Source organism: Enterobacter cloacae complex sp. IR5403 (genome assembly GCF_049238705.1).
GTDB lineage: Bacteria > Pseudomonadota > Gammaproteobacteria > Enterobacterales > Enterobacteriaceae > Enterobacter > Enterobacter hormaechei_C.
Map to the genome: position 1 here is coordinate 57,672 of NZ_JBMKHP010000005.1, position 112,660 is coordinate 170,331.

At 55.9% G+C, this 112,660-nt stretch carries 108 protein-coding genes, 1 tRNA gene, 1 pseudogene and 1 other annotated feature (2 of these 111 only partly in view); of the genes and pseudogenes, 61 read left to right on the forward strand and 49 right to left on the reverse strand.

The genetic code is table 11. From position 1 onward, the window contains the following. From dgoD to ACOTW6_RS09045, 3 genes are all read left to right on the forward strand, one after another. Positions 1-56: the 3' end of a galactonate dehydratase gene (dgoD, locus tag ACOTW6_RS09035; protein ID WP_017383695.1), read on the forward strand. 1,093 nt of this gene lie to the left of the window's left edge; only the last 56 of its 1,149 coding nucleotides appear in the window; its start codon lies beyond the left edge, outside the window; the stop codon is at positions 54-56. A 117-nt stretch (positions 57-173) separates the two neighbouring features. After that, positions 174-1,511, forward strand: a complete 1,338-nt coding sequence (locus ACOTW6_RS09040; protein WP_160863355.1) for an MFS transporter — start codon at positions 174-176, stop codon at positions 1,509-1,511. 51 nt (positions 1,512-1,562) lie between these two features. Then, entirely contained in the window at positions 1,563-2,792 is a 1,230-nt protein-coding gene (locus tag ACOTW6_RS09045; RefSeq protein WP_074135702.1) for a DUF3748 domain-containing protein, read from the forward strand. Here ACOTW6_RS09045 and ACOTW6_RS09050 read toward each other — a convergent pair. Further along, the gene (locus ACOTW6_RS09050; RefSeq protein WP_047050637.1) at positions 2,789-3,121 is read right to left on the reverse strand and encodes a YceK/YidQ family lipoprotein; all 333 of its coding nucleotides are present in this window, start codon (positions 3,119-3,121) and stop codon (positions 2,789-2,791) included. The two genes, ACOTW6_RS09045 and ACOTW6_RS09050, sit on opposite strands and share 4 nt — an antisense overlap. A 247-nt stretch (positions 3,122-3,368) precedes the next feature. Continuing rightward, positions 3,369-3,443, forward strand: a sequence feature (ROSE (Repression Of Heat Shock gene Expression) occurs in the 5'-region of heat shock genes and acts as an RNA thermometer to modulate expression.). On the opposite strand from ACOTW6_RS09050, the gene ibpA reads away from it, so the two are divergent. From ibpA to ACOTW6_RS09065, 3 genes are all read left to right on the forward strand, one after another. Continuing rightward, positions 3,437-3,847, forward strand: a complete 411-nt coding sequence (gene ibpA / locus ACOTW6_RS09055; RefSeq protein WP_062933071.1) for a small heat shock chaperone IbpA — start codon at positions 3,437-3,439, stop codon at positions 3,845-3,847. Its footprint overlaps the feature before it by 7 nt. Before the next feature lie 136 nt (positions 3,848-3,983). Next, positions 3,984-4,412, forward strand: coding sequence for a small heat shock chaperone IbpB (gene ibpB / locus ACOTW6_RS09060; protein WP_062933072.1), 429 nt, complete (start codon positions 3,984-3,986; stop codon positions 4,410-4,412). A 191-nt stretch (positions 4,413-4,603) separates the two neighbouring features. After that, entirely contained in the window at positions 4,604-6,265 is a 1,662-nt protein-coding gene (locus tag ACOTW6_RS09065; protein ID WP_017694020.1) for a putative transporter, read from the forward strand. Here ACOTW6_RS09065 and ACOTW6_RS09070 read toward each other — a convergent pair. After that, positions 6,233-6,979, reverse strand: a complete 747-nt coding sequence (locus tag ACOTW6_RS09070; protein ID WP_017383690.1) for a GntR family transcriptional regulator — start codon at positions 6,977-6,979, stop codon at positions 6,233-6,235. The genes ACOTW6_RS09065 and ACOTW6_RS09070 overlap by 33 nt on opposite strands. Positions 6,980-7,201: 222 nt before the next feature. Here ACOTW6_RS09070 and ACOTW6_RS09075 point away from each other — a divergent pair, with 222 nt between their 5' ends. The 4 genes from ACOTW6_RS09075 (at position 7,202) to ACOTW6_RS09090 (ending at position 10,920) form a co-directional block, all read left to right on the forward strand. Next, a complete protein-coding gene (locus ACOTW6_RS09075) occupies positions 7,202-8,824 on the forward strand; it encodes an alpha-glucoside-specific PTS transporter subunit IIBC (protein ID WP_213789098.1) in 1,623 nt (540 codons plus the stop codon). Further along, the gene (locus tag ACOTW6_RS09080) at positions 8,821-10,143 is read left to right on the forward strand and encodes a 6-phospho-alpha-glucosidase (protein WP_006808790.1); all 1,323 of its coding nucleotides are present in this window, start codon (positions 8,821-8,823) and stop codon (positions 10,141-10,143) included. The genes ACOTW6_RS09075 and ACOTW6_RS09080 overlap by 4 nt, the downstream gene beginning before the upstream one ends. A 92-nt stretch (positions 10,144-10,235) precedes the next feature. Beyond that, entirely contained in the window at positions 10,236-10,583 is a 348-nt protein-coding gene (locus ACOTW6_RS09085) for a YidH family protein (RefSeq protein ID WP_003861080.1), read from the forward strand. Further along, positions 10,573-10,920 (forward strand): DUF202 domain-containing protein, encoded by a 348-nt coding sequence (locus tag ACOTW6_RS09090; protein WP_022650092.1) that lies wholly within the window; start codon positions 10,573-10,575, stop codon positions 10,918-10,920. Before ACOTW6_RS09085 ends, ACOTW6_RS09090 begins: the two co-directional genes overlap by 11 nt. A gap of 32 nt (positions 10,921-10,952) precedes the next feature. Here the strand turns inward: ACOTW6_RS09090 and dsdA are convergent, their stop codons facing one another. Continuing rightward, positions 10,953-12,239: a D-serine ammonia-lyase gene (dsdA, locus tag ACOTW6_RS09095; RefSeq protein ID WP_062933074.1), complete on the reverse strand. Its 1,287-nt coding sequence runs from the start codon at positions 12,237-12,239 to the stop codon at positions 10,953-10,955. A gap of 97 nt (positions 12,240-12,336) precedes the next feature. On the opposite strand from dsdA, the pseudogene ACOTW6_RS09100 reads away from it, so the two are divergent. Then, positions 12,337-13,422 (forward strand): annotated as a pseudogene (locus ACOTW6_RS09100) (cellulase family glycosylhydrolase); the annotation flags it as partial. On the opposite strand, the gene emrD reads toward ACOTW6_RS09100, so the two are convergent. The 4 genes from emrD to tisB all read right to left on the reverse strand — a co-directional run bounded on the left by emrD (position 13,328) and on the right by tisB (position 16,184). Then, positions 13,328-14,512, reverse strand: coding sequence for a multidrug efflux MFS transporter EmrD (gene emrD / locus ACOTW6_RS09105; protein ID WP_062933157.1), 1,185 nt, complete (start codon positions 14,510-14,512; stop codon positions 13,328-13,330). The pseudogene ACOTW6_RS09100 and the gene emrD overlap by 95 nt on opposite strands. A 175-nt stretch (positions 14,513-14,687) precedes the next feature. After that, entirely contained in the window at positions 14,688-15,521 is an 834-nt protein-coding gene (locus tag ACOTW6_RS09110) for a DMT family transporter (RefSeq protein WP_062933075.1), read from the reverse strand. Between the two features lie 62 nt (positions 15,522-15,583). Continuing rightward, positions 15,584-16,030 (reverse strand): GNAT family N-acetyltransferase, encoded by a 447-nt coding sequence (locus ACOTW6_RS09115; protein WP_033487022.1) that lies wholly within the window; start codon positions 16,028-16,030, stop codon positions 15,584-15,586. A 64-nt stretch (positions 16,031-16,094) separates the two neighbouring features. Next, a complete protein-coding gene (tisB, locus tag ACOTW6_RS09120; protein WP_017383683.1) occupies positions 16,095-16,184 on the reverse strand; it encodes a type I toxin-antitoxin system toxin TisB in 90 nt (29 codons plus the stop codon). Between the two features lie 726 nt (positions 16,185-16,910). Here tisB and ACOTW6_RS09125 point away from each other — a divergent pair. From ACOTW6_RS09125 to ACOTW6_RS09170, 10 genes are all read left to right on the forward strand, one after another. After that, entirely contained in the window at positions 16,911-17,624 is a 714-nt protein-coding gene (locus tag ACOTW6_RS09125; RefSeq protein ID WP_213789099.1) for a hypothetical protein, read from the forward strand. Between the two features lie 195 nt (positions 17,625-17,819). Then, positions 17,820-18,299 carry an Hcp family type VI secretion system effector gene (locus tag ACOTW6_RS09130; RefSeq protein ID WP_213789100.1) on the forward strand — a complete coding sequence of 160 codons (480 nt, stop codon included), beginning with the start codon at positions 17,820-17,822 and terminating at the stop codon, positions 18,297-18,299. A 107-nt stretch (positions 18,300-18,406) separates the two neighbouring features. Beyond that, positions 18,407-18,505, forward strand: coding sequence for an ilvB operon leader peptide IvbL (ivbL, locus tag ACOTW6_RS09135; protein WP_057979964.1), 99 nt, complete (start codon positions 18,407-18,409; stop codon positions 18,503-18,505). Positions 18,506-18,611: 106 nt separating this feature from the next. Next, positions 18,612-20,300 carry an acetolactate synthase large subunit gene (ilvB, locus tag ACOTW6_RS09140; RefSeq protein ID WP_062933078.1) on the forward strand — a complete coding sequence of 563 codons (1,689 nt, stop codon included), beginning with the start codon at positions 18,612-18,614 and terminating at the stop codon, positions 20,298-20,300. A 3-nt stretch (positions 20,301-20,303) separates the two neighbouring features. Next, a complete protein-coding gene (gene ilvN / locus ACOTW6_RS09145) occupies positions 20,304-20,591 on the forward strand; it encodes an acetolactate synthase small subunit (RefSeq protein WP_015570113.1) in 288 nt (95 codons plus the stop codon). A gap of 81 nt (positions 20,592-20,672) precedes the next feature. After that, complete coding sequence (gene uhpA, locus ACOTW6_RS09150) at positions 20,673-21,266, forward strand: transcriptional regulator UhpA (protein WP_003861054.1); 594 nt, start codon at positions 20,673-20,675, stop codon at positions 21,264-21,266. Further along, positions 21,263-22,768: a signal transduction histidine-protein kinase/phosphatase UhpB gene (uhpB, locus tag ACOTW6_RS09155; protein ID WP_062933079.1), complete on the forward strand. Its 1,506-nt coding sequence runs from the start codon at positions 21,263-21,265 to the stop codon at positions 22,766-22,768. The genes uhpA and uhpB overlap by 4 nt, the downstream gene beginning before the upstream one ends. Further along, on the forward strand, positions 22,761-24,071 hold the full coding sequence (locus tag ACOTW6_RS09160; RefSeq protein ID WP_047050653.1) for an MFS transporter: 1,311 nt from the start codon (positions 22,761-22,763) through the stop codon (positions 24,069-24,071). The genes uhpB and ACOTW6_RS09160 overlap by 8 nt, the downstream gene beginning before the upstream one ends. A gap of 132 nt (positions 24,072-24,203) precedes the next feature. Next, positions 24,204-25,595, forward strand: coding sequence for a hexose-6-phosphate:phosphate antiporter (uhpT, locus tag ACOTW6_RS09165; RefSeq protein ID WP_006808805.1), 1,392 nt, complete (start codon positions 24,204-24,206; stop codon positions 25,593-25,595). Positions 25,596-25,757: 162 nt separating this feature from the next. Continuing rightward, the gene (locus tag ACOTW6_RS09170) at positions 25,758-26,762 is read left to right on the forward strand and encodes an alpha/beta fold hydrolase (RefSeq protein ID WP_062933082.1); all 1,005 of its coding nucleotides are present in this window, start codon (positions 25,758-25,760) and stop codon (positions 26,760-26,762) included. Here the strand turns inward: ACOTW6_RS09170 and ACOTW6_RS09175 are convergent. After that, entirely contained in the window at positions 26,750-27,652 is a 903-nt protein-coding gene (locus ACOTW6_RS09175; protein ID WP_045338706.1) for a LysR family transcriptional regulator, read from the reverse strand. The two genes, ACOTW6_RS09170 and ACOTW6_RS09175, sit on opposite strands and share 13 nt — an antisense overlap. A 99-nt stretch (positions 27,653-27,751) precedes the next feature. Here ACOTW6_RS09175 and ACOTW6_RS09180 point away from each other — a divergent pair, with 99 nt between their 5' ends. From ACOTW6_RS09180 to nepI, 3 genes are all read left to right on the forward strand, one after another. Next, positions 27,752-28,204: a DUF1198 domain-containing protein gene (locus tag ACOTW6_RS09180; protein WP_045333531.1), complete on the forward strand. Its 453-nt coding sequence runs from the start codon at positions 27,752-27,754 to the stop codon at positions 28,202-28,204. A gap of 97 nt (positions 28,205-28,301) precedes the next feature. Then, positions 28,302-28,820 (forward strand): SRPBCC domain-containing protein, encoded by a 519-nt coding sequence (locus ACOTW6_RS09185; RefSeq protein ID WP_017694007.1) that lies wholly within the window; start codon positions 28,302-28,304, stop codon positions 28,818-28,820. Between the two features lie 168 nt (positions 28,821-28,988). Next, the gene (nepI, locus tag ACOTW6_RS09190; RefSeq protein ID WP_213789101.1) at positions 28,989-30,179 is read left to right on the forward strand and encodes a purine ribonucleoside efflux pump NepI; all 1,191 of its coding nucleotides are present in this window, start codon (positions 28,989-28,991) and stop codon (positions 30,177-30,179) included. 48 nt (positions 30,180-30,227) lie between these two features. Here the strand turns inward: nepI and ACOTW6_RS09195 are convergent, their stop codons facing one another. The 6 genes from ACOTW6_RS09195 to ACOTW6_RS09220 all read right to left on the reverse strand — a co-directional run bounded on the left by ACOTW6_RS09195 (position 30,228) and on the right by ACOTW6_RS09220 (position 36,185). After that, positions 30,228-31,133, reverse strand: coding sequence for an EamA family transporter (locus ACOTW6_RS09195; protein WP_023315096.1), 906 nt, complete (start codon positions 31,131-31,133; stop codon positions 30,228-30,230). Between the two features lie 182 nt (positions 31,134-31,315). Then, positions 31,316-32,695: a carbohydrate porin gene (locus ACOTW6_RS09200; RefSeq protein WP_015570106.1), complete on the reverse strand. Its 1,380-nt coding sequence runs from the start codon at positions 32,693-32,695 to the stop codon at positions 31,316-31,318. 136 nt (positions 32,696-32,831) lie between these two features. Further along, positions 32,832-33,134 (reverse strand): PTS lactose/cellobiose transporter subunit IIA, encoded by a 303-nt coding sequence (locus ACOTW6_RS09205; RefSeq protein ID WP_014168006.1) that lies wholly within the window; start codon positions 33,132-33,134, stop codon positions 32,832-32,834. Positions 33,135-33,139: 5 nt separating this feature from the next. Further along, positions 33,140-34,516 (reverse strand): glycoside hydrolase family 1 protein, encoded by a 1,377-nt coding sequence (locus tag ACOTW6_RS09210; protein WP_213789102.1) that lies wholly within the window; start codon positions 34,514-34,516, stop codon positions 33,140-33,142. A 17-nt stretch (positions 34,517-34,533) separates the two neighbouring features. Beyond that, positions 34,534-35,859, reverse strand: a complete 1,326-nt coding sequence (locus ACOTW6_RS09215) for a PTS sugar transporter subunit IIC (RefSeq protein WP_213789103.1) — start codon at positions 35,857-35,859, stop codon at positions 34,534-34,536. A gap of 11 nt (positions 35,860-35,870) precedes the next feature. Then, positions 35,871-36,185, reverse strand: coding sequence for a PTS sugar transporter subunit IIB (locus ACOTW6_RS09220; RefSeq protein ID WP_017694003.1), 315 nt, complete (start codon positions 36,183-36,185; stop codon positions 35,871-35,873). A gap of 293 nt (positions 36,186-36,478) precedes the next feature. On the opposite strand from ACOTW6_RS09220, the gene ACOTW6_RS09225 reads away from it, so the two are divergent. After that, positions 36,479-37,429 (forward strand): LacI family DNA-binding transcriptional regulator, encoded by a 951-nt coding sequence (locus tag ACOTW6_RS09225; RefSeq protein ID WP_003861033.1) that lies wholly within the window; start codon positions 36,479-36,481, stop codon positions 37,427-37,429. Between the two features lie 48 nt (positions 37,430-37,477). Here ACOTW6_RS09225 and ACOTW6_RS09230 read toward each other — a convergent pair whose 3' ends face one another. From ACOTW6_RS09230 to ACOTW6_RS09255, 6 genes are all read right to left on the reverse strand, one after another. Beyond that, entirely contained in the window at positions 37,478-37,774 is a 297-nt protein-coding gene (locus ACOTW6_RS09230) for a YicS family protein (RefSeq protein ID WP_003861030.1), read from the reverse strand. 82 nt (positions 37,775-37,856) lie between these two features. Then, entirely contained in the window at positions 37,857-39,014 is a 1,158-nt protein-coding gene (locus tag ACOTW6_RS09235) for a multidrug effflux MFS transporter (protein WP_045329527.1), read from the reverse strand. A 49-nt stretch (positions 39,015-39,063) separates the two neighbouring features. After that, positions 39,064-40,428, reverse strand: coding sequence for an efflux transporter outer membrane subunit (locus ACOTW6_RS09240; RefSeq protein ID WP_121478458.1), 1,365 nt, complete (start codon positions 40,426-40,428; stop codon positions 39,064-39,066). Then, positions 40,428-43,538 carry an efflux RND transporter permease subunit gene (locus tag ACOTW6_RS09245; protein WP_421766245.1) on the reverse strand — a complete coding sequence of 1,037 codons (3,111 nt, stop codon included), beginning with the start codon at positions 43,536-43,538 and terminating at the stop codon, positions 40,428-40,430. Before ACOTW6_RS09245 ends, ACOTW6_RS09240 begins: the two co-directional genes overlap by 1 nt. Beyond that, entirely contained in the window at positions 43,538-44,659 is a 1,122-nt protein-coding gene (locus tag ACOTW6_RS09250) for an efflux RND transporter periplasmic adaptor subunit (protein WP_017383665.1), read from the reverse strand. The genes ACOTW6_RS09245 and ACOTW6_RS09250 overlap by 1 nt, the downstream gene beginning before the upstream one ends. A gap of 147 nt (positions 44,660-44,806) precedes the next feature. Then, positions 44,807-45,376, reverse strand: a complete 570-nt coding sequence (locus ACOTW6_RS09255; protein WP_000104919.1) for a TetR/AcrR family transcriptional regulator — start codon at positions 45,374-45,376, stop codon at positions 44,807-44,809. A gap of 185 nt (positions 45,377-45,561) precedes the next feature. Between ACOTW6_RS09255 and ACOTW6_RS09260 the strand changes: the two genes are divergently transcribed. Further along, a complete protein-coding gene (locus ACOTW6_RS09260; protein WP_213789105.1) occupies positions 45,562-45,981 on the forward strand; it encodes a GNAT family N-acetyltransferase in 420 nt (139 codons plus the stop codon). Here ACOTW6_RS09260 and ACOTW6_RS09265 read toward each other — a convergent pair. Further along, positions 45,978-46,625, reverse strand: a complete 648-nt coding sequence (locus ACOTW6_RS09265; protein ID WP_062933088.1) for a TetR/AcrR family transcriptional regulator — start codon at positions 46,623-46,625, stop codon at positions 45,978-45,980. The two genes, ACOTW6_RS09260 and ACOTW6_RS09265, sit on opposite strands and share 4 nt — an antisense overlap. 78 nt (positions 46,626-46,703) lie before the next feature. Between ACOTW6_RS09265 and ACOTW6_RS09270 the strand changes: the two genes are divergently transcribed. From ACOTW6_RS09270 to nlpA, 4 genes are all read left to right on the forward strand, one after another. Further along, a complete protein-coding gene (locus ACOTW6_RS09270) occupies positions 46,704-48,203 on the forward strand; it encodes an MDR family MFS transporter (protein WP_015570095.1) in 1,500 nt (499 codons plus the stop codon). Between the two features lie 117 nt (positions 48,204-48,320). Continuing rightward, entirely contained in the window at positions 48,321-48,581 is a 261-nt protein-coding gene (locus ACOTW6_RS09275; protein WP_047050676.1) for an antitoxin, read from the forward strand. Between the two features lie 3 nt (positions 48,582-48,584). Next, positions 48,585-48,983 (forward strand): type II toxin-antitoxin system VapC family toxin, encoded by a 399-nt coding sequence (locus ACOTW6_RS09280; protein WP_080454685.1) that lies wholly within the window; start codon positions 48,585-48,587, stop codon positions 48,981-48,983. A 189-nt stretch (positions 48,984-49,172) separates the two neighbouring features. After that, the gene (nlpA, locus tag ACOTW6_RS09285; protein WP_023315104.1) at positions 49,173-49,973 is read left to right on the forward strand and encodes a lipoprotein NlpA; all 801 of its coding nucleotides are present in this window, start codon (positions 49,173-49,175) and stop codon (positions 49,971-49,973) included. 33 nt (positions 49,974-50,006) lie between these two features. Here the strand turns inward: nlpA and ACOTW6_RS09290 are convergent, their stop codons facing one another. Continuing rightward, a complete protein-coding gene (locus ACOTW6_RS09290) occupies positions 50,007-50,687 on the reverse strand; it encodes an EAL domain-containing protein (protein ID WP_047364897.1) in 681 nt (226 codons plus the stop codon). Between the two features lie 75 nt (positions 50,688-50,762). Continuing rightward, a complete protein-coding gene (locus tag ACOTW6_RS09295) occupies positions 50,763-51,506 on the reverse strand; it encodes a LuxR C-terminal-related transcriptional regulator (RefSeq protein WP_235143903.1) in 744 nt (247 codons plus the stop codon). A 446-nt stretch (positions 51,507-51,952) separates the two neighbouring features. On the opposite strand from ACOTW6_RS09295, the gene ACOTW6_RS09300 reads away from it, so the two are divergent. After that, entirely contained in the window at positions 51,953-52,588 is a 636-nt protein-coding gene (locus tag ACOTW6_RS09300; protein ID WP_062933089.1) for a LuxR C-terminal-related transcriptional regulator, read from the forward strand. 6 nt (positions 52,589-52,594) lie between these two features. Here the strand turns inward: ACOTW6_RS09300 and ACOTW6_RS09305 are convergent, their stop codons facing one another. Genes ACOTW6_RS09305 through ACOTW6_RS09320 form a run of 4 tightly spaced genes read right to left on the reverse strand, consistent with a single transcriptional unit; the run spans position 52,595 to position 57,512 of the window. After that, positions 52,595-53,659 carry a fimbrial protein gene (locus tag ACOTW6_RS09305; protein ID WP_047050683.1) on the reverse strand — a complete coding sequence of 355 codons (1,065 nt, stop codon included), beginning with the start codon at positions 53,657-53,659 and terminating at the stop codon, positions 52,595-52,597. 15 nt (positions 53,660-53,674) lie between these two features. Beyond that, positions 53,675-56,167: a fimbria/pilus outer membrane usher protein gene (locus tag ACOTW6_RS09310; RefSeq protein WP_047050685.1), complete on the reverse strand. Its 2,493-nt coding sequence runs from the start codon at positions 56,165-56,167 to the stop codon at positions 53,675-53,677. A 15-nt stretch (positions 56,168-56,182) separates the two neighbouring features. Beyond that, entirely contained in the window at positions 56,183-56,875 is a 693-nt protein-coding gene (locus tag ACOTW6_RS09315; protein ID WP_015570089.1) for a fimbrial biogenesis chaperone, read from the reverse strand. Between the two features lie 52 nt (positions 56,876-56,927). Continuing rightward, the gene (locus ACOTW6_RS09320; RefSeq protein WP_062933092.1) at positions 56,928-57,512 is read right to left on the reverse strand and encodes a fimbrial protein; all 585 of its coding nucleotides are present in this window, start codon (positions 57,510-57,512) and stop codon (positions 56,928-56,930) included. 374 nt (positions 57,513-57,886) lie between these two features. On the opposite strand from ACOTW6_RS09320, the gene ACOTW6_RS09325 reads away from it, so the two are divergent. From ACOTW6_RS09325 to ACOTW6_RS09395, 15 genes are all read left to right on the forward strand, one after another. Then, positions 57,887-58,699, forward strand: a complete 813-nt coding sequence (locus ACOTW6_RS09325) for a winged helix-turn-helix domain-containing protein (protein ID WP_213789106.1) — start codon at positions 57,887-57,889, stop codon at positions 58,697-58,699. A gap of 18 nt (positions 58,700-58,717) precedes the next feature. Next, positions 58,718-59,188, forward strand: a complete 471-nt coding sequence (locus ACOTW6_RS09330) for a hypothetical protein (protein ID WP_047734923.1) — start codon at positions 58,718-58,720, stop codon at positions 59,186-59,188. Positions 59,189-59,415: 227 nt separating this feature from the next. Beyond that, positions 59,416-60,039 carry a common pilus major fimbrillin subunit EcpA gene (locus ACOTW6_RS09335; RefSeq protein WP_003860995.1) on the forward strand — a complete coding sequence of 208 codons (624 nt, stop codon included), beginning with the start codon at positions 59,416-59,418 and terminating at the stop codon, positions 60,037-60,039. Between the two features lie 45 nt (positions 60,040-60,084). Further along, positions 60,085-60,762: a fimbria/pilus periplasmic chaperone gene (locus ACOTW6_RS09340; RefSeq protein WP_062933094.1), complete on the forward strand. Its 678-nt coding sequence runs from the start codon at positions 60,085-60,087 to the stop codon at positions 60,760-60,762. 6 nt (positions 60,763-60,768) lie between these two features. Continuing rightward, entirely contained in the window at positions 60,769-63,363 is a 2,595-nt protein-coding gene (locus ACOTW6_RS09345; RefSeq protein WP_062933095.1) for a CS1-pili formation C-terminal domain-containing protein, read from the forward strand. Continuing rightward, positions 63,341-64,939: a hypothetical protein gene (locus ACOTW6_RS09350; RefSeq protein WP_062933096.1), complete on the forward strand. Its 1,599-nt coding sequence runs from the start codon at positions 63,341-63,343 to the stop codon at positions 64,937-64,939. Before ACOTW6_RS09345 ends, ACOTW6_RS09350 begins: the two co-directional genes overlap by 23 nt. A 6-nt stretch (positions 64,940-64,945) precedes the next feature. Then, positions 64,946-65,599: a hypothetical protein gene (locus ACOTW6_RS09355; protein WP_058686465.1), complete on the forward strand. Its 654-nt coding sequence runs from the start codon at positions 64,946-64,948 to the stop codon at positions 65,597-65,599. Positions 65,600-65,672: 73 nt separating this feature from the next. Beyond that, positions 65,673-65,867, forward strand: a complete 195-nt coding sequence (locus ACOTW6_RS09360; protein WP_000644465.1) for a hypothetical protein — start codon at positions 65,673-65,675, stop codon at positions 65,865-65,867. Positions 65,868-65,890: 23 nt separating this feature from the next. After that, positions 65,891-66,076: a hypothetical protein gene (locus ACOTW6_RS09365; RefSeq protein WP_001196016.1), complete on the forward strand. Its 186-nt coding sequence runs from the start codon at positions 65,891-65,893 to the stop codon at positions 66,074-66,076. Positions 66,077-66,143: 67 nt separating this feature from the next. Then, entirely contained in the window at positions 66,144-68,240 is a 2,097-nt protein-coding gene (locus ACOTW6_RS09370; protein WP_062933097.1) for a peptidase domain-containing ABC transporter, read from the forward strand. Continuing rightward, on the forward strand, positions 68,237-68,986 hold the full coding sequence (locus ACOTW6_RS09375; protein ID WP_213789107.1) for a hypothetical protein: 750 nt from the start codon (positions 68,237-68,239) through the stop codon (positions 68,984-68,986). The genes ACOTW6_RS09370 and ACOTW6_RS09375 overlap by 4 nt, the downstream gene beginning before the upstream one ends. A 6-nt stretch (positions 68,987-68,992) precedes the next feature. Then, positions 68,993-70,243: an HlyD family secretion protein gene (locus ACOTW6_RS09380; protein ID WP_062933099.1), complete on the forward strand. Its 1,251-nt coding sequence runs from the start codon at positions 68,993-68,995 to the stop codon at positions 70,241-70,243. Between the two features lie 89 nt (positions 70,244-70,332). Further along, positions 70,333-71,112 (forward strand): MBL fold metallo-hydrolase, encoded by a 780-nt coding sequence (locus tag ACOTW6_RS09385; protein ID WP_062933100.1) that lies wholly within the window; start codon positions 70,333-70,335, stop codon positions 71,110-71,112. Positions 71,113-71,137: 25 nt separating this feature from the next. Then, positions 71,138-72,124 carry a GlxA family transcriptional regulator gene (locus ACOTW6_RS09390; protein WP_062933101.1) on the forward strand — a complete coding sequence of 329 codons (987 nt, stop codon included), beginning with the start codon at positions 71,138-71,140 and terminating at the stop codon, positions 72,122-72,124. 123 nt (positions 72,125-72,247) lie between these two features. Continuing rightward, the gene (locus tag ACOTW6_RS09395) at positions 72,248-72,577 is read left to right on the forward strand and encodes a hypothetical protein (protein ID WP_062933102.1); all 330 of its coding nucleotides are present in this window, start codon (positions 72,248-72,250) and stop codon (positions 72,575-72,577) included. Here ACOTW6_RS09395 and ACOTW6_RS09400 read toward each other — a convergent pair. The 5 genes from ACOTW6_RS09400 to ACOTW6_RS09420 all read right to left on the reverse strand — a co-directional run bounded on the left by ACOTW6_RS09400 (position 72,555) and on the right by ACOTW6_RS09420 (position 77,077). Further along, a complete protein-coding gene (locus ACOTW6_RS09400; RefSeq protein ID WP_062933103.1) occupies positions 72,555-73,358 on the reverse strand; it encodes a DUF4225 domain-containing protein in 804 nt (267 codons plus the stop codon). The two genes, ACOTW6_RS09395 and ACOTW6_RS09400, sit on opposite strands and share 23 nt — an antisense overlap. Positions 73,359-73,544: 186 nt before the next feature. Then, positions 73,545-74,633, reverse strand: coding sequence for an AAA family ATPase (locus ACOTW6_RS09405; protein ID WP_033487005.1), 1,089 nt, complete (start codon positions 74,631-74,633; stop codon positions 73,545-73,547). 146 nt (positions 74,634-74,779) lie between these two features. Then, complete coding sequence (locus ACOTW6_RS09410) at positions 74,780-75,739, reverse strand: YbgA family protein (protein ID WP_022650125.1); 960 nt, start codon at positions 75,737-75,739, stop codon at positions 74,780-74,782. A 102-nt stretch (positions 75,740-75,841) separates the two neighbouring features. Beyond that, on the reverse strand, positions 75,842-76,252 hold the full coding sequence (uraH, locus tag ACOTW6_RS09415; protein ID WP_022650126.1) for a hydroxyisourate hydrolase: 411 nt from the start codon (positions 76,250-76,252) through the stop codon (positions 75,842-75,844). Positions 76,253-76,351: 99 nt separating this feature from the next. Continuing rightward, positions 76,352-77,077 carry a MerR family transcriptional regulator gene (locus ACOTW6_RS09420; RefSeq protein WP_017383646.1) on the reverse strand — a complete coding sequence of 242 codons (726 nt, stop codon included), beginning with the start codon at positions 77,075-77,077 and terminating at the stop codon, positions 76,352-76,354. Between the two features lie 117 nt (positions 77,078-77,194). On the opposite strand from ACOTW6_RS09420, the gene ACOTW6_RS09425 reads away from it, so the two are divergent. Further along, positions 77,195-77,719 carry a lipocalin family protein gene (locus ACOTW6_RS09425; protein WP_047050709.1) on the forward strand — a complete coding sequence of 175 codons (525 nt, stop codon included), beginning with the start codon at positions 77,195-77,197 and terminating at the stop codon, positions 77,717-77,719. Between the two features lies 1 nt (position 77,720). On the opposite strand, the gene ACOTW6_RS09430 is transcribed toward ACOTW6_RS09425, so the two are convergent. From ACOTW6_RS09430 to ACOTW6_RS09455, 6 genes are read right to left on the reverse strand one after another with little or no spacing between them, the layout of a single operon-like run. Beyond that, the gene (locus tag ACOTW6_RS09430; RefSeq protein ID WP_163324085.1) at positions 77,721-78,728 is read right to left on the reverse strand and encodes a fimbrial protein; all 1,008 of its coding nucleotides are present in this window, start codon (positions 78,726-78,728) and stop codon (positions 77,721-77,723) included. Continuing rightward, the gene (locus tag ACOTW6_RS09435; RefSeq protein ID WP_062933107.1) at positions 78,728-79,246 is read right to left on the reverse strand and encodes a fimbrial protein; all 519 of its coding nucleotides are present in this window, start codon (positions 79,244-79,246) and stop codon (positions 78,728-78,730) included. Before ACOTW6_RS09435 ends, ACOTW6_RS09430 begins: the two co-directional genes overlap by 1 nt. Beyond that, complete coding sequence (locus ACOTW6_RS09440; protein ID WP_062933108.1) at positions 79,237-81,762, reverse strand: fimbria/pilus outer membrane usher protein; 2,526 nt, start codon at positions 81,760-81,762, stop codon at positions 79,237-79,239. Before ACOTW6_RS09440 ends, ACOTW6_RS09435 begins: the two co-directional genes overlap by 10 nt. A gap of 23 nt (positions 81,763-81,785) precedes the next feature. Then, a complete protein-coding gene (locus ACOTW6_RS09445) occupies positions 81,786-82,463 on the reverse strand; it encodes a fimbrial biogenesis chaperone (RefSeq protein ID WP_062933109.1) in 678 nt (225 codons plus the stop codon). Between the two features lie 53 nt (positions 82,464-82,516). After that, the gene (locus ACOTW6_RS09450) at positions 82,517-83,101 is read right to left on the reverse strand and encodes a fimbrial protein (protein ID WP_213789108.1); all 585 of its coding nucleotides are present in this window, start codon (positions 83,099-83,101) and stop codon (positions 82,517-82,519) included. A gap of 52 nt (positions 83,102-83,153) precedes the next feature. Further along, positions 83,154-83,756 (reverse strand): helix-turn-helix domain-containing protein, encoded by a 603-nt coding sequence (locus ACOTW6_RS09455; protein WP_047050717.1) that lies wholly within the window; start codon positions 83,754-83,756, stop codon positions 83,154-83,156. Positions 83,757-84,590: 834 nt separating this feature from the next. On the opposite strand from ACOTW6_RS09455, the gene ACOTW6_RS09460 reads away from it, so the two are divergent. From ACOTW6_RS09460 to ACOTW6_RS09475, 4 genes are all read left to right on the forward strand, one after another. Then, entirely contained in the window at positions 84,591-85,379 is a 789-nt protein-coding gene (locus ACOTW6_RS09460) for a winged helix-turn-helix domain-containing protein (RefSeq protein WP_045329485.1), read from the forward strand. 1 nt (position 85,380) lies between these two features. Further along, positions 85,381-85,860, forward strand: coding sequence for a hypothetical protein (locus ACOTW6_RS09465; RefSeq protein ID WP_017693981.1), 480 nt, complete (start codon positions 85,381-85,383; stop codon positions 85,858-85,860). A 242-nt stretch (positions 85,861-86,102) separates the two neighbouring features. Beyond that, the gene (locus ACOTW6_RS09470; protein WP_213789128.1) at positions 86,103-86,984 is read left to right on the forward strand and encodes a GlxA family transcriptional regulator; all 882 of its coding nucleotides are present in this window, start codon (positions 86,103-86,105) and stop codon (positions 86,982-86,984) included. 48 nt (positions 86,985-87,032) lie between these two features. After that, positions 87,033-87,488, forward strand: a complete 456-nt coding sequence (locus ACOTW6_RS09475; protein WP_015570066.1) for a GNAT family N-acetyltransferase — start codon at positions 87,033-87,035, stop codon at positions 87,486-87,488. On the opposite strand, the gene ACOTW6_RS09480 is transcribed toward ACOTW6_RS09475, so the two are convergent. Together ACOTW6_RS09480 and ACOTW6_RS09485 are read right to left on the reverse strand one after the other, a co-directional pair. Next, complete coding sequence (locus ACOTW6_RS09480) at positions 87,478-88,515, reverse strand: virulence RhuM family protein (RefSeq protein WP_047354964.1); 1,038 nt, start codon at positions 88,513-88,515, stop codon at positions 87,478-87,480. The two genes, ACOTW6_RS09475 and ACOTW6_RS09480, sit on opposite strands and share 11 nt — an antisense overlap. Before the next feature lie 50 nt (positions 88,516-88,565). Next, on the reverse strand, positions 88,566-88,907 hold the full coding sequence (locus ACOTW6_RS09485) for a SymE family type I addiction module toxin (protein ID WP_006812446.1): 342 nt from the start codon (positions 88,905-88,907) through the stop codon (positions 88,566-88,568). A gap of 136 nt (positions 88,908-89,043) precedes the next feature. Between ACOTW6_RS09485 and ACOTW6_RS09490 the strand changes: the two genes are divergently transcribed. Further along, positions 89,044-89,235, forward strand: a complete 192-nt coding sequence (locus ACOTW6_RS09490; protein WP_072034772.1) for a toxin-antitoxin system HicB family antitoxin — start codon at positions 89,044-89,046, stop codon at positions 89,233-89,235. 1 nt (position 89,236) lies between these two features. Here the strand turns inward: ACOTW6_RS09490 and ACOTW6_RS09495 are convergent, their stop codons facing one another. After that, the gene (locus tag ACOTW6_RS09495) at positions 89,237-90,994 is read right to left on the reverse strand and encodes a hypothetical protein (RefSeq protein ID WP_213789109.1); all 1,758 of its coding nucleotides are present in this window, start codon (positions 90,992-90,994) and stop codon (positions 89,237-89,239) included. 50 nt (positions 90,995-91,044) lie between these two features. After that, positions 91,045-91,139, reverse strand: a tRNA-Sec gene (locus ACOTW6_RS09500). Between the two features lie 289 nt (positions 91,140-91,428). Between ACOTW6_RS09500 and ACOTW6_RS09505 the strand changes: the two genes are divergently transcribed. Beyond that, on the forward strand, positions 91,429-92,820 hold the full coding sequence (locus tag ACOTW6_RS09505; protein ID WP_017693975.1) for a glycoside-pentoside-hexuronide family transporter: 1,392 nt from the start codon (positions 91,429-91,431) through the stop codon (positions 92,818-92,820). A gap of 12 nt (positions 92,821-92,832) precedes the next feature. Then, entirely contained in the window at positions 92,833-95,151 is a 2,319-nt protein-coding gene (gene yicI / locus ACOTW6_RS09510) for an alpha-xylosidase (RefSeq protein WP_213789110.1), read from the forward strand. Between the two features lie 84 nt (positions 95,152-95,235). On the opposite strand, the gene ACOTW6_RS09515 is transcribed toward yicI, so the two are convergent. Beyond that, complete coding sequence (locus tag ACOTW6_RS09515) at positions 95,236-96,930, reverse strand: AsmA family protein (RefSeq protein ID WP_213789111.1); 1,695 nt, start codon at positions 96,928-96,930, stop codon at positions 95,236-95,238. A gap of 118 nt (positions 96,931-97,048) precedes the next feature. Further along, positions 97,049-98,440 carry a xanthine/proton symporter XanP gene (xanP, locus tag ACOTW6_RS09520; RefSeq protein ID WP_045333521.1) on the reverse strand — a complete coding sequence of 464 codons (1,392 nt, stop codon included), beginning with the start codon at positions 98,438-98,440 and terminating at the stop codon, positions 97,049-97,051. A 225-nt stretch (positions 98,441-98,665) separates the two neighbouring features. On the opposite strand from xanP, the gene gltS reads away from it, so the two are divergent. After that, entirely contained in the window at positions 98,666-99,868 is a 1,203-nt protein-coding gene (gene gltS, locus ACOTW6_RS09525) for a sodium/glutamate symporter (protein ID WP_006812438.1), read from the forward strand. 3 nt (positions 99,869-99,871) lie between these two features. Here gltS and recG read toward each other — a convergent pair whose 3' ends face one another. The 5 genes from recG to gmk are packed head-to-tail and all read right to left on the reverse strand — an operon-like array spanning position 99,872 to position 105,738. Further along, positions 99,872-101,953 carry an ATP-dependent DNA helicase RecG gene (recG, locus tag ACOTW6_RS09530; protein WP_121478467.1) on the reverse strand — a complete coding sequence of 694 codons (2,082 nt, stop codon included), beginning with the start codon at positions 101,951-101,953 and terminating at the stop codon, positions 99,872-99,874. Between the two features lie 3 nt (positions 101,954-101,956). Then, positions 101,957-102,646, reverse strand: a complete 690-nt coding sequence (gene trmH, locus ACOTW6_RS09535; protein ID WP_003860922.1) for a tRNA (guanosine(18)-2'-O)-methyltransferase TrmH — start codon at positions 102,644-102,646, stop codon at positions 101,957-101,959. 4 nt (positions 102,647-102,650) lie between these two features. Continuing rightward, positions 102,651-104,765, reverse strand: a complete 2,115-nt coding sequence (spoT, locus tag ACOTW6_RS09540) for a bifunctional GTP diphosphokinase/guanosine-3',5'-bis pyrophosphate 3'-pyrophosphohydrolase (protein ID WP_003860921.1) — start codon at positions 104,763-104,765, stop codon at positions 102,651-102,653. A gap of 19 nt (positions 104,766-104,784) precedes the next feature. Beyond that, positions 104,785-105,060, reverse strand: coding sequence for a DNA-directed RNA polymerase subunit omega (gene rpoZ / locus ACOTW6_RS09545; RefSeq protein WP_000135058.1), 276 nt, complete (start codon positions 105,058-105,060; stop codon positions 104,785-104,787). A 54-nt stretch (positions 105,061-105,114) separates the two neighbouring features. Continuing rightward, the gene (gmk, locus tag ACOTW6_RS09550) at positions 105,115-105,738 is read right to left on the reverse strand and encodes a guanylate kinase (RefSeq protein WP_006177710.1); all 624 of its coding nucleotides are present in this window, start codon (positions 105,736-105,738) and stop codon (positions 105,115-105,117) included. 250 nt (positions 105,739-105,988) lie between these two features. Between gmk and ligB the strand changes: the two genes are divergently transcribed. From ligB to ACOTW6_RS09580, 6 genes are all read left to right on the forward strand, one after another. Next, positions 105,989-107,659 carry an NAD-dependent DNA ligase LigB gene (gene ligB / locus ACOTW6_RS09555; RefSeq protein ID WP_213789112.1) on the forward strand — a complete coding sequence of 557 codons (1,671 nt, stop codon included), beginning with the start codon at positions 105,989-105,991 and terminating at the stop codon, positions 107,657-107,659. A 707-nt stretch (positions 107,660-108,366) separates the two neighbouring features. Beyond that, entirely contained in the window at positions 108,367-108,663 is a 297-nt protein-coding gene (locus ACOTW6_RS09560; RefSeq protein WP_017383628.1) for a hypothetical protein, read from the forward strand. A 115-nt stretch (positions 108,664-108,778) separates the two neighbouring features. Then, the gene (locus ACOTW6_RS09565) at positions 108,779-109,423 is read left to right on the forward strand and encodes a YjbF family lipoprotein (protein WP_121478470.1); all 645 of its coding nucleotides are present in this window, start codon (positions 108,779-108,781) and stop codon (positions 109,421-109,423) included. Then, positions 109,420-110,157: a capsule biosynthesis GfcC family protein gene (locus tag ACOTW6_RS09570; protein ID WP_239507214.1), complete on the forward strand. Its 738-nt coding sequence runs from the start codon at positions 109,420-109,422 to the stop codon at positions 110,155-110,157. The genes ACOTW6_RS09565 and ACOTW6_RS09570 overlap by 4 nt, the downstream gene beginning before the upstream one ends. Next, positions 110,157-112,250, forward strand: a complete 2,094-nt coding sequence (locus tag ACOTW6_RS09575) for a YjbH domain-containing protein (protein WP_121478472.1) — start codon at positions 110,157-110,159, stop codon at positions 112,248-112,250. Before ACOTW6_RS09570 ends, ACOTW6_RS09575 begins: the two co-directional genes overlap by 1 nt. 43 nt (positions 112,251-112,293) lie before the next feature. Next, positions 112,294-112,660, forward strand: partial view of a polysaccharide export protein gene (locus ACOTW6_RS09580; protein ID WP_121478473.1) — the 5' portion only. The gene runs 767 nt beyond the window's last position; the window shows 367 of its 1,134 coding nt (coding positions 1-367); its start codon is at positions 112,294-112,296; the stop codon falls past the right edge of the window.

The following is a 112,660-nucleotide window of genomic DNA, read 5'->3' on the forward strand; positions in this document are numbered from 1 at the left end:
CGGACTGGCGTAACCCACTGTGGCGTCATGAAGACGGTTCCGTAGCCGAGTGGTAAATCGCCGGATGGCGCTACGCTTATCCGGCCTACTTTCTCGTAGGCCCGGTAAGCGAAGCGCCACCGGGCAAAAAAAACGTACATAGAAAAAATATAACCCTCTGTAAATTACAGGGCATGGTGAGCGGCTTCGCTATGCCCAAAATCTGGAGACAGATTGCGATGGATATTCCAGTTACTGCTGCAAAAACCGGGCGTCGTCGTTACCTGACGCTGATCATGATCTTTATTACCGTGGTCATCTGTTATGTCGACCGCGCCAACCTTGCCGTGGCATCGGCTCATATTCAGGAAGAGTTTGGCATCACCAAAGCGGAAATGGGCTACGTCTTCTCGGCGTTTGCCTGGCTGTATACGCTCTGCCAGATCCCGGGCGGCTGGTTCCTTGACCGCGTGGGTTCACGTCTGACCTACTTTATCGCTATTTTCGGCTGGTCCGTGGCGACCCTGTTCCAGGGCTTCGCCACCGGGCTGATGTCGCTGATTGGCCTGCGCGCCATCACCGGGGTGTTTGAAGCGCCCGCGTTTCCGACCAACAACCGCATGGTGACCAGCTGGTTCCCGGAACATGAGCGAGCCTCTGCCGTCGGCTTTTACACCTCCGGGCAGTTTGTTGGTCTGGCGTTTCTGACGCCGCTGTTAATCTGGATCCAGGAGCTGCTGAGCTGGCACTGGGTGTTTATCGTCACCGGCGGGATCGGCATTATCTGGTCGTTAATCTGGTTTAAGGTGTATCAGCCGCCGCGCCTGACCAAAAGCATCTCCAAAGCCGAACTGGACTACATCCGCGACGGCGGTGGCCTGGTGGACGGCGATGCGCCCGTGAAAAAAGAGGCGCGCCAGCCGCTGACCAGAGCGGACTGGAAGCTGGTCTTCCACCGTAAGCTGGTGGGCGTGTATCTGGGACAGTTCGCGGTGACCTCCACGCTGTGGTTCTTCCTCACCTGGTTCCCGAACTATCTGACCCAGGAAAAAGGTATTACCGCGCTGAAGGCAGGCTTTATGACCACCGTACCCTTCCTTGCGGCGTTTTTCGGCGTCCTGCTCTCGGGCTGGCTGGCGGATAAGCTGGTGAAAAAAGGTTTCTCGCTGGGCGTTGCGCGTAAAACGCCGATTATCTGCGGACTGCTGATCTCTACCTGCATCATGGGAGCGAACTACACCAACGATCCGGTGTGGATCATGACCCTGATGGCGGTAGCGTTCTTCGGAAACGGTTTTGCCTCTATCACCTGGTCGCTGGTGTCGTCGCTGGCGCCGATGCGTCTGATCGGCCTGACCGGTGGCGTGTTTAACTTCGTTGGCGGCCTGGGCGGGATCACCGTACCGCTGGTCATCGGTTACCTGGCGCAGGACTACGGCTTTGGTCCGGCGCTGGTGTATATCTCTGCCGTGGCGCTGATCGGCGCGCTCTCCTACATCCTGCTGGTCGGCGACGTTAAACGAGTAGGCTAATCCCTTCGGATGTTTTACCCTGATGCGATAACCGCGCATCAGGGTATTTCCATGAAACAAATCACCTTCGCTTCCCGCAACCACCAGCTCACCAACATCAACGTCTGGACGCCAGACAGCCAGTGGCTTGTCTATGATGTCCGCCCGTCAGGCGCGTCGTTTACCGGTGAAACCATTGAGCGGGTCAATGTCAGTACGGGCGAGGTTGAGGCGATCTACCGTGCGACTGACGGCGCGCATGTCGGCGTGGTGACCGTTCATCCGGCGCAGGACAAATATGTTTTTATCCACGGCCCGAAAAACCCGGATGCAGACTGGCACTACGATTTTCATCATCGCCAGGGGGTGATTGCGCACAATGGTCAGGTGAGCAATCTTGATGCGATGGATATCACCGCGCCTTACACCGCAGGCGCGCTGCGTGGCGGCAGCCACGTCCACGTTTTTAGCCCGAACGGGCAGTTCGTCAGCTTTACCTACAACGACCATGTGCTGCACGCGCGCGATCCGCAGCTGGATTTGCGTAACGTCGGGGTGGCGGCGCCTTTTGGTCCGGTAAACCCACAGGGGAACCATCCGCGGGAATATGCCGGAACCTTCTGGAGCGTACTGGTAAGCCGTACAACGCCGAACCCGAAACCGGGCAGCGATGAGATCAACCGCGCCTACGAAGAGGGCTGGGTGGGCAACGACAGGCTAGCGTTTATCGGCGATACGGTGTCTGCGAAAGGCGAGAAAGTGCCCGAACTGTTTATTGTCGATCTCCCCAAAGACGAGCAGGGCTGGAAACGGGCGGGTGATGCGCCGTTGCAGGGGACGCCGGATACAATGCCCGCGCCGCCTGCGGGCGTCATGCAACGCCGCCTTACCTTCACCCACCAGAAGGCGTATCCGGGGCTGGTGAACGTGCCGCGCCACTGGGTGCGCAGCAATCCACAGGGAACGCAGATTGCGTTTTTAATGCGGGACGATAACGGCGTTGTGCAGCTGTGGCTTATCTCCCCTGAGGGCGGCGAGCCGCGCCAGCTGACCCACGCTGAGCGTGATATTCAGTCAGCCTTTAACTGGCATCCTTCCGGCAACGGGCTGGGATTTGTGCTTGCAGGCCGCATTGCCTGCTGCGATGCGCAGACCGGAGAGGTGACGTTTGTGACGTCCGATCACGGCAATCCGCCGTCTGCTGACGCTGTGGTGTTTTCCCCGGACGGACGATTTATTGCATGGATGGAAGAGAAGGACGGTTTCCGCCAGCTGTGGCTAACGGAAACCGCACAGAATTAGCGTGGAGGCATCGCTGCGGGCGGGATGACGGAATTGGTCGCCAGCTTTTCCTGCTCGCTTTTCTCAACGCGCGAACGCACTGAGCTGTCGGTGCGGAACATATCCCACGGCAGCAAAAGCGTATCGGCAACCGCCGTAAACGGCATATCAAGAATCGCCAGAGATTTGGTACCCCAGTTTGTCTCATCATCAGAGATCATTGCGGCACTGGCGCGCGTCCCCGGATATGTTCCTTCTTTACCGCCGGTGTGCGACATCACGCTCGAACACCCGCAAAGTAAAACAACCCCGCTGAACGTCGCCAGCTTAATCAGAACATTTCTCATCATCACTCAGTCATCATTAGTAGCACGGCATTAACCTGCAACTCAGGGTTATAGCGAGGCGCGTCCAAAATGGATAGCTCAAAACTCCCGCACTGTGGTCGCCATCGCAATTTAACCCTTTGTGCTGTGCCCCTGAGTCTATGCGACAACCAGCAAAGTGCAAAAAAATCTCACATCAACAGTCTTGAAAAGGCCGTATCCAGACCCATTTTAAGAATGTAACCCGATAACGGACACGCCTGATGGGTGTTCGGGGAAGCAGAAGCCTGTCCATGGTGGAAGGCTACATTTTCTCGCTGATTTCAGGAGCATTTATCTATGCGTAATTTCGATCTCTCTCCGCTATACCGTTCTGCCATTGGTTTTGATCGTCTGTTCAACCACTTAGAAAACAACCAGAGCCAGAGCAACGGCTATCCTCCTTACAACGTTGAACTGGTTGACGAAAACCACTATCGCATTGCGATTGCTGTTGCCGGTTTCGCAGAGAGCGAACTGGAGATCACCGCGCAGGACAATCTGCTGGTGGTGAAAGGCTCCCATACGGGCGAACAGAAAGAACGAACCTACCTCTACCAGGGTATCGCAGAGCGCAACTTTGAACGCAAGTTCCAGCTGGCTGAGAACATCCACGTCAAGGGCGCGAACCTGGTGAACGGCCTGCTGTTTATCGAACTGGAACGTGTGATTCCGGAAGAGAAAAAACCGCGTCGTATCGAAATCAACTAATTAAGCGGGTCGCGGCTGCGGCCCATCTGAAATTGCTTGCCGTAACGGGAGCATATGCGAATCCGCAAGGGTTTGCAGGTACAACTGTGCACAAAATTAAACTGTGCCGAACTCGCTTCTCAGAAGGAGATTTAGTATGCGTAACTATGATTTTTCTCCCCTGCTGCGTCAGTGGATCGGTTTTGACAAACTGGCTAACGCGCTGCAAAGCGCAACCGAACAGCAGACCTTTCCGCCGTACAACATCGAAAAAAGCGATGATAACCACTACCGCATCACGCTTGCGCTGGCCGGATTCCGCCAGGATGATCTCGACATCCAGCTTGAGGGTACGCGCCTGACCGTGAAAGGGTCACCGGAAAAACCAGACACCGAGACCAAATGGCTGCATCAGGGGCTTGTCACTCAGCCGTTTAGCCTGAGCTTTACTCTGGCAGACCATATGGAAGTTTCTGGCGCGACGTTCACTAACGGGCTGCTGAACATTGACCTCACCCGTAACGTGCCGGAAGCCATTGCGCCTCAGCGCATCGCCATTAGCGAACGCCCGGCGTTGAACAGCTAAACCACGTTTTTGCCGCGAGGCAAACCTGCCGATCCTGTAGGTCGGGTAAGGCTCAGCCGCCACCCGACTCGCTCACAGATGCCATGAAGCCCTGCCCCGGCAGGGCTTTTTTGTGCGCCATCGCCCATACAACCGCCGTCAGCTCTGAGAGAATCCTTAGCATAACTATGGTTATACACAGGATGTGGATCATGAGTGATATCGCGTTAACCGTTAGCGTGTTGGCCCTTGTCGCGGTAGTGGGGCTATGGCTGGGGAATATCAAAATCCGCGGCGTCGGATTTGGCATCGGCGGGGTGCTGTTCGGCGGGATTTTTGTCGGCCATTTTGCCGACCAGCTTGGGTGGGTACTCAGCGCCGATATGCTGCATTTCATCCAGGAGTTCGGCCTGATCCTCTTTGTGTATACCATCGGTATTCAGGTGGGGCCGGGCTTCTTCGCTTCCCTGCGCGTCTCCGGTTTACGCCTTAATCTCTTTGCCTTCGGCATCGTCGTGATGGGTGGGCTGGTTACCGCCATTCTGCATAAACTCTTCGCGATTCCGCTGCCCGTTGTGCTGGGCATCTTCTCCGGCGCCGTCACGAATACGCCCGCGCTCGGGGCGGGCCAGCAAATTCTGCGCGATCTGGGTATCCCTGCTGATGTCGTCGATCAGATGGGGATGAGCTACGCCATGGCCTATCCGTTTGGCATTTGCGGTATTTTGCTCTCGATGTGGCTGGTGCGCGTGCTGTTCCGCGTTAACGTCGAGCAGGAGGCAAAAGAGCATGAAAGCACGCTGACCAACGGCCATGCGCTCATTAAAACCATCAACATTCGCGTCGAAAACCCCAACCTGAACAATATGGCGATTCAGGATGTTCCCATTCTGAACAGCGCGACCATTATCTGTTCCCGCCTGAAACGTGATGAAACGCTGATGGTGCCTTCACCTGACACCCTTATTCAGCACGGCGATCTCCTGCATCTGGTAGGGCAACCGGCGGATTTAAACAATGCCCGGCTGGTGATCGGTCAGGAGGTGGATACATCACTCTCAACCCGTGGAACGGACATGCGCGTGGAGCGGGTGGTAGTGACCAATGAGAAAGTCCTGGGCAAGAAAATACGCGATTTGCAGGTTAAAGAGCGTTATGACGTGGTGATCTCCCGGCTTAACCGCGCCGGTGTCGAGCTGGTGGCCAGCCAGGATGCCAGCCTGCAATTCGGTGATATTCTCAACCTCGTCGGGCGTCCCTCATCCATTGATGCCGTAGCGGACATGGTAGGCAACGCCCAGCAAAAACTCCAGCAGGTGCAGATGCTGCCGGTCTTTATCGGCGTCGGGCTTGGCGTCATGCTTGGCTCCATCCCCCTGTACGTGCCCGGCTTCCCGGTAGCACTGAAGCTGGGTCTGGCAGGCGGGCCGCTCATTATGGCGCTGATCCTCGGGCGTATCGGCTCCATCGGTAAGCTCTACTGGTTTATGCCGCCGAGTGCTAACCTGGCGCTGCGGGAGTTAGGCATCGTGCTGTTTCTGGCAGTGGTGGGGCTGAAATCCGGCGGCGATTTTGTCGATACCCTGGTGAACGGCGAAGGGATGAGCTGGGTAGGATACGGCATATTTATTACCGCTATCCCACTGATAACGGTCGGATTACTGGCGCGTATATTCGCTAAAATGAACTATCTCACGCTGTGCGGCATGCTGGCTGGCTCCATGACCGATCCGCCCGCGCTGGCGTTCGCCAATAACCTGCACGCCACCAGCGGCGCGGCGGCGTTGTCCTACGCCACGGTTTATCCGCTGGTGATGTTTCTGCGCATCATCACCCCGCAGCTACTGGCGGTGCTGTTCTGGGGGATGGGCTAATAAGTCTTCCGGGTGGATGCGCCGCAAATGGTAGTCCACCTGGTAATCGCTGGTGTTCCGGAACATCACGGAATAATTGAGGAACTCGCCGCTGTCGCTGTAGGAAAGGGAGGTGATGCGCAGCAGCGGCGTCTGTTCCGGCACATTCATATAACCGGCCAGCTGTTTATCTGCCAGCACCGGCGTCAGGCTCTCGTAGTTGCCGCTGATGGTGATCCCGCATTCCTTCTCGATGTAATCAAACTTAGACCCTTCGAGATGCGCCAGGGAAAGATTGCGGAACAGCTTCACCGGCATAAAGCTGTCCTCCAGCATCAGCGGTTTTCCGTCAACGTAACGCACCCGCCTTGAAAAATAGATCCGCTCATCAACCTGAATCCGCAGCTGGCTGGCGATGGCGGGCGGCGCGGGCATCACTTCAAACTGCAACACCTTGCTCTGCACTTCTTTCCCCTGCTGGCGCAGCACCTCCACCAGCCCGGTCAGGTTAGTCGTTTCATGATGAACGTCTTTGCGCGCCACGAACGTCCCGCTGCCGTGTCGACGTTCAACCAGCCCCCAGCTTACCAGCAGATCCAGCGCCTTGCGGATGGTCATCCGGGCTACGCCAAACTCTTTTGCCAGCGCTTTTTCTCCGGGTAACGGACTGCCAATGTTGTAGTCCGAGGAATTCAGCCGCAGCCGTAGCCGATCGGCAATTGATTTGTAGATCACCAGTAGACCTCTCTGCGCACATCATGGCGTGGAATACGTCTTAACTTGTCCATGTTTAGTTTAAAAAGTAGACCTGATTGGTCAAATTAAAACCATGAATGCGATCACGAATCGCAGCGGCATACCATGTTGCCGCATCAGTAAGTTCTTATGCTCACTTCAGGCCAGTAAAAAACCATAAAGGCCTCTATCCCCTACAGGTTGTTTCATGAGGATTTAAAAATGCTCAGTCAAATACAACGCTTTGGCGGCGCCATGTTCACCCCGGTTTTGCTGTTTCCCTTTGCCGGGATCGTGGTTGGGATCGCCATCATGCTTCGCAATCCGCTGTTTGTCGGCGAGGCCTTAACCGCGCCTGATAATCTGTTCGCGCAAATTGTTCACATCATTGAAGAGGGCGGCTGGGCGGTGTTCCGTAATATGCCGCTGATTTTTGCTGTCGGCTTACCGATTGGCCTGGCAAAGCAGGCGCAGGGCCGCGCCTGTCTGGCGGTGCTGATTAGCTTCCTGACCTGGAACTACTTTATCAATGCGATGGGGATGACCTGGGGCCACTTCTTTGGCGTCGACTTCTCTGCTGAACCCACTGCCGGCAGCGGGCTGGCGATGATTGCCGGGATCAAAACGCTTGATACCAGCATCATCGGCGCTATCGTGATTTCAGGCATTGTTACCGCCATCCACAACCGATTCTTCGACAAGCCGTTGCCGGTCTTTCTGGGGATTTTCCAGGGCACCTCGTTTGTCGTTATCCTCGCGTTCTTCGTCATGATCCTCTGCGCCTGGCTGACGCTGCTGGGGTGGCCGAAAGTGCAGATGGGCATTGAGTCGTTGCAGGCCTTTCTCCGTACCGCTGGCGCGCTGGGCGTATGGGTTTATACCTTCCTGGAACGCATTCTGATCCCAACCGGATTACACCACTTTGTCTACGGCCCGTTTATCTTCGGCCCGGCTGCGGTAGAAGGCGGCATTCAGGTCTACTGGGCACAGCACCTTCAGGAATTTAGCCAGAGCACTGTGCCGCTGAAAACGCTGTTCCCGGAGGGCGGATTCGCGCTGCACGGCAACTCTAAGGTGTTTGGCTCAGTCGGTATTGCGCTGGCTATCTGGTATACCGCGTCGCCGGAGAACCGCGTCAAAGTGGCAGGTCTGCTGATCCCGGCCACGCTTACCGCCGTGCTGGTGGGCATTACCGAACCGCTGGAGTTCACCTTCCTGTTTATCTCGCCGTTGCTGTTTGCCATCCACGCCGTGCTGGCCGCAACGATGGCGACGGTGATGTATACCTTCGGGGTGGTGGGCAACATGGGGGGCGGTCTGCTGGACCAGTTCCTGCCGCAAAACTGGATCCCGATGTTCCATAACCACGCCTCGACGGTATTTACCCAGATTGGCATCGGCCTCTGCTTCACCGGGATCTACTTTGTGGTCTTCAGGACGCTTATCGAACGACTGAATCTCAAAACGCCGGGTCGGGAAGAGAGCGAAATCAAACTCTACAACAAGGCCGACTATAAGGCCGCGCGCGGTCAAACCACCGCCCCGGCGGCAGCCAGCCAGAAGGTCGGGCAGGCCGCTGGGTTCTTACAGGCGCTCGGCGGCGCAGCAAACATCGAAAGTATCAATAACTGCGCCACCCGCTTGCGTATCGCCCTGGTGGATATGACGAAAACCCAAAGCGACGACGTCTTCAAAGCCCTGGGCGCACACGGTGTAGTGCGGCGCGGCAACGGCATACAGGTGATTGTCGGTCTGCACGTTCCTCAGGTGCGCGACCAGCTGGAATCGCTGATGAAAACCCCTTTAACAAACGAACAAACCACTCTGACAGAGGCTATATCATGAAAAAATTCTCAGTTGTTATTGCAGGCGGCGGCAGTACATTCACGCCTGGTATCGTCCTGATGCTGTTAGCCAACCGTGACCGTTTCCCGCTGCGTGCGCTGAAGTTCTATGACAATGACGGAGCACGTCAGGAGATCATCGCCGAGGCGTGCAAAATCATCCTCAAGGAGCAGGCGCCGGAGATTGAATTTAGTTACACCACCGATCCGAAAGCGGCGTTTACCGATGTGGATTTCGTGATGGCGCATATTCGCGTGGGCAAATACCCGATGCGTGAAAAAGATGAAAAAATCCCGCTGCGTCACGGCGTGCTGGGCCAGGAAACGTGCGGGCCGGGCGGCATCTCCTACGGCATGCGCTCCATCGGCGGCGTGCTGGAGCTGGTGGATTACATGGAGCAGTACTCCCCGAACGCGTGGATGCTGAACTACTCCAACCCGGCGGCGATTGTCGCGGAAGCCACGCGCCGCCTGCGTCCGAACGCGAAAATTCTCAACATCTGCGACATGCCGATCGGCATTGAAGGGCGTATGGCGCAGATTGTCGGCCTGAAAGACCGCAAAGAGATGCGCGTGCGCTACTACGGTCTGAACCACTTCGGCTGGTGGACGTCGATTGAAGATCTGAACGGCAACGATCTGATGCCAAAACTGCGCGAATACGTAGCGAAAAACGGCTATGTGCCGCCTTCGGAAGATGCGCATACTGAAGCGAGCTGGAACGATACCTTCGCCAAGGCCAAAGACGTACAGGCGCTGGATCCGGACACCATGCCGAACACCTACCTGAAATATTACCTGTTCCCGGACTATGTGGTCGCCCATTCCAACCCGGAGCGTACCCGCGCCAATGAAGTGATGGATCACCGTGAGAAGCATGTATTCAGTTCATGCCGGGCGATTATCGAAGCCGGTCATTCTTCTGCCGGTGAACTGGAAATCGACGAACATGCGTCGTACATCGTCGATCTGGCGACCGCGATTGCCTTTAACACCCAGGAACGCATGCTGCTGATTGTGCCTAACAATGGGGCTATCCATAACTTTGACGCTGACGCGATGGTAGAAATCCCTTGTCTGGTCGGCCACAACGGACCGGAGCCGCTGACCGTGGGTGATATTCCGCACTTCCAGAAAGGGCTCATGAGCCAGCAGGTGGCGGTGGAAAAACTGGTGGTGGACGCCTGGGAGCAGCGCTCGTATCAGAAACTCTGGCAGGCGATTACCCTGTCGAAAACCGTACCGAGCGCATCGGTGGCGAAGGCGATTCTGGACGATCTGATTGAAGCGAATAAGGATTACTGGCCAGAGCTGCACTAATCTTTCTGACCGGCATCGCCTGATGCCGGTCTCCTTGTCCTGGCTGAATTACGCTATGCTGAAGCCTGCATGCTGCACGACAAGGAATCTTGATGAACATTTCCCGCCTCGGTGAAGCGCCGGACTACCGCTTCTCACTGGCTAACGAACGCACGTTCTTAGCGTGGATCCGCACCGCCCTGGGCTTTCTGGCCGCAGGCGTCGGCCTTGATCAGCTCGCCCCCGATTTTGCCACCCCGTTGATTCGCGAAGTGCTGGCCCTGCTGCTGTGCCTGATTGCCGGCGTGCTGGCGATTTATGGCTATCTGCGCTGGCTGAGAAATGAAAAGGCGATGCGTCTGAAGCAGGATCTCCCCTATACGCGCGGCTTGCTCATTATCAGTACGATTTTGCTGATGGTTGCGGGCGTAGTGATGCTACTGGTGCTGTATGCCGGATAGCCGCAAAGCGCGGCGGGAAGCGGACCCCGGCCTTCAGCCGGAGCGAACCTCGCTGGCCTGGCTGCGCACGCTGCTGGGGTATGGCGCGCTGATCGCTCTTGCCATTAAGCACAACTGGCACCGCACGGGGGCGCCATTCTGGATCTCCATTGTTGTGCTGGCGCTGGTAGCTATCATTTTATGGCGCTACACCCGCAGCCGTAACCTGATGGACGTGTCGCAGAACGACTTTGCGCAGCCGAAAGCGGTGCGGGATAAGTTCCTGATTGCGTTGGCCGTGCTGTCGCTGTCGCTGCTGTTTGCGGTAACCCACATTCAACAAATTTTGCACCTGTAGGCCGGGTAAGGCGTAGCCGCCACCCGGCATAATTACTTCCCTTTCGCTAAATATTTCGCCATCTCGTCTTCCGGCACCATCCCGCCGCCGGTTGCCCACACCAGGTGGGTAACGTTGGTATCCGAATGAACGCGCAGCGGCCCGGCCATCCCCGCCAGCGCCGACGGCTCCAGGCGAATCCCTTCCTCCTGCGCCAGCCAGCCGAGCAGGTCGTACATGCTCTGGTCGGACAACGTATAGAACCCGTCAAGCAGACGCTCCATCGCGCGGCCTACGAAGCCGGACGCGCGACCTACCGCCAGACCGTCTGCCGCCGTCACGTTGTCGATACCCAGATCCTGCACGGCGATTTCATCGTGCAGCCCGGTGTAGACACCCAGCAGCATACACGGCGAGTGCGTGGGCTCCGCGAAGAAGCAGTGGACGTTATCGCCAAAGGCCAGCTTCAGGCCAAACGCCACGCCGCCGGGGCCACCGCCGACGCCGCACGGCAGGAAGACATACAGGGGATGATCGGCATCCACCACGCGGCCCTGCGCGGCAAACTGCGCTTTCAGGCGTTCACCTGCAACCGCATAGCCCAGGAACAGCGTGCGGGAGTTCTCATCGTCAATAAAGAAGCAGTTCGGATCGCTTTCCGCCGCTTTGCGCCCTTGCTCCACCGCCACGCCATAATCCTGCTCATATTCCACGACGATGACGCCGTGGCTGCGCAGTTTGGCTTTCTTCCACTCGCGGGCGTCGGCGGACATATGCACCGTGACCTTAAAGCCAATGCGTGCGCTCATAATGCCGATGGACATCCCCAGGTTGCCGGTTGAGCCCACCGCGATGCTGTACTGGCTGAAGAAGTCCTTAAAGCGCGGCTCCAGCAGAACGCTGTAGTCGTCTTCAACGCTCAGCAACCCGGCTTCTAGCGCCAGTTTCTCCGCATGGGTCAGCACCTCATAGATGCCGCCGCGCGCTTTGATCGAGCCGGAAATCGGCAGATGGCTGTCTTTTTTCAGCAGCAGCGTGCCTGGAATGGCCTTGCCGGACTCTTTCTCCAGCCGCTTTTGCATCGCCGGAATCGCGACCAGGTCGGATTCGATAATCCCGCCCGTCGCCGCCGTTTCCGGGAAGGCTTTCGCCAGATACGGCGCGAAGCGTTTCAGGCGCGCATGCGCGTCGTCAACGTCGGCTTTGGTCAGCCCGACATACGGCAACCCTTCCGCCAGCGTCGTGGTGCGCGGGTTAAGCCAGGTGATCGCTTTCAGGGCAATCAAATCCGCCAGCAGCGGAAACCGGTCAATGAGGCTGGTCAGGTCAGTCGTTTTCATAATCTGTCTCAGAATTTAGTTCGTTCTGACTCTACACCAATTGTGAAAAAGCATGCTAAATACAGAGTAAAGCATTTGATTATTTGCAAGGGGCATCGTGTTAAAGCCGTTGATTGTCACCGTGTTAGCGATCGCTTCCGGCTGGGCCTGTGCCGCTGAGCCGCCGCTGACGGCTGCCCGTTACGCGCAGATGCTGGGCGTCGGAATGGATGTCGACTGGGCCCGCACCGAGCGCGGTATCCGCGAATTTGACCCGCTGGTGGTCCGTGATTTCCAGGCAAAAGGCATACGTCATGTCCGTATTCGGGTGGCGGGCGAACCGACGGAAGCGCGGCTGATTCACCTGCGTAAGCTGGTGGAGGCCTGCGAGCAATACGGCGTCATCCCCATCATCGCTTATCAGGCCGATGAATATAAAAACGACCCGAAAGCGGATACCGAAAAAGAGGTGATCAACTGGTGGATTGCCGTGGCGCACTATTTTGGTCAGCGCTCGCCGTTGCTGGGCTTTGACCTGATCTACGAACCGGCGGACAAGCTCAACCACAACCTTGCTTCGCTCAACCGGGTGTATGAGAAAGCGATCAAAGACATTCACGCCATTGATGCCAGCCGCATGATTTTTATCGCCCCTCGTCTGCGCGCCGCGCCGGAGGATTTATCCAGCCTGAAGCTGCCCGCGCACAGCCAGAATTACCTGCTGGCGGAGTGGCATATTTTCCCCTGGGGTCCGCTGAAAACGAACGGCAAATACCCGTGGACGTCCGGAACCGCGGCTGAGAAAGCGGCTATCCGTAACCGAATCAACGCCGCGCTGCACTGGCAGCAAAAAACCGGGCATGTGAGCTGGGTTGGCGGCTGGGGCGTGGGCGAATCGAAAAGCCTGACGCCAACCGCCTCGCAGATGGCGTTTGCCACGTTTATGGCGTGCGAGCTGCAACAGGCCAACATCCCGTATGCGATAAACGCCGATGTTCAGTTTTATGACGGGGAAGAGGGGGCGTGGCGGCCTGCCCCAGAGCGGCTATTGCAGGCGATGATTGCGCCCGTCTGTGAAAAGCCCGGCGAGAAGCCGGGCCATCATGCGGTTAAACCGGCTGTTCGTGATGCGAGGCACGCGACGCCAGCGGCAGCCAGCACAGCAAAATCAGCAGCCCCATCAGGGTCATCAGTAAGCCTAAACTCGCCTGCCCGGTCTGCGGCATCATAGCCGAAAGCCAGGCCAGCGCGCCGGAACCGATGTTCTGCAAACCGCCCACCAGCGCGCCTGCCGTGCCTGCGAGGAACGGGAACGGCTCCATCGCGCCGCTGGTGGCGAGGGGAAACAGCATGCCCGCGCCGAAGAAGAACAGCGCTGCCGGGATGAGCAACGTCCAGACCGACATCACGTCAAACAGCCCCGGGATCCACATCATCAGCCCGGCCAGCAGACAGCTAATCACCGACTGCCACATCAGCGTGGAGAAACGCTTGTTTGGACGTCCGGCGAACCATGCGCCGAAGAACGCCGCCGGGATCGGCAGAATAAACAGAATACTCACCACCATGCTGCTCAGGCCAAGGCCTGCGCCCAGCAGCACGCCGGAGCAGGCTTCGAACACCGCAATGCCCGCCAGGCCGCCGATCAGCATCAACAGATAACAGGTAAACGACCCATTACCGAACAGCGTTTTGTAGCTGGCGATGAGCTTCGTGCGCGGCGCGTCCTGTGGGCGGGTTTCCGGCATCCAGCGCGCCATGCTGAAGGTGACAATAATGCACAGCACCAGCAGGAAGGCGTAACAGGCGCGCCAGGACCAGACGGTGTCCAGCAGACCCCCAATCAGCGGGGCCAGCAGCGGGCTGACCAGAATGCCCATATTTAACAGACTGTTGGCGTGACGAAGCTGTGTGCCCTGGTACATATCACGCGGCAGGGTACGCGCCATAACCCCGCCAACGCCGGTGCCCACGCCCTGGAGGGCGCTGGCGGCAATCAGTATGGTCAGGCTGTGCGTGGTAATGGCAATCACCGTCGCTACCATGAAAATGCTCATGCCGACCAGAATGACCGGACGACGCCCGACGCGATCGGACAGGGGACCATAAACCAGCTGTGAAACGCCATAGGTCAGCAGATAGGCTGCCATCACGCTCTGTACCGCACCTTCGCGGACGCTCAGATCTTTTGCCATATCGGCAATCGCCGGAATGTAGATGGTTTGCGCCATCTGCCCGACGGCCACCAGTAACACCAGCATCAACAATAAGTTCACGTTCCGTTGCTTTTTCATGTCGCTGAATACTTTTGCCAAAAGAGATAAATAAAGAATAAGTGACTACGCATTCCCATAAATGCGCGAGGAATCTACCACAGAGAGATGACAATTTAAGCATTACTGTGATGAATGACAGAAGAGGTGAAGGCAGGATTTGTAAACAAGATCGGCAACTAATGTTGCCAGCGAATTACGCCAGGCGCAGCAGGACCGCACCGGCAGCAATGCCCAGTGCCGCCGCGATGCGCAGGCCAGCAACCTTCTCTTTTAAAAGCACAAATGCGATTAAGGCGCCGAAGAGAATAGAGGTCTCACGCAGCGCCGCCACCACAGCCAGCGGCGCCTGGGTCATCGCCCAGAGTGCCAGACCGTAAGATCCCATCGTCCCGACGCCGCCGAGCAGCCCTTTTTTCCAGTGCAGGCGCAGGTAGCTGGACGCTTCGCGACGCCGCGCCACCATTGCCCAGCTCAGCAGGCAGAAGCCGTTCATGAAGAAGGTCCAGAGCGTATAGCCCAGCGCAGTGTCCGAGAGTCGCACACCGGTGCCGTCCACCAGGGTATACCCGGCGATAAAACAGGCGTTCAGCAGCGCAAGCCAGATCCCCTTGCGTGACTGCATGCGGCCATTCATCGCCATCGCCAGAATCGACAGGCAAATGACCCCGATGCCGGACCAGGCGAGCCAGGAGAGATGATCCCCGAGCACCAATACGCTGATCAGCGCCACCAGCAGAGGGGCCGTCCCGCGCATAAGGGGGTAGGTCTGACTCATGTCGGAGACCTGATAAGTTTTTGCCACCAGTACCGTATACACCACCTGTAACGCACAGGAGACGAACAAATATGGCCAGCTTGCGGCAGTTGGCTGAGGAGAGAAGGGCAGAAAAATCAGGGCAATAAGCGCGGCTGAACCGCTGACTCCGATCGCCGAGTAGAGCTTATCCGTTCCGGCTTTAACGATAGCGTTCCAGCTGGCATGCAGCAGTGCGGCGAACAGTAAAATGCAGAAAACGGTGATGGTCATGGCGTATCGGTTGGCGAAATGTCATCCAACTGTAACATTCACCTGTCGATGCTGCCAGCCGCTTACACTGCGCAAAAAAGGCGGTGCGTCACCCGGGGTTCGTCTGACACGAGCCTGAAGCCCGCCCGATGGTAAAATCCGTACGCGGTTTCCGGCGCATGGGTATTGAGAAAATCAAACCAGATGCTGGCATCCGCCATCACCACGGTCAAAAGCTGTTTGCCTATGCCCTGCCCACGGCACTTTTCGCTGACGTAGAGATGACGAATACGTCCAGCGCGCGGCTGCTGGCTGAACGGATCGCGATTAAGGCCGCACACGCCCACCAGCCTGCCGTTAAGAAACGCCCCCAGCAGTTTTTCACCCGGCGCGTTAAAGCGGTTTTCACCCCGCAGCCAGTTCTCTTCCAGCCTGCGCAGCATATTGAAATTCAACGCGATACTCTCCGCCTTCAGGGCGATATACCCGGGTTCATCGGGCGTGACAGGCTCAATTAACAGACGCGACATAGCATTCCCTCGTTATTAAAGAGGGGCGGTTGCCCGCCCCTCTCAGGTGCGACTTGAACCTGAATCACCGAACGTATTTCAGGACAGCATCAAGCAGTTGCAATACAGCAACAATGAGTTTGAGGACAAGTATGACCATATCCACGACGCTCATACGCGTCTCCTTTTGGTTAAAAGGAGCACGATGCTGGCGTACCTTTCCGCCGCCTGTGGCCAGCACCTGGATTGACGTAACACAGTGTGCTCACTTCAGGGGTTAAGGCACTGACGGCACCACCCGTTTCAGCCAGGACTTCGTTGCGCCGGTAAACTGCGGCCCCCTCGCTCACTGCGAACACCCTCAGTATAGATAAATACTGTATGTATGAACAGTATTTTATGGACAAAATTTGGAAGGCGATCCATACTTAAAAACGTCAAAATCCGTGCCGGAATTGCGCGTTCGTCTTCGATCGCGTATACTTTTCGCGTTGACGTAACACAGTGTGTTCTGCGGCAACCAACCGCAAAACCCTGATAAAAACCTCGCTTAGGCGGGGTTTTTTGTTTTCAGGGCAGCCCAGAAAAGGTGCTTGTTGACTTATTGGCAATGGGTGCGGCTGGCATGCAGTATGATTCAATGATTAATTTAATAAGTTCTAATAAGCAGTGGTTCTGGTTCTAGGCCACTTATACAAGTTTACGTCGCTCAATACATAAACTCATTCCAGACATCAATATTCTTCTGAAAGTGAAATAATGGTATCGACTATAATTGCAGTAAATAATAACGATCTAATTTATATTTTTCTTAAATATTTGCGGGGTTAACCCTCCCTAATTTGAATTATTCGATTTTTCATTGTACTATCTATAACCACGCGCATAGTATGGATACATTATGCAGGCATCTGATTATTTAAAGATGAAGTTCCAAAGCGACAGGCAGTTGGCTATTTATGGACAGCAGGGCGTAGCAGGGACATGGAAAGCATTACAGGGGATCGGCTCTGATATTTACTCAGGAATTGAGCGTGTAAGTTGGTACTCATCATGCTTAATCCCCAGCTATCACGATGTGTGTGACGAGCTTCTCTCAGAAGAAAAGAGAATGTACCTCTCAATTCTCTCGCTTTACAGTTATCGCGATGTAATAGCACATATGCTATATCTTTATTTTGAAGGTGTTATTTCCGATTCTGAAAATGGAAATGAACACAATCGCGTTCGTAAGATGGATTCAAAAGTAACCGGGCTTGTTAATAACATACCGACCAGCAAGGCCGCGCGTTTAGCGATAGCATGGGGTCTGGCCAAATCCCTTTCCGAATCTGGCCTGCTGTCTGAAATCGTCGTCGAACGGCTTGCACGCCGCGTACCTAACGTAGTCATGGCGCTTCAATTGATTGGAACGGAACAGAAGTGCGCTCTTGCTGCTCGTCGCCTGAAAACATTGGACCCTAAGTATTACGCCACCCTCTATGCCGCACAACTGGAGATGCTTTACTACTTTTTTGAGCCTTTCCTGTCTGAACTCATTAAGAAGGTGCAGTTGGGATTCTATAAGGATTTCGATGCAATTTATAAAGACTTAAAGGGCAAGGAGCATGTTTAAAAGTCTGTTATCAATTCTATTAACGGATATTTTATTCCCTGTTTATATTTTTGCGTGCGCCTCTTTGTTCCTGTGGTTGGTACCTGACCACTGGGTCTTACTAACATTCATTGCTATCGTTGTGTTTATTATTGTTCACCCGATGATTTTTGGCCGCTTTGATAAATACGATTAAATGTTATTAAAAGGATTTTTATGTCAAACCCAGCTTATTTGTTTTTAACAGATGAAAATGGTTCTCCCATGGTTGGCCCTTGCCTTGTGTCAGGGCGTGAAGGTGCAATTGAACTTAAATCGTTCACTCATAATGTCAACATCCCGGTCGACGGGAATACCGGGAAATTGACGGGTACGCGTATACACATGCCCATCATGTTTCAAAAAGAATTTGATCGTGTAACCCCGCTTCTCTTTCGCGCACTGAGTACGGGAAGAACGCTCAAGTCAGCCACTATTAAGATGTATCAGATTAATGAGGCGGGTTTTGAACAGGAGTATTTTAATATCTTCCTGGAGAATGTGAAAATAACCTCAATCACACCAGACCTGTATCCCGGCGCAAACACCGGAACACACCTTGAAACGGTTCTCATATGCTACGAGAAAATCACCTGGAAGCATTGCGACGGCAATGTCATCTATAGTGACACCTGGAATGAGCGAGCAACGTACTGAAACGTGATCCCTGACGCATTTTTGCGCAGATGAAAATATTTCCATTGTCACATCCGAAAACCTGTGTTTGTATAAATTCAATCAATGATTCCAAACACAGGTCCCCAATGACTTCATCCATCTTCACTTCGACCCTACTAAAAACTGCGCAACCTGCCGCAGTGGTCGTCGTGCGTGTGGTGGTGGTCGTCGGCAATGCGCCGTAGGGACTGGATCAACACACGAATCCAAAACCCCGCCGGCGCAAACCGGGCGGGGTTTTTCGTTTAGGACCCTCCCCGGAAGGCTGGCTCAGAAGAAAAGGACTGGAGCATGGCAAGTTCGGGCACAACATCCACTAAGACGCGTTTTACAGGCGCGCAGCTGATTGTTCATTTACTGGAACGACAGGGCATCACCACCGTTGCGGGCATCCCGGGTGGGACCGTGCTTCCGCTGTATGATGCGTTAAGCCAAAGCACACAGATCCGTCACGTGCTGGCGCGCCACGAGCAGGGCGCAGGCTTTATCGCCCAGGGCATGGCGCGTACCCAGGGTAAACCGGCGGTCTGTATGGCCTGTAGTGGGCCGGGCGCAACCAACCTGGTGACCGCCATCGCCGACGCGCGCCTCGACTCCATTCCGCTGATCTGCATTACCGGCCAGGTGCCGTCCTCGATGATCGGCACCGATGCGTTCCAGGAAGTGGACACCTACGGCATCTCTATCCCCATCACCAAACATAACTATTTAGTTCGCGATATCAGCGAGCTGCCTCAGGTGATCAGCGATGCGTTCCGCATTGCCCAGTCTGGCCGCCCGGGTCCGGTGTGGATAGACATTCCTAAGGATGTCCAGACCGCAGAAATTGAGATCGACGTGCTGCCGGAGCCGGGTGAGCGTGCCCCCGCGCCGGAATTCAGCGCTGAGAGCGTGCGCGATGCGGCGGCAATGATCAACGCCGCCAAACGCCCGGTGCTCTATCTGGGCGGCGGGGCGATCAACGCCGCGGATGAAATCCGCCAGTTCGCTGAAAAAGCTAATTTGCCCACCACCATGACCCTGATGGCGCTGGGTATGCTGCCAAAAGCGCACCCGCTCTCTCTCGGCATGTTGGGTATGCACGGTGCACGCAGCACCAACTACATCCTGCAAGAGGCGGATTTGCTGATCGTTATGGGCGCACGTTTTGATGACCGGGCGATCGGCAAAACCGAGCAGTTCTGCCCAAATGCGAAGATCATTCACGTTGATATCGACCGCGCCGAGCTGGGTAAAATCAAGCAGCCGCACGTGGCGATCCAGGGCGACGTGGCCGAGGTGCTGGCGCAGCTGATCCCGCAGACGGAGGCAACCGACCGCGCCGACTGGCGCCAGCTGGTGGCCGATCTGCAACGTGAGTTCCCGGGCGCTATCCCAACCGAGGGCGACCCGCTGAGCCACTATGGTCTTATCAACGCCGTTGCCGCCTGCGTGGATGACAGCGCGATTATCACCACCGACGTCGGCCAGCATCAGATGTGGACCGCCCAGGCGTATCCGCTGAACCGCCCGCGCCAGTGGCTGACCTCCGGCGGCCTTGGCACCATGGGCTTCGGCCTGCCAGCAGCGGTTGGCGCGGCGCTCGCCAACCCGGACCGCAAGGTGATCTGCTTCTCCGGTGACGGCAGCCTGATGATGAATATTCAGGAGATGGCGACGGCTGCCGAAAACCAGTTAGACGTTAAAATCATTCTGATGAACAACGAGGCGCTGGGTCTGGTACACCAGCAGCAGAGCCTGTTCTATAAGCAGGGCGTGTTTGCGGCGACCTATCCGGGGATGATCAACTTCATGCAGATTGCCGCTGGTTTTGGCCTGCACACCTGCGATCTGAACGCCGAAGAAGATGCCCACGCGGCGTTGCAGGATGCGATTTCTCGCCCTGGCCCGGCGCTGATCCACGTGCGTATCGACGCGCAACAAAAAGTGTATCCGATGGTGCCGCCGGGTGCGGCCAATACTGAGATGGTGGGGGAATAAGCCATGCAGAAACAATGTGATAACGTCATTCTGGAACTCACCGTCCGCAACCACCCAGGCGTCATGACCCACGTCTGCGGGCTATTCGCTCGCCGGGCGTTTAACGTGGAAGGCATTCTGTGCCTGCCGATTCAGGGCAGCGAGCACAGCCGCATCTGGCTACTGGTGAACGACGACCAGCGTCTGGAGCAGATGATGGCGCAGATCGACAAGCTGGAGGACGTCACCAAAGTGGCACGCAACCAGTCCGATCCCACCATGTTTAACAAAATTGCGGTGTTTTTCGAATAGATGGCTTAAGGTAGGCGTCTTTCGCTCTAGTAGGCCGGATAAGCGTAGCGCCATCCGGCATTTCAGACCGCAGGAACACGCATGACCACCATCGCCCTTATCGACGACCACCTTATCGTTCGCTCTGGCTTTGCCCAGCTTCTCAACCTCGAACCGGATTTTCAGGTCGTGGCCGAGTTTGGCTCAGGACGCGAGGCGCTGGCGGGCCTGCCGGGACGCGGGGTGCAGGTCTGTATCTGCGATATCTCCATGCCGGACCTCTCCGGGCTTGAGCTGTTAAGCCAGCTGCCAAAAGGAATGGCGACCATTATGCTCTCGGTCCACGACAGCCCGGCGCTGGTCGAGCAGGCGCTCAACGCGGGGGCGCGCGGGTTTCTCTCTAAACGCTGTAGCCCGGACGAGCTGATTGCCGCCGTGCGCACCGTCTCCACCGGCGGCTGCTACCTGACGCCGGACATTGCCATCAAGCTGGCGGCGGGACGGCAGGATCCGCTCACCAGACGCGAGCGCCAGGTGGCAGAGAAACTTGCCCAAGGCATGTCGGTGAAAGAGATTGCCGTAGAGCTGGGGCTGTCGCCAAAGACCGTTCACGTTCATCGCGCCAACCTGATGGAAAAACTCAACGTCAGTAACGATGTCGAGCTGGCGCGCCGTATGTTTGACAGCTGGCAATGAACTCCCTGTTTTCGCGGCTGATCGCCGTTGTTGCCAGCTTTTTCATCTTCTCCGCCGCGTGGTTCTGCCTGTGGAGTATCAGCCTGCATCTTGTCGAGCGCCCGGAGCTGGCGGTGCTGCTGTTCCCCTTTGGCCTGCGGCTGGGGCTGATGCTGCAATGCCCGCGCGGCTACTGGCCGGTGCTGCTGGGCGCAGAGTGGCTGATGCTGATCTGGCTGGCGAAGGAAGTGGCGCTGGCGCATCTGCCGTTATTGATGACCGGAAGCCTGCTCACGCTTATCCCGGTCGCCCTGATTTCCCGCTACCGTCACCAGCGCGACTGGCGCACGCTGCTGCGTCAGGGGGCGGCGCTGATTGCCGCCGCGCTGTTGCAGTCCCTGCCGTGGCTGGGTGAAAAGGAGGTGCTCAACGCTCTGCTGCTGACCCTCACCGGCGGCCTGACGCTGGCCCCGACCTGCCTTGTGATCTGGCATTACCTCACCAGCACCGTCTGGCAGCCGCTCGGCCCAGCGCTGGTCTCCCAGCCGGTGAACTGGCGCGCCCGGCACCTGATCTGGTATCTGCTGTTGTTTGTGGTGAGCCTGTGGTTGCAGCTTGGTCTGCCCGCTGAATTATCACGCTTCACGCCGTTTTGTCTGGCGCTGCCGATCATCGCCCTGGCCTGGCATTACGGCTGGCAGGGCGCATTGATCGCCACGCTGATGAACGCCATCGCGCTGATTGCCAGCCAGACCTGGCACGATCACCCGGTAGATCTGCTGCTCTCGCTGCTGGCCCAGAGCCTGACCGGGCTGCTGCTCGGCGCGGGCATACAGCGCCTGCGCGAGCTGAACCAGTCTCTGCAAGCCGAGCTGGCGCGCAACCGCCGTCTGGCGGAGCGTCTGCTGGAGACGGAAGAGAGCGTGCGCCAGGAGGTTGCTCGCGAGCTGCACGATGACATCGGCCAGACCATCACCGCCATCCGCACCCAGGCGGGCATTGTTCAGCGCCTGGCGGCAGAAAACGCGGGCGTGAAGCAGGGCGGGGCGCATATCGAACAGCTTTCGCTGGGCGTCTATGATTCCGTTCGTCGCCTGTTAGGGCGGCTGCGCCCGCGCCAGCTTGACGATCTTTCGCTCGAGCAGGCAATACGCTCTCTGATGCGCGAGATGGAGCTGGAGAGCCGCGGGATTGTCAGCCATCTCGACTGGCGCATTAACGAACCTGCGCTGAGTGAAGGCCAGCGTGTGACGCTGTTCCGCGTCTGCCAGGAAGGGCTGAACAACATCGTCAAACACGCCAGCGCCAGCGCGGTCACGATCCAGGGCTGGCAGCAGGACGAGCGCCTGATGCTGGTGATTGAAGACGACGGCTGCGGCTTGCCGCCGGGCTCCGGCCAGCAGGGGTTTGGCCTGGCGGGCATGCGCGAGCGCGTGAAGGCGCTGGGCGGCACGCTGACGATCTCCTGCACCCACGGAACGCGCGTCAGTGTCAGTTTGCCGTTAAGGACACACCATGTTTAAAACCCCCGCCAGCGCCGCCCCGCTAAGCAACAAAGCGGAAATCGACGCCCGCTACCGCTACTGGCGTCGCCATATCCTGATTACCATCTGGCTCGGCTACGCGCTGTTCTACTTCACCCGCAAAAGCTTCAACGCCGCCGCGCCGGAAATTCTCGCCAGCGGCGTGATGGCGCGCACCGATATCGGCCTGCTGGCGACGCTGTTTTACATCACCTACGGCCTGTCGAAGTTCTTCTCCGGCATCGTCAGCGACCGCTCGAACGCGCGTTATTTCATGGGCGTTGGGCTGATCGCCACCGGGGTGGTGAACATCCTGTTTGGCTTCTCCACCTCGCTGTGGGCCTTTGCCCTGCTGTGGGCGCTGAACGCCTTTTTCCAGGGCTGGGGCGCGCCGGTCTGCGCCCGCCTGCTCACCGCCTGGTACTCACGCAACGAGCGCGGCGGCTGGTGGGCGATATGGAATACCGCGCATAACGTCGGCGGGGCGCTGATCCCGATGGTGGTCGGCGCGGCGGCGCTGCACTACGGCTGGCGCGCGGGGATGATGATTGCCGGTGGCCTCGCGATAGTCGCCGGATTGTTCCTCTGCTGGCGCCTGCGCGACAGGCCGCAAACCGTCGGCCTTCCACCGGTAGGTGACTGGCGGCACGACGAGATGGAGATCGCCCAGCAGCAGGAAGGGGCCGGGCTGTCCCGCCAGGAGATCCTCACCAAATACGTGCTGAAAAATCCGTACATCTGGCTGCTGTCGCTCTGCTACGTGCTGGTCTACGTGGTGCGCGCGGCCATCAACGACTGGGGCAACCTGTACATGTCCGAGACGCTCGGCGTGGATCTGGTGACCGCCAACTCGGCGGTGACCATGTTTGAACTGGGCGGGTTTATCGGCGCGCTGGTGGCGGGCTGGGGCTCGGACAAGCTGTTCAACGGCAACCGTGGCCCGATGAACCTGATTTTTGCTGCCGGGATCTTACTCTCCGTCGGCTCGCTGTGGCTGATGCCGTTCGCCAGCTACGTGATGCAGGCGGCGTGCTTCTTCACCATCGGTTTTTTCGTCTTTGGCCCGCAGATGCTGATCGGCATGGCGGCGGCGGAGTGCTCGCACAAGGAGGCGGCAGGCGCGGCGACGGGCTTTGTCGGGCTGTTTGCCTACCTTGGCGCATCACTCTCCGGCTGGCCGCTGGCGCGGGTGATCGACATCTGGCACTGGAGCGGGTTCTTCGCGGTGATCGCCATCGCGGCGGGCATCTCCGCCCTGCTGTTGCTGCCGTTTTTGCACGCGCAGGCACCGCGCGAAGCGTGACGCGCCTCACCTTTTGCTGCCGAGACGCGCAAAACTAAGAAATTTTCCCGGTTTCACCTGGACGCTGTCTCAGGCATCTCTCCTGGCTGGTTTTTACAATGCTGCAAAAATCAGCTCAGGAGTAACTCAGTCATGCTGGCCTTCTTAAATCAGGTGCGCAAGCCGACCCTGGATCTGCCGCTCGACGTGCGGCGCAAGATGTGGTTCAAACCGTTCATGCAGTCCTATCTGGTGGTCTTCATCGGCTACCTGACCATGTACCTGATCCGCAAAAACTTTAACATCGCGCAGAACGACATGATCTCGACCTACGGGCTGAGCATGACGCAGCTGGGGATGATTGGCCTGGGCTTCTCCATCACCTACGGCGTGGGGAAAACCGTCGTTTCCTACTACGCTGACGGCAAAAACACCAAGCAGTTCCTGCCGTTTATGCTGATCCTCTCCGCCATCTGTATGCTCGGCTTCAGCGCCAGCATGGGCGCAGGCTCCGTCAGCCTGTTCCTGATGATCGCCTTCTACGCCCTGAGCGGTTTCTTCCAGAGTACCGGCGGGTCGTGCAGCTACTCCACCATCACCAAATGGACGCCGCGCCGCAAGCGGGGTTCGTACCTCGGTATGTGGAATATCTCCCACAACCTCGGCGGGGCGGGTGCGGCAGGCGTGGCGCTGTTTGGCGCGAACTACCTGTTCGACGGCCACGTGATCGGCATGTTTATCTTCCCGTCGATTATCGCCCTGATTGTCGGCTTTATCGGCCTGCGCTACGGCAGCGATTCCCCGGAATCGTACGGCCTCGGCAAAGCTGAAGAGCTGTTCGGGGAGGAGATCAGCGAAGAGGACAAAGAGACCGAAGAAAACGAAATGTCCAAATGGCAGATCTTTGTTGAGTACGTGCTGAAAAACAAAGTGATCTGGCTGCTCTGCTTCTCGAACATCTTCCTGTACGTGGTGCGTATCGGTATCGACCAGTGGTCCACCGTGTATGCCTTCCAGGAGCTGAAGCTTTCGAAAGAGGTGGCGATTCAGGGCTTCACCCTGTTTGAAGTGGGCGCGCTGGTCGGCACGCTGCTGTGGGGCTGGCTCTCGGATCTCGCCAACGGACGTCGCGCGCTGGTAGCCTGCGTCGCGCTGGCGCTGATTATCGCCACCCTCGGCGTCTATCAGCACGCCAGCAACCAGTACGTTTACCTGGCGTCCCTGTTCGCGCTCGGCTTCCTGGTGTTCGGTCCGCAGCTGCTGATCGGCGTGGCGGCGGTTGGCTTTGTGCCGAAAAAAGCGATCGGCGCAGCCGATGGGATTAAGGGCACCTTCGCCTACCTGATCGGCGACAGCTTCGCCAAGCTCGGTCTGGGCATGATCGCCGACGGCACGCCGATTTTCGGCCTCACCGGCTGGGCGGGCACCTTCGCCGCGCTGGATGCGGCAGCGATTGGCTGTATCGTCCTGATGGCGATGGTTGCGGTGCTGGAAGAGCGTAAGATCCGCCGTGAGAATCGTGCGCAGAAATTAAAAGTAGCCTGAGTGTGCAGGTAACTTCTTTGCCCGGTGTGTGATGCCGGGCTTTTTTATTTTGCACGGACTACCTTTACCCCGCTTTACACACCCGCCCCTCTCCATGCTCTACAGTTTTTTTGCTGCCGCCTTTCGTGCAGCCTTAGCCCCTTTTGCTAACGGAGAGCTTGCATGTTGACCCGACGATTATCCTGCCTGGCGCTGTTGATGGCGCTGGCCTCCCCCGCAATGGCCGCGGATGCCCCCACCTACGGCGAGAAGCTGGAAGGTTTTGACTACGGCTGGCCGGTAAAACACTTTACCTTTACCTCGCAGAACCAGCCTCTGGATATGGCTTACCTGGACGTGAAACCGGAAAAACCCAACGGCCGCACCGTGGTGCTGATGCACGGCAAAAACTTTTGCGCCGGCACCTGGGACGGCACGATCCGCGCGCTTTCAGCCAGCGGGTATCGCGTGATTGCACCTGACCAGATCGGCTTCTGCAAATCCACCAAGCCGGAGCATTATCAATACACCTTCCAGCAGCTGGCTGATAACACCCACGCGCTGCTGAAAACGCTGGGCGTCGATCGCGTCACGGTTATCGGCCATTCGACCGGCGGCATGCTGGCGACCCGCTACGCGCTGATGTGGCCGCAGCAGGTGGAGCAGCTGGTGATGGTGAACCCAATAGGGCTTGAAGACTGGAAAGCGCGCGGCGTGCCGCATATTACGGTCGACCAGTGGTACCAGCGCGAGCTGAAAGTCAGCGCCGACGGTATTCGTCAGTACGAGAAAAACACCTACTACGCCGGGGAGTGGAAGCCGGAGTACGAGCGCTGGGTCACCATGCTTGCCGGGCTGAACAACGGGCCGGGCAAAGCTCGCGTGGCGTGGAACTCGGCGCTGCTCTACGACATGATTTATACCCAGCCGGTTGTCTATGAATTTAGCGAGCTGAAGATGCCGGTATTATTGATGATCGGCACGAAGGACAACACCGCCATCGGGAAGGATCTCGCCCCACCGGAGATCCGCAAGACGCTCGGTAACTACGCGGTGCTGGGCAAAGAGACGGCGAAGCGCATCCCGCACGCGACGCTGGTTGAATTTAACGACATGGGCCACGCGCCGCAGATGCAGGATCCCGCCCGCTTCCACGAGGCGCTGCTGAAAGGGCTTCAGGCGCGCTGACTGGTCTCCAGCAACAACCCGCGCAGCCACGCCTGCGCGGGGTTGCGGTGCGTTCTGCCGTGCCAGGCCATGCTTTTGGTAAAGCCGGGCACGGGAACCGGCGTCTCGCAGACGAACATCCCCGTCTGCTTTTCCGCTATGCGTGATGGCACAACGGCAATCATATCGCTGAGGGCCAGCACGTCCGGCAGGACTAAAAAGTTACTCACCGATAAGCCAACATGCCGCGTTCGGCCAGTTTTCTCCAGCGCGCCATCCGTTACGCCGCGAAAACCGTCGCCCTCGTAAGAGACCAGCACATGCTCCAGGGCGCAAAACCGGTCTAACGTCATGGGCTGTCCGGCATCCGGATGGTCGGCACGCATCATGCAAACGTACCGTTCATCATAAAGCGCCCGGCTGTGAAGCTCATCTGGCGTGGTGTGCGGGGTGATCAGTGCCACGTCGACAGAGCCTTGTTCGAGTTGGCTGACCAGACGGTCGGATTCCACAGGCACCACGCGCACGCGAATACCCGGCGCCTGCACCTTAAGCGCAGCGATAAACGGCACGACGACCGCGCGCAGGGCGTAGTCGGTCGCGGCAAGCGTGAAGGTGAACGTTGCGGTGAGCGGATCAAAGGCGATCGGCTGAAGCAGCTCGTCGATATCTGCCAGAATGCGTTTGACGGGAGCCGCCATCGCTTCCGCCCTGGTGGTAGGCACGATGCCGTGCGGCGCGCGGATAAACAGCGGGTCTTCAAAGTAATCCCGCAGGCGGTTAAGCATGCCGCTTACCGCTGGCTGGGTCAGGGCAAGACGCGCCGCCGCGCGGGTGACGCTGCGTTCGTCCAGCAGGGCATCCAGCGTTTTCAGCAGGTTAAGATCCAGCGTGCGCAGATCCGCTTTCATGACGTTTTTCCACCTCTTTTCCGTTTACTATTATGGCGCTGCCCGCTGTTGACGCACTGCGTTTCCCGCTATGATGGGCGGCTAGTCTAAGGAGAACGCATGGTCTGGATAATGCTGGCAACGCTTGCCGTGGTGTTTGTGGTTGGATTTCGTGTCCTGACCTCAGACTCCCGCCGCGCCATCAAACGTTTAAGCGAGCGGCTGGGGATCACCCCGATGCCGGTCGAGTCGATGATTGACCAGTTCGGTAAAACGCCGGGCAATGAGTTTATCCGCTATCTTGAACGCCCCGACGAGGCGCATCTGCTAAATGCCGCTCAGGTGCTGCTGATCTGGCAGGTCTGCATCGTCGACGCCAGCGAAGAGAATCTGCATACCTGGCACCGCATGCTGCGTAAAGCCCGTCTGGCCGCGCCGATCACCGACGCGCAAATCCGCCTCGCGCTCGGCTTTATGCGCGAGATAGAGCCTGACCCGCAGGAGCTTAATGCCTTCCAGCTGCGCTACAACCAGCTTTTCCTGCCGGAAGAGGGCGTGTTTTACCTGCACTGATATCACGAAACGTGATGAAGAGTATAAAGCATCGTCATTAGATTTATATCACCCGCAGGCGCACCATCACCTTATCAACTAACCGATGAGGTGAACCATGAAACAATCCGCCATTATCTGGCCGAACGACTACCTGCCCGGCACCACCGATAACTTTGCATCCAACGAAATCATCGTCGCCGGGCTGAGCGCAAAAGAGATTTGGGCGCAGCTTAACGACACCACCCTGTGGCCGAACTACTACAGCAACGCCGAAGATATCCGTTTTCACGACGGCAGCGGCCCGGCGCTGAGCGCCAACGCCCGCTTTCGCTTCACCACCTTCGGCTTCCCGGTTGAAGCGCAGGTGACGGAGTATGTTCCGCCCGTGGAGGGTGAAGCCGCGCGTATCGCGTGGCACGGCTGGGTGGAAGGGGATGCGAATTCGCGTCTGGACGTGATCCACGCCTGGCTGTTTGAAGACCTGCCGGGAAACCGCGTGCGCATTCTGACTCAGGAGTCGCAGAAAGGTGTGCCGGCGCAGGAATTAGCGCGCACCGTACCAAACCCAATGATTAACGGGCATCAGGAGTGGATCGTGGGATTAGCGAATGCCGCTCTTAAGGCTCGCGGGTAATTTTGCCCGGTGGCGCTTTGTTTACCGGGCCTACAAGCCCGTAGGCCGGTGCAAGCGCGGCGCCGCCCGGCATTAAAAACGACAAAAGTTGTCGAAACGTTAAATCCGTCACACTTTTGATGATAAACTGCGCGACTTTTCCGCACGTTTTTATCTTCAGGTGATGCCATGACAGAACATACCCAGCCCACGACCGCACCGCAGGCCAAAGAGGTTTCACGCCCCAACTGGTCGGCGGTTTTCTCCGTGGCGTTTTGCGTCGCCTGCCTGATCACCGTCGAGTTCCTGCCGGTGAGCCTGCTGACGCCGATGGCGCAGGATCTGGGCATTTCCGAGGGCGTGGCGGGGCAGTCGGTGACCGTCACCGCGTTTGTGGCGATGTTCGCCAGCCTGTTTATCACTCAGGCGATTGGCACCATCGACCGCCGCAAGGTGGTCATTCTGTTCAGCGTGCTGCTGACGCTCTCCTGCCTGCTGGTCTCTTTCGCTGAAAGCTTCACCCTGCTGCTGCTCGGCCGTGCCTGCCTGGGGCTGGGATTAGGCGGCTTCTGGGCGATGTCGGCCTCGCTGACCATGCGCCTGGTGCCCGCGCGTACGGTGCCAAAAGCCTTGTCCGTCATCTTCGGCGCGGTCTCCATCGCGCTGGTGATTGCCGCGCCGCTGGGCAGTTTCCTCGGCGGGATTATCGGCTGGCGTAACGTGTTCAACGCGGCGGCGGTGATGGGCGTGCTGTGCATTATCTGGGTGTGGAAGGCGCTGCCGTCCCTTCCGGGGGAAGCGGCGCACCACAAACAGAACATGTTCGCGCTGCTGAAGCGCCCGGGCGTGCTGGCGGGGATGACCGCCATCTTCATGGCCTTTGCCGGGCAGTTTGCTTTCTTCACCTATATCCGCCCGGTGTATATGACCATGGCGGGCTTTGACGTGGACGGCCTGACGCTGGTGCTGCTGAGTTTCGGTATCGCCAGCTTTGTCGGCACCTCGCTGTCGTCCCAGTTCCTGAAGCGCTCCCTGAAGGTGGCGCTGGCGGGTGCCCCGCTGGTGCTGGCGATCAGCGCCGCGGTGCTGGTGTTGTGGGGCAGCGATAAGTGGGTGGCTTCGGCGATCGCGATTATCTGGGGCTTTGCCTTTGCGCTGGTGCCGGTGGGCTGGTCGACGTGGATCACCCGCTCGCTTGCCGATCAGGCGGAAAAAGCCGGGTCGATTCAGGTGGCGGTGATCCAGCTGGCGAATACCTGCGGCGCGGCGGTGGGCGGCGTAGCGCTCGACCATCTGGGGCTGACGTCACCGCTGGTGATTTCCGGCACGCTGATGCTACTGACCGCGCTGCTGGTGGCGGGGAAGGTGAAGGCGAAGTAGTGCTTTTCTCCCTCTCCCGTGGGAGAGGGTTGGGGTGAGGGCATCAGGCTACGCCGATGCCTTAACCCTTCTACGCGAATCCATCGAAATCAACACCACCGACGACACAATCAACAGCGTCCCCAGCCAGTCCGGCAGGGTGAATGCCACCCCCAACAACACCACCGACAGCAGCGCGCTGCTCAGCGGCTCGGCGCAGCTCAGAATGCTCGCTTTCGGCCCGCCGATCATCTGTGCGCCTTTCAGATACAGGCTGAACGTCAGCGCGGTGCCTATCACCACCAGGTAGAAAAACGCCAGCAGCAGGCCGCCGTCGATCACGAAGGTGGTGCCGCGTCCGGCGTAGAACGGCGTCAGCATTAATCCCGCAATCAACATACTCCAGCCGACAATCGGCAGCGTGCCGTAGCGGGCTATAAGCGTTGATGGATAGGTGGTGTAAAACGCGGCGGCAAACGCGGAGGCGATGCCGAAGAACAGCGCGGCAGGCGAGATGGAGAGCGACGTCGGGTCGCCGTGGGTTACCAGCAGGAAGGTACCCACAAGCGACGTGAAAATCGCGGATAAGACAAATATGCCGGGACGCGTTTTCCGCGCCAGCGCAAACCACGCCACGATAATGGTCGGCGAAAGAAACTGGAGCACGGTGGCCGTCGCGGCGTTGGATTTTTCAATCGTCAGCAGGAAGGTGAGCTGTACGGTGAGCGCGCCGACGAGTGAGAAAAACAGCAGGCTGAGGGCGTCTTTGCGGTTTTTGATGACCGAGAAAATCTTGTCGCCGTGAACGAAGGAGAGCGTCAGCAGGATCACGCCGGTAAACAGCAGACGAACCATGGTCAGGTAAGGCGAAGAAATGTGGCTTTTCTCCATGATGTACTGCGCGCAAACCCCGGAACTGCCCCATAAAACGGCGGCGATCAGGACGTTGAGCATCCCTTTGCGTGTGGAACCCATGTTCTCCCCTGTTATGTTGGTTTTTTTGTAGCATAACATGGGATCTTGCCGGGTGGCGCTACGCTTACCCGGCCTACAAAACCTTGTAGGGTGCGGTCTGGTGCCCTCACCCCGGCCCTCTCCCACAGGGAGAGGGAGCGAACACTAAAAACGGCAACTCGCGTTGCCGTTTTGCTTTTACCTTAGAACCACGCCTCCCACATCGCGCCGACGTTGAAGTCGTCCAGCGTCTCATCTTTGGTATTGTTCACGCGCGCGGTACGTTCGTTATCCACCTTGCCGCCGGTCACGTAGAAGCGCAGCATCGGACGGAACTCCGGCCCCATGGCGATAGACATGTTCTGCGACAGGGTCAGCTTCCAGCCCTTGTTGTCGCCGCCGTTGTCGTAATCCACGTGCTGCCAGCCCGCTTCCAGCCAGGTGGAGTGAACGTCGTTCCACCAGTGCATCGGGCGCACGATGGCGTTGTAGTTCTTGCGGTTGTCGGTCTTATCGCGGCTGTTGTCGTAGTCATGGAAGGCGAGGAGGTACTCCACCTGCGTCGCCTGGGTGAATTTGTACAGCCCTTCGAAGCTGGCGTAGACCGTGGTCAGATCTTCGGTTTTGTTGAACACGCTGTTGTCCGAGTTATCGGAGTAGCGGGCAATTACCTTGTTCACGCCGCTGTCGTTGGTATGACTCAGCACCACGCCGCCCTGCCAGGCGTTCAGACGCTCGTCGCTCTCCACCGCTTTCGAGTCAAAGCCGTAGTTGGCGTACAGCTCCAGATCCAGCGGACCGAGCTTCATGCCGTGGATTTTGGAGGTGGCGGCGTAGTTGCCCTTGTCGCCCGTGCCGGACCCGCCGGTACAGGTGATGCGCGACGGGTTCGCTTCGTCTTCCATCACTTCCGGGCTACAGGATTCCACCGCTGCCACGGCGGCCACGTCAAACTGCACGCCGCCGATATCGAAGTTCTTCACCCCGGCGCCCTGACCGTCGTGGTTCATCCAGAAGTAATCGTTGATGCCCTGCTGCGGACGCTGGTGGAAGTCGCGACCCGCCCAGAAGTAGGCGTTCGGGTTGGAGGCCATGATGTTGGTCACGCCCGCGTAGGCTTTCTTGAGGTTAACTTCGTCGCCCCAGTGGTCGATCATCACGTTGATGTCCCAGATGGCGCCGTTTTCGCCCTTGAAGGCCTTGGAGAGCTGGAACTCGCCGCCGTTGCCTTCGTTACCCAGACGACCAATGGCGGACGCGCCGTTGTAGGAGCCGTCCACCGCCACGTATTTCTGATCGGCGGCCTGGAAGTGGGCGCCGTAGCGGGCGTAGCCGGTGAATTTAACCCCGAACGGGATCGCCATGTCCGGAGACTGCGCCGCGCTCTGCGGCTCGGTCACCACGTCCGCTTTTTTCGCGACCGCCGCATCCATTTTGGCCTGACGCTCGGCGAGGGCTTTATCCACCGCTTTTGCCACAATGGCGTCGATTTGCTCCTGAGTGAATTCCTGAGCGAGGACGGAAATTGGGCAAAGCGCGGCGATAACTGCCATGGTTAATGGAAGTTTTTTAATCGTATTCATGGTTATCTCAATATAGTTTAATTTTATTCAGACAATAACCATCCCGCTCCGATCTGACAGAGTATGTCGCTATCATCAGAACAAGTGGATCTCTATTTAGGGTACAGAGGTATTGCAGTAATTATTTCGCCATAGACTATCTCTGATATAAATGAATAATTTCTTCGGATAACTCGCGCGCTAATAAGGAATTCATTAAATGATCCTGGGCGTGCACCATAATTAAGGTCATCGGCTGGCGGGCTTCGCCCGCATCCTGCTCGATAAGCTTGGTCTGCATCTTGTGCGCCTGGCGCGCGTAGCCGTCGGCTTCGCGCAGCAGGCTTTTGGCTTCGTCAAGGTTGCCCTGGCGCGCCGCGTGCAGGGCTTCAAAGCACAGGCTGCGGGACTGACCGGCATTGACGATAATTTCCATTACGGCTTCTTCTAGTGCGATCATTCTCTTTACTCTTTATCAAAGCTATTATTTAAGGCGGTGGCGGCAAACCACTCTCCGCTTTTTTTGATGGTGCGCTGCTGCGTCTCTACATCGAGCTGAATAAAACCGTAGCGGTTTTTATACGCATTACACCACGACCAGTTATCAATAAACGTCCACATATGGTAGCCAAGGCAATTGCAGCCTTCGCTAATACCTTTGTGCAGCCACGTTAAATGCTCAGAAATAAACTCAATGCGGTATTGATCGTTAATCTGGCCGTTTTCAATAAAGCGCTGCTCATTTTCGACACCCATGCCGTTTTCCGAAATAAAGCAGCGAGGGTTGCCGTAATTATCGCGCAGGTTAACCAGAATATCGTAAATACCCGGCGCGTAGATTTCCCAGCCGCGGTACGGGTTCATCTTGCGGCCCGGCATCTCGTAATTATCAAAGAACCACTCCGGCATAAACGGCGCCTGCGGGTTCACCGCGCTGTCGCGACACTTCACGCGACGCGGCTGATAGTAGTTAACGCCGAGCAGGTCGATTTTCCCTTCCGCGATCAGGAAGCCGTCTTCCGGCTTGCAGGCGGGCAGCTGATCGTAAGATTTCAGCAATGCCACCAGGTCCGCCGGATACTCCCCGCGCAGCACCGGGTCGAGGAAGCTGCGGTTAAACATTAAGTCCGCAATGTGCGCCGCCTTCACGTCCGCCGGGTTCCGGGAGCGCGGGTACGACGGCGTCAGGTTGAGCACGATGCCGATCTCACCCGCGTAGTGTCCGGCGCGGTAGGCCTGAACGGCCTTCGCATGCGCCAGCACGGTGTGATACGCCACGGTCGCCGCCCGACGAAAATCCACCACGTTCGGGTAGTGGAAGTCGTACAGATAACCGCCTTCCACCGGAACAATCGGCTCGTTGAAGGTAAACCAGTGCAGCACGCGGTCGCCTAACAGCTCGAAGCATATCTGCGCATAGCGGGCGTACGCGTCCACCACGTCACGGTTTTCCCAGCCGCCAATCTCCTGCATCGCCATCGGCATGTCGAAATGGAACAGGGTGATAAACGGCGTGATGCCCTGTTCATTCAGCTCATCAATGACCTGATTATAAAAATCGACCGCGTCCGGGTTCACTTCACCGATACCGTCGGGGATCAGGCGCGCCCAGCTAATCGAGGTGCGAAAGCTGTTGTGGTTCAGCTGCTTCAACAGCTGAATGTCCGTTTTCCAGTGCTGATAAAACGTGGAGGTGTGCTGCGGCCCCACGCCGTTGTGAAAACGGTTCGGCTCGCGGGCAAACCAGTAATCCCACGTGGTTTCACCCTCTCGTGTCCCTTCCGTCTGGAGAGCGGAGCTTGCGCTGCCCCACCAGAAGTTATCGGGAAATGCGTATTTCATGACCCTTCCTCTTTGACTTAATTGCTGACTGTTTCAGCGGTGCCGACGGTTGCCTGAGCTTTCTGCTCTTCATTTTTGATGAGCGTACGCTCATAGGCGCGCAGGAACGGCAGGTACATCAGGGCGGACATCACCATGCAGAACAGGCACATCACCACCGGGCTCAGCGCCCAGTTCGCCGCCCACGAGGCGCCAATCGGCGCGGGGGTGGTCCACGGGGTTAACGAGACCACCTGAGCCAGCCAGCCGAGTTTGGTTGCGCCGTACGCCAGGCAGGCGTTGACCAGCGGAACAAACACGAACGGGATAAACAGCATCGGGTTCATGATGATCGGCGCGCCGAACAGAATCGGTTCGTTGATGTTAAAGAAGCTTGGCACCACGCCCATTTTGCCGATGGTGCGCAGGTGGGTAACGCGGCTACGCAGCAGCAGAAACGCCAGCGGCAGGGTGGAGCCTACGCCGCCAATCAGCAGGTAGTGATCCCAGAAACCTTGCAGATAAACGTGCGGCAGCGCCGCGCCCGCCGCCAGCGCCGCCTGGTTTGCCGAGAGGTTCGCCATCCAGAACGGGTTCATGATGCCGGTGACAATCAGCGACCCGTGGATACCGGCGAACCAGAAGATCTGGCACAGCAGCACGGAGAGCAGAATGGCGGGCAGCGAGTCAGACGCCGACACCAGCGGCTCCAGCAGGTGCATAATCGCCTGCGGGATGATCATCCCGGTCTGCGCTTCAATGAACAGGTTCAGCGGGTGCAACGTCCCGATCACCACCATCACCGGGATCAGGATTTCAAACGAACGCGCCACGCCGGTCGGCACTTCCTTCGGCAGGCGGATAGTCACGTTGTTCTGCTTCAGCCACACATAGACGCGGGTGGAGTAGATCGCGGTGATAAGCGCAGTGAAGATCCCCTGGCCGGAGAGATACTGGGTCGAGATTTTGCCATCGGCATAGGGCGCGGCGACCAGCAGGAAGGCCATAAAGGCCAGCAGCCCGGACATCACCGGATCGAGGTTAAACTGACGCCCCAGGCTTGCCCCAATCCCCACCGAGATGAAGAAGGTCATCACGCCCATGCTGAGGTTAAACGGCAGCATCAGCTGTTCGCGGTAGGTCTCGGAGAAATCCAGCCAGCCGCGGGCGAAGCTGTTGGTGGTATCCGCCGAAAACGGCGGGAAGATAAACACCAGCATAAACGAGCCGATGATCATAAACGGCAGCGCGGCGGTAAAGCCGTCGCGGATGGCAATCACATACTTTTGCTGACCGAGCTTGGCGGCCAGCGGCGTAATTGACTGCTCAATCACCGCGACCATGGATTGATATAACGAACTCATGTGAACACCTTTTAGTGTGTCGCTTCGATGAGCGACAGAGCATAGTCCAGTACTTTATCGCCACGCTGCATGCCGTAATCCATCATGTCGATGGGCTGCACCGGAATGCCTTGCGTCGCTGCCTTGTCTGAGAGCGTCTTTAACATGTATTTCACTTGCGGTCCGAGAAGCACCACCTGGTAGTGCGGAAACTGCGTATCAAATTCGGATACGCCATACGCATCTATCTTCACGGGCAAGCCCCGTTCTTTTGCAACATCGATCATTTTGCTGACCAGCAGGCTGGTGGACATCCCGGCAGAGCAGCACAGCATAATCTTGAACATCGACAATCATCCTCAAAATGTAAAAAGTTATTGCGAGGATGATTGGACATGATACGGAAACCGGTTTCCATTTATAAAAGACAGAAGTGTGACAACCATCAAGATCCCTTACTTATGAGGCTAATTAACCGGATGTGGGTCACATAATTTGGCTGTTTTGTCATCAAATTGAGTGGAAATGGAAAATCGGTTTCCATGGAAAACGGAAACGGATATACTCCGTTCTGGCTATAATGTGAGCCGTAGCGGTGATGGAAATTACAGACGCCAGTTGCGTCTGACAGGGGAGAGAGATGTCTACAATCAACGATGTATCGCGTCTGGCCGGGGTGTCCAAAGCCACGGTATCACGGGTGTTGAGCGGGTCGCGTGGCGTTAAAGAAGCCAGCCGCCAGGCTGTTCTGAAAGCGGTGGATGAGCTGAACTATCGTCCCAACGTGATTGCCCAGTCGCTGCTCAGCCAGTCGACGGGCTGCATTGGGGTGATTTGCGCGCAGGAAAACATTAACCAGACCACCGGTTACCTGTACGCGCTGGAAAAACACCTCAGCCAGCATCAAAAACATCTGCTGTTGCGTTTCGCACACACAAAAACAGAAGTGATGAACGCCCTTGAAGAACTCTCCTGCGGCTTATGTGATGACATTCTGGTGATTGGCGCGCGTTTCCCGCTGGATGTAGACATGGACAACGTGATTCTGGTCGACTGTATGGAAGCCGATAACGCCAACAGCATTCAGTTCGATCACGCGTTCGCGGCTGAAACGGCCTGTAACTATCTCACCAGCCAGGGGCGTCGCCAGATAGCGCTGATCCACCCGCACGGCAGCGGCTTTGCCGATCAGGTGCTGCTGGGCTACAAACACGCGCTGGAGAAAAACTTCCTGCCCTTTAATCGCAACCTCGTGTTTATGGACGCGACTTCATCGTCCGTTGCGCTTCAGGAATTACTCAACAACGCGTCCACGCTGAACTTCAACGCGCTGCTGGTGGCGGACGAGCAGGAAGCCCAGCGGGTGATCCCGCAGTTACAGGCGTTTAATAAATCGGTACCGGAAGACATCATGGTTTTCAGCCTCGGCGGTTCGCTGCATCTGCCGGGTATTCCGGTGATCCCGGCCATTGAGTATTCCATGGACGCCATGGCGGCGCGCATCGTGAGCTGGCTGACAGAGAAAACGCAGATGCTCGGGTCCTACGTTCTGCGCGGTGATTTGATTATTCCGGATGTGCGGAAGCGTTAAACGTGTGATGTAGGCCGGGTAAGCGCAGCGCCACCCGGCGCTCAACCCTCAGTAATCTTCCATACAATCCACCTGACTTACTGCATCCCAGTAGGCGTCCAGGTTGTCACGCTTCACGGCGGTGATGGCGTTTTTGATCAGCAGCTGGTTCGCCTCAGACGACAAAATCATCGCCTGCCAGGCCTTATCGCTCTGCTTTTTCTGCGGGGTACAGGTTTTCTTCACATCTTTCAGGACCTGCTGTTTTATCTGGGCCTCTTTCTCCGGAGCGCTCTTCTCCTGCGCGTGAACAAACGCAGCGAAAATCAGGCAAACGAGCAGGCAAACCAGGTGTGCAGATTTCATCGAAACCTCCTTTGAAAGTCACATGCTTCCCCTGAAATATATCGTTACATTCATCAACGCGATTCAAGCCAAAAGTATGAATTTACGCATTCTGCGTGCGGGATCCGATCGCCAGTGCAATGCCATAGCTTACTAACACCGCGAGACTCATTTTCAGCATCGTTTCTCCGCCGATACCCGCGAGAGGCGCTGCGATCCCGCCGAATAAAAACATCAGCATGCCCAGAATGGCTGACGCTGTGCCGGACTCCTTCGCGTCGACTGCGCTCATCGCTTCTGAACCCGCAAGGGTGCTGATCCCGCTGTTAAAGGCGACGGTGAAAAAGAGTGCAATTAGTGCCGGAACGGAAAGCTGCATCCACGCAAAGAGCAACGTCAGCCCCGCGCAGGTTACGGCCAAAACCAGACCTATTTGCATTAACCCTTCCGCCGGGTGTCGGCGTGCCAGACGGGAGAAAATCAGCGCTGAGACGATCAGGCCGATACCGTTCACACCGAACAGCAGGCTGAACTGCATGGCGCTCAGGCCATACTCGTTTTGCATCACAAAGGAAGATGCCCCGATATAGGCGAACAGCCCCGCCAGCATGAAGGCCTGGATCAGGCAGTAGCGCATAAAGCGACGATTTTTAAGTACCGTCCTGGCGGTTTGCGTCAGCGATCCCCCGCCCTGTTTCTCTGTGAGGGACTCGCGGATAAAAAGCTGGCTGGCGATCAGCAGCGCCAGACCCGCCCCTGCCATTACCCAGAACAGCATCCGCCAGTCGAAATGCGACGCGATATAGCCACCGAGTACCGGGGACACCACGGGCGCGATGCCGTTGACCGTCATCAGTAGGGCAAAAAACTGCGTTAGCATCGTGCCATGATAGTTATCACGGGCGATAGAGCGGGCAAGTACGGAGCCGCCCGCCCCGGCAACGCCCTGCACAAATCGCCAGCCGATCAGGGCGTAAATATTCTGCGTGCTGGCACAAAGCACTGAAGCCAGTACAAACAGCAAAAGTGAGAACAGCAGCGGCGTTTTACGTCCGATGCGATCGCTTAGCGGGCCGAAAAAGAGTTGTCCCAGCCCCAGGCCAATCAGCGCCGAGGTAAGAGAAAGCTGCGTCAGCGTTGTGGAGGTGTTGAGCTGGGTGGCGATCTCCGGCAGCGCCGGAAGATAAAAATCGGAACACAGCGGCCCGATAGCCGTCAGCAGGCCAAGGATGGCCGCGAAAGAAAAAGAGAGTTTTGCCATAGGTATTTACTCTGATGGCCGGGCAACGTTGCGCCGCCCGGCAGTGATGTTACTGAATCCCGCCGCCCAGCGACTGCCACAGCGTGATGCGGTTTTCCAGGTCGGTTTGCTGCAAGGCAATCAGTGATTCCTGCGCCGACCACAGCGACCGCTGCGCGGTGAGCACCGTCAGATAATCGCCCGCGCCAGCCTTGTAACTGCGCGTCGCCACATCCAGCGTTTTTTGCTCCGCCGCCACGTATTCACGCTGGGCATCAAGCTGTTCACTCAACGTTTCGCGCCGGGCCAGCGCGTCGGCCACGTCCTTGAACGCGCTCTGGATGGTTTTCTCATAGGTCGCAATTAACCCTTTTTTCTCGGCTTCCGCATAGCGCAGCTGCGCCATATTGTTGCCGCCGCTGAACAGCGGCAGGGTGATGGACGGCGCAAACGACCAGACCTTCATCCCGTGGCTGAACAGGGACGACAGCGAATCGCTGCCGACGCCCGCGCTGGCGGTGAGCGAGATGGTCGGGAAGAAGTTGGCGCGCGCCGCGCCGATGTTGGCGTTAGCGCTCAGCAGGTTATGTTCCGCCTCCTGAATGTCCGGACGACGCAGCAGCGCGCTGGAGCTGACGCCCGCCGGGATCAGCGTGATGGCGTTGTCGCTCAGGCTCTCCAGCGTGCCGGGCAGCAGGTTCTCGGGCACCGTATCGCCCGTCAGCAGGTTGAGAGCGTTTTTGTCCTGCATCACCAGCGTCTGGTAGCTCGCCACGCTGGCGCGCGCCTGCTGGTAAACCGCCATCGCTTCACTGACGTCCGTTGCCGCCGCCACGCCCACTTCCTGCTGGCGCTTCACAATCTTGAGCGAGTTTGCGGCGCTCTCCAGGGTGGACTTCGCCAGCGCCAGATTGCTGTTATCCGCCGCCAGCGTCACCCAGGCCGTGGTCAGCTCGCTGACCATCGTCAGGCGCGTGTTCTGCGCGGTGAACTCGCTGGCAAGCCAGGTTTCACGTGCGGCGCGCGACAGGCTCTGATTGCGGCCAAACAGATCCAGCTCGAAGCTGGAGACCGCGCCGTTGGCTTCGTCACTTGTCGCGACGCCGCTCGCCAGCGTGCGGCTGCGGGTGTGGCTCAGTTCCGCGTCCACCGTCGGGAACAGGGACGAGCGCGTTTCGCCATACTGGGCACGGGCGGCGTCGATATCCGCTATCGCTTTTTGCACGTCGCGGTTGCTGTTGAGCGCCATCGTCACCACGCTTTTCAACCGCGCATCATTCATCACCTGCTGCCACTGGCTCACCACGGCGTTGGCTTCGCCGTGCGCGCCGGGCAGGGTGGCCGGAACGGGCGCGTCCGGGCGCTGATACGTGGGATCTAATGACACACAGCCTGCGCTCAGCAGGGCTAACGCTAAAACAGTTACACGAAACATTATGACCTCCGGTTTGCGTGCTTACCGGAGAACAGACGTTTCACCAGTACAAAGAATAAAGGAACAAAGAAGATGGCCAGCAGCGTCGCGGCCAGCGTCCCGCCGATAATGCCGGTACCGATCGCCACGCGGCTGTTGGCCCCGGCGCCGGTGGCAATCGCCAGCGGCGTCACGCCTGCGATAAACGCCAGCGAGGTCATGATGATCGGACGCAGACGCGTCTGGGCGGCCCGCAAGGCGGCGCGCGTCAGGGAGTAGCCTTCGGCGACTTTGGCTTCGGCAAACTCGACAATCAGAATGGCATTCTTCGACGACAGACCGATGGTGGTCAGCAGCGCCACCTGGAAGTAGACGTCGTTGCTCAGGCCACGCAGGGAGGCGGCAATGGCTGCGCCCAGCACCCCAAGCGGGATCACGAGGATGACCGAAATGGGCACCGACCAGCTCTCATACAGCGCCGCCAGGCACAGGAACACCACGAGGATGGAGAGGGCATAGAGGCTCATCGCCTGACCGCTCGCCAGTTTTTCCTGCAACGACAAACCGCTCCATGCCCAGGTGCTGCCGGACGGCAGGTTATTCGCCAGCTGCTCCATTTTGCTCATCGCCGTACCGGAGCTGGCGCCGCTGGCGTTCTCGCCCTGAATCTCATACGCCGCCGAGCCGTTGTAGCGTACCAGGCTTTCCGGGCCATACTCCCAGCGGGTGGTGGCGAAGGCGGAGAACGGGGTCATGGTGCTGTCGCTGCCGCGCACATACCATTTGTTAAGATCCGACGGCACCGCGCGATAGTCGCTGTCGCCCTGGATGTAGACCTTTTTCACGCGGCCACGGTCAATGAAGTCGTTCACGTAGGTGCCGCCCCAGGCGCTGGAGAGGGTGTCGGTCACGTCGCTCAGGGAGAGCCCCAGCGACACGGCTTTGTTGTTATCGATATCCACCTGAAGCTGCGGCATCTGCGGCAGATCGTTGGCGCGCACGGCGTGCAGCGAGCTGTCCTGGTTGGCTTCGCCAATCAGCTGGTTACGCAGTTTCAGCAGCGCATCGCGGTCGGTGCCGCCGCTGGCCATTAGCTCAAAGGTAAAGCCATTGCTCTGGCCTAAACCATCCACCGCCGGGGGCGTCATGGCGAAAATGGTGGCATCCCGAATGGTGCTCAACTCCTGCGTGGCGCGCAGGGCAATGGCCTGGGCGGTGTTTTCCTCGCCTTTGCGCTCTGACCAGTTTTTCAGGGAGACGAACGCCATCCCGGCGTTCTGGCCGCTGCCGCTGAAGCTGAAGCCTTCAACGGTGAAGATCACGTCGGTATTGGCTTTCTCTTTGGTGAGGAACCACTCGCGTACCTGGCGGCTTACCTCGGCGGTACGCACCGCGGTTGCGCCGGCAGGCAGGGTGTACTGCACCATGATTTCACCCTTGTCTTCGGTTGGCAGGAAGCTGCCCGGCAGTTTTAGCATGGCGAACCCCATCGCGCCGCAGAGCAGGGCGTAGATGACCAGCATGCCGCCGGAACGGCGCAGGGCGCGCAGCACCTTGTTCTGATAGCCGTGCTCGGTCTTACTGTAGAAGCGGTTAAACGCGCCGAAGAAGCCCTTTTTATGCGGAGCGGTGTGATTCAGGATCGAGCCGCACAGCGCGGGCGTCAGGGTCAGCGCCACCACCACGGAGAGGAACATCGCCGAAATAATGGTGACCGAGAACTGACGGTAAATCACCCCGGTGGAGCCGCCGAAGAAGGCCATCGGCAGAAATACCGCAGAGAGCACCAGCGCAATGGCGATCAGCGCGCCGGAAATTTCGCCCATCGATTTTTCGGTCGCTTCCCGGGCGGGCAGCCCTTCGTCGCGCATAATACGCTCGACGTTTTCCACCACCACGATGGCGTCATCCACCAGAAGCCCTATCGCCAGCACCATCGCAAACAGCGTCAGGGTGTTGATGGAGTAACCGAACAGCGCCAGCACGCCGAAGGTGCCCAGCAGCACCACCGGCACCGCCAGCGCCGGGATCAGCGTCGCGCGGATGTTTTGCAGGAACAGGTACATCACCACCACCACGAGGATAATGGCTTCGAACAGGGTCTGAATCACGTCCTCAACGGAGATCTTGATGAACTCGGTGCTGTCTTTCGGGTAGGCCACGTCGTAGCCTTCCGGCATCGACTTTTTGAACTCGGCGATCTTGTCTTTTACCGCCGTGGCGGTATTAAGCGCGTTGGCGCCCGGCGAGAGCATCACCGCCATACCCGCCGCCGGGTGGCCGTTCAGCTTCGCCGTTGCGGTGTAATCTTCGCTGCCCATCTCCACGCGCGCGACGTCGCTGATGCGCACCACCGCACCGTTGGCCTCGCTCTTGACGATGATCTTTTTGAACTCATCGACCGTTTGCAGACGCGACTGAGCGCGGACGGTGGCGGTCAGCTGTTGGGCGTTCGACGAGGGCAGCGCGCCGATTTTACCGGCGGAGACCTGCACGTTCTGGGCTTCAATCGCGCTCTGCACGTCGGAGGGCATCAGCGAGTACGACGCCAGCTTCGCCGGGTCGAGCCAGATGCGCATCGCGTATTCCGCGCCGAACACCTGTAGGCTACCGACGCCATCCACGCGCGCCAGCGGGTCCTGCATATTACTCACCAGCCAGTCGGCGATATCCGAGCTGCTGGCGGTGTCGGTTTTGTCATACACGCCCATGATCAGCAGGAAGTTGCTCTGGGATTTTTCAACGGTGATCCCGGACTGCTGCACCTCGGTTGGCAGGCGCGATTCCGCCTGCTGGACTTTGTTCTGCACCTGCACCTGAGCGGTGTCCGGATCGGTGCCCTGTTCAAACGTGACGGTAATACTCACCGACCCGTCCGAGCTGCTGGTGGAGGTGAAGTAGAGCAGGTTATCCAGCCCGGTGAGCTGTTGCTCGATCACCTGCGTCACGCTGTTTTCCAGCGTCTGCGCAGAAGCGCCGGTGTAGGTGGCGGAGATTTTGATCGACGGCGGAGCCACGTCCGGGAACTGCGCAACGGGCAGCGTGCGGATCGCCAGCATCCCGGCGAGCATGATGAGAATGGCGATAACCCAGGCAAAGACCGGGCGACGCACGAAGAAACGGGAAAACATCAGGCGTTTCCTCCGTTGGTTTTCATCTCTTCAGCTTTCACTTCCTGCCCGGCGGTGACTTTATCGGTGCCTTCCACAATCAGCTTATCGCCCGCCTTCAGGCCGCTCAGCACCAGCCATTTGTCGCCGTAGGTGTCGCCCGTCTCCAGCTGACGCTGTTCGACCTTGTTGCTGGCGTTCACCACCAGCGCGGTGGCGGTGCCTTTGGCGTCGCGGGTGATGCCCTGCTGCGGGGCGAGGATCGCGTCATTCATGATGCCTTCATCCACTCTGGCGCGGACGAACATGCCCGGCAGAAGCTGATGCTGCGGGTTCGGGAAGACGGCGCGCAGGGTGACGGAGCCGGTAGACTCATCCACCGCCACTTCGGTCAGCGCCAGGCGGCCTTTTTCGCTGTAGCTGCTGCCGTCTTCGAGGATCAACGACACGTTCAGCGTATCGCTGTTGCTGGCGAGGGTTTGCTTGCGTAATCGCAGCAGATCGGCGCTGGAACGGGTTAAATCGACGTACATACTGTCCAGCCCGCGAATGGTGGCCAGCGCGGTATCCTGCTGGGCGGTCACCAGCGCGCCGGGGGTCACAGAGGAGATACCGATACGTCCGGCAATCGGCGCGGTGACGGTGGTCCAGTTGAGGTTAATGCGGGCGCTTTCCAGCGCGGCTTTCTTTGACTCGACGCTGGCTTTGTCCTGCGCGCAGGTGGACTTCGCGTCTTCCGCATCCTGACGTGATACGCCGTCGTCCTTCACCAGCTGCGCATAGCGCCGGGCTTTCTGGCAGTCGGCCTGCACCAGCGCCTGCGCCTGTTTCAGTGCGGCGGCGGCTTCATCATACGCGGCGCGGTAGCTGGAAGGATCGATCTGATACAGCGCCTGCCCGGCCTTGACCGTATCGCCTTCGGTGAACAGGCGCTTCTGGATAATGCCGCCTACCTGGGGGCGCACTTCGGCGCTCATCGCGGCGGCGGTGCGTCCGGTCAGCTCGCTGACAACGGACACCGGCTGGCTCATGAGTGTGACAATCCCCACTTCCGGAAGAGGACGCTGGGGAGCAGATGTTTGCGCATTATCGCACCCTGTCAGGAGGAGTAATGCCGCGATGGAGGTTGTTATGGTTTTCATAATCTTTTTCCAGGGTGAACGAAGCCTGCCCTGTTAATTGCTTAACAGGGAGGAGGGTTAATTAAAAGCACAGCGATCCTGCATCTCTGGCTGAGCCAGAAATGAAAAAAGGGAAATTACTTATTTCCGCTAATTATTCACATGCGATTACTTCGCAGAGAAAATCATATTTAAAATATTCTGGTATATAGGCTCTAATTGTTCTGACGGTACTTTTAAAGGCGTGAGTCGACGGTAAATCGTGCCTTCGATCATCACGGCGGTAATCTCCACGCAGCAGCGAATATGCTCATCGCTCAGGTGAGGGAACTGCTTTTTCAGGTGCTCACAGGCGTTGGCGAACATGCGGGCTTCGGCTTCGATCAGCATGTTTGCCACCAGCGGATTGCGCGTGGCCTCTGCGGACATTTCGAGCATCAGCGCGTCATCGTCTTCGTTAAGCGTCTGGCGCCAGGCAAGCGCCTGCGGCATCCCTTCAACCAGGGTTTTGCCCTGCATCTCCTCGATACGTGAGTCGATAATGCGCCGGATCATCTCTTCAATAATCGCGTCTTTGTTACTGAAATAGCGATAGATTTGTCCGACGCTGAGCCTGGCTTCGCTGGCGATCTGCGACATGCTGGCAGCGTGAAATCCACTGGCGCGAAAGCAGCGGCGCGCGGCGGTGATGATTTCGTCCTGCCGCAGTTTTTGTCGTTCTTCCAGCTTTGTACTCATTGTCGGCTACCGTAAAAAGTGAGAATGATCGTTCTCATTATACGTTTTCGGAGCCTATTGGAAAGGCTTTTTTTATTTACATATTGAATGAATATTTCCAGCTATAAACAATGGAGAAAATAAGGAGTTTTTATGAAGGTTAAGCTGTGAGATATTCAGATTGCGCTGAAAATAAGGAGAGAATTATGCATCTGAGCATTACAGATAATGTCACAGCCGAAGAAAAAGAAGAATTATTAACGGGGCTAAGAGCCTATAACGCGCAGTTTTTAGATCTGGCGACGTTTGGCGGCGATATTGGCGTATATATGCGAGACGACAATGGCGTCATGCTGGGCGGGTTAATCGGCGTACGGAAAGGCGACTGGCTGAACATCGACTATCTGTGGGTCAGCGACAGCGTGCGGGGAACGGGCGTGCGAAGCCAGCTTATCAAAACGGCTGAAGAGGAGGCCCGTCGCAAAGGCTGTCGTCACGCGCTGGTGGATACGGTCAGCTTCCAGGCGCGTCCGTTCTATGAAAAGCAGGGTTATCAGGTGCAGATGTCCTTGCAGGATTACCCTTATCAGGGAATGCAGAGACACTATCTGTCCAAAAATCTTTAACCGCCGATCCCGGTGCCTATCACGGCTAACACGTGGCGCACCACGATCTCCGGCGAGAGGGCGCTAAGCCTCTCGTCATTGCGCATGCGGGAGAACGGCACCAGCACCAGGCTCAGCAGCGTTGTGAACAGCAGTTCGGGGGCCAGCGCCGGATTCAGCTTTCCTTCCTGCTGCCAGCCTTTGATGGTTGCCAGCGTGGTGTGATATTTCTCATCGCCAAAGCGTGCCTGCAAATGGGTGCGCAGTACCGGCATCTCGCCAATCACCTCCTGCATCCACAGCGGGGCAAACCAGCGATACTTTTCCGCCAGTTCGGCCAGCACCCTGATCATTTCCGTCAGGGCATCCACCGGCGAATCCCGGTTGTCGGCGAAAATCGCCCCGATCCGCTCGCGTAACGGCAGGAAGCGCTCCTCAATCATCGCATCCAGTAACTGTTCTCTGGAGTTGAAGTAGTAGTGCAGCATGGCGGGCGTCACGCCTGCTTCGCGGGCGATGGCGTTCAACGACGTATTGGCGATCCCCTGGCGGGAAAAGAGGTTCAGGGCGATGTCCAGCAGCTGTTCACGGCTGGCGGTAACGCGCTTGCCGCCGCGTGGCCGACCGGGGCGGCGGGGTTCAGAATTGTCCTTTTGTGCTGGCATGGTCACCGTATCTCTTGATCTTATTCATCACTTCCACAAATATTAATTATACGATTAATTAATTTCAAGTGATGTCTTATGGAGTCCGACGTAATGACTCAACCTGCGAAAAAGGCGCCGTCGATTAAGCTGCTGTTCAGCGCACTCCTGCTGGTGATGCTGCTCTCTGCGCTGGATCAGACCATTGTCTCCACCGCGCTGCCGACCATTGTGGGTGAGCTGGGCGGGCTGGATAAACTCTCGTGGGTGGTAACGGCCTATATCCTCAGTTCGACCATCGTGGTGCCGCTGTACGGCAAATTCGGCGATCTGTTTGGCCGAAAAATCGTTCTGCAAATCGCGATTGTGCTGTTTCTTGTAGGGTCCGCGCTGTGCGGTCTGGCGCAGAACATGACCCAGCTGGTGCTGATGCGCGCCCTGCAAGGGCTGGGGGGCGGCGGTCTGATGGTGATCAGCATGGCTGCCGTGGCGGACGTGATCCCGCCAGCCGATCGGGGTCGCTATCAGGGGTTGTTTGGCGGCGTGTTTGGCCTGGCGACGGTGATAGGGCCGCTGATCGGCGGGTTTATCGTTCAGCACGCATCCTGGCGCTGGATTTTCTACATCAACCTGCCGCTGGGGCTGTTTGCCCTGCTGGTGATTGGCGCGGTTTTCCACGGCAGCGCGCGGCGCAGCAAGCATGAGATTGACTACCTGGGGGCGATTTACCTCAGCATGGCGTTGCTGTGCATCATTCTGTTTACCACCGAGGGCGGGACGATCCGCCAATGGAGCGACCCGCAGCTGTGGTGCATTCTGGCCTTCGGCCTGACGGGGATCGCCGGGTTTATCTACGAAGAGCGGCTGGCGTGGGAGCCGATTATCCCGCTGTCGCTCTTCCGCGACCGCAGCTTCCTGCTCTGTAGCCTGATCGGTTTTATTATCGGCATGTCGCTGTTTGGCTCCGTCACTTTCCTGCCGCTCTATTTACAGGTGGTAAAAGACGCCACGCCGACGCAGGCCGGTTTGCAGCTGATCCCCCTGATGGGGGGGCTGTTGCTCACCTCCATTATCAGCGGGCGCATCATCAGCCGTACCGGGAAATATCGTCTGTTCCCGATCCTCGGCACGCTGCTCGGCGTGGTGGGGATGGTATTACTGACGCGCATTTCAATCACCTCCCCAACCTGGCAGCTGTACCTGTTTACCGGCGTGCTGGGCATGGGGCTGGGACTGGTGATGCAGGTGCTGGTGCTGGCGGTGCAGAACAGCGTGTCAGCCGATCAATACGGCGTCGCGACGTCTGGGGTGACGCTGTTCCGTTCCATTGGCGGGGCGATTGGCGTTGCGCTGTTTGGCGCGGTGTTCACCCATATTCTGCAATCAGGCCTGATCGACAGGCTGCCGGAAGGGGCGGAACTGCCGCGCGAACTTAATCCCGTTGCCATACACCATCTGCCTGATGCCCTGCGTCTGGACTATCTGGATGCGTTCGGCTCGGCGATCCATGCGGTATTCATGCTGGCGGCGGGGATTATGGTGCTGGCGTTTGTGCTGTCGTGGTTTTTGCGCGAAGCGCCGCTGCGTCGGCAGGCGTGAGGTTAGCGGTTCTGCTATTTATTGCGAGTCGCTTTCTGATTTTTCAATGTCTCTCTTGTCGCTTTCCGGGGCGTTAGCGCATGCTGTGGGCTGGTCAATAAACCGACAGAGGTTGCCATGGAACGCACAGCGAAACTATTCAAAAAAGGACGAAACCAGGCCGTGGTCTTGCCTGCGGAATTTGCGTTTGAAACGGAGAGTGTTTATATCCGCCGGGATGACGAGGGGAATGTGGTTTTGACGGCAAGGTCCGAGAAAGCACGGCACAGGGATAACTTTTTGCGCATGTTAAAAGAAACGCATGTGCCTGATACCTTTCTAAGTAAAGAGGAGCGCAATCAGAGCTATACGACAAGAAACCCTCTGGAAGGGCTGTAGAAGATGCTGCATATGCTGGACACTAACATCGTAAGCCATCTGGTGAGGCAGCATCCTGAAGTAGTAAACCGATATTCGCAAATTACGCCTGAAAAGATGTGTATTTCAAGCGTAACGGAAGCGGAATTGCTTTACGGCGTAGCCAAAAAGCAAAACAACAAGCTGCACGAAACCATAATGGAATTTCTTAAAACCATCACTGTCTGCGCCTGGGATAGCGAAGCCGCAGCCACCTACGGTGAACTGCGTGCGGCAATGGAAAAGAAAGGGAACGTGATGGGGGATCTCGATCAGTTGATTGCCGCACATGCTATCAGCCGGGGCACGACGATTGTCACGAACGATCATGCGTTCGGGATGGTACAGGATCTTACGGTTGAGGACTGGACTACCGTCGCCTGATGCCCATCGCCCGGTGGCGCTACGCTTACCGGGCCTACACTTCCCCCGTCACGTAGGCCGGGTAAGCGCAGCGCCACCCGGTAACAGGCCGCATATAACCTATCCGTCTTACTGATTCCTTTTCGTTTTTTAGCCTGCCGTCTCGTTGTCGATATAGTCTTCAAAACGTCTATCAAAAGGAACTGTCTCGTGAAACTTCGATTGGGTGCGCTTCTCCTGACTGGCCTGCTGCTCGCAGGCTGTGACCAGGGCGGCAATGATGCCAGACACATTAAAGTCGGCGTGATCAATGGCGCTGAGCAGGACGTGGCGGAAGTCGCCAAAAAGGTGGCAAAAGAGAAATACGGTCTGGATGTTGAGCTGGTGGGCTTTAGCGGCTCGCTGCTACCCAACGATGCCACCAACCAGGGCGAACTGGACGCCAACGTCTTCCAGCATCGCCCATTCCTCGCGGAAGATAACAAGGCGCACAATTACAAGCTGGTCGCCGTGGCCAATACCTTCGTCTTCCCGATGGCGGGTTACTCCCGAAAGATTAAATCGGTGTCTGAGCTGAAGGACGGCGCAACCATTGCGATTCCAAACGATCCCACCAACCTTGGTCGCGCGCTGTTGCTGCTGCAAAAAGAGAAGCTGATTACCCTTAAACCGGATGTTGGCCTGCTGCCAACGGCGCTGGATATTACTGCGAACCCGAAAAACTTACAGATTATGGAGCTGGAAGGGGCGCAGCTGCCGCGCGTGCTGGACGATCCGAAAGTGGATGTGGCCATTATCAGTACCACCTATCTCCAGCAAACGGGGCTTTCTCCGGTACACGACAGCGTCTTTATCGAAGACAAAAACTCACCCTACGTGAATATTGTGGTCACGCGTGAGGACAACAAAGACGCCGAAAACGTGAAGGAATTTATCCAGTCCTATCAGTCGCCGGAAGTGGCGAAAGCGGCAGAGACCCTTTTTAACGGTGGCGCGGTGCCGGGCTGGTAAGTCCCGGTAAAAAGGCCAGCGCTCCGCTGGCCGTCAAAGCGTTACGCGGGCATCGGTTCGGCTTTCGGGCCACAGAAAACCCTGACCAGACTGTGCGCCGGACGCGCGGGCGCGCGCCAGATCCCGCGAATTCTCGATGCCTTCGATAAGAATTGATTGCGCGATACCTGCCCTGACCTCCTGCACAAACGGGGCAAGCGGCGCGCGTTCCCGCAGCGCTGAGCGGTCAATTTTTACCCCATCCAGCGGCAGCGCAAGCCGCGCGAACGCCTCAGCCAACTCCCGGGTTAAATCGTCCAGCCAGATTTGCCATCCCGCCTCTTTTAACCGAACAAGCGTGGCATGAAGACGACGTTGCTCAGCCTCACTCAGCCGTGTGATGGTGAGGGGATCCTGAATTTCAATCGTTAACCGTTGCTGATGGCGTAACGCCAGCAACAACCGGATAGCGCGTTCGTCGAGAAGGTGCTCTGCCGGAAGGTTTAGCCAGTAAGCGTCCCGGGCGGGTATCTGTAACAGGGTGTTGGCCTGCCAGAAGAAGATTTGCAGCGCGCTGCGCGAGGGCAGCGAGGCAAACAGCACCTCAAGATTGACGTTATGGATCTCCACGAGAACTTCATGCGCGAACACCTGGCCCGAATGAAGATCGACAAGCGGCTGGAATCGCAGCCCTGAGATACGTTGCAACAGGGGAGAGGGAAGAACGGTATACATGGAACAGCCTTCAGGAAATGAAAAAAGGTTCCCGCGGACACGGGAACAAAAGGCAAACGACACACGGTCAAATTCTTAATTCAGGATCCAGCGAATGCTCTGGTAAAACGAGGGGCCACGCACGGCCTTAAGCTTGTTCATGGCGTTGTTCTTATAAAAGTAAACCAGCCTGACGTTACACCCCAGCTGACGGGCGATTTGCTTGGTTTTGAGATTACAGGAATAGCCGCGCAATACGCTGGCCTCCTCGCTGGACAGCCTCGCCGGGGTGCGTAAGCGGGTCGTCATGCCTACGTTGTAACGGCCAGACTCCTGCGGCGTCTGGCTCATCAGTATTTGCCACAGCGCTTTGATATCCCCCAGGGAGACTCTTTTGCTGATTACCCCATCAACATGTTTGAATTTCAAATAGCCAGCGGATAACGAATAGATATAGATCTTCGCCGTCACTTGTTTCTGTTTAATGCAGAGAATGTCGTCATTCGTCGTCACCCGGAAATGGCGCGTATTCAACGGATCATAAATGATGATATCAAAGAGTTGTTCACTCAAAGCAAGTTCTTCGATATGGGTAAACCCATGGAAAATAATGTCATGTTTTTCATCAGGCTCACGCTTTCCAAGCGATTGCAGGCCAATCATCGTGAATTCGCAGCTGTCAACAACGGCAACGTGAATTGTTTTTTTATTTTGCATTGGCATTCTCCTTTCGCTGAGTAAACAGTCCATATAAGAGAAAATGGCGGTTCGCACTCTCTTATTAAAAGAATAGCGAGCACTTTTTAAATAACGCGATGCGATGGCATCAATGTAAGCCAATACAAACCGTCGAGTAAAGCTGATGCCAATTATTAGAGGAAGATAAAATTGAAAAATGGTTTTAATGGTATATGTAATTGTTTTAATCTTCTAATAATATTCATGACAGGTTTTTATTCTGTAAAGGAGTGGATATTAAGTGTCAGGTAGTTGATTAATGGGGTTAATCCACCGCATTTTCAGTAGTTTACTGCTGTTTCTGTAAGAAAAGTTGTGATCGTGGCAGGATTATCGACAGGGCTTAATCTGCGAGAGGAAACGACGTGCAGAATAAAATAGAATTTTTTCTATAAATTTAATGTCCTTGTTCAGATTTTTAGGCCTGAGAAGGATAAAATCCTGGCGCGAAGAGGTTGTGAGTGGTGAGTACATAAACTATTATCATTTTCCTCCGGTCACGAGAATTTAGAAAAGACATGAATAATACTGAACGTATCGTAAGGGTAATGGTGTTTTACAAAATAAATATATTTAAAGAGATAATATTCCGGGCGCTCCATGATCTTTTACCCGATTACGTACTGAACATTACTCAGGTCGATTCCACTGAACAGGCGCTGGCGGCGGTGGCGGATAATAACGTGGATGTTTTCTTCACTGAATTTAATTATCTGCTTAATCATAAAGAGTGGAGTGCGGAGGTCAGCAGCCGTTTTACATCTTTATGTAAAACCCATCACGTCAGGCGTGTTCTGTTGGTGCCCGAGCTGCCTTACGGGCTGTTAAAAAAAGTTCTGGAGATGAAATTTGAATTAACCATCAGTCAGCAGGATGAATTGACTGAACTGAAAAAGGAATTACCCGCGTTGCTCATGGCGGACGGGCAAAAACCGTCGATCTCTTCGTGGCTCAGGCGGGTAATGCGGTCCGGCTCCCGGGCGCGCTCCATCCTCTCGGCCAGAGAGTGGGAGGTGCTTCATCTTATTGTGGAAGGATTTTCAACGACGGAGATTGCCCGTCATCGAAACCGTTCGGTCAGTACCATTGCGACACAGAAACACAATGCGATGAAAAAGCTGAATCTTTCCAACCACAGCGAACTGATTAAGTATGTGCAAACGGTTGGAAAGATGGAGGAATAGTCCACATCAGGGGTAGATAATATTCAGCGTAGCCGATGTATTGATCTTACCCTGGCTCACCTGGGCGGGCGCCCACACGTAATAGTACGCCGCCATCGGAAGGGTGAAATGTTCGTCCAGCGCCGCGCCAGCCGCCACGCTGAAAATCATTGTGGCGTTGCCACGGCTGGTGGTCGAGGTAGAGAAGGTCACCGGCGTTTGCGGGGCGTCACGTTTTATCAGGCGTAGCCCCACGCCCTGCGCCGCGCTACTGCTGCTGTCGATCAGCACCGAGCTGTCGGTCGAAAGCAGCTGCGTGCTGGACAAAAACATCTCAATTGACCGATCGGAATTGCCGTTAACCCCGACGTTCTGACAGCTCATATTCAGTGAAAAAGGCGTCAGCCCCGGCTGTGAGGATGCACTGAGCTGGGGAATGCCGAGCGTCGGCAGCGCCACGGTCAGCCCCGCATTATCAAAGGAACAGGTAGTCAGTTTTGGCGCGTATTTGATGATCATCGGCTGACCAAACATATCACGGTTGTCGTAAGGCCACTTGAACCCGCTGAATAACCACTGGGCGATTTTGATGACCTGATTAATTGGCCAGAGGATGATTTCCAAAATCGACAATCCGCTCATGTCGCTGACGAACAGAACGTCGCTCATGTTCGCCGTATCCCCCGTCAGGGTGGTGCCGCTCTGGTTAACGAGGGTGAAGCGAACCGTAAACGGTGTGTTCAGCTCAGACGCCGTATGGCTACCGCTGGCAGACAGGGTTTTATTGGCCGGGGGATTGGTGATCTCCGCCCGCACCATATACTTGTTGTTGCTGAACCCGAGGATGGTGGCGTATTTGCTGTCGGTCGAGAGGATCGGCGTGTAAGAAAATTCACTGTTACCCGTCGTACAGTTGAACGAGCCGCTGTACTGGGTGGTGAAGCTGCCGGTCCATGTGGGCGTGGCCGGGCTCAGCTTATCCGATAAATCAATAGTAATCGGTGTGCCATAAACGATGCTGCTGCCGGAGCAGGTGGCATAGCTCATCCCGCTAACGCTGGTGAGGAGCAGGAACATGAATGATCGTAACATTTTGATAATCCGTAATTAATGGCAAACCGATGAGGGGCTGTTCAGCCCCCAGGCCGGGGAGGAGATTTCGCACTTCCCGCCGCGGAGATGCACGTTGAGCGTGCGTGGCGGCTGTTCAGCGCGGATATACAGTACGCTGGCCTGGCCGACATACCCGACAGATCCACCGTGTTCATCCAGCACTTCGGTGCCAAAGGGCAGCGGTTTGCCGTCGGCGCGCGTCGCATGAAGTACCCATGACTGGCGCTTGTCGGTTTCGAAGCGGATATAGCTCACCGCCCCGTCGTAAGGCGCCACGTTAGCCATATTGCCGATCACCTCCGCGCCTGCGCTGTTTTCCGTTTCGGTTAACGTAATGGCGTTTTTGCGATACGGGGTGGCGTAAGGCACCAGCGCCACGCCATCGCGGTTCGTCATAATACTTTCATCGCCGTTCACCATCAGCCCCTCCGCCTTTGGCGCATCGACGATAGTCATGGTTGTGCCGGTTTCGTTTGAGGCGAGAACGTGCCACGGGTAGGCCACCAGGCTTCCGCGTCCGCTGAGCCCGGTCTGGCGGTAGTCGGAGGATTCGCTGTAAGAGCCACCGAGTGTCGCGAAGTTCGAACGGTACGCGGCGTTAACGCTTGCCGCATTTTTACCCCCCCGCGCATTACTGCCGGAGAGGGTGTAGCTCAGGCGGTTCGACGCCAGCGCGTTTCCGCTCATGCTGATATTGCTCTGTTCGTAATGCGAATCGCTGGCCGTCAGGCTGGAGGTGATCCACGCATTATTATCAAACAGCGAGAACGGCAGGCTGAGGGAGAGGTAAAGGCGCGTCTCTTCTTCACTGTCCCTGTTCCGTACCCGGCTGGCCGACAGGGTATAGCTGGCGCGGCCGATGGCGTTGGAATAGCCCATCTGATATTCGCGCGTGGTTTGCTGTGAGTTCCAGTAATCGCGCTGTGTGCCGGAGACAAACACCGTGCCCCAGTTATCGAGCAGGCGCTGATTAAGGTTAAGCGTAAAGGTATTCTTGGGCTGCGCCGCGCGCAGGGCGTCCCAGGTGCTTAGCGACATGTCAGGCGCGACGCCAAACCGATCTTCATAGTCGTCGTACTGCGCTCTCAGGCGCTGATACCCTTCGCGCGAATAGAGCGCGTCGCTGAAGCTGTAATAGCCTTTAGTGGAATAGCGATAGGCTGCCAGGGTGAAGTTGGTGGCGGTGGTATCGATAAATTTGCTGTACGACACGCGATAACTCTGACCGCTGCTGGTGCGATCCTGTAGGGTGGTTTTGGCGTGGGTGACATCAAACGAGACCGCGCCAAAGGGAAGGTTCCACCCGGTACCGACAAGCCCGGCCTGGTAGTTATCGCTAATAATCGTCCCGGTATACCCGGTGATGAGGTTATTAAACCCGTAGCGCAGCGTGGCCTGCATGAATGCGGGTTCGGCATCGAGCGTGTTCTGGTGCACTTTACCCGCCACCACGCTGTACTGACTCACCCCTTCTTTTAGCATCCCGGGCACGGCGGAAAACGGCACCGTGAAGGACTGCTGTGAACCGTCCGCTTCACGCACCACCACCAGCAAATCGCCCGCGGAGCCGGTAGGCTGAATGCTGTCGAGGGTAAACTGGCCCGGCGGCACGTTCTCCTGATAGATCACGTTGCCATTCTGGATAACTTTCACCAGGGCGTTCGTCCGCGCCACGCCGTGAACCACCGGTGAAAAACCCTGCTGTGAATTTGGGCGCATCTTCATGTCCGACGCCAGCGACACGCCGCGCACGCGCAGGGAATCAAACAGATCGCCAGGAATATAAAAGTCACCCAGCGTCAGGTTGGATTTCAGCGAGGCCAGGGGACGGCGCAGGTAGCGGGTATTATTCTGCCAGCTACTCTCTCCGCTGGCGGTTTTCCGCCAGGCGCTGCTGTCGCGAAACTGCCAGCCGAACAGGTTGGCGCCGGAATCCAGCCCGGCATAAAAATCATCATTTGTGTCTTTCGCAGTGCCTTTCGCGCGGGTGTTATACCAGGTCGTGTTCCACGAGAGCATCAGCGCCGGTATCCCCTCGTCCCAGAACTGGGGGGCAATGTAACCTTCTTCAGTACGCAGCACGGCCGCCTGCGGAACGGTAAGCGCCAGACTCAGGGTGCTGGTATCGGTTTTGACTTCACCGCCCTGAACCAGATCGCGCAGCTGGACCTGCCCGTGCGCAATGGCGGGCGCAGGCACGGACGTGGTGTTGATGCCCAGCGACCGGGCATCTTTCCAGGCAAGGCGGATGTCGTCACGCTGCTCGCCGTAGATGACGGTATAACGTCCCTTCCAGCTGCCGTTTACGTAGATATCCATCTCCTGACTGCCGGCAGGCATGGCGTTGTTTTCGGAAAAGCGAGACAGATCGGACTCACCGGATGCGCCAGCAAGCAGGGAGGGATCAAACGAGACGGCCCCTGATTTATGCGAAAGCAGAAGCGTGCAGACTGCCAGCAGACAGAGTCTGTTTTGTTTCATTTTCATGGTGAGTCTTTCCGATCACTGACTGGTGAAAGTCCGGGTTTTATACGCGCCAAGATCGTCCACATACATCAGCTGGAAGGTCTGTCCGCGCTTAACCGTATTTTTGGCGGCGACCGTCAGCTGCCCAAACGGGGAAACCATCGGGGACTCCTGGAGCAATTTCGTTTTACCCAGCGAAATATTGGCGACCGTAATATGGAACGGACTGTTATTTGTAATGCGAAAGCGATCGCCGTCGGCGGCGAGCGTCAGTTTCGCCACCGCGTCATCCAGCGTGCCTTTCAGCGCAGCGGGCCGGTAAAAAAGTTTGATACGGGATTTAATCGCCAGCTGGACGGTATTCTGGTTTTGCAGATTTTCAGGTCTGGGCGGAATGTCGAGGACATTCAGGAAAAAGACGGATTCGCGATCCGCAGGCAAGCTGGACGGCAGCTTTTTAATACGAAGCTGTTGACCATTATGTTCGTTAACCTTTATCACCGGCGGCGACAGCAGAAACGGCACATTGGCTGTTTCCGGCGTGGAATTAATATCACCGTCATCTATCCAGGATTGCACCAGAGCGGGCGCATCGCCCGTATTCATTAACTGGACGATCACCTCTTTGTTATTTTCAGGATAAAGGACACGGGTGCCATTAATGACAATATTGGCCCATGAGTGACCCGTGCTTAGCAGTAAGCCTGCCAGCAAAATTGCCTTGCGCATGATTGCAACCTTAAATACAGGCTCTGCGAAAACAGAGCCTGAATAATCACTATTACAGGTAGGAAATGGTATACGTTACGTTGGAGCTTAACTCGCCCACGGTGGCGGCAGCGGCGTTCGTTTTATAGTAATAAACATCCAGCGTCAGCGTTTCGGAATCTGGCGCGGTCGCTGTACCCATAATATTTGTCGTGTAAGGCTGGTTCAGGGTAATAGGCGTAGACGAACCTGGCTCCACTAACGCAAAGCCGACATTACGTGCCACGCTGGCATCGCTTTCGTTCACGCTGTTATTCAGCAGGTATTTACCGTCAGTGGAAATATTATCCGCGCTGGAGAAATACACTTTCAGCGGAGTACCGGTTGTTCCGGCTGCTGGTGAACAACCAGAGAACGTCAGCGCAATAGATTTTTTATTCTTAGTGATCAGGCCAACCGTGGTGCCTGCATCTTTTACCGAAATAGGGGAAAGCGCAACGGTAAAGTCCGCGCTTTTACCGCCGTTAATGGTACAGGTTGTATCGGTAATTGCGCCGGTAAAGTTAATGATACCACCCGCCGAATTGTCTGCGGCCACTGCGCTGGTAGAAGCAATAGCGGCGGCCAGCAGTGATACGGTCATGATCGATTTGAACATGATAAACTCCATAAAGATTTGTGTTATTTAAAATGAATGTTATACGGCTACACATGTCCCTGATGTACCGGCTAGATGCATGGCGACTCGGGAGAATGCTTTGACGATATTATGTTGCACTAAAAAAGTACATAACAAAACATTATTCCAACAACTTCGAAAGTTTAAGATTATAATCTTGCGGTGGCGTTTTTTTTAATGTTTTAACCTAAATGCAGAAGTTCGAAGATTTTTATTAATGATTTAATAATCGTTAATTAATGAAGCTTTATGAATTCATCTCTTAATTAATATCACGCGACTTGACCACACAAACTTTAGACTTATTATTGCCTGGCAAATGCACAAAATTTTAACAATGGCGTAATAATAATATGAAGTATCTCATTGATCTCACAATGCTTTATGAAGTCGACACCGGTATGATCATGATTAATGGAGAGGAAGAGTCATCCATTAAGTTATCTAACCAGGCGGGTCGTCTGATTTATGAACTTATCATCAATAATGGTAAAACACTCGACAGAGATGACCTGATAAAGAAGGTCTGGGAGGATCATGGTTTCTCTGGTTCTTCGGTGAGTCTGAATGTTGCCATAAGTGAAATCAGAAAAGCATTTCGTACATTAGGATGCGACCCTTTACTGATAAAAACGATACGTGGCAAGGGATTTAGCCTTGCCGCGCATATTGAACATCACACGGTCAGGCCGCCGGTTGTTTCAACGGTTAGTGAACAATCTGCCTCTGACGCATTCGATACGCTGGCGCATAAGAAAGATGCCGATCCGCCTAAACAAATAATATCGCTGCACAGACTCTTTATTTCTCTCTGCACGTTATTACTGATTACCGTTATCGGCACCGCTGTTTTACTGTTGCACCAAAGGGATTCCTATGCCGAGAGCCTGAAAGATTCTGATATGCATCTGCTCGGTAAAGTGGACCGGTGTACGGTATACCTGATCGATAAGAATATGTATCAGCCGCGACAGCACTACTTTAATCACGTAAAAGAGGTCATTGCCAGTCAACATATCGACTGTCAACACCAGGTTGCAGATGCTTACTATTCCAGGTTTAAAAAGTCGCAGATAGAAAATTATTTCCTGGCCATCTGTTATCAGCAGGACAGTATCGACGATTATAAGAACTGCATTTCTTACAGAAGCCTGACCGGGAGTTAAAATATGTCAAGGACTAAAATGAGTGTACTGTTCAGTATCGTACTGGCGCTGTCTGTCATCGCGTTGTTGTGGATCTATTTTACCAGAACGCAGGATGAGGGGTTTGGCTGCCAGTCAGATACCGTTTCCTGGAAAACCTATTCCACGGGTGAGTTAACCGATATGTCGCTAACCACGCTATTCTTGTTTAACAACAAAGATGTTGTGACGGTTATTCATAAAGGCGTACTCAAGAAAGAGGGCAAAAGCTACCTGATTGACCGAAATTACACGCTCAGCGTGGAAAAAGTCGACGGAAGCAATATCTTTTATATTAAGGATAAAAAGCTGAATAAATCTGAAGATGATGCGGCGCCGGATGGCGTTGTAAACGAAATGTTACTTGATAATATCAACTTCTTCTATATAACCAGCGTAAAAAAACATGCGTGGTTAATTAAGGGGCTGGTGTTGCCTGTAATGATGTGTGTGGCTGTCCCGACGTCCTGATATTTCTCTTTATTGAAAAATCGATATTTATCTATTACTCGGGAAATTGAGTAATTTACTCAATACGTAACAATAAGATACGAGAAATTTATTTATATTTTTATTGTTGCTCTCCGTCGAGTGAATTTTTCTGTATTGCCTCGTTATTTTGCGGCTGTCTATACTCCGCCTCGAAAAAGGGGCTCCCCTTTTTATACACGTGGATTCTTTTTTGAAGGACTAAATAAATGAACAAACTGAACGCTATCGTTCTGGGCTCCCTGCTGTCTGTTTCTGCCCTGAGCGCAGTTAATGCAGCTGAAACGACGGCTTCTGCCACCTGGCAGGCAACCGCGACCAAAGACAGCGAATCCGATCTGGTTGTTACGCCAACGCGTGCTTTGAACTTCGTTTACAGCGCCAATACCAAATCTTTCAACACCGATACCGGTCTGTTTGATGTGGCTATCCGTGGCGATCACTCTACGGCGACCAGCTTCAAACTCGAAGCTATCCTCGACGATTCAAACAACACGCTGTTCAGCGTGGGTGGTGAAGCGACCAAACTGAAGGTAGGCGCGCGCTGGGGCGGTAACGACCTGGGCTCTATCGGTGGCACCGTGGGGGCAAAATCAACCGCATGGACCACGCTGGTTGATTCCTCTTCTAACACCGGCGTCTCTTCTGGCCTGTGGAACCTGACCACCAGCGCAGGCGCGGCGGCAGATACCGAAATTACCGGCCAGGACAAATTCGTCTTCTACGTTGACTCCGCTCAGGACAACGCCGGTACGGCGAAAGAGTTCAAAGACCTGACCAACAGCCTGTGGGAAGGGACCGTGTCTGTTGCGTTCCGCGCAACCTGGGGCTAAGGCCTGATCGATCCAGGGGCGCAAGCCCCTGTTTAGGGAAATAGCATGTTTAACCTCAAATCCGCCTTCTTATTTTTATTATTTATCTCTTCCTCCGCGCTGGCCATTAATGTGGGAAAAGTCACCACCATTATTCCTGCGGATGCTGACTCTACCGCCAAGGAAATAAAAAACGAAGCAGACAGCGTGCGTATTGTTTCTGTTCGCGCACAGCGGATCAGCAGCCCAATGGATGAAGGGATCGTCATTAATCCGGAGAAAGTGGACGAACTGTTGCTGACGCCCACGCGCATGGTAATGCCCGCCGGTACCAGCAATATCGTCAAATTTTACTATCACGGGAACGCCGATAACAAAGAGCGTTACTACCGCATTACCTTCACGGATGAAGGGGTAAGCGAAGAGGTGGACAGCGGTTCGCCAAAAAACGGTACCGGGATGACGCGTGCGGTGGTGAGCACCATTCTGGTGGTTCAGCCCCGGGATAAGAAGATCGACTTCGTCTATGTGGCGGGAAAAATAACCAATAAAGGGAACACCTCGTTTCGCGTCAATGCGACCGGGACCTGCCTGAAGCCGAATCCGGAATCCCCCGGCACGCCGTGTAGCAAAAACTTCTACCTGATGCCAGAGACCTCGCGCGCTATCGAGGATATCAACGTTACGGATAACCATTTTCATCTCGGAATATGGGACCTGAAACAGTTCATTCCTGTTAAGTAAGGATGCATGGTGAAAAATAAATTAGTGTTGCCGGTGATGATGGCTTGCGCATCCGGCACGCTGCCCGCGCTTGCGCATGCAGCCTCAAGCTCCGTGGTTATCGCTAATTACCGTTTTCCCGACTCGCTTTATGCACTGCTGGAGCAGGGGATCAAAATTCCCGTCTATCTGGTGAATACGCGTCCACACTCAGCACAACAAGGGAACCACGAAGGCACGGCGAGCGAATATGTTCGTATCGGTGACGTGACGCTCTTTGCAAAAGATCTGAAGCTGGGGCTGAGAGATGTTCAGGTCCAGGAGTCTGATAACGGCATTCGTCTGTCAAAAGAGATGCGAACGTTATTGCAGAGCATTAACGACAAGCAGTTCGATGACCAGATGCGCATTCCCGTAAGTGCGGGTTCGGCGTTCGAGCTGGATCAGAAAAAAATGCGCCTGTTGCTGAATCTGTCGCAGAGCGACTACGGGGTGAATATTCGCCCGCGTGAGGTGGATATTGATGCCCCGACGTCCGACGACCTGAGCGGCACGTTCTCCTACAACCTCGGGGCGTATCATACCGAGAGCGGCTACGGTGACAGCTGGTCGTCGGGTTATCTGAACGCGAGAAACTGGATCTCAATGGGCGTCGATCATGTGCTGATCGACGGCTCTGGCTACGTCAACGAGAGCAGCAGCGATACCCAGATGAACGCGGTCATGTGGGAGCGCGACTATCAGGGGATGCGCTACGCCGCGGGCATGCTGAACGGCTGGGCGATGCAGTCTCTGGCGAGCGTCAGCGGGATTTCCGGCGGGGAAGTCTACGGCGTTTCCATGGGCAACCAGGCCAACTCCCGCAAGCGCGATAACACCCTCTCTCTGACGCCGGTGGTGGTCTATTTCCCCACGGCGGGCGAGGCCCGTATTCGTCGTGACGGGCAGCTTATCGGCATTCAGCGCTTTGACGTCGGCAACCATGAAATTGACACCAGCAGCCTGCCCTACGGGATCTACAGCGTCGAAGTTGAAGTGGTGAGCGGAAGCCGCACCGTGTCGCGCAGCATGTACACCGTAAATAAACCGTTCTCCAGCAACGTGTCGGAAACGCTGCGCTGGCAGATGTGGGGCGGGATGTATAGCCGCGATAAATCCGTCGTCAATTATAAAAAATACGCGAAACGCAAAAACGAGCAGGATAACACCTACTACTACGATTACGACACCAAACATAAAGACACCATGTCGCTGGTGGGAGCCTCGTTCAGCAAGCGCAGCGGGATGGTCGACTGGAACGCCTCTACCTACATGATGCGGGAACACATCGTCAGCGAGCTGTGGGCCTCCCTGAACCTGACGGGCTATTTCTCGGTGAATACCCAGACCATGGCCGCCTCCGACGGAACGTATCGCGCCAACTATGGGGCGAATCTCAGCCTGCCGTGGCAGATCGGCTCGGTGTGGTACTCCCATGAACAGCTCTCCAGCGGCAAGTTCCTGGATATCTATGAGAGCAAGGGCAACACCTGGGGCGCTTCCTTTAGCCTGCCGTCATTCGGCCTGCCCTCGGCAGGCAACCTGAGCCTGATGCGTCAGGAAGACGACCTCTATCGCTATAAACGCTATCAGCTGGACTACTCCCAGGGGTTATACGCCGGTCGCTACGGTACGGCGCGCCTGCGGGTGGGGATGTCGCGCAACAAATACGACGGGTATTACGAAGAGAAAGATCGTTACGTAATGCTCGATTTCGCCATACCGCTCGGCAATACCGTGTCGGTTGGCGTTTCCCACAATCGCGATACCGGCACGGCGTTGAACGTCAGCGCCAGCCGCCAGTTTGAGGGCGATTACCTGAAATCGGCTACCGCCAACGTCTCGAAAGCCTTTAACAGCCGCCAGGATCGCAGCGTAAGCGGCGGCGGCAGCGTGAACTTCGACACGCCGTGGAACAGCAACATCCTCAGCGTCCAGAGCGGCATGAGCAAAGGCTGGAACTCCACGCTAACCAGTGACGGCAGCGTGGGCTGGTCCAAAGAGGCCATCGCCGCCGGGAAAGGCACTGAAAGCGCAGGGGTGATTGTCAGTACCGGTCTCAAATCTGATGAAGCGTTGACCCTGAAGCTTAACGGTCGGGCGGAACGCATCAAAGGGGATAAAACCTGGCTGTCGCTGCCGGCATACCAGGCCTATGACCTGGAAGTGATGAACAGTGAAACCGGTACGGAAAGCTATGAGATTGGCGCGAATGCGCGTCGCCATATCACGGTTTATCCGGGCAATACCGTGGTGATGAAGCCGCAGGTGAAGAAAATCGTCACCCTGTTTGGTCGTCTTGTGGATGCAAACGGGGCCCCGGTTGGCGCCATGCAGATCAAAAACCACGTCGGGCTGACCCGGACGGAAAGCGACGGACGCTTCGTGATCGACGTTGATAAGAACAACCCTGTCCTGAGTATCGCCACGCCGGACGACAGCGTCTGCGAAGTGCGCCTGGACATTGAGTCTAACCGCGGTGCGCTGTGGCTCGGGGACATCTCCTGCGACAAAGGCGATTTCGTCTGGCAGGAAGCAAAAGGAACGCAGGAACGTGACGATGAAAAAGATATTCGCTCTTAATTTACTGCTGATGAGCGCGGCGGTCCAGGCGCAGGAGCTACCCTATTTCGCCATCAATAACCCGGACAATAACGGGACGGGAAACAGCGCGGGGCTGTTTAGTCTGAACAGCACGTCGACCGCGTTTTTACACGGTTCGCGCGAGTGGCCGACCCTGAGTGCGAAAACGAATAACGGTATCGCCACTTACATCCCGGACAACAGCTACAGCGGTCCGGCAGGCAGCGCGCTGACCATCGACTTTTCGGTGACCGGTTCCAGCGCCTCTCCGTTCTTCAAAGGGACGGCGTGTTCCTCGTCCTGTGGCAACACGGGGTACACCCCGACGACCAGTTATACCGACACGTCGATGGTGGTCAAGCCGCCGGTGATGGAGCCCGGCACGTCATACGGGCGCTGGGTCCTGGGCGATCCGTTCTTTAACTATCTGCTCAACGCCGCGCCAGGGGATGAAGTGACCATCACCTCCACGCCGCAAATCAGCTCCATCAACAAAGTGACCACCACCAATACGCTTCACAAGGTGGGCACGCTGACCATGACCAACGCCAGGGCGCTTAACCTGGGGATTGACCCGATCAGCGGTGAGGTGACGATTGTCGATGAATCAACGGGGGCCACCTGCACCAAATACACCCGCAACACGGTCTCTGGCGTCCTGTGCGACCTGCTCGAATACACGTTTGTTGGGGAAGATATCTCCGGTTACAACGGGGGGCTGGCGCTCACCTCTTCCCGCGTCAACAGCGTGCTGCAATCGCACATGAGCGGCGGCACCGGGCTTGCCGCCGAGCTGACCTTCGATGAAAACACCTGGTACAGTATCTCCGGCGGTATCCTGAGCGATACGCGTGTCCTGGCGAACACCTTCCTTGCAGCGCCGCAGAAAAATGGCGGCAAAGCGTCCCTTAAAATCTTTTTGCCGAAAGCGTTAATTCTGAGCGTGGCGCAGGCGGGGGACGGCAGCAGCATTGGCAATATCGTCAGCCTGTGTCTGACGCCCGGCAACAGCTCGCTGGCGGCGGATTTCTGCTTCCAGCCGGGGGGCGGCCTGGTGATTAACCCTATCGAGCCCGGGCTGGAGATTGTGCCAGACAACCCGGATTACACCCTCGATCCTGACGGTCTGGGCGGCTCCGGGAAAGGCATTATCGGCGAAGCGCCCATTGAGATCCCCTACACCATCACCTACAGCGGGGCGCAAAAAGATGCGGCGATTGCGGTCACGGTAAAAGTCACCGGGCCTACCCAAAGCCTGAATGGGGTGGACTACTGCGCCTTTAGCGGTAACGGCTTCACGGTTCCGATTCCGGGCAACGTGCTGGTGGGGAAAAGCCAGACGCTGATGGCGCATAACTGTAAAGGCGAAGTACTGTCGATCCCGGCGCCGGCCACCCATGCGGAAGAGTGGGACAAAATGAGTTCCGGCGTGACCGATATGTGGCTCTGGAAAACGCCGCTGATCCTCCAGTTCGTTATGGATAATCCGGTATCGAAAACCACCTATGACGGAAATAGCTGGTTTGGTGAAGTGACCGCGCAGGGAAGAATAGATGTTAGCGCATCCTGGAATTAATCAACCATGACTGGAAAATTCCTGGCTATTTTTGCAATAAATTGCTTCATTTCCACAGGGGCAAATGCTTTAATTATCGAAAGTCTGAATATTGATTTTTTGCCTGAGAAAGAAGTTGTTTTTCAGCCGATAAAAAACGATACCAGCGAGCGTCAGAATTATACCGTTTCGCTTATTCAGGTAGACGTTCCTAAAGAGAAGGGAAAAGAAACCGAAATAAAAGACGGCGAAGTCATGTATTCGCCTAAGCAATTAACGCTGGGGAGCGGTGAACGCGCGGGTTTTAAATTTTATTATACCGGCCCGCATGACAACAAAGAGCGATACTATCGCGTAAAATTCACCGAGACGCCGCTCCAGGCAAAGGTTATCACGCGCAAAGGCCAGCGCATCCAGTCGGATGTGGTGGTCTCGCTTGAGGCTATTTTGATTGTCCGACCATGGACACGACATTTTGATTATGCGTTTAGCAACGGGGTGGTGAGTAATACCGGGAATACCTATTTTAAATATGTTTCCTCGGTCGGGTGCAGTACGCAATACAACAATTCAAAATATATTCCACCGGGGCAACGGCTGGAAATAGATAATGCCGGGCAGGCTGCAAGGCGAATGATTATTTATGGCAATAAAATCATTCCGCTGACCACCTGCCCGTAGCAACCGCTTTCCTTCATAAAAGGAAATTAGCCTTTAGCATCATGCTAAAGATCCATCACTACAGGAGAAAAAAATGAAAGCGATTTCATTCACAGAAGCGAAAGACATTATTGGCGGCGCGTTAAACCCGTTCGCTGGTCTGGTTAAAGGTGCACAGCTGGGTTACGACACCGGCGCAAGCATCATGGGCATGGTTGGCGGTGTGGTTGGCGGAGTTCTGGGTGGCGCAATGGGCTTCCTGGGCGCGCTGGTTGGTAGCTACAACTAATTCACGTTAACAGGAAAAGACTCATGCAAGTTATCGATTTCAAAAAAGCACAGGCCATCATCGGTGGTTGGGATCCGTTTGCTGCCGCTATTCAGGGCGCAAGCGCGGGCTATAACGCGGGCAGCCAGATGTTAGGCGCGCTGGGCGGCACCATCGGCGGCGTGTTCGGCCTGGTGGGCGGCTTCATCGGCGGTTTCTTCAGCGCCTAAGCGAGAAGCACGTTGTACGCATGGCCCGCATTGCCGGGCCATTTTTTTATTTCAGCCACGGATCATTATGTTTTCGCTCTTTCAGTATAAAAAACAGGGTAAGACCCCTGTTATTCGCCAGCATGAATTTACCGAATGTGGACTGGCCTGCCTGGCGATGGTGTTGGGGCACTACGACCACCATGTCTCCGTCAGCCAGCTGCGCCGGGAGATTTCCGTTTCCGCCGATGCGGGAACCTCAATGGCGGAATTGATGACCCTTGCCAGCGATAAAAATATGTCTGGCCGGGTGCTTAAAGGCGAAATCACTGAAATAGAAACGTCTGAGCTGCCGCTCATCGCCTTCTGGCGCGGCAACCATTTCGTGGTCATCGTGAAGATCGACAGCCGCAGCGTGACCGTTCACGACCCGGCCAGTGGCGTGCGCCGTTACCGTCTGAAAGAGGCGGAAAAACTCTTTTCCGGCTATGTGCTTGAGCTTAAGCCCACGCCGTGTTTCGAAAAGAAATCCCCGGATGAAAAGCTCACGCTTGGCCGGTTAGCCAATAAATCCCCGAGCCTGTTCCAGCGCCAGCTGCTGCTGTTTGTGCTCTGTATTTTTACCCTCATCACCATGCTGGCGAGCCCCACCTACGTGCAGCTGATTATGGATGAGGCCATTTCCCGCAGCGACAGCGATCTGGTGATCCTGCTCACCGCGATCTTCGCTATCGTCTTTATCTTTGAAGTCATCGGTAAATTTCTCAAGCAACTGCTTGAGATCCTGATGCGTAACATTGCCTATGACGATTTAAGCCAGTCCGTGCGCCACTACATGCTGCGCACCCAGACCAGCTGGTTCCGCTCGCGCCCGCCGGGCATCGTGCTGGCTATTGAGAAATCGCTCCACGCCTGCGCGGAGTTCATCAGCAATGGTTACGTGCAAATTCTCTTTTCCAGCCTGATCGCCGTCACCAGCCTGCTGTTTATGCTGCTGTATAACGTCAAAATTGCGCTGCTGACGATGCTGCTGATGGGCGTGTTCTTCCTGATCCGCTTTTCGCTGATCGGCCCCTATCAACGCGCCGTGGATGACTCCATCGAGCGCACCGCCCAGTATGAATCTCTGCTGGTAGAGACACAGAAAGGGATCATTACGCTCAAGGCGAACAACATGGAGCAGGCCCGGGACGCGGTGATGGACAAATCCCAGCGCGAACACATCGCCGGGCTGATGCGTAAAGAGCGGCTGCTGGCCCGTTTTGACGTGGCTTCACTGCTGGTGATCAATGCCGAGCAGCTGCTGGTGGTCTGCTTTGGCGCGTGGCTGATCCTGGAAGGGCAGATGAGCATCGGGATGCTTTACGCCTATATCAGCTATAAGCGCTATTTTTCCGATGCCATGGTGCAGGTGGCGCAGAAGCTGCTGGACAAAAATGCCCTCAAGGGGCCGCTGGATCGCGTGGGCGATCTGCTGTTTGCCCCCTCGGAAACCAGCCAGTTTGGGAAGCGGATTGTCACCTCGCCGGTCTGTCTGCAATTTGAGGATGTCTCATTTGCCTATCCTGGCCGGGAGGCCACGCTACAGCATATCAACATGACCCTGAAGCAGGGCGAAGAGGCGGTGATTGTGGGCCAGAGCGGGTCGGGAAAAACCACGCTGCTGCGTCTGATCTCCGGCATGCTGCTGGCATCGTCTGGCACGCTGCGGATCAATAAGATCCCCATTGAGGAGTGCGATCTTTCCTCGCTGCGTCAGCACATCCGCATCGTCCATGCGGACGATATTCTCTTCACCGGCTCGATTCTGGACAACATCGCCTGCTTTGACAGCGCACCGGATAAAGAGCAGGTCATTGCCGCGTGTCGGCTGGCGGAGGTGGACCACGTCGTCGCCCGGCTGCCGCACGGCTACGAAACGGAGATGCTGCCGGGGAATACCTTTTTCTCTGCCGGGGAGATGCAGCGTCTGGTTCTGGCGCGCGCCCTGTACAGCCAGCCTAAGCTGCTGCTCTGCGACGAAGTGACGGCGAACCTGGATAAAACGACCGCGCAGAAGGTGCTGGCGAACCTGCGTAGCCTGGGGATTGGCCTGGTGTTTGTCACCCACTCGCCGGACGTGGTGGGCTGCCAGGGGCGTCTCTATACCATGGAAAACGGCACCCTGCGGGAGAATGCGCCATGATGTTTCTGCCGCGTCTCTATGCTCGCCTCTGCGCGCGCCAGGCCGGACGCACGCTGCTGGCAAACCGGATCACGCAAAACTACAGCCAGTTTATGCGCTGCCCGGAGGCCGATGTCCCGGCTGATTTTCTGCATCAGAACGCCCATGAGCTGAGCGGGTTTAACTTCGTGGAGCAGATCTTTCCGCCCGCGCTTTGGGCGCGCAACGTTCGTTTCGATCTGCACGGGTACGTGGCGCAGTGGACGCAGGAGCAGGCATTTTACCGCTCGCCGCGCACCCTGCTTCTGGGCATGCGCTGGGCGGGCTTTGGTCTGATCGTGGATGCGCTGCTCGCCACCGCGCCAGCCGATGTGCGCTTTCAGTTTATTACCCGTCACCCTGCGCTGCATAAGCTGATGGCCGCGCACGAAGGCCGACGCGCCAGCTCGTTTTTCGCCCCTCACCGCCTGGTGACGGTGCTGCTGATGGACGAACGCCTGCCGGATGCGCCGCTGTTCTCCACCCAGGCAGGGGATCAAAAGGCGTGGTTAACGGACGTCTCAACGCGGTTTTTATCGCGCTATGGCTACAGCGTCCGAACGCTGCTGCCGATCTGTTCGCTGCACGCGGCGGAGTTTGGGCTGGAGAGTCAGGCGTATGCGCCAGAGGATTACCGCCAGGCCGCCGCCGACACGCTGAACGCGCTGCGCAAAACCCCCAAGCTCTGGAGTGCATGGGACGATCTTTCAGTGATTTATCATGGATGACATATCGTGAAATTAAAAAACCGAAGCCGACAGCGGCGGGCGCTGATCCCGCATCACTTCTCAAAAAGCTATCACATCAACGCGCCACGGCTGAAAGCCGTGCTGACCTTGTTCATCGCCTTTTTTCTCTGCCTGCTGGTCTTTGCGATTGTCTTTAACTTTTCGGAAACCACGCTGGCACGCGGGGTGCTGATCCCGGCGCAGGGCGATGTGGAAGTCCGCGCCAGAGAGTCCGGTACGCTTGTGGATTTTGCCGTGCGGCCGGGCCAGTACGTGAAGGAAAACGATCCGCTGTTCACCGTGTCGCAGGACTATGGCGGCAAGCAGGGCTCGGTGGTGCAGTTTGACCGCCAGCAGATGGAAGCGGAGAAGAAGCGCAGCGAGCAGCGCATCCAGGCCATTGAGGATTCGATTGCGTCGTATCGCAAAAATCTGGCGCAGCAGCTGGCTCTCACCGACAAGCAGATCGCCGTTTCCCGCGATAAGGTGAAGAAGCTGCGCGCGCTGTTAAAAAACAGCACCGACACCTACGAGGCGTGGAAATCCGTCTCCGGGAAGGGCTATGTCTCCAGAGTGGATCTCGATAAAAGCCACAACGATGTGCTCAATGCGCAGCTCAACCTGACGCTGGAGGAGAGCACTATTCTTGAGCTTGAGGCACGAAAAACCAGCCTGACCGACAGCACCCAGTCGCAAATTGACTCTCTGAGCGAAGAGCAGCTGTACGTGAAAAACCGCATCAGCGAAATCGAGCGCAACCTGTCCAGCCGGGGAAGTTCCACCATGGCGATGCTGGCCCCTTCCGATGGTTACGTGGTGGCGATTAACTTCCCGCCTGGCCGGGCCATTACGCAAAACAGCGAGGTGGTGGTAGTGATCCGTAAAAATACCGCGGCGACGATGGAGGGATACCTGTATGTTCCGGCAACGGGGGTGGGGCGCGTGGCGAAAGGCGATAAGGTCAAGCTGCGCTTCGACTCCTGGCCCGTAGACAAATACGGTTCCGTGGAGGCAACGCTGTCCGATTTCTATGAGGTAAACATTGATGCCCATTCGGCGCTGATCCCGCTCCAGGAAGGGCAGAACTACTACCTGGCTAAAGTGCGCGTCCCCTCCTGGTTTACCGACCCGGACAAGAAAAAGCGCATGCTGATGGGCGGAATGACGGTGAACGCCGATATCGTTATCGATCGTAAGCCGCTTATCAATCTGCTGATTGCGCCGCTGGAAAGGGTGCGCAAGCGGTTTATCGATTGACCCGATTTCATCGATCATCGCCCTTTAGCCCACATTCTTAACGGCACCCTGGGGCTATTCTCCTTCTCATACCAACCGGAGGATAGCCCATGAAAATTACGCAAATTCGCAATGCCACCCAGCTGATCACTTACGCGGGAAAACGCTTTTTAATCGACCCAATGCTGGCGCCAAAAGGCACTTATCCGGGTTTTCCCGGCACGGCGCGGGCTGATATTCGCAACCCGATGGTCGAGCTTCCCGTTGACGTTCAAACGCTTCTGGATGCTGACGCGGTGATCGTCACCCATACCCATGCCGATCACTGGGATCAGTACGCCGTTGAGCTGATCGCCAAAGGCAAGCCGATCTACGTGCAAAATGATAGTGATGCCGCGCTGCTGCGCAGCCAGGGATTTACCAACCTGACGATCATGACCGGGGAAACAACGTACGGCGATATCCGGATAGTGAAAACCCACGGCGGCCAGCACGGTACTGACCGCGCTTACGCCGTGCCGGAGCTGGCAGAGTTTCTGGGGGAAGCCTGCGGCGTGGTGTTCCGGCATCCCGATGAGAAGACGCTTTATATCGCAGGGGATACCATCTGGCGCGATGCGGTGGCGGCCGATCTGCAAAAGCACCAGCCGGATATCGTCGTGCTCAACGCCGGTTACGCTCATGTCATTGGGTTTGGGCCGATTATCATGGGGGAAGAAGATCTGCTTAACGTGCATTTCCTGCTGCCGCAGGCGAAAATCGTGGCGACCCATATGGAAGCTCTCAACCACTGCCTGCTGACCCGCCGCGCGCTGCGCGAGTATGTTGATGCCAACGAGGCAGGTGACGCGGTGAGCATTCCCCAGGACGGCGAAACTGTTATATTCTGACTGTTAAAGGGGACAGGAGAGACAGATGCCGCTTATTAACGTTGCCATTGTCGCGGTGGACGGGTTTAGCCCGTTCCACTACTCCGTCCCCTGCATCCTCTTTGGCGACACGGTATCCGGGGAAAAGCGCTTTAACGTCACGATCTGCGCTGAAAAACCGGGATTCCTGAACTCGACAGACGGTTTTACCCTGCATGCGACGCAGGATTTTTCCGCGATCGCATCGGCTGAAATTGTGGTTGTACCCTACTGGCAGCACGTTCTGGAGCGCCCGCCTCAGACGCTGCTCGACAGCCTGGTTCAGGCCAGAGACAACGGGGCGGAAATTGTTGGGCTGTGTCTGGGATCGTTTGTGCTGGGCTATGCGGGCATACTCAGCGGCAAACGGGCCGCCACCCACTGGGAGTTTGAACGCCAGTTCCAGTCGCTATTTCCGGACGTCCGACTGGATATCAACGCCCTCTACGTGGATGACGGCAATATGATTACCTCGGCGGGTACCGCCGCCGCGCTCGACTGCTGTTTGTATATCATCCGCCAGCGCTTTGGCAGCGTCGTCGCCAATCAGATTGCCCGCCGGATGATCGTCCCGCCGCACCGAGAGGGCGGGCAGGCGCAGTTTATTGCGCAACCTGTGCCGAAAGATACCCGTGATGGGCGGATTAACTGTCTGATTGACTACCTTCAGCAGCATATTTCCGAACCGCATAACCTGGACTCTCTTGCGGAAGTGGTGTCGATGAGCCGGCGCACGCTGACCCGCCATTTTATCAAGGCGACGGGCATGAGCGTTGCCGACTGGCTTACCGCCGAGCGCCTGCGGCGCAGCCAGATCCTGCTGGAGTCCGGCAACCTGCCAATCGAAAATGTCGCCGGGCAGGTGGGGTTTTTATCAGCGGTGACGTATCGGCAGCAGTTTAAGGCGCGCTTTGGCGTCAGCCCGGCGGAGTGGCGCAAGACGTTTCGCGTTAAGCCGTTTGCAGCGAAAAATAATGCTGGCGCGATGGAATAAAAAGACGTGGGCGGCTTCTTTGCCTTTAAAGCTGGCGGCAATGGGTATGCATCAGACGGGTTACAAGCACTTCTCTTCCGGTTAAGATAATCCACGTTACTTTCCAGAAGAAAAGGTAGTGGCATGAGCAATATTGAAACGCAGTTACTTGAATCAGGTTTCACCGTAAAAGAATTAGCGTACCTGAACCGAAACATTAGCCGTTATGGTTCATCCCTGCTCGAGGTGGTGCTTGAGTTAGGTAAGCGATTTATCATGGTTCTGTGTATTACTGCGGCTGTGGCCCTGATTTTCCTGGCGCTTCTTTTTTTCGCTGAACATTATAATATTGTTTCCGGAGGCATTTCTCTTTTCATCGTATTGATTATTGCCTGGTTTTTTCAACCCCCGATCATTACCTACAAAGCCTGGCGCTTCAGAAAGAAATACATTAGTTCTGTCCAGACGCATTAGAAATTAAATCAAACGAGACTTTTGCAGAGACACCCCAGCCGACAATTTTCATAGTGAGCGCTGCGCGATTCATTCCGTCGACCTTGCGGTAGAAATCCAGCGGGAGATAGCGAAACAGACGCCATGATTCGGGTTTCCGGATGGCGCCAAATACCGTATAGACGCTTGCTGCCAGGCTTACGCTGTTGAATACTCCCAGTGCTGATTCACGTTTAAATCCCATAAACTGAGCGATATCCATGACGCCATCTGCCAGCATACCTTCGGAGTTTGGTTGATGTTGAAGCGTTCTGTTAATTTCTTTTGAAATGGCATTTGCACCATCAATAACCAGAATCGCTCCTGCAAGCGCACCCACTGGATTCATTGTCATCATTGCACCAACACCTGCAACAATCTGTAACCCTGAAAGCACAACCTTAATCGATGAGATAACGTAACCGACGACTTTGTTATTTTCTTTAACCAGTTCAATCTGAGCAAAAAGCTGAGCTGTATGGGAGCGAAGCATTCTGCTTTGCTCAAGAAGACTTTCGTTCTCAGCTCGGATGTTTTTCAGGCATTCCATGCACTCCTCATCACTTCTGGCCGCCCGGGTAGCACTAAATTGTTGCATCACAAACTGCCGAATATCATCCATAAATTTAATCCGTGCGAGTCCGTCGCTGAGATGTTGCCCTCCGACAATATTCGCAGTATTGATGAGCTTGCGGGCTTCAAGATTTATCATTGTTTCAGCCCATGCACGGGCGTTCTGACCAGGGAAAAGTGCAATATCCATTTTAATTTTCTCATCTGATAACCAACGTTTACAGATTATCCTGGCATCAGAAACTGGCAACAATAAATTGGATAATCTGTCGCGAGCGCAGAATTCGCCGAAGGTATATACCGACGGAAATCATCTTCGTCGTTGATGGCGACCATGAGATGGTGATTGGCTAAAATGAATGTAAGAAACATAGACTTACCCCAGCCTCTCCATCCTCGTCTCCCCCTCCGCCATCGACAGCTGATACAGCGAAAACGATCGGTGCTTCTCAATCAACTGCGCCAGCTCCGGCGAGTGGCTGGTGAGCCAGATCTGCGAGTAGCGGCTGGCCTCGGCAATGAGGCTTGCCAGGGCGGGCAGCATCTGCGGATGCAGGCTGTTTTCCGGTTCGTTGAGGGCGATGAATGCGGGAGGGCGCGGGCTTAACAGCGCCACCGCCAGGCACAGAAAACGCAGCGTGCCGTCGGAGAACTCTGCCGGTTCCAGCGGCCTGCTCAGCCCCTCGCGCTGCATCATCATGCGGAAGCGCCCGCCGGTGTTGTCGCTGTAAAACACGCAGCCGGGAAAGGCCTGGTCGAGAATGCGCATCAGCAGCAGCTCGTCGCCAATTTCGACAATGGTCTGAAACGCGGCGGCCAGGTTCGCGCCGTCGCTGGCCAGCACCGGGGAGCGGAAACCCACCTGCGGCGCACGGATCGCCGAGCCGGACGAAACGGAAAACTCATGATAAAACCGCCAGTTACGCAGGGACTCGCGCATCTGCGACACTTCGGGGTAGAGGTGCGGTTCACCGAGCTGCCCGAACACCGACTCGTTCTCATACAGCGTACCGCTGTGGGTCACTTTTTCGTGATGCACGTTGTTCAGGAATACGGCCTGGTTCTTACGCTTCATCAGCTGTGACGACGGGCGACGGTGCTGTCCGCCGAGCCAGATAGATTCCTCTTTGATCACCGGATCGAGCTGAAACTGTGAGGGGTAGGGCAGCTTTTCCACGAACCCGACCTGAAGCTCATATTCATAGGTTTCCGTTTCCACCGCCAGGTTCATGCGCCGCAGCTGGTCGCTGCGGGTTTTGCCCGCCCAGAACACTTTCAAAATGCCGCCCTCGTTCGCCAGCGCCTGGGAGAATTGCCCTTGCGCCGCGCTGTGCATCAGGTAAATCGCTTTATAAATATTGGATTTTCCGGTGCCGTTGGGGCCGAACACGATGTTGAGCTGTTCCAGCTCAAGCGACATATCGCGAATTGAGCGGTAGTTCTGAATATGCAAATTTTTGATCATCGGGGTACTCCGCTGTGCACGCTTAACCTGTACAGAATTACAGTATTTTACGCTGAGCGCAAAAAAAAGACGACAGTGAGGGTGTCGTCTAAACGGGGTACAGCTTTGGGCCTCTGTGGGTCAATGGGGCCTTCGCTTCTTTCTTATCAGGTAACGGCCAGACGCAGACCCAAATCATCAGGATAGGGATCAAAGTAGTTTTGCGTCATCAGATACCGGTCAGGGTATTCAGCCAGATAATGCTTAAGCAGCGTCAGCGGCGCGAGGATCGGCAGCAGCCCGTCCCGGTAATGCAGGATCACATCCCGCAGTTCTCCGCGCTGGCGGCTGTTCAGCTGGTTACGGAAATAGCCCTGAATGTGCATCAGCACGTTAGTGTGATTCTTCCGCGAAGCGGGTTTTTTCAGGATGGTCATCAGCTTGTCGCGATAGGCCACGAAAAACGCGTCCAGATCGTCCCACTCGTGCAGTGATGCCACGAACGGGCCAATTTCACGGTAGCCTGCCTGATGGTGCGCCAGAAGCTGAAGCTTATAGCGGCTGTGAAAGTCCAGCAGGGCACGGCGCGTCAGGCCATTTTTACGCATTACGTTCAGTTCGTGGAGAGCGAAAACGCGCTCAACAAAGTTTTCCCGCAGTACCGGATCGTGCAGGCGACCGTCTTCTTCGACGGGCAGCCAGGGGAAAGTTTCAAGGAGGGCGGCGGTGAACAGCCCGACACCCTCCTTGCGGCCCCGGTTGCCGTTTTCGTCGTACAGCCGCACGCGCTCCATGCCGCAGCTGGGGGATTTTGCACAAACGATAAACCCCGACAGATCGCCGATTTTCGGCAGATAATCTGCCGTAAATGCGGCCATCTTCTGCGTGACGTCATCGTGCGGCGCTTTGCTGAACCGCATTTCTGTCTCGCCGCCGGTGGTCATCACCAGGCGCAGCGCCGGACGAGGCGTGGGCAGGCCGATAGCCATTTCAGGGCATACCGGACGGAAAGCGACCCACTGCGCCAGCTCATCCATCACAAAGCCCATACGCTTATGCCCGCCGTCAAAGCGAACGGCGGAACCGGTCAAACATCCGCTAATACCCAGCACAGGTTTTGTTGTCATGGTGTGCACCTCCCGATCTCATATCTAAAAGTTACACAACAATGCGTATTTGTCCAAGTATTGGCGGAGTTATTTTTTAATCGTCTTTAAAATCAAGAGCAATCAGCTGCCCTTGTAGGTTGAGTAACCGTACTGGCTGAGCAGAAGCGGGATGTGCAGTTTTTCATTGGTGCGGGTGACGGTGAACAGCACCGGTACTTCCGGGAAGAAGGAGTCCAGCTTTTTACCGTGGAAGTAATCGGCGGTTTTGAAGGTCACTTTATACACGCCAGGCGCCATATCCTGATCCTGCGGATAGAGCGATTTAATGCGCCCGTCATGGTCGGTTTTACCGCTGGCAATCGGGGTCCACTTGTCCTGCTCCTGCTTCTCCAGCGTGACGGTCACATCCGCTGGCGGCATACCGGTTTGCTGGTCCAGAACGTGAACGCTCAGGGTGCCTGCCGGGGCGCTGAACGCGGCAGGCGCGAAAGCCATTGCAGCCAGCATCATCAGAGGGAGTGTCTTTTTCATCGTGTTTTCCTGTTGAGTTGTCGGTGACAGGAAAACGTTAGCACTCGCTGCGCGAAAAAATATTCAACTTTTCGTGAAGATTGCCTCAGCAGAAAATAATCAGAGGATAATCACCTCAAGGGAAACCTGCTGCTGCCACTGCGCAACCTGCTTTTTCCGCGCGGCGGTAAGTTTACCGCTGGTGACCAGCAGCCATTTGCGGTCCGGGAAAATTTCCGGGGCCAGCGCGGCAGGGGGAACCGGCAGTATGTCGATGCGGTGGCCCTGGCCGGTGCGCGTCAGAGCTTCAAGCCAGATCTCACACGGGTCGTTCAGATGCCAGCCGCTGATGAGGATGTTATCGCCCGGCGCTTTTTTATCGCCCTCAAGGCAAAACGAGGTATAGGCGATGAGGATGCCGTCGAGGATCTCACGCAGCGTCATGGCGGCGGCGACGTTGGCCGATATCTGGCTGCGCAACGGACGCAGCACGTTAGTGACCAGCTCTGGCCTTGGGTATTCGCGTCCGGCGTCGTAAATCATCTGACGCAGGGATTCAATTTTCCCCTCCTGCAACTTTTGCAGCATGGCCTGTTGCAGGGTTTGCCAGTTATTGGCGCGGCGCGGCGCAGGGCGTTCCAGCAGCGATTTAACCTGACCGATGGGTACGCCTTTTTTTACCCAGTCGAGGATTTTCAGCGCCTGCTGAACGTCCTCATCGCTGTACAGGCGGTGACCGCCGTCCGTACGCTCGGGTTTGAGCAAGCCATAGCGTCGCTGCCACGCCCGCAGCGTGGTGGCGGTGATGCCGCTGAGTCTGGCGAATTCGCCGATGGAGTAAGCCATGTCTGCATCCGAAGAGAAGGAGTTGTCTCAATATACTACGAATATTCCCCGACGGGATGAAGCGCCGCACGGGTGCGCTACACTTAACGTCCAACCGCGTAAATGAAAGGAGTTCTCATGAGGCTATGGCCTGTCGTTACCGGTGTCGCCATTGCGCTGACGCTGGTTGCCTGTAAATCTCCCACGCCGCCGAAAGGCGTGCAGCCCATTACCGGCTTTGATGCCAGCCGCTATCTCGGCAAATGGTATGAAGTCGCCCGACTGGAAAATCGCTTTGAGCGCGGTCTGGAACAGGTCACCGCGACGTATGGCAAGCGCAGCGACGGCGGTATCAGCGTACTGAACCGCGGCTACGATCCGGTGAAGAAAAAATGGAATGAGAGCGAAGGAAAGGCGTACTTTACCGGCGAACCGACCACGGCTGCGCTGAAGGTATCGTTCTTCGGCCCGTTCTACGGCGGCTATAACGTGATCAAGCTGGATGATAAGTACCAGTACGCGCTGGTCAGCGGCCCGAACCGAGACTACCTGTGGATTTTATCGCGCACCCCGACCATTCCGGATGCGGTAAAACAGGACTACCTGAACACCGCACGCGGTCTGGGCTTCCGGGTCGATCAGCTGGTGTGGGTGAAGCACTAACCTACTGATACGAAAAGGTGATACTTGCCAGGGCGTTGGCCGAGCCGGGGACCAGGTCTCCGGTTCGGATGTACTGCGCCTGGAACGGCAGGGACAGCGTTTGTGCCGAGCTGGTGGTCTGAATGAAAAACTGTCCCGTCGTGCCTGCGGCCGAGCTGTCCGGCCCCATCATCAGCGGCCCGGTACCGTTATAGAAAAACTGCACGCCAATGCCGGAGGCCGTGGAGTCCCCGGTCAGCGTGACGACCGACGAGGTATTTGACGGCGTGGTCTGATCGGTCATCACTGCGTTAACCGCCACGTTCTCATCACAGGTCAGGCTGACGTTAAACTCCCCCGACGGCGAGGTGCTGCCTACGCTGGGCAGCGTGTGAACATCAATGGTGCCCAGGTCGACGTTGGCGCTTTTCGTGCCTACCGTGCAGCCGCTTGCCGTCACCGTGATGGTGGTGGGGTTGATGATCACCTGCGCGGTTTTCACTTCGTTGTTATAGGCCGTCAGGATCGCCGCGTTAATGGTCGGGGTCTGGTATACGCCGGATTTCAGCGGAACGCCGGTCTTGATAAACGTCACTTTTGCCGACCAGCCCAGTGCGGTGGCGTAACCGTTAGTCCCATCGGCCGGATAGCTCTGCGTAATGCCCGTCTGCATCGGGACATAGGTGGTGCCGTTATAATCTTTAAGCCCAAGAATGAAGCCGATGCCGGGCACGCCCGTTTCAAATACCATGTAATTTGCGCCATCGAGAATAACCGTGATGCCGGTGGCGGTTATACTGCTGCTCGGCTCCAGCGTCCCTTTGGAGCAGGTAAATACCAGGCCGCACCAGAACACTTCCGCGACGCTCGCAGTGGCGCTCCATTCAGAGCCGATTGTCTTTCCAGGCACGATGGAGTCTGCCGGGCCGGACCACGACATGGGGGTTGGCGAAAGGGTGATATCCGATGTCCAGGAGAGGGCAAGTGCCTGAGAGGACATGAAAAACAGGGCTAAAAACAGTAAACGCATTATTGATACTCCGTCGTCCAGGTCGCCACTGCCGAAACGTCTCCGGCATTGACCGGCGCACCCGTGGCGGCCAGTCGCGCATAGAAGGTCATTTTTACGCTGTCATCCCCCGCCGCGCCGTAAGCAGCGGTTTGGGTGTCCAGCGGGATAAGTACGCTGTCTTTATCCAGAATCTGCACCGCCACGCCGGTCGCGCCGCCGTCAGCGACTTTCAGAAGCTGCGGGTTCTCGTCATCCGGCGTACCGCTGAAGCGGATTTTCACGCCAGCAAAGGTGGGGCCGCACGCTTCAAGGGTGAGCGTGAAGGGCGTTTTGATATTGCTGACCGCGCCCGCCTCGCTAAATTGCTTCACGCCGAGGGTGCCCAGCGGCACGTTTTGCTCCTTCGAATCTTCCGAGACAATGCAGGTATTGCCGATCACGTTGCCGGTCACGGAAACCAGCACGTCATAGCCGCGTGCGGGAACGGCGATGACCATCAGCAGGATCAGGGGGAGGAACCGGACGGTTACTGACATATGACCTCCTGGGAATAAAGCCCGGTGCGGGCGTGATAAGTCTGCGGGTTCAGCGCATAGCGGATCGTGCAGCGCTGGGCGCTGTCGCGTCCCCATACGGCATGCAATGTTCCCTGCGCTGACAGGCCGGTCAGATACACGCTGCCGCCATCGCCGACGATACCGCTGGCTTTGTCATCCTCTGACGAGACCAGCGTGCCGAAGGGGAGCACGTCTTTAGCGTGGCGTACGATAAACATCGCTTTTGCCCCCTGACGCGTGGTGAGGGTGGCGCGAACCAGTGCCCCGTCGGTGGGGATTTTATTGGCGATGGCGTTCTCAAGTTCCACGTCATTGCCCACGGTGGTGACATCCAGCGCAACCTGATTAACGCGATATGGCGTGGCGTACGGGATCACCGCATAGCCCCGGCTGTCGGTTTTGATGCCCTTGTGGTTGAGCACGGCGACATGGCTGGCGCCCGGAGCTTTCACGAGGATATTGGTGTTCCCGAGCGGCTGGCTCAGCGTCAGACCATCCTCATGCAGCACCGCTCCGCCGCTCATCCCGTAGCTGAGGTTGCGGGAGTCACCGGCGTAGCTGTAGCCCAGGTTATAGTCTCCCCACGCGCCCTCGTATTGCAGCGCGGCATCGCCGCCGTAGTGCTGCTGCGCGCTGTAGCGCTGGTTGACGCTATAGAAAAGATTCTCCTGCCCCGGCAGATAACCACTGACACCGGTACTGGCGGTGGTGCCAGCGGGATCCGCATGGGTAGCGGTAAAACGGAGACGGGTCGACAGCGCCGGATTACCCAGCGGCACCGACAGGGACAACGCGAGGATATTGTCTTTCTTGTTGTCGTACAGGCCAGAGCTACGCTGGGCGCTGATGCCAAGCGACAGGTTACGAAACGTCGCGTTCCACGCGAACTGCAAACTTTGCGTGGTTTTTGACGTATTCCAGTAGGTTTGTTGATCCCAGGACAGCGACAGCGCGCCGTATTCGCCCATCGGCTGCGACAACAGCAGCTGATTTTTTGCCTTACGCGACATATGCAGGTTGTAAACCGTGTCGTAGTGGGTGGTGATGGTGCCATCGTCTTCCACGGTCTGTTTTGGCGCTCCGCCCGCCATGCCTTTGTAAGTGGTATCGCTGAGGGTATAAAACCCTGCCGTTGAGTAACGCAGCGAGAAGAAATTGACCCGTGTACCGATATTGTTCAGCAGCTTGCTGTACCGCAGGCGCACCGAATCACCGGTGTAGTGCTGATTATCAGCCAGCTGGCTGCGGGCATGGGTGAGGTCGAGGGAGTAGGCGCCAAAGCGGCCGAGATTCTGCCCGATACCGAAGGCCAGGCCGTTGTAGCGATCGGAAAACTGCGCCCCGCCATAAAACGTGAGGCCGTATCGCCAGCCCAGGAACAGCTCGCCCTGCGCGAAGGAGGGCGAGATCTGATCGCCCGCAGGGCGGTATTTCCCCGCCCCCAGAGCATATTTGACCTGACCGTTACGCACCAGATTCGGCACGCTGGCAAAGGGCAGGGTGTATTGCGTCTGGCTGCCGTCGCTCTCCTGAATGGTAACCGCGAGATCGCCGCCGGAAGAGGTCGGATAGAGATCTTTCAGCACAAACGCTCCCGGCGGAACGGAGGTTTGATAGATGATGTTACCGTTCTGGCGAACCGTCACCGTGGCATTGCCGCGCGCGATGCCGCGCACTTCGGGCGCGTAACCGCTCAGGCTAGCGGGCAACATATTGTCATCGGTCTTCAGGGCAATCCCACGCAGGCCAACGGCGTCAAACACCTGCGAGGAGGTGAACGTTTCACCGGCGTAAACCTGGGCACGCAGGGCGCGGATATCCCGCTGTAGCCAGGTCTGGACGTGGGTGAGCTCGTTACTCTCTTTGGTCCACGTGGTGAAATCACGCAGCCGCCATGCGCCCAGGTTGGCGCCGCTGTTCAGGCTCACAAACAGCTGTTGTTCCCGCGTGCGCGTCTCGCCCCGGTATTCATTATTCGCGCCATTGACCACATAGTTCAGCCACGCGGCAGGGATGCCGGACTCCCAGCTCTCCGGGCTGACGTACCCGCGCGGCAGAGCGCGCATCGCGCTTTGCGGCACGGTGAAGTTGAGGGTAAGCGTCCTCTGGTCAAAATCAAACCGGGTATCGGCGAATGACCGGGTTAAAAAAATGCAGCGTTGCGCAGGCGGCAGCTCACCCCCTTTAGCCTGACGGCTGTCGATGCCAAGTGCGGCGAATTGCGCAGGCGTAAGGCACGGCAGGGCTTCACCGGCGGTGTTTTCAGCGACGCGAAACGTGACGTTACCTGTGAACGCGAACTGGGTGTTGATATACACGTTAAGATTGTACTCGCCCGGCGGCAGCGCGCTCCCGGCGTTGACCCAGGCGAGATCGGCGCTGTTGGCGCGCTCGCCGTTGAGAAACGCAGGATTAAATTGCAGCTCGCTTTCGGCAGCCACGGCTTGCCGAATCACCAGGGCGATCGCCGTGGCGCACAGGATTTTAATTTTCATGTGGTCACGCCTTACTGTTTTTATTATTGGGACAATGACGTGCGGGTGACGGGCGTCCAGGCCCCATAATCGTTAATCGTCTGGTAGCTCATGCTGCTCGCATGGCTGAAGGTGTCTGCCAGCGTCACGCTGGATTTCGGCGGCACCATGACGGGCGACACCGGCCTGCCATCAATTTTCACGTTAATGGTGGTGAGGTAATACGGCGTTGGGTTGGTCAGCGTGACCTTGCCCGCGCGGTAGGCGCCAGCAAGGTTTTTCCATGCCTCCCCTGCGCCTTCCCTGAGCCGCTCCGGGCGATAAAAGACCTTGATGCGGTTGGCAGAGGCGAATTGCAGCGAATTGCCGGAACCGTTTTTAACCTGCTGTGGGATAGCTTTGACCGTCATCCAGTACAGCGTTTCGCGATCCTCTGGCAGGGCGTTGCCGCTGAACATGATTTTCACCGCGCTTTCGCTGGCGGGCTTCATGACGTACAGCGGTGGCGTGATGATGAAGTCGTTGGTACGGCTCCCTTTCTCGTCTTCCATCCATGACTGGATCAGGAACGTAGCATCAGGATGGGTATTTCTTACCTGCATCATCGTCTGCGCTGCCGCGCCGGTGTAGATCAGCCGCGTTGCGCCTAACCCCACGCCGCCTGCGTACACGGCGGATGAACATAACGTGCCAGCCAGACAAATCCATGTGTTTACGCGCATTGTGCGTCTCCTGAAAGCTGAGTCAGACCCGGTCAGCAGACCGGGCCTGAAGATTACGAATAGGTCACGGTGTAGGTGGCGACCGCGCTGGCATCACCCGCCGTGGCGTTGCCCAGTGGGGAGTAATATTTCGCGCTGAAGTTCAGGGTGTTCGCTCCCGCACGCAGGGGGATCGCTGCTGCCGGCTCACCCAGCCTGACGACGTTGCCCTGCTCGTCATAAAGACGGATAGCGACATGCTGCGCCGAGCCCGCGCCGCCGTTTACGCCCGCGGCCAGGCTATTCACATCGGTACTGTCCGGCGTACCGGTGAAGGTGATAGCCACGGTCGTTGCGGCAATGGGGTTCTCTTCCGTGGACGCGGAGGTATCGGCGATTTCGCAATCTTCCAGGGTGATGGAAAAGGCTTTTGCGGTACTGGCTTCACTGCCTGCGGCAGCCAGCGTGGCGGTACGCACTTCACCCATGTCGACGTCGATATTGGCGCTACCGGCACTGATGGCACAGGCGGAGGTCACCACTTTACCGCTGAAGTTAACCGTGCCGCCGCTGGTGGTGGCGGCCAGTGCTGAGCCCGCTGGCAGCAGGGCGGCAATGCTTAATGCCAGCAGAGAATGGCAAGTAAGGCGTGCTTTCATTTCATAGTTCCTTGGTTTTTTTATTACGAGATTTGCTCTGAAAGCGGCAGGTCTAACTGGTTAAAAAGACCAGCAAATCTGTCTTATTCCTGAGCCCGAGTTTCCTTATCGCTGAGCTTTTTAAGGCGCTCACGCGACGATAAGAAAGTTTCTCCAGTTCTGCGATGTAACGTATATCCAGTCCGTTCCTGAGTTCCTTTAGTACCCTCCTTTCTCCAGGCGTCAGCGATAACGCCGCTGGCTGCTTTTGGGGCCGATAATGGCTATCGACCATTTTTGCTAGCTTTATCCGCCACTGATAAACCGTGTTCTGTAGCGAGATATAGGCATCAATATCTTCCCGGACCCATAACAGGGAATGGGCAGAGGTTGAGTACAGGCAGATAATCACCTCAGGATGCGTGGCTTTGATTTTTTTTAAATATTTCAGTGAGTCATACCCTGTATGGTATTTCTCTGCGCCGGATATAAATAAGATATCGATACGAATCGACGACAACGTCTTATCCAGTTCCTGATAACCTCCTTCGATGATAATGATGTGAAGGTCATCGCGGATGCTGCGTAATAACGTTTTAATGCCGTTTCTTGCATAATGATCGCCGCCCATCAATGCAACAGTAATATGCTGTGTTATTTGGCTGTTGTTCGTCATGTTATTCCTCGATTTATAATAGTAATCAGGCGAATTATTTATAAGGTTATCGCCAGTATTCTCGAAGCAATGACGTATTGCATAGTGTAGGCCTACTATACGTCGGCCAATAAAGAGGTAATCTGAATTAATCTAAAATTGTATTAATTACTAAGATCGAGACCGGTTACGACGCTTCCCTCTGATTGGTCTTATTCCGCTTCGCTTTCTGTAAATTATGATAGCCGCTATTTTTAATGAAAATTTAGCTTTGATAAATGTTTTGTAAGGAGTTTGTCGTCTGGTGTCAGCGCGGGTGTGAAGTTGCTGACGGGGATTAACAATTTACGAATGTTATCATCGATAAAAACTGATAGAAAGGTGGCTTAAAAGTATACAAAAACCATCTAAGTTATTGATATGAGTCAGGTTAAGAAAACTTAAGGCTTAAGGTTGCTGAATATTTCAGACACGCATGTCCGTGGCATACAATGTTTTTTTATGTAGAGATTTGTCAATGTCAAGAGGCGAGGAGTGCGCCAAAAGGAGAGGTTCTGATAATTGAGATGCTGCCGATAGTCAGATACTTCTGTGGAGCGGAAATTCACTTCACAAAACATCATAATGAGGTTGATCGCGGATGAAACGGCTCTGCACGCCGCATTCTACAAGGGTTGAGTTCTTATGCAGGTTCAGTGAAGCTTAAGGGATGAAATATAAATTAAGATTTTTCGCCAACGGCGAAGATATACAGCATGCCGTTAATCAGTCACATTAATCCCGACGTGAATGTCATCCCATACATGCGGTGACTCAGGTTCAACATCTGTTAACCGGAGAATTCATACTGCCCCTATGCATAAGCATTACATAATAAATAATATCGTCGAATTTCATCCTGCGGCCAGCACGTTACGTGATATCAACAATCCTGACCGTGTGGTTGTGTTAAATTCGCCAGCAGGCCGATGCCTGTTGTTATTAATCGACAGAGCGGGGTCGATTGTCACTCAGCAAGAGTTCCTGGATATTGTCTGGCAAAGCCGCGGCATGCTTGTCTCCTCCAATACCTATTACCAGAACATCTCCATCCTGCGCAAAGGGCTCAAAAAGATTGGTTTTGAAACTGACCCTATCGTTACCATTCCCCGGATTGGGTTGACGCTGGCAAGCGACACGCAAATAACCGTCAGAGAGTCTTCACCTGTCGCGCCTCAACCCGCAGAGGAACAATGTGTGGAGGCGCCAGCGATCGAGGAGGTATCTACAACTTCCGCGCCAGCAGCGCCCGTTGTCAGGAAGCCCACGCGCTGGCTGGCTGTCGTCATGGGGCTGTTGATCATCCTGGCCGGGGCAGGCGTGACGGGATATATGAACGCCACAGAAAACCGTTTTGTTGAGGATTACCGTTTTGCGGCATCCGTCGGAGCCTGTCGCGTTTATCTTGCGAACGACATTCAGACTCACGCAGAACGCGCTTCCGCGCTGACCTATGTGGAACAATTCAAGGCTGAATGCGCGCAATATCCCTGGGTTTACATCAGCTGGTACGCTCTACTTCCTCGTGCGTCGGTTATTCGCTGCGACCGGCCAATGAAAGAACCGAACCGCTGTATATCTGATTATTTCCTGAAGGATAGCTAGCATGACTCGTTTTCGGCAGATGCTGTATATCATCGTGACGGGCCTCGTCACGGCAGGCGTGCTGACGGGCTATTACCTGTGGCACCGAACTTACGTTCAGCCTTTTTCATGCCAGGCCAATCTGGTACAGCACCATCCGGATGAGACGCTGACGGTCTGGCTGAATTACACCTTCGACGGGAAATTCGGCACCCTGAGCATGAATGGCCGGGCAAAGAGCGATCCGGGTAAAACCATCGACAGGAAAATTTCCTTTCGGGTGGAGAGACAAGATCATCTCTATTTGCTGACGTCAGAAAAAAATATGACGTTCCCGGACGATAATGTCGACGACAGCTGGCTGGAAAAATATGAACCGCAATTTTTTGTCTATCCGGGCAAGAGTATTTATATGCGGATCAATGAACAACATAATGGTAACTATATCTTTACCTTAGGAACATTACCGACATATGTGTGTCGTGGTTCAAAAAAAGAATGATATAAACGAGAAAAACATTATATTTTCCTCCCGTCTCATTTATGCTTGATTTAAAATATCAGGATTATCTTGGAAATATAAAGTGCGACAGATCATGTTGCGATAATGTAATTAATTTTAAATTTGGCAAGTAAATGAAAAGTGTATTTGACTCCTCCGATGGGGGGAAATCAGTACCGGAAAAGTGTCTGCATATTGGGTTGATATTATGGCCCCGCTATTCACTCCTGGCCGTCTCCGGATTGCTGGAGGCGCTGCGTTATGCAGCGAAAGCGCAGGATAAATTAGCATTTAAAATCAGCCTGATAAGTGAATTTCCTGATATCCCGATTATCAGCAATGCGGGGATTATCATGAGACCGGATTCCCCCCATGCGCCGCCGGACAGTTTTAACTACCTTGCTGTTATCGGCGGTGAATTGCAGTATCTGGACTTAGGGTATCAGGGGGATAAAGCGTATCTGGCACATGCCCACCATGCCGGGGTTCCGCTCATTGGCATTGGCACCGGCAGTTTTGTCCTCGCACAGGAAGGATTGCTGAATGAACGGCGAGCATCCATCCATCCTTTCCACCTTGATGCATTTCGGCAGTCTTTCCCGCAGGTTTATGCTGAGCAAGGATATGATTTCATCGACGATGGCGATGTGCTGACCTGCCCGGGCGGTATTTCCACCCTGACGCTGGCAACTGAGCTTATCCGCGCCCATGCCGGGGATGATATCGCCAGCACCACCTGCCAGCGTTTGTCGCTCGTCCCGCATGAAATTGCCACCCCGCGTCCGGCCAATCTTGCGCTTATCCCTGACTCGCGGCTGCGCCGCGCCGTCATGCTGATAGAACAGTTCCTGACCCGGCCGCTCACCACCGCCGGGCTTGCGCGAGAAGTGGCATTGAGTGAACGCCAGCTCAACCGACTGTTCCACGCAGAATTCGGCAAAACTGCCCGCGAATTTATCCGCAGCGCCAGACTGCGCTATGCTTGCTGGCTGCTGAAGAACTCGCAGCAGAGCGTGACGGATATTGCACAGCGGATGGGGTTCAGCGACTGCGCGCACTTTATTCGTCATTTTCAGACGGAGTATGGTTGTACGCCTGGGGTGTGGCGCACGTCGCAGAGCTGAATATCATTACATTGCTGCCCTGAAACTTTACTCAACCGGAATATCACCATGAAAATAGAAGCCGCACACCCCTCGCAATTTGAACGCCTCGTCGCAGTCTGGGAGTCGTCCGTTCGCGCCACGCACCGCTTTTTGCAGGAAAGCGATATTGCGGCGCTGCGTCCGTTATTGCTCAACGCATATTTGCCTAATCTCAGGGTTGTGATTGCCCGGGATGACGTGGGTATTATTCACGGCTTTCTGGGCGTGGATAAAAATCGCATTGAAATGCTGTTTGTAGATGATGCGAGCCGGGGGAAGGGTATCGGGAAAATGCTGCTGCAATATGCCATCGCAGAATTCGGCGTAAATGAAGTGGATGTAAACGAGCAGAATCCGCAGGGGGTGGCGTTTTATCGTCATATGGGGTTTGAGCAGGTCGGGCGTTCGGAACTGGATGGGCAGGGGAATCCGTTTCCGCTGTTGCATATGAAGCTGAGCAGAAATACCGGGATTAGCGCTTAGCCTGCTTATCCCATTTTAATAAGCCGACAATATCTTTCTCACCTTCGGCCTCTTTCAGCAGGCGCTGCTTTTTTTCATATTCAATGTATTCTGAGCACGCCTTTTCATCAGCCGCTTTCTTGCTGATTTTTCCTGCGCCTTCTAAAACGTCCCGGTCGTTGAATTGCAGGAACTGATCGAGCTTGGTTTGCCAGTCTCGTAAAAATACCTGCTTGCGGCGTTTGGCCTGATCTTCGGCAAAATCGAGCCACATATTAACGACGCGATTAAGCTCGCTCACCTCATCCTGAGACAGATAATTTTTTGCGGTGGTGACATCGCTTTTACGGACTTCTTCGCCTTTATAGCTGGTCAACCCCATATGCGGTTGAGTGGCGTCCGCACGTTGGTGAATCAACTCAGCAGCGGTGTGCCCAGTGCAGGCAAAATGCAGTTTATTCTGGATGGTCTGAAAGAATTGCGTGGTTTCTTTGAGCGACGGCTGATAGTCAGCAGCTAATGCGAAAATCTCCCTCACGCGAAGATAGACCCGGCGTTCGCTGGCCCGTATATCGCGAATGCGTTCCAGCATTTCATCGAAATAGTCAGGGACGGCGGAAGATCCCACAGGCGGATTTTTCAGGCGCTCGTCGTCCATAACGAAGCCTTTAACCAGGTATTCCTGGAGCGTTTGGGTGGCCCACTGGCGGAACTGTGTACCTCGCGTAGACCGGACGCGATAGCCGATGGCGAGAATGACGGGCAGGCTATAGTGAAGTGTGTTGCGATTGACCTTGCGCTGACCTTCTTGCTGAACTTGTAAGTAAGCCTTACAAGTTGCTTTTTGTTCAAGCTCACCTTCTTCGTAAATGGCTTTAATATGCTGAGTAATAGCTTGAGGAGTGACCTGGTAAAGAGACGCAATGGCTGCTTGCGACAGCCAGAGTGTTTCATGTTCAAAGCGACATGTGATGCGAACCGTTCCATCATCACTGGCAAACATAACAAATTCGCCTGCCGGGGATTGGATTACGTCTTTATCTGCCATGTCGCCTCCACATCTAATGCACCTGGCAGGTAGTATGCCAGAAACAGCCGTTAAGCTAGGTGGTTTGTATTTGATTTTGCGAGGCGCTTTCCAGCATGTGGAATTTGGATCGCTGCAAGCGCGTCCTCTATCTCAATAAGCTTTGCTTTCGTCCGTTTATAATCATCCTGCAAACGCTGCTCCTGCTCGTTATACGCCACCAGAACGATGCATCCTTTCATGACCTTTACCGTGACCTGCTGCCCGGTATCAAACCCCGCCGCGCGCAGCCACTTGCCGGAAAGGATGATTTTCGGCGTGGATTTGTCGTAAACATTCGGGCGGTATCCCACAATTAATGAACGCTCGGTTCCGGATTGGTCAGTGTCTGGGGTAGAATGCGAATCAGCCATAATCAACTCCTTGATAGTTGGTGAGGTTAGCTCTCGTCCGGTGTTGCGAGCACCTGGCGAGGGCGTTTCAATTTGAGGTTTTCGTATGTTAAGGTACGTACCTCAGTGAAGATATATTGCTCTTGTAGGTACGTACATGTCAACAGCTAAACGCGACCCTAATAAATCTAAATCCGGAAAAGCACCAACTTTTCAAATTCGTATTACGCCGGAGTTGAAGGCGCAGTTTGATGAAGCTGCTAAGGATGCTGATATGAGTCTAGGAAACTGGCTCAAAAACCTAGGTCGGAAAGAATTGTCGAAATTAGGAATTGAGCCTAAAGGTTAGATTAATGGAACAAAGAATCAATATTATCTTCTTTAAATTGTAGGTTTTTAACCTCGAGTTTTCTTCGATAAGAAGAGTATCTAATTTCCATCATTTTAAATCCTTGTGAAATAGTAGATATTCTTCTCTGAGAAATATTCAGCTCAATGAGTGTACCTATAACCACATCTAAATAGTCATGTAAATTTTCAATAAGTATGGATGTGTAACTAGGGAGATTTCCTGTATGAACTATAAGGTTCCTGGCTCTGTAAATACGTCTTATCTGTTGTGCAACTCTTTGACCATGTATGTCTAAGCCATTTAAGATGTTTTTTGGAGATTTAAATAACTCTTCAAAAAAACAAATTCTATCTTTAAGTAAATGGAAATCTCTTGTTTTTTCCTTCAGAGTTGTAAGTATATGTTTGTTTTCTTCTAAAGCAAAAAGTTTAATGTATTTTATATAAAGATTTGCGCCAGAAATGGATTTTACTGCATTAATCCCTGCTCGTCTGTTCCAATTAAGGATGTCAGCTATTAATTTATTAATAAGTCTTTTGTAATACATCATATTCAAAAATGGTAAAGTGGAATTAATTATATTTTCAATATTGCTTACATTACCATTTGTTGGAATTATAGATTCAAGTGCAATCCAGAGGTTAATTAGTTGATTTTGTTCGGAGCCGCTATTTAAAGCAAGTGAATGTAGTTGTGCAGCATTGGTAAATTTATCAAAAGAGTCCTCTTCAAGTCTGAAATTGGAAATGAATTCATTGAGGATTCTTGATGATTTTTGTGCTTTCATATCAACGCATTTATGCATTGCGTTAACTTGCTTTCCTCTTTTTGTAAGTTGTTCACTTTCTTTATTTATTATCAAACAGTCGTCTTTGAAATCTAAAGTCTCCTTGTGATGAAATAACGAAAAGAGAGTGCCGAAGATTTTTAATAAATGATCTGCTTTTGCTTTTGCAGAGTCGAAATCACGTGCAGGTATATCATCTAATAATAAATATACACCGTCATGTTTCGATAATATATTTCGCGTGTTATTATCTGAAAAAATCCCTTCCTTTATCGGAAATTCTTTATCGATAACAATTTTGAAATTTGCACATGCGTCTTTTAGTTTTTCAAAAAGAAAAGATGCTTTATATATAACGGTGTATTTGTCTGTTTTACTTGGAAATTTTTTAAAAAAATCATTTATATTTGAGTTGTTTTCAATTCTTTCAGAGTCATGGTAGAAATATGATAGTGTCGCATAATATATATATTTGTCGCTAAAGCCAAAATTTAACAGCGTAGTGGCATAACTACGAGCAAGTTTCCTTATTCTATTAAAATCCGAGTTCTTTGTTATAGCATCAGAAAGTAATTCTTCATTTTTTTCTTTGTATTTTCTTAATGAAAGGTAATTAGATAAAATCTCAATAGTGGTTTTCTTGGATGAGATATCTACTTTGTCATTTTTTAATATAGCATTTATATCTTTCAATTCCTCATCAATGAGACTTTGAGCTATTTCATCTTTCTCAAGATTTTCGCAAAGTTCACTCAAAACATGTTTTATATTTGGTTCTTTTATATCACCAGACTCAACGGCGGCAATCACGATTAATGCCTCATTACAAAGCAAGCTGGCATTCATTGCGGATGGTTTATATGTGTCTAGGCTGAAGGTAAAAAACATTTCCTCAAAAGTTTGCGCGAAATAAAGTAAATGTTGTGATTGGCTTGGATTGACCCATTTTCGAATGCCACGATAGCGCATAACATTGCCCTCAAATTGCTTAAAAATTTTATGGGAACATAGTGCATTTTTGGCGGAAGATCACAGGAGTCGAACCTGCCCGGGAACGCTGGCGCCCCCAACTGGATTTGAAGTCCAGCCACCTCACCGGAGATGACGATCTTCCGCGCCTGCATTGCTACATGGAGGCGGGGCGCATTATAGCTACTTTCAGGCATTTACCACATACCCCACACCACTTTTTTCACCTCTCTTTTGACCTTAACCCCCCTGTTTCAGCTAATTCTTAAGAAAATCCTCAGGTTAGCATTTCGTGCTCATCAACTTTTATCCCGATCACAAAAAACAAGAAACGTAATCTCTTAACCAGAAAACGCAATACCCGCTCCTGAAACAATGGTTTAAAACCAATGCAACCGGTCTCAGCGCCCCCTACAGCGTGAAGGATAAAAAAGATGAGCGAAGTATTGTCAGTAAAAGAGAAGATTGGCTACGGCATGGGAGACGCCGCCAGCCATATCATTTTTGATAACGTCATGCTTTATATGATGTTTTTCTACACCGATATTTTTGGTATTCCCGCCGGGTTTGTCGGCACCATGTTCTTGCTGGCCCGCGCGCTGGATGCGATCTCCGACCCGTGCATGGGGCTGATTGCCGACCGCACCCGCAGCCGCTGGGGCAAGTTCCGTCCGTGGATTTTGTTCGGCGCGATCCCATTCGGCATCGTCTGCGTGCTGGCGTACACCACGCCGGACCTCAGCCTCAACGGTAAAATGGTTTACGCCGCCGTTACCTACACCCTGCTGACCCTGCTCTATACCGTGGTCAACATCCCGTACTGCGCGCTGGGCGGCGTGATCACCAACGACCCGACGCAGCGTATCTCCCTTCAGTCCTGGCGCTTTGTGCTGGCGACGGCGGGCGGCATGCTCTCCACGGTGCTGATGATGCCGCTGGTGAACCTGATTGGCGGCGACGATAAGGCGTTCGGCTTCCAGGGCGGGATCGCCGTGCTGTCGGTGGTCGCGTTCCTGATGCTGGCGTTCTGCTTCTTCACCACCAAAGAGCGCATCCAGGTGCCGCCGAGCACCACCTCCATGCGTGAAGATCTGCGTGATATCTGGCAAAACGACCAGTGGCGCATCGTCGGCGTGCTGACAATCCTCAACATTCTCGCCGTCTGCGTGCGCGGCGGCGCGATGATGTACTACTGCACCTGGATCATGGGCTCGCCGGAGGTGTTCGTCGCGTTCCTCACCACCTACTGCGTCGGCAACCTGATTGGCTCCGCGCTGGCGAAACCGCTCACCGACTGGAAGTGCAAGGTCAGCATCTTCTGGTGGACCAACGCCGCGCTGGCGGTGGTCAGCGTGGCGATGTTCTTCGTGCCGATGCATGCCACCGTGCTGATGTTCGGCTTCATCTTCGTTATCGGCGTGCTGCATCAGCTGGTGACGCCGATTCAGTGGGTGATGATGTCCGATACCGTCGACTACGGCGAATGGACCAACGGCAAACGTCTGACCGGCATCAGCTTCGCGGGCACGCTGTTCGTGCTGAAGCTCGGCCTGGCGCTGGGCGGGGCGATGATCGGCTGGATGCTGGCAGGCGGCGGCTACGACGCGGCAGCCAAAACCCAGAACAGCGCGACCATCAGCATCATCATCGGCCTGTTTACGCTGGCTCCGGCGATCTGCTACGTGCTGAGCGCCATTATCGCCAAACGCTACTACACGCTGAAAACCCCCTTCCTGACCAAAATCCTGCGCGAGCTGGCGCAGGGCGCGCGCCGCAATCAGCAGGAGTTTGAAAACCTGCCGGTCAGCAAAGAATTGCAGAACTAAGAGGACGTATGCATGAAAATCAGTGATGGAAACTGGCTTATTCAACCGGGCCTTAACGTGACGTATCCGGTCCAGGTGTTCGACGTGGAGCAGCAGGGCAATGACCTGGTGGTGTACGTCGCGCCGCGTGACGTGCGCGAACGCACCTGGCAGCTCGACACGTTGATGTTCACGGTGCGCCTGTTTGCCCCGCAGGAGGGGATTGTCGGGGTGCGCATTGAGCACTTCCAGGGCGCGCTGAATAACGCCCCGCACTATCCGCTGAACGTCCTGAAAGACGTGAAGGTAGAGATTGAAAACAACGCCGATTTTGCCGAGCTGAAAAGCGGCAGCGTCAGCGTGCGCGTCACCAAAGGCGAGTTCTGGGCGCTGGATTTCCTGCGCAACGGCCAGCGCATTACCGGCAGCCAGCTGAAAAACAACGGCTACGTGCAGGACAGCAACACCGATCGCAACTATGTGTTTGAACGTCTGGATCTGGGCGTGGGGGAAACGGTCTACGGCCTGGGCGAGCGCTTTACCGCCCTGGTGCGCAACGGTCAGACGGTCGAAACCTGGAACCGCGACGGGGGCACCAGCACCGAGCAATCCTACAAAAACATCCCGTTCTACCTGACCAACCGCGGCTACGGCGTGCTGGTGAATCACCCCGAGAACGTCTCGTTTGAAGTCGGCTCCGAGAAGGTCTCCAAAGTGCAGTTCAGCGTGGAAGGGGAATATCTCGAGTACTTCGTGATCGACGGCCCGACGCCGAAAGAAGTGCTGAACCGCTATACCCGCTTCACCGGCCGTCCGGCGCTGCCGCCTGCGTGGTCGTTCGGCCTGTGGCTGACCACCTCCTTCACCACTAACTATGACGAAGCGACGGTGAACAGCTTTATCGACGGCATGGCCGAGCGCGACCTGCCGCTGCACGTGTTCCACTTCGACTGCTTCTGGATGAAGGCCTTCCAGTGGTGCGATTTCGAGTGGGACCCGGTGACCTTCCCGGATCCGGAAGGCATGATCCGCCGCCTGAAAGAGAAAGGGCTGAAGGTCTGCGTGTGGATCAACCCGTATATCGGCCAGAAATCACCGGTATTCCGGGAGCTGAAAGAGAAGGGCTACCTGCTGAAGCGCCCGGACGGCTCTCTGTGGCAGTGGGACAAATGGCAGCCGGGGCTGGCAATCTACGACTTCACCAATCCGGACGCGTGCCGGTGGTATGCGGACAAGCTGAAAGGCCTGGTGGCGATCGGCGTCGACTGCTTCAAGACCGACTTCGGCGAGCGTATCCCGACGGACGTCCAGTGGTTTGACGGCTCCGATCCGCAGAAGATGCACAACTACTACGCCTACATCTATAACGAGCTGGTGTGGAACGTGCTGAAAGAGACGGTGGGAGAAGAAGAGGCGGTGCTGTTTGCCCGTTCTGCCTCCGTCGGGGCGCAACAGTTCCCGGTACACTGGGGCGGCGACTGCTATGCCAACTACGAATCGATGGCCGAAAGTCTGCGCGGCGGGCTGTCGATTGGCCTGTCCGGCTTCGGGTTCTGGAGCCACGATATCGGCGGGTTCGAAAACACCGCTCCGGCGCACGTCTATAAACGCTGGTGTGCGTTCGGGCTGTTCTCCAGCCACAGCCGCCTGCACGGCAGCAAATCCTACCGCGTGCCATGGGCGTACGATGACGAGTCCTGCGACGTGGTGCGCCACTTCACGCAGCTGAAGTGTCAGCTGATGCCTTACCTGTATCGTCAGGCGGCGCTGGCGCGCGAGTCCGGCACGCCGATGCTGCGGGCAATGATGCTGGAGTTCCCGGACGATCCGGCGTGCGATTACCTCGACCGCCAGTACATGCTGGGGGATTCAATGATGGTGGCGCCGGTGTTCTCCGAGGCGGGTGACGTGCAGTTTTACCTGCCGGAAGGGCGCTGGACGCACCTGTGGCACAACGATGAAATCGAGGGTAGCCGCTGGCATAAGCAGCAGCACGATTTCATGAGCCTGCCGGTCTATGTGCGCGACAACACGCTGCTGGCGCTGGGTAACAATAACCAGAAGCCAGACTATGCGTGGCACGAGGGGACAGCCTTCCAGCTCTTCAACCTGAGCGATGGCGCAACGGCGGTATGTGAAGTGCCTGCGGCGGACGGTTCTGTGGCGTTTACGCTGAAGGCGTCACGTCAGGGCGACGTCGTGACCTTTACCGGCGCGGGAGATGCGCAAAACTGGTCGGTATGCTTGCGCAACGTGCAGAAGGTCGGCGGCGTAAAAGGCGGTTCACATGTGGGCAGCGAGTGGGGTGTGGTGGTGAAAGCCGAGGGGGATGAGGTGGTGGTTCACCTCTGAGCTGGAAAAATGCCCGGTGGCGCTTCGCTTACCGGGCCTACATTAGATCGTAGGCCGGGTAAGGCGAAGCCGCCACCCGGCTATTTACTGTGCCGGAGCCACCGTCGACACCACACCACCCGTCATCGTCTGCTGCACCTGCTGTTTATCCATATTCACCGCGCTCAGCTTCCCGTTCACCGTCGGCTTCAGCGGCGCATTCGCCTGCACGCTGCCGCTGGCGGTGAGCTGAATATTGCCGTCGCCCGCAATCGGCAGCGCTGGCCAGCCCCACTGCTGCAAAACGTTGAATGGTACACCGCGCCCGTTCAGGCTCACGGTGGTTTGTCGCTGTGGCAGCTGTGACACGGTGGCGGTCGCTTCCAGAATACCTTTCTCGGTAAAGGCGCTCAGATCGGTAATATTTACCGTTGCGGCGTTGGCATTCAGCGCCAGCGACGGGCGACGCACGTCGACGCGGTTAAAGGTTGCTGCCGCCCCGTTGAGGGTTGCGTTACCGCCCCACACGCCCCACTTGTGATCCTGCGCCAGCCGCAGATTAGCGCCATAACCGTCGAGGGAGGTGATCTGCCACGGGAATGCCGGATCGATGTCGATCACCAGGTTGCGGCTCAGGCCGAATTTTTTCAGCGTCACGCTGTTCAGCCATGCCGGGAGCGGGTCCATCCACAGCGTTTTCCAGTTTTCCGGAAGCGTATATTCCAGCCCGGCAATGGCAACGTCGTCCAGCACCAGCGCCTGACCCTCGCGCAGCCAGTTGCCGGAGGTGCGCACCATGCCTCCTTCCCAGCGGGAGGTGAACTGACGCAGCGCAATGCCCTGCGGGGAGAATTCCGCGTTCAGGATAGGGTCAAACAGATGCAGCGAGCCGTAGATAAATTCGCTGGCGTTCATGGATAACCGTCCCTCCTGGCTTTGCCAGTCCCCTTTACTCAGGGTGAGGTTACGCAGGCTGAGATCGAGGTCGGTTACCGCCCAGTCTGGCCCCTGTAGACGGGCATCGGTCACTTCCAGCCGCCCAATCTGTAACGAAGGCAGGGTGGAGAGAGGGGCGAAGAAATCCAGCAGCGATTTGTCGCTTTGCAGGCGGATCTCATTCAGACGCAGGGTGTCGATAACCCAGCCACCGTCGGCATTACGCAGAGCCGAGCCCGTCAGCGAGCCGCGCGCCATATCGGCACCGATGGTATTCAGCACCACCTCTTTGCCGTTGAGTTGTCCCTGAATCAGCACGTTGTTGGCCGGTATGCCGTTGAGGGTGAGAGACCCGGCGCTCATCTGGATTTGCGCATTTTTCCCCAGTACGTTCCCCGCCTCGGGCTGCCACGGGCTGACGCCGCCGGTCACCTTTTGCGCACTGAGATCCCACTCCGTATTCGGGCTGTTAAAGGCCATGTTATTCAGTTGCAGACGGTCGGCCTGGAACGGCAGCGGCGCCGTCTGCGGCGATAAATTCAGTGTGCCATCGAACAGGGTGATGGCATCCATATGCAGCGGGTCGGTGATCTGGCGGCTGCTTAAGCCAATATCCACTTTTTTAGCGACCAGCGTGGCCGGTTTGCCATCTCGTCCGAAGGTAACGTTTTCCAGAAGGATGTGAGAAGGGGATGAAAAGCGGTGATCCATCAGGTCAAAGTTGAGCTCGTAATCGGTATTCACCGTGATCCAGCTGCTGACCTGCGATGCGCCCCAGCGGGTCTGGAGCAGAAAATAAAAGGCGAGCACTACAATGAGCAGGGCTACCAGAAGATAGATAAGCAGCTTTCCAATAAATTTCATGGTCTTCCTTCCCGCGAAACGCACATAAGGGTGTTATGCACGATTTATGCGCAATGCTCAAGGCGGGAATGGTGTAAAGAGATGTCACGGCAGGCATTGACAGCCTGCCGTGTGGGGATCAGTTCTTTTCAGGCGGGAAAATGAGATTCAGCACGATAGCGGTAATACCGCCCGCGGCGATGCCGGAAGAGAGCAGGTTTTTCACCCAGTCCGGGGCAAACTGCAAAATCATCGGCTGCTGGGAGACGCCAAGCCCTACGGCGAGAGACAGCGCAATAATCATGATTGCGCGGCGGTTCAGCGGCTCGCGGGAGACGATACGCACGCCGGAGGCCGCGATGGTACCGAACATGACCAGCGTCGCGCCGCCCAGGACCGGCTCAGGGATGTGCTGTACAAACCCGCTTACCGCCGGGAACAGGCCGAGGACCACCAGCATCAGCGCCACCACGAAGCCCACGTAGCGGCTGGCCACACCGGTCAGCTGGATCACGCCGTTGTTCTGGCCGAAGCAGGAGTTCGGGAAGGTGTTGAACACCGCCGAGACAAACGAGTTCAGTCCGTTCGCCAGCACGCCGCCTTTGAGACGTTTCATGTACAGCGGGCCGGAGACCGGCTGCTCGGACACGTCGGAGGTGGCGGTGATATCGCCAATGGTTTCCAGCGAAGTGATCATAAAGACCAGCATCAGCGGCAGGAGCAGACTCCAGTCAATGCCCAGGCCGTAGTAGAGCGGCGTTGGCACGGTAATCAACGCGCTGTTGGTTGGCGCGGTGTTTTCCGGCAGCATGCCCAGCGCCCACGCCAGCAGGTAACCGGCCGCCATGGCGATCACCAGCGATGCCACGCGCAGGTACGGGTTACGCTGGCGGTTAAGCAGAATAATGATCGCTAGCACGACGCCTGCCAGCAGCAGGTTTTTCGGCGCGCCGAAGGTATGGTCGCTCATTGCCGCGTAGCCGCCCCCGATGGAGGTCAGACCCACCTGGATCAGTGACAGGCCGATAATCATCACCACCACGCCGGAGACCAGCGGGGTGATCACCCGGCGCGCCAGATGCAGAACGCGGGAGATGATCATCTCTGTGCAGCTTGCCAGCATCAGGGTGCCGAAAAGCGCCGCCATCATCGTCGGGACATCTGCGCCGCCGGTTTTCAGTGCCGTACCGCCCATGATCAGCGGCGCCACAAAGTTAAAGCTGGTGCCCTGAATCGACAGCAAACCCGAGCCCACCGGACCCCAGGCTTTAATTTGAATGATGGAGGCCACGCCGGAAGCGAACAGAGACATACTGATGATGTGTTGCGTATCCTGCGCCGGTAACCCCAGCGCCTGGCAAATCAGCAGAGCCGGCGTGATGACCGCAACGAACATCGCCAGCAGGTGCTGGCAGGCGGCAAACAGGGTTTGAGGCAGCGGGGGACGATCTTCAAGGCGGTAAATCAGTTCGCTGTTTTGCTTCTGCGCAATCGGTTGCGCATCAGCAGACTCCAGAGTGTTAACAGACATCGGCGGCAATCCCACGGTGGAAAAGCGGGCATTTTAGCTGACCACCTGGTAAAAGCAAACGATTGCCAGCAAAAAAAAGAGAGAAAATCTGCCGGTGTGAGCAGGTTTTCTACAACGAACAGCAAAAAAAAATTACACTTTTCGCGCCGGCAGCTCATGACGAGCATCACCCGGCCCAGGATAACGCCGCGTGTGTATGGAATACGCGCATAACAGGAGCCTTTTATGATTCATCTCGATACGTTGTCGACCCTTGTTGCCGCAACGCTGGTTCTTCTGCTTGGTCGCAAGCTGGTACACAGTGTTTCCTTTCTGAAAAAGTACACCATTCCTGAACCTGTCGCCGGTGGATTGCTGGTGGCGCTGGCCCTGCTGGTGCTGAAAAAAAGCATGGGCTGGGAAATCGATTTTGATATGTCCCTGAAAGATCCGTTGATGCTGGCCTTCTTTGCCACTATCGGCCTGAATGCTAATCTCGCAAGCCTGCGTTCGGGCGGCAAGGTGCTGGGCGTGTTCCTGATTGTTGTGGTGGGCCTGCTGCTGATGCAAAACGCCATCGGCATCGGTATGGCGTCGCTGCTGGGGCTGGATCCGCTGATGGGTCTGCTGGCGGGGTCGATTACCCTGTCAGGTGGCCACGGAACGGGCGCGGCGTGGAGCAAGCTGTTCATCGAACGCTATGGCTTTGAAAACGCAACGGAAGTGGCAATGGCCTGCGCGACCTTTGGCCTGGTGCTTGGTGGGCTGATTGGCGGCCCGGTAGCGCGCTATCTGGTGAAACACTCCACCACGCCGGAAGGCAGGCCAGACGATGAAATGGTGCCGACGGCATTTGAAAAACCGGACGTTGGCCGCAGCATCACCTCGCTGGTGATGATTGAAACCATCGCCATGATTGCCATCTGCCTAACCGTGGGCAAAATCGTTGCGCAATGGCTGGCGGGAACGGCTTTCGAACTGCCAACCTTTGTCTGCGTGCTGTTTATCGGGGTGATCCTGAGCAACGGTCTGGCGCAGATGGGCTTCTACCGCGTCTTTGAGCGCGCAGTGTCCGTGCTGGGGAACGTCAGCCTGTCGCTGTTCCTGGCGATGGCGCTGATGAGCCTCAAGCTGTGGGAACTGGCCTCGCTGGCGCTGCCGATGGTGGCGATCCTGGCGGTGCAGGCCGTGTTCATGGCGCTGTATGCCATCTTTGTTACCTGGCGCATGATGGGTAAAAACTATGATGCGGCGGTACTGGCTGCGGGTCACTGTGGATTTGGTCTGGGAGCGACGCCAACGGCCATCGCGAATATGCAGGCGATCACCGAACGGTTCGGTCCGTCGCACATGGCGTTTCTGGTGGTGCCGATGGTGGGGGCATTCTTTATTGATATCGTCAACGCGCTGGTCATTAAGCTCTACCTGATGCTGCCGATGTTTGGCTGACCGTCAGGCGTTGGAATACCGCTCGGTTTCCGGCATCCAGCGTTCAATTAACGCTGCCGCCTGTTCGGGGTAGCGTTCATGAATATGACGCGCAAGGCGTTGTACTTCGGGGATCATGGCCTGATCGCGCAACAAATCCGCCACTTTAAATTCGGCGTTACCCGTCTGACGCGTGCCCAGCAGTTCGCCCGGGCCGCGGATCTCCAGATCTTTTTGCGCAATGACGAAGCCGTCATTGCTGTCGCGTAATACCTGCAAACGCATCTGCGCGGTTTTCGACAGCGGGGCTTTGTAGAGCAGCACGCAGTGAGAGGCGATCGCGCCACGGCCCACGCGGCCTCGTAGCTGGTGGAGCTGCGCCAGGCCCAGACGCTCCGGGTTCTCAATAATCATCAGGCTGGAGTTCGGCACGTCCACGCCCACTTCGATGACCGTGGTCGCAACGAGTAAATGCAGTTCGCCCTGTTTGAACGACTGCATCACCACCTGCTTCTCGGCAGGCTTCATGCGTCCGTGAACCAGACCGACGTTCAGCTCCGGCAGGGCGAGCTTTAACTCTTCCCACGTGGCTTCGGCAGCCTGCGCTTCCAGTAGCTCAGACTCTTCAATCAGGGTACAGACCCAGTAAGCCTGACGCCCTTCCTGGGTGCAGGCGTTGCGCACGCGGTCAATGATGTCGCTGCGGCGCGTGTCCGGAATGGCGACCGTTGTCACCGGCGTACGACCCGGGGGGAGTTCGTCGATGGTGGAGGTATCCAGATCGGCATAGGCCGTCATCGCCAGGGTGCGCGGAATCGGCGTGGCGGTCATGATCAGCTGATGCGGGTGGAAGCCCTGTTGCAGACCTTTCTCCCACAGCGCCAGACGCTGATGAACACCAAAGCGGTGCTGTTCGTCGATAATGACCAGCGCCAGGCCGTTAAACTGCACCTGTTCCTGGAAAATGGCGTGTGTGCCGACAATCATCTGCACCTGCCCGCTGGCAATGGCTTCCTGCTGCGCAAGGCGCGCTTTGCCCTTTTGCTTCCCGGCCAGCCAGCCCACTTCGATTCCCAGCGGGGCGAACCAGTTCCGGAAATTGTTGGCGTGCTGCTCGGCCAGCAGTTCCGTCGGCGCCATCAGCGCCACCTGCTTACCGTGGGCGATGGCGCGCAAAGCGGCCAGCGCGGCAACCAGCGTTTTACCGGAACCCACGTCGCCCTGCACCAGGCGCATCATTGGCACATCCAGCGCCATATCGCGTTCGATCTCGGCAGCCACCCGCGCCTGGGCGCCGGTGGGTTTAAACGGCAGTGAGGCCAGCAGCTTATCTTTGAGCTCATCACGCTGGCTTAAGGGCTGCGCGTGGAAGCGCTGCGCACCTGCGCGCAGAGCCAGCATGCTCAGGTTGTGAGCCAGTAATTCCTCAAGGATAAGACGCCGTTGGGCGGGGTGTTTACCGCTTTCTAAATCAACAAGCTGAAGCGTTGGCGGTGGACGGTGCAGGGTGCGCAACGCCTCCGGCAGGCTCATCATGCCCTGTGCCAGCTCCGGCGGCAGCAGCTCGTTAATGGCGCAGGTATCGAGCAGCTCCAGCGCCTGGTCGGTGAGCTTGCGCAGCGTAGCCTGCTTAATGCCTTCAGTGGTTGGATAGACCGGCGTGAGCGTCTCCTGTAGCTCAGGTGAGCTGAGATCGCCCTGCACGCGGTATTCCGGGTGGATCATCTCCGCGCCGTATTTGCCCCGTTTGGCTTCACCGTACGCAAGTACGCGTCGTCCAGTGGCAAGGCTGTTTTTCATTGCCGCATTGAAGTTGAAAAAGCGCATGGTGAGAATGCCGGTGCCGTCGCTGATCTGGCAGGTCATCATTCTGCGTCCGCCAAAGGTGATGTTGCAGTTCAGCACTTCCCCTTCAACGGTGGCGTAAATAGCGGGCAGCAGATCGCCAATTTTATAAAGCTGGGTACGGTCTTCGTAACGCAGGGGGAGGTGGAGCAGGAGATCCTGCACGGTGTGCAGGCCAATCTTCGCCAGTTTACTGCTTTGAGCCGCGCCCACGCCCGTCAGGCTGTTGAGCGGTATGGCGTCCAGCAGGCGGCCTTTCATGATTTACCCCGCGTACTGCATGGTGGACCACCACTCGGCATCGGCTTCAATTTCGCCCTGCGCGTTGACGTGGGGGTAAGGCAATTTCTTCTGCTTCGCAACGCGAGCCAGCACCGGATAGCCACCTTCAAACAGCAGGCGCTGCTGCTCCTCTTCCGGCAGCATGCTGTTGCTGCGCTCGTACATTCCGGCATTCTGACGCTGGCGCTGCGCTTCATACAGGATCAGCGCCGAGGCGACCGACACGTTGAGTGACTGGACCATGCCGATCATCGGAATGATGATGTCCCGGTCGGCCAAATCCAGTGCTTCCTGCGTGATCCCCGTTTTCTCCTGGCCCATTAAAATGCAGGTCGGACGGGTGTAGTCGATCTCACGGAAATCCACGGCTTTAGCAGAGAGGTTGGTTGCCAGAACCTGCATGCCACGCCCTTTCAGGTGCGAGACCGCTTCACCAATAGTCTGGTGAGTTTTCACGGATACCCAGCTGTTGCTGCCTGCGGCGGTGGAGGCCATGGTACGCATACGTGCGCCTGGCCAGACGGCGTGGACTTCATGCACGCCGACGGCATCTGCGGTGCGGACGATAGCAGAGACGTTATGAGGTTTATGGACCTGCTCCATGCAGACCGTCAGATCAGGCTGACGCCTGGCGAGCATTTCGCAGATTCGCTCGTAACGTTTTGAATTCATAATGCTAGTTTCGGTTTCGGGTGACTTTAATGACATCCGGCATCACGCGGATCTTGCGCATAATATTCGCCAGATGCACGCGGTCACGGGCGGTCAGGCGAATAAAGGCGCTGTAAACGCGGCCATCTTTTTCTTCCGTATTCAGGCTTTGAATGTTGGATGAGGCCGTGTTGATCGCTGCCGTCAGGTTCGCCAGTGCACCCTGGTGGTTGAACATATCCACCTTGATTTCAGTGATAAATTCCTGCGCCGTCTCTTTATCCCACTCGACCGCCATGAACTTCTCTGGCTCTTTCTGATAGCCACGGATGTTACGGCAGGATTCGTGGTGGATCACCAGCCCTTTACCCGGGCTGACGTGCGCAATAATCGGGTCGCCCGGGATAGGACGGCAGCATTTGGCGAAGGTGATGAGCACCCCGTCAGCGCCTTTGATCGGCAGGTGACCATGATTTTGCGTGGTGGCAGGAACGGCTGTCGTTTCGCCTTGTTGCAGGTTCTTCGCCACGACCACGCTCATGGCGTTGCCGAGGCCAATCTCTGCCAGCAGGTCATCCAGCGAGGCGAGCTTCATACGCTCCAGCTCATGCTGAATGTTTTCTGGTGGGATCTCTGCCAGTTTGCGGCTGCCACCCAGCGCGTGATTGAGCAGACGACGCCCCAGGCTAACGGAGTCGTCGCGCTTGAGGTTTTTCAGCAGCTGGCGGATTTTTGCGCGCGCTTTTGAGCTCACGACAAAGTTCAGCCAGGCGGCGTTAGGACGTGCCCCCGGCGCGGTAATGATCTCCACCGTCTGTCCGCTGAAAAGCGGCTGCGACAGCGGATAAGGCTGCCTGTCGACGCGGGCACCTACGCAGGCATGGCCGATATCGGTATGCACGGCGTAAGCGAAGTCGACCGGTGTCGCGCCCGCAGGCAGTTCGACAATGCGTCCTTCCGGTGTGAAAACGTAAATCTCATCCGGGAAGAGATCGGATTTAACGCTCTCGATAAATTCAAACGAGCTACCTGCGCTCTGTTGCAGCTCCAGCAGGCTCTGCATCCAGCGCTGGGCGCGGATTTGCGCGGTAGTGCTGCTTTCACCGCCGTGCTCTTTATAAGCCCAGTGCGCCGCGACACCCATCTCCGCCATTTGATCCATATCTTCGGTACGAATCTGCACCTCAACAGGGACACCGTGCGGGCCAATCATGGAGGTGTGCAAAGACTGGTATCCGTTCGCTTTAGGAATGGCTATGTAATCTTTGACGCGCCCCGGACGCGGCTTGTACAGGCTGTGCATCTGCCCCAGCACGCGGTAGCAGGTGTCTGAGTCGTGGACGATCACGCGGAACGCGTAGATATCCATGATCGAGTGAAAACGCTGCTCTTTGAGCACCATTTTGCAGTAGATAGAGTACAAATGCTTTTCGCGACCGCTCACGCGGCACGGAATGCCCGCTTCCTGCAAACGCCCTTCGATTTCAGAGAGGATCTTTTGAATCATCTCTTTACGGTTACCGCGAGCGGCTTTCACCACCTCTTTAATCACGCGATAGCGGTTCGGGTACAACGCTTCAAAACCCAGCTCTTCCAGCTCGGTTTTAATGTGATGAATACCTAAACGGTGCGCCAGCGGACTGTAGATTTCGAGGGTTTCACGGGCGATGCGGCGACGTTTATCCGGGCGAAGTGAGCCCAGCGTGCGCATATTGTGGGTGCGGTCAGCCAGTTTGATGAGAATGACGCGGATATCCTGCACCATCGCCATGATCATCTTGCGAAAGTTTTCGGCCTGCGCCTCTTTCTTGTCGCGGAATTTCAGCTTATCAAGCTTAGAGACCCCTTCCACCAGCTCGGCAACGCTTTTGCCAAACAGCTGTTCCATGTCCTGGTAGGTGGCAGGGGTATCTTCAATCACGTCATGCAGCAGGGCGGCCATCAGCGTTTCGTAGTCGAGTTTCATCTCGGCCAGAATACAGGCCACCGCTACCGGGTGCGTGATATAGGGTTCACCGCTTGAACGTGTCTGGCCCTCGTGAGCGTCACGTGCAACGAGATACGCCTGCTGAAGACGCTTAATCTGGTCTTCAGGCAGGTAGGTTTGAATCAGTTGATTCAGGCTTTCAAACAGATACAAGGGCGACCCGCAGGTTTAATTAACGACGACCTTCAGCAATAGCGGTAACAGCTTGTAATTCAGCGGCTTCCTGCTCTTGCTGCTCCTGGCGCTCACGCACGTCGAGGATCTGGTTGTTGATCAGACCTTCTTCGATTTCGCGAAGTGCAATAACGGTGGTTTTATCGTTTTCTTCCGGTACCAGCGGATCTTTACCGCCTACCTGCATCTGACGAGCGCGACGCGCGGCGACCAGCACCAGGTCAAAACGGTTACCAATTTTCTCTACAGCGTCCTGAACAGTTACGCGTGCCATACTTAAAATGCTCCACAGGTGAAGAAATGACTGGGCATGATACTGAAAGTGGGTTCAGTCTGCCAACAGTTTGGTGATTAATGCGTCATGTCGCTGCTTCTGGCGGCTCATACGCAGACGTTCTGCGCGAAGGATAGTTTTGAGATCGCTCAGCGCGGCATCAAAATCATCATTCACAATAAGGTAATCATATTCCGCGTAATGGCTCATTTCTGCAACTGCCTGCGCCATACGCTTCGCGATAACTTCTTCGCTGTCCTGGCCGCGACCACGCAGGCGGCGATCCAGTTCATCTTTCGATGGCGGTAAAATAAAGATACTGCGCGAATCCGGCATTTTCTTACGAATTTGCTGTGCGCCCTGCCAGTCGATATCCAGGAACACGTTCACGCCGGTCGCCAGAACCTGCTCAATGGTTTCACGCGAAGTACCGTAGTAGTTACCGAAAACTTCTGCGTGTTCAAGAAACGCGTCTCTGCCAATCATCGCTCTGAATTCGTCGTGATTCACAAAGAAATAGTGTTCACCGTGCACTTCACCCGGACGCGGTGCTCGCGTGGTGTGAGAAACAGAAACCTGCGTATCGTACAACGGTTGGGTTTTTAACAGTGCCTGAATAAGGCTGGATTTACCCGCGCCACTAGGGGCAGAAACAATATAAAGCGTGCCTTGAGCCATGAGAGTCTTTTGTATGTGTTAACGAAAAAGTCCTACATACGGGCTTATTATACACGTCGCCGCTGTGTGACGTAGCCTTTGTCACACTTTTTCCCCTGGATGATTAAATTTTGCGTGCCGTTTTCAGCTTTTACCTTCCTTTTGCTGCAATAAAAACAATGCGCTGAAGCGCGCTCGTAAAATGCAATTTTGCAGCTGGTCTGCGGCTCCCGGGCAGGGTATACCCTTCGCAAAACAGGGAGGGGTAATAATGGTGAAATGGATAAGCATACTGATGATCTTCTTAAGCAGCGGGGCGATGGCAATCTGCCCGGTCTGGTCACCGGCTAAAGCCGGGCAGGAGATCGCGGCCCTGAAGGCGCAGCTGACCCGCTGGAATGATGATTACTGGAAACAGGGCCGCAGCGAGGTGAGCGACGACGTTTACGACAGGCTTAACGCCCGCTTAAAACAGTGGCAGCGCTGTTTTCACGATGAACCGCTGCACGACGATCTTCCAGCTGCCAGTGGGACGGTGAAACATCCCTTCGCCCATACCGGCGTGCATAAGGTAGAAAGCAAGCAGGCGCTTAGCCGCTGGATGGCGACGAAGCAGGATCTCTGGGTACAGCCAAAGGTGGATGGTGTTGCGGTCACCCTGGTCTACAAAAACGGCAAGCTGGTGCAGGCGATTAGCCGGGGCGACGGCTTACAGGGGGAAGAGTGGACGGCACAGGCGCGAATGATCCCCGCTATTCCGCAAACGCTGGCCGGGCCGCTTGCCAACAGCGTGTTGCAGGGTGAACTTTTTCTGCTGCGCGAGGGGCATATCCAGCAGCGGATGGGAGGGATGAACGCGCGTGCGAAGGTAGCGGGAGCGATGATGCGCGCGACCGATCGCGCAGCGCTGAAGCAGACAGGCATTTTTATCTGGGCCTGGCCGAACGGCCCAAAAGCGATGAAAGCACGCCTTTCCGCGCTGGCGGAGGCAGGTTTTACCCTGACGGCCCGCTATACCCTGCCGGTTAAAAACGCGGCTGACGTGGAGGCGCAGCGGACGGCCTGGTTTAAGGCTTCGTTGCCCTTCGCCACGGATGGCATTGTGGTCCGCGCCTCGGCAGAGCCGCCTGGTGAGCATTGGCTGCCGGGGGAAGGGAGTTGGGTCGTCGCATGGAAATACCTTCCTGTGGCCCAGGTGACGGAAGTCAAAGCGATTCACTTTACCGTTGGCCGTACCGGGCGGATCACCGCGATTGCGCAGCTTGAGCCGCTGATGCTCGACGATAAACGTGTACAGCGCGTCAGCTTAGGGTCGGTTAACCGCTGGCAGAGGCTGGATATTGCCCCCGGCGATCAGGTGCTGGTAAGCCTGGCGGGACAAGGTATTCCCCGGCTGGATAACGTGGTGTGGCGCAATGTGGATCGCAGTAAACCGCAGCCGCCCTCATCGCGCTATAACGGCTTAACCTGTTTCTATGCCTCCCCGGAGTGCATGGAGCAATTTTTTGCCCGGCTGACGTGGCTAAGTTCCAGGCAGGCGTTAGATATCGAAGGAGTGGGCGAATCAGGATGGCGGACCCTCTATCAGGCGCATCGGTTTGAGCACCTCTTCTCCTGGCTACAGCTCACGCAGGCGCAGCTCACCGCGACGCCGGGGATACCGGCATCGCATGGCGCTGCGCTGTGGCATCAGTTTAACCTGGCGCGGGAGCGTCCTTTTATCCGCTGGATCACCGCGATGGGAATACCGCTGGCCCGGTCGACGCTCAGGGCGGCAGGGGATCGCACCTGGCAGGCGCTGAGTCAGCGAAGCGAAGCGGAGTGGCGGATGCTGCCGGGCGTCGGGCAGGAGAAGGCCCGCCAGATCGTAAACTGGCTACATCAGCCTCAGATTGATGCCCAGGCAAAATGGCTGGCCGCAGAGCACATCGGTGGATTTTAATCGGCATGCGCTTCTGAACAAACTGGTGAGGGGGCAAACACTTCCGCTGCCGTGAAATAGCGTATTTATGAGACGCGGTTTATATACGCAATAATTATGAATATAAATGAATCATTCATGATGAATATATTTTGAGGAAATATTATTCCCGATCCCGATTTCAGGATTTGCTCTGCTTGTGTTTTTATTTTCTTTGAGAGATCGGCTTAATTGATCTCAATCACTATTAATCGAGAGCAATAGCCAGGAATGAAGGGGTTATAGGTGATGTAGCCTGTATGCTGAACGAGGTGTTACTTTTAATTTCAGTCACTTAACTGTTTTATTAATAATATGTTGAGTTTTTCTTGGTTAACAATTGGTCATATTTATTCTGCCGGAAATCATTGCGTCAAATTATTATAAGAATTATCTTATCCAAAATTTTTAAGGTAGTTACCGCTGGGGTGCATTTCGCATCACTTCTGCGTTTTCCTTTCTTTTTGCGCCCCGTGAGGGGGTTAACTATCTGAACTCCAATTGAAGCAATTAAGGGTACCGAAATATATCCTGGCGGTTTATATGCGCTGGTGTTCAGAGCCCAGGGCTTTTACATGGATGATTTTCCGTCCCTGTCGGGCCGGAATTCAGCCCCGGGCTTTATGCCCGTTAACCGGGACCTGGTTTCCAGGTGCTCATATTTTCCTTCATTTGAATGAGGACCAAAAATGAAAAGGACGCTTTGTACAGTGCTGACGGCACTCACGCTGGCGACTGCCCTGCCTGCTATAGGCGCTACCACCGAAGCAGGTAGCACCAGCGCAGCAACAACCGGTACAACAACCGGAGCAACGGTGGGAACTACCGCTGGCACTACGGGAGGACTGGCGGCAGGCGCGATTGGGACAACCGCTGTTGTCACCACCGCTGCGATTGCCGGCGTAGCGACGTTAGCCGTTGTCGCGGCAAGCGACAGTGGCGATGACTCAGGCAATGGTACTTCCACGACGACAGTTACCCGCTAAGGCTGGTGCGCAAGGCGATATCGCCTTGCGCTGAACAGCGCAACGACTTGACCCGGTGGCGACAGCAAAGCCGGGTATTTAATTGATTTCAATGTTATTTAATCAAGGATTTCTGGTGAGACTGTTTATTCTGCTCATCATGACTCTGCTGATCCAGGGGTGTACGCCGAGCCAGCAGAGCATTATTGAGACCTTTAACGCCAGCCTGGACGGGCGCCAGGATGTGACGGTAACGGACGGGCAGATTCAGGCGCTCCCATACTCAACCATGTACCTGCGTCTGGATAATGGCCCGAGGATCCTGGTGGTTCTCGGATACATCGAACAGGGAAACAGTAAATGGTTATCGCAGGATAATGCAATGATCGTCACGCATAACGGTCGCCTTATCCACACGCTCAAGCTCCCTTATAACCTGCTTGAGGTAACCAACCTTGAGCACGATCCGCTGCGCCACACGCCGCAGCTCCGCGACGGCAGCCAGTGGTCGCGCGATGTGCGCTGGCAGGAAGAGGGGCGGTATCGCTCCGCACACCTGACCTCGCGCTTCTCCCTGAGCGGGATTGAAAACCTGTCCCTTGCCGGAAACACGCTACGTTGTCAGGTCTGGCAGGAGACGGTGCAGGCCGACGGCCTCGATCGTCGCTGGCATAACACCTTCTGGATTGATTCCGCCACCGGGCAGGTACGCCAGAGCGAACAGATGCTCGGCGCGGGCGTATTCCCTGTCGCCATGACGATGTTGAAGCCCGCCCCATGAACAGACTCAGAAAATGGTTACCTGGTGTAGGGCTATCTCTCTTCAGCCTGCCCGCCTTATGCGCAAGCGTCGTTACCGTGCATCAGCCGGGCAAAACGTGGTCTGCTGAACCGGCTGATACGCTCTCCCGGCTGGTCACCCAGCCGCAGCTGAGCAACGTCTGGTGGCAGGGCGCTGTCATCGCAACCCCTTCCGCCACGCGGCGCGCGCAACAGACGCAACAGCAGGTGCTGGCGTCGCTTTCAGCCTGGCAGAATCGCGCCGATGACGAGCGGATCGCGACCATTCGCGCTGTCGCTGCACAGATCCGCTCCCTGCGGATCGTCGGGCGGCAGTTTGTCAGCCTCGATCCAGACGCCGTGCGTACCGACGCCCGCGGCGATCGTTCCCTTGAGGGCCGTTACGATCTGTGGCTCTCGCCTGCGCCCCGCACCGTCACGCTGATGGGGGCGGTCGCCACGCCGGGGAAACGGGCCTGGCGACCGGGCGCAAGCATCAGGGATTACTTACAGGGGCAGCTGCGGCTGGCTGGCGCCGACAGGAATCACGTGACCGTTATCGATCCTGATGGCAGTACGGTTGTTGCGCCAGTGGCGTACTGGAATGCACGCCATATTGAAGCAGAGCCGGGCGCTGTTCTGTGGGTGGGGTTTGATCCCCGGGCGGTGCCGGACGATTTTACCGATCTGAATGAGCAAATCGTTGCGCTCCTGACGCGGCGGATACCTGACTGATGAACAAACTTTTTTTACTGAGCGGCCTTGCTCTGGCGATCTCTTCTGCCTGCCACGCGGAGCTGCGTACCTGGCCCGATCCGACCGGACCTTCACAGTCCGACTTTGGCGGCACCGGCCTGATGCAAATGCCTGACGCGCGCTTTGGCCGGGAAGGGGAATTCAGCGTCAACTACCGCGATAACAACCAGTACCGTTTTTACTCCTCTTCGGTCGTGCTCTTCCCGTGGCTGGAAGGGACAATTCGTTATACCGACGTCCGCACCCGTAAATACAGCAGCGACGAGGATTTCAGCGGCGATCAAAGCTACAAGGATAAGTCGTTCGACTTTAAGGTTCGTCTGTGGGAAGAGGACTATAGCCTGCCGCAGGTGGCGCTCGGCAAGCGCGATATTGCGGGTACCGGCCTGTTCGACGGTGAATATCTGGTTGCCAGCAAAATGGCCGGACCGGTCGATTTTACCTTTGGAATAGCCTGGGGATATCCCGGTAATAGCGACAACGTGGGCAACCCGCTTTGCCACGACAACAATAAGTATTGCACCCGCGGCGAGTCGCATGATGCCGGAGATATCAGCTTTAGCGATATGTTTCGTGGTCCGGCGTCGCTGTTTGGCGGCCTCCAGTATCAGACGCCCTGGCAGCCCCTGCGCCTGAAGCTCGAGTATGACGGCAACAATTATGCCGATGATTTTGCCGGCTCCATTAAGCAGTCGAGCCATATTAACGTGGGGGCGGTCTATCGCGTTGCCGACTGGGCCGATCTCAACCTCAGCTACGAGCGCGGCAATACGCTGATGTTTGGCTTCACCCTGCGGACCAACTTTAACGATCTGCGCCCCGCGCTGCGTGATAACCCGAAACCGGCCTGGCAACCGGCATCGGCAGGCGAGACGCTGGACTATACCTCGGCGGCAAACCAGCTCACCGCGCTTAAGTACAACGCAGGCTTCGATGCGCCGGAGATCCTTCAGCACGGCAATACCTTATACATGACCGGCGAACAGTATCGCTATCGCGATCCGCGCGAAGCGGTGGATCGCGCCAACCGTATTCTGATCAATAACCTGCCCGACGGGGTCGACACGATCGCTATCACCCAGCAGCGTGACCATCTGCCGCTGGTCACGACGCAAACCGATGTCGCCAGCCTGCGCAAACAGCTGGCGGGACAGCCGCTCGGCCAGGAGGAGGCGCTCAGGCAGCAGCGCGTCGAGCCTGTGGATACCACAGCGTTCGGGCACGGCTACCGTATTCGCGCCGATCGCTTCAGCTACAGCGTCAAACCGACGCTGGCGCAGTCGCTGGGCGGTCCGGAAGATTTCTATATGTTCCAGGTGGGGGTGATGGCCAGCGCCAGCTACTGGCTGACCGATCGTCTGCTGCTCGACGGCGGCGTGTTCGCCAACCTCTATAACAACTATGACAAGTTCAAATCCTCGCTACTTCCCGCCGACTCCAGCCTGCCGCGCGTCAGAACCCATATTCGCGATTATGTCAGCAATGACGTCTACATCAACAACTTACAGGCCAACTATGTCGATGCGCTGGGGCACGGCTTCTATGCCCAGATTTATGGCGGCTACCTCGAAACCATGTACGGCGGCGTGGGAGCAGAGGCGCTCTGGCGCCCGCTGGATAGCGACTGGGCGCTGGGCGTGGATGCGAACTACGTCAAGCAGCGCGACTGGGACGACATGATGCGCTTCACCGACTACAGCGCGCCAACCGGATTTATCACCGCCTACTGGAACCCGGCGAAGCTCAACAGTGTGTTGATGAAGCTGAGCGTCGGGCAGTACCTGGCGAAGGATAAAGGCGCCACCCTCGACGTCGCGAAGCGATTTGACAGCGGCGTGACGGTAGGCGTCTGGGCGGCGCTGACCAACGTCTCGAAAGAGGATTATGGCGAAGGTGGCTTTAGCAAAGGCTTCTACATCTCGATCCCGCTTGATCTGATGACGATCGGCCCAAATCGCAACCGGGCGGTGGTCTCGTGGACGCCTCTCACGCGTGATGGCGGCCAGATGTTAGGCCGCAAATATCAGCTCTATGACATGACGTCAGAACGCGAAACCCCGGTAGGGCAGTAGTACCGGATGAAACAGGCATTACTTAACCAGATGATTTTCCTGAATGAAAAACGTTAAATTTTCCGTGCTTGCGTTGGCTATGATGGCGTTAAGCGGTTGTACTATCGTACCGGGCCAGGGACTTAGCACCCAGGGCAAAGATATTATCGATCTGCCTGACAGCAATTACGATCTGAATAAGATGGTCAACGTCTATCCGCTCACGCCGGGGCTGGTGGAGCAGTTGCTGCCTGGCAAAGTCGACTCCCGCGCGAATCCTGAACTGGATCGCCAGCTTCAGAACTACCAATATCGCATCGGCGTCGGCGACGTGCTGATGGTTACCGTCTGGGATCACCCGGAGCTGACCACCCCCGCAGGTCAGTACCGTAGCGCCAGCGATACGGGCAACTGGGTGAATGCCGATGGCA

What these genes read in the sequence shown, in the direction of transcription:
- ACOTW6_RS09040 (WP_160863355.1), top strand. Translation starts at nt 174, where the DNA reads ATGGTGAGCGGCTTCGCTATGCCCAAAATCTGGAGACAGATTGCGATG.
- ACOTW6_RS09045 (WP_074135702.1), top strand. Translation starts at nt 1,563, where the DNA reads ATGAAACAAATCACCTTCGCTTCCCGCAACCACCAGCTCACCAACATC.
- ACOTW6_RS09050 (WP_047050637.1), bottom strand. Translation starts at nt 3,121, where the DNA reads ATGATGAGAAATGTTCTGATTAAGCTGGCGACGTTCAGCGGGGTTGTT.
- ibpA (WP_062933071.1), top strand. Translation starts at nt 3,437, where the DNA reads ATGCGTAATTTCGATCTCTCTCCGCTATACCGTTCTGCCATTGGTTTT.
- ibpB (WP_062933072.1), top strand. Translation starts at nt 3,984, where the DNA reads ATGCGTAACTATGATTTTTCTCCCCTGCTGCGTCAGTGGATCGGTTTT.
- ACOTW6_RS09065 (WP_017694020.1), top strand. Translation starts at nt 4,604, where the DNA reads ATGAGTGATATCGCGTTAACCGTTAGCGTGTTGGCCCTTGTCGCGGTA.
- ACOTW6_RS09075 (WP_213789098.1), top strand. Translation starts at nt 7,202, where the DNA reads ATGCTCAGTCAAATACAACGCTTTGGCGGCGCCATGTTCACCCCGGTT.
- ACOTW6_RS09080 (WP_006808790.1), top strand. Translation starts at nt 8,821, where the DNA reads ATGAAAAAATTCTCAGTTGTTATTGCAGGCGGCGGCAGTACATTCACG.
- ACOTW6_RS09085 (WP_003861080.1), top strand. Translation starts at nt 10,236, where the DNA reads ATGAACATTTCCCGCCTCGGTGAAGCGCCGGACTACCGCTTCTCACTG.
- ACOTW6_RS09090 (WP_022650092.1), top strand. Translation starts at nt 10,573, where the DNA reads ATGCCGGATAGCCGCAAAGCGCGGCGGGAAGCGGACCCCGGCCTTCAG.
- dsdA (WP_062933074.1), bottom strand. Translation starts at nt 12,239, where the DNA reads ATGAAAACGACTGACCTGACCAGCCTCATTGACCGGTTTCCGCTGCTG.
- emrD (WP_062933157.1), bottom strand. Translation starts at nt 14,512, where the DNA reads ATGAAAAAGCAACGGAACGTGAACTTATTGTTGATGCTGGTGTTACTG.
- ACOTW6_RS09110 (WP_062933075.1), bottom strand. Translation starts at nt 15,521, where the DNA reads ATGACCATCACCGTTTTCTGCATTTTACTGTTCGCCGCACTGCTGCAT.
- ACOTW6_RS09115 (WP_033487022.1), bottom strand. Translation starts at nt 16,030, where the DNA reads ATGTCGCGTCTGTTAATTGAGCCTGTCACGCCCGATGAACCCGGGTAT.
- tisB (WP_017383683.1), bottom strand. Translation starts at nt 16,184, where the DNA reads ATGAGCGTCGTGGATATGGTCATACTTGTCCTCAAACTCATTGTTGCT.
- ACOTW6_RS09125 (WP_213789099.1), top strand. Translation starts at nt 16,911, where the DNA reads ATGCAGGCATCTGATTATTTAAAGATGAAGTTCCAAAGCGACAGGCAG.
- ACOTW6_RS09130 (WP_213789100.1), top strand. Translation starts at nt 17,820, where the DNA reads ATGTCAAACCCAGCTTATTTGTTTTTAACAGATGAAAATGGTTCTCCC.
- ivbL (WP_057979964.1), top strand. Translation starts at nt 18,407, where the DNA reads ATGACTTCATCCATCTTCACTTCGACCCTACTAAAAACTGCGCAACCT.
- ilvB (WP_062933078.1), top strand. Translation starts at nt 18,612, where the DNA reads ATGGCAAGTTCGGGCACAACATCCACTAAGACGCGTTTTACAGGCGCG.
- ilvN (WP_015570113.1), top strand. Translation starts at nt 20,304, where the DNA reads ATGCAGAAACAATGTGATAACGTCATTCTGGAACTCACCGTCCGCAAC.
- uhpA (WP_003861054.1), top strand. Translation starts at nt 20,673, where the DNA reads ATGACCACCATCGCCCTTATCGACGACCACCTTATCGTTCGCTCTGGC.
- uhpB (WP_062933079.1), top strand. Translation starts at nt 21,263, where the DNA reads ATGAACTCCCTGTTTTCGCGGCTGATCGCCGTTGTTGCCAGCTTTTTC.
- ACOTW6_RS09160 (WP_047050653.1), top strand. Translation starts at nt 22,761, where the DNA reads ATGTTTAAAACCCCCGCCAGCGCCGCCCCGCTAAGCAACAAAGCGGAA.
- uhpT (WP_006808805.1), top strand. Translation starts at nt 24,204, where the DNA reads ATGCTGGCCTTCTTAAATCAGGTGCGCAAGCCGACCCTGGATCTGCCG.
- ACOTW6_RS09170 (WP_062933082.1), top strand. Translation starts at nt 25,758, where the DNA reads ATGTTGACCCGACGATTATCCTGCCTGGCGCTGTTGATGGCGCTGGCC.
- ACOTW6_RS09175 (WP_045338706.1), bottom strand. Translation starts at nt 27,652, where the DNA reads ATGAAAGCGGATCTGCGCACGCTGGATCTTAACCTGCTGAAAACGCTG.
- ACOTW6_RS09180 (WP_045333531.1), top strand. Translation starts at nt 27,752, where the DNA reads ATGGTCTGGATAATGCTGGCAACGCTTGCCGTGGTGTTTGTGGTTGGA.
- ACOTW6_RS09185 (WP_017694007.1), top strand. Translation starts at nt 28,302, where the DNA reads ATGAAACAATCCGCCATTATCTGGCCGAACGACTACCTGCCCGGCACC.
- nepI (WP_213789101.1), top strand. Translation starts at nt 28,989, where the DNA reads ATGACAGAACATACCCAGCCCACGACCGCACCGCAGGCCAAAGAGGTT.
- ACOTW6_RS09195 (WP_023315096.1), bottom strand. Translation starts at nt 31,133, where the DNA reads ATGGGTTCCACACGCAAAGGGATGCTCAACGTCCTGATCGCCGCCGTT.
- ACOTW6_RS09200 (WP_015570106.1), bottom strand. Translation starts at nt 32,695, where the DNA reads ATGAATACGATTAAAAAACTTCCATTAACCATGGCAGTTATCGCCGCG.
- ACOTW6_RS09205 (WP_014168006.1), bottom strand. Translation starts at nt 33,134, where the DNA reads ATGATCGCACTAGAAGAAGCCGTAATGGAAATTATCGTCAATGCCGGT.
- ACOTW6_RS09210 (WP_213789102.1), bottom strand. Translation starts at nt 34,516, where the DNA reads ATGAAATACGCATTTCCCGATAACTTCTGGTGGGGCAGCGCAAGCTCC.
- ACOTW6_RS09215 (WP_213789103.1), bottom strand. Translation starts at nt 35,859, where the DNA reads ATGAGTTCGTTATATCAATCCATGGTCGCGGTGATTGAGCAGTCAATT.
- ACOTW6_RS09220 (WP_017694003.1), bottom strand. Translation starts at nt 36,185, where the DNA reads ATGTTCAAGATTATGCTGTGCTGCTCTGCCGGGATGTCCACCAGCCTG.
- ACOTW6_RS09225 (WP_003861033.1), top strand. Translation starts at nt 36,479, where the DNA reads ATGTCTACAATCAACGATGTATCGCGTCTGGCCGGGGTGTCCAAAGCC.
- ACOTW6_RS09230 (WP_003861030.1), bottom strand. Translation starts at nt 37,774, where the DNA reads ATGAAATCTGCACACCTGGTTTGCCTGCTCGTTTGCCTGATTTTCGCT.
- ACOTW6_RS09235 (WP_045329527.1), bottom strand. Translation starts at nt 39,014, where the DNA reads ATGGCAAAACTCTCTTTTTCTTTCGCGGCCATCCTTGGCCTGCTGACG.
- ACOTW6_RS09240 (WP_121478458.1), bottom strand. Translation starts at nt 40,428, where the DNA reads ATGTTTCGTGTAACTGTTTTAGCGTTAGCCCTGCTGAGCGCAGGCTGT.
- ACOTW6_RS09245 (WP_421766245.1), bottom strand. Translation starts at nt 43,538, where the DNA reads ATGTTTTCCCGTTTCTTCGTGCGTCGCCCGGTCTTTGCCTGGGTTATC.
- ACOTW6_RS09250 (WP_017383665.1), bottom strand. Translation starts at nt 44,659, where the DNA reads ATGAAAACCATAACAACCTCCATCGCGGCATTACTCCTCCTGACAGGG.
- ACOTW6_RS09255 (WP_000104919.1), bottom strand. Translation starts at nt 45,376, where the DNA reads ATGAGTACAAAGCTGGAAGAACGACAAAAACTGCGGCAGGACGAAATC.
- ACOTW6_RS09260 (WP_213789105.1), top strand. Translation starts at nt 45,562, where the DNA reads ATGCATCTGAGCATTACAGATAATGTCACAGCCGAAGAAAAAGAAGAA.
- ACOTW6_RS09265 (WP_062933088.1), bottom strand. Translation starts at nt 46,625, where the DNA reads ATGCCAGCACAAAAGGACAATTCTGAACCCCGCCGCCCCGGTCGGCCA.
- ACOTW6_RS09270 (WP_015570095.1), top strand. Translation starts at nt 46,704, where the DNA reads ATGGAGTCCGACGTAATGACTCAACCTGCGAAAAAGGCGCCGTCGATT.
- ACOTW6_RS09275 (WP_047050676.1), top strand. Translation starts at nt 48,321, where the DNA reads ATGGAACGCACAGCGAAACTATTCAAAAAAGGACGAAACCAGGCCGTG.
- ACOTW6_RS09280 (WP_080454685.1), top strand. Translation starts at nt 48,585, where the DNA reads ATGCTGCATATGCTGGACACTAACATCGTAAGCCATCTGGTGAGGCAG.
- ACOTW6_RS09290 (WP_047364897.1), bottom strand. Translation starts at nt 50,687, where the DNA reads ATGTATACCGTTCTTCCCTCTCCCCTGTTGCAACGTATCTCAGGGCTG.
- ACOTW6_RS09300 (WP_062933089.1), top strand. Translation starts at nt 51,953, where the DNA reads ATGGTGTTTTACAAAATAAATATATTTAAAGAGATAATATTCCGGGCG.
- ACOTW6_RS09305 (WP_047050683.1), bottom strand. Translation starts at nt 53,659, where the DNA reads ATGTTACGATCATTCATGTTCCTGCTCCTCACCAGCGTTAGCGGGATG.
- ACOTW6_RS09310 (WP_047050685.1), bottom strand. Translation starts at nt 56,167, where the DNA reads ATGAAAATGAAACAAAACAGACTCTGTCTGCTGGCAGTCTGCACGCTT.
- ACOTW6_RS09315 (WP_015570089.1), bottom strand. Translation starts at nt 56,875, where the DNA reads ATGCGCAAGGCAATTTTGCTGGCAGGCTTACTGCTAAGCACGGGTCAC.
- ACOTW6_RS09320 (WP_062933092.1), bottom strand. Translation starts at nt 57,512, where the DNA reads ATGTTCAAATCGATCATGACCGTATCACTGCTGGCCGCCGCTATTGCT.
- ACOTW6_RS09325 (WP_213789106.1), top strand. Translation starts at nt 57,887, where the DNA reads ATGAAGTATCTCATTGATCTCACAATGCTTTATGAAGTCGACACCGGT.
- ACOTW6_RS09330 (WP_047734923.1), top strand. Translation starts at nt 58,718, where the DNA reads ATGAGTGTACTGTTCAGTATCGTACTGGCGCTGTCTGTCATCGCGTTG.
- ACOTW6_RS09335 (WP_003860995.1), top strand. Translation starts at nt 59,416, where the DNA reads ATGAACAAACTGAACGCTATCGTTCTGGGCTCCCTGCTGTCTGTTTCT.
- ACOTW6_RS09340 (WP_062933094.1), top strand. Translation starts at nt 60,085, where the DNA reads ATGTTTAACCTCAAATCCGCCTTCTTATTTTTATTATTTATCTCTTCC.
- ACOTW6_RS09345 (WP_062933095.1), top strand. Translation starts at nt 60,769, where the DNA reads ATGGTGAAAAATAAATTAGTGTTGCCGGTGATGATGGCTTGCGCATCC.
- ACOTW6_RS09350 (WP_062933096.1), top strand. Translation starts at nt 63,341, where the DNA reads ATGAAAAAGATATTCGCTCTTAATTTACTGCTGATGAGCGCGGCGGTC.
- ACOTW6_RS09355 (WP_058686465.1), top strand. Translation starts at nt 64,946, where the DNA reads ATGACTGGAAAATTCCTGGCTATTTTTGCAATAAATTGCTTCATTTCC.
- ACOTW6_RS09360 (WP_000644465.1), top strand. Translation starts at nt 65,673, where the DNA reads ATGAAAGCGATTTCATTCACAGAAGCGAAAGACATTATTGGCGGCGCG.
- ACOTW6_RS09365 (WP_001196016.1), top strand. Translation starts at nt 65,891, where the DNA reads ATGCAAGTTATCGATTTCAAAAAAGCACAGGCCATCATCGGTGGTTGG.
- ACOTW6_RS09370 (WP_062933097.1), top strand. Translation starts at nt 66,144, where the DNA reads ATGTTTTCGCTCTTTCAGTATAAAAAACAGGGTAAGACCCCTGTTATT.
- ACOTW6_RS09375 (WP_213789107.1), top strand. Translation starts at nt 68,237, where the DNA reads ATGATGTTTCTGCCGCGTCTCTATGCTCGCCTCTGCGCGCGCCAGGCC.
- ACOTW6_RS09385 (WP_062933100.1), top strand. Translation starts at nt 70,333, where the DNA reads ATGAAAATTACGCAAATTCGCAATGCCACCCAGCTGATCACTTACGCG.
- ACOTW6_RS09390 (WP_062933101.1), top strand. Translation starts at nt 71,138, where the DNA reads ATGCCGCTTATTAACGTTGCCATTGTCGCGGTGGACGGGTTTAGCCCG.
- ACOTW6_RS09395 (WP_062933102.1), top strand. Translation starts at nt 72,248, where the DNA reads ATGAGCAATATTGAAACGCAGTTACTTGAATCAGGTTTCACCGTAAAA.
- ACOTW6_RS09400 (WP_062933103.1), bottom strand. Translation starts at nt 73,358, where the DNA reads ATGGATATTGCACTTTTCCCTGGTCAGAACGCCCGTGCATGGGCTGAA.
- ACOTW6_RS09405 (WP_033487005.1), bottom strand. Translation starts at nt 74,633, where the DNA reads ATGATCAAAAATTTGCATATTCAGAACTACCGCTCAATTCGCGATATG.
- ACOTW6_RS09410 (WP_022650125.1), bottom strand. Translation starts at nt 75,739, where the DNA reads ATGACAACAAAACCTGTGCTGGGTATTAGCGGATGTTTGACCGGTTCC.
- uraH (WP_022650126.1), bottom strand. Translation starts at nt 76,252, where the DNA reads ATGAAAAAGACACTCCCTCTGATGATGCTGGCTGCAATGGCTTTCGCG.
- ACOTW6_RS09420 (WP_017383646.1), bottom strand. Translation starts at nt 77,077, where the DNA reads ATGGCTTACTCCATCGGCGAATTCGCCAGACTCAGCGGCATCACCGCC.
- ACOTW6_RS09425 (WP_047050709.1), top strand. Translation starts at nt 77,195, where the DNA reads ATGAGGCTATGGCCTGTCGTTACCGGTGTCGCCATTGCGCTGACGCTG.
- ACOTW6_RS09430 (WP_163324085.1), bottom strand. Translation starts at nt 78,728, where the DNA reads ATGCGTTTACTGTTTTTAGCCCTGTTTTTCATGTCCTCTCAGGCACTT.
- ACOTW6_RS09435 (WP_062933107.1), bottom strand. Translation starts at nt 79,246, where the DNA reads ATGTCAGTAACCGTCCGGTTCCTCCCCCTGATCCTGCTGATGGTCATC.
- ACOTW6_RS09440 (WP_062933108.1), bottom strand. Translation starts at nt 81,762, where the DNA reads ATGAAAATTAAAATCCTGTGCGCCACGGCGATCGCCCTGGTGATTCGG.
- ACOTW6_RS09445 (WP_062933109.1), bottom strand. Translation starts at nt 82,463, where the DNA reads ATGCGCGTAAACACATGGATTTGTCTGGCTGGCACGTTATGTTCATCC.
- ACOTW6_RS09450 (WP_213789108.1), bottom strand. Translation starts at nt 83,101, where the DNA reads ATGAAAGCACGCCTTACTTGCCATTCTCTGCTGGCATTAAGCATTGCC.
- ACOTW6_RS09455 (WP_047050717.1), bottom strand. Translation starts at nt 83,756, where the DNA reads ATGACGAACAACAGCCAAATAACACAGCATATTACTGTTGCATTGATG.
- ACOTW6_RS09460 (WP_045329485.1), top strand. Translation starts at nt 84,591, where the DNA reads ATGCATAAGCATTACATAATAAATAATATCGTCGAATTTCATCCTGCG.
- ACOTW6_RS09465 (WP_017693981.1), top strand. Translation starts at nt 85,381, where the DNA reads ATGACTCGTTTTCGGCAGATGCTGTATATCATCGTGACGGGCCTCGTC.
- ACOTW6_RS09475 (WP_015570066.1), top strand. Translation starts at nt 87,033, where the DNA reads ATGAAAATAGAAGCCGCACACCCCTCGCAATTTGAACGCCTCGTCGCA.
- ACOTW6_RS09480 (WP_047354964.1), bottom strand. Translation starts at nt 88,515, where the DNA reads ATGGCAGATAAAGACGTAATCCAATCCCCGGCAGGCGAATTTGTTATG.
- ACOTW6_RS09485 (WP_006812446.1), bottom strand. Translation starts at nt 88,907, where the DNA reads ATGGCTGATTCGCATTCTACCCCAGACACTGACCAATCCGGAACCGAG.
- ACOTW6_RS09490 (WP_072034772.1), top strand. Translation starts at nt 89,044, where the DNA reads ATGTCAACAGCTAAACGCGACCCTAATAAATCTAAATCCGGAAAAGCA.
- ACOTW6_RS09495 (WP_213789109.1), bottom strand. Translation starts at nt 90,994, where the DNA reads ATGCGCTATCGTGGCATTCGAAAATGGGTCAATCCAAGCCAATCACAA.
- ACOTW6_RS09505 (WP_017693975.1), top strand. Translation starts at nt 91,429, where the DNA reads ATGAGCGAAGTATTGTCAGTAAAAGAGAAGATTGGCTACGGCATGGGA.
- yicI (WP_213789110.1), top strand. Translation starts at nt 92,833, where the DNA reads ATGAAAATCAGTGATGGAAACTGGCTTATTCAACCGGGCCTTAACGTG.
- ACOTW6_RS09515 (WP_213789111.1), bottom strand. Translation starts at nt 96,930, where the DNA reads ATGAAATTTATTGGAAAGCTGCTTATCTATCTTCTGGTAGCCCTGCTC.
- xanP (WP_045333521.1), bottom strand. Translation starts at nt 98,440, where the DNA reads ATGTCTGTTAACACTCTGGAGTCTGCTGATGCGCAACCGATTGCGCAG.
- gltS (WP_006812438.1), top strand. Translation starts at nt 98,666, where the DNA reads ATGATTCATCTCGATACGTTGTCGACCCTTGTTGCCGCAACGCTGGTT.
- recG (WP_121478467.1), bottom strand. Translation starts at nt 101,953, where the DNA reads ATGAAAGGCCGCCTGCTGGACGCCATACCGCTCAACAGCCTGACGGGC.
- trmH (WP_003860922.1), bottom strand. Translation starts at nt 102,646, where the DNA reads ATGAATTCAAAACGTTACGAGCGAATCTGCGAAATGCTCGCCAGGCGT.
- rpoZ (WP_000135058.1), bottom strand. Translation starts at nt 105,060, where the DNA reads ATGGCACGCGTAACTGTTCAGGACGCTGTAGAGAAAATTGGTAACCGT.
- gmk (WP_006177710.1), bottom strand. Translation starts at nt 105,738, where the DNA reads ATGGCTCAAGGCACGCTTTATATTGTTTCTGCCCCTAGTGGCGCGGGT.
- ligB (WP_213789112.1), top strand. Translation starts at nt 105,989, where the DNA reads ATGGTGAAATGGATAAGCATACTGATGATCTTCTTAAGCAGCGGGGCG.
- ACOTW6_RS09560 (WP_017383628.1), top strand. Translation starts at nt 108,367, where the DNA reads ATGAAAAGGACGCTTTGTACAGTGCTGACGGCACTCACGCTGGCGACT.
- ACOTW6_RS09570 (WP_239507214.1), top strand. Translation starts at nt 109,420, where the DNA reads ATGAACAGACTCAGAAAATGGTTACCTGGTGTAGGGCTATCTCTCTTC.
- ACOTW6_RS09575 (WP_121478472.1), top strand. Translation starts at nt 110,157, where the DNA reads ATGAACAAACTTTTTTTACTGAGCGGCCTTGCTCTGGCGATCTCTTCT.